This is a genomic window from Campylobacter concisus, assembly GCF_003048615.2.
GTDB classification, from domain to species: domain Bacteria; phylum Campylobacterota; class Campylobacteria; order Campylobacterales; family Campylobacteraceae; genus Campylobacter_A; species Campylobacter_A concisus_C.
Map to the genome: position 1 here is coordinate 459,012 of NZ_CP049263.1, position 115,343 is coordinate 574,354.

A 115,343-nucleotide genomic window follows, 5' to 3' on the forward strand; every position below is an offset into this window, starting at 1 on the left:
ATTTAACGCAAGTGCTACCGAGATGGAAGGTGCGAGCGTTGCGCTAGTTTGTGAGACGCTTGGCGTGCCATTTTTCATCCTTAGAGCCATCAGCGACGGAGCTGGTAATGAGGCTGAATTTGACTTTGATAAATTCTTACAAGACTCAGCAAACGTCAGCGCTAAATTTATCCTAGAAATGGTGGAGAGCTTATGATAGAGCTTAGTAAGAGACTGCTTAGGCAAGTTGGCCAGACAAACGCTAGATATAAGATGATAGAAGGTGGAGATAAGATCTTGCTTGGCCTTAGCGGCGGCAAGGATAGCCTCGCACTCGCTCACGTGCTAAAGCACATCCAAAACGTCACACCTGAGAAATTTGAATTTAAGGCGGTAACGCTAAGCTACGGCATGGGCGAAGACTACGCATATCTTACCAAGCACTGCAACGAGCATGGTATAGAGCACGAGGTGATCGATAGCTCGATATTTGAGATATCAAAGGAGAAGATACGTAAAAATTCTAGCTTTTGCAGCTTTTTCTCGCGCATGAGAAGAGGGTATCTTTACACCTATGCGCTAAAGCACGGCTTTAACAAGCTCGCGATCGCTCACCACTTGGACGACGCAGCAGAGAGCTTTTTTATGAATTTCACCTACAATGGCGCGCTAAGGACGCTTGCTCCAAAATACAAAGCAAAAAACGGCATCGTCGTGATCAGGCCATTTATCTTTGTGCGTGAGAGACAGCTTCGCGAAAATGCGATCAAAAATGAGCTAAGAGTTGTTGGCGATGAGGCGTGTCCTGCGATGAGATTTGACGTGAAGATGCCACACGCTAGATATGAGACTAAGCAGCTTCTAGCAAATTTAGAAAAAGAAAATCCAAAGCTCTTTACATCGCTTAAAGCAGCATTTGAAAACATCCACACAGATACATTTTTTGGTATCAATGAAGGCAGTGAAGAGTAAATTTAACTCTTCATTTTGCCCTTTAAAGTTAAATTTAAAACCAAATTTCTTACAACCACCCAAAAGTCACAACTCATTTTGAAGCTGGAACGCTCCTTGATTACTAAATATAAATTTGATAAGCAAGGATGAAAAATGAGCATTTTTAGTGTTAGCACGCAAAAGTATAGCTCAGTAGCGACTGAGGCAAAAGCAAGGAAACTTCAAAAAGAGCAGTCTGAAAGTGCCAAATTTCAAAACGCTCTTGCAAATAATGAAAAAACAAAAGACATTGCACAAAATTTACAAAGACTTGAGCTTACAAAAGATACACAGCAAAGCATTTATAGCGTGAAATTTAAAGATAAAAACGAGCTTGGCTATCAAAGTGACAATGCTGGCTTTATGGACGCTAGCTTTAATAAAGCAGCCGGCTTGCCACAGGACTTTAAGCTTCACAAAAGCACGATAAAAGAATTTCTAAACTTCGCAACAAAGCAAAATAACATAAATAGCGTCCTTTACAGCAACGCAAGCGGGAAGCTTTTTGACAATGACGTCTTTGAAAATATCGACATTGCAGACACGATAGGTCAGTATTACGCTATCTTTTCTCAAGTAATGGGCAAGAGTTTAAACAAAGATAGTTTTACAGATAGCGACCTAGCAAGCCTGCCAAAAGGCTACATCTCGCAAGGTATGAAAGGCATTGATTTTAATGCAGATTTGAGCGATAGATCAAATATTGACTTTTTAAATAGTCGCAAAAACGAGGTCGTGACAAACATCTTTAGCAGCGAAGATGAAATGAAGCTCGCATCAAATTTAAGCGAAGATCTAGCAAAGCTAGGCATAAAAACGAACCTCAAAAAGCTAAATTTTGCAAATTTAGAGCAGGAAAACACTGGTGGCTTTAGCCCAGATCTCTCTTACTATAAAACGGAGTCTGGTTACAAAAAAGAGGCTTTGTTTATTAGCTTTTTAAAGTCAGAAAACCCTGCGATCCTAGAGGGCGGAGAGACTACGCTAAAGCCTGAAGTCTTGCTAAACAACGCTTTCATCGCTGCCCAGACCAAAGATCATAGAAGCAAAAGCTTGAGCGATGTAGCTACTCTTAAAAAGCTAGCAGAAGATAGAGAAAATTTTAAAAATTTAGTGCTTGAGCTACTAAAAAACAGCACCGTAAAGCCAAGCGAAGATAATATAAATTTAGCTTTTAACAAGCTAAATCAAATTTATGCTTTAGGCAGGCAAAAGTAGCTAAATTTACTAGGTAAAACTTTTTACAAAAAAGACGATATCTTTGGTATGAAGCTAAAAGGATATTAGATGATAAACGCACTTGGTAGCTACCCTTTAAATTTAGAGCAGAACATAAAGGTATCAACCAAAGTTGCCACCAACCAAACTAGCTCTCTAGTTTTAGGCTACAAGGTAGATAAAGATGGCTACTTTATAGATGAGTTTAATAAGCAAGCTGGCATTCCAAGTGATTATAAAATTCACTCAAGCACTCTGGAGTCATTAGTCAGGATAGAGACGCAGTCTGACTATATGCAAAGGACTTTTGATAGCATCGACATACTAAAAACCGTAAATAATGCCTACAAAATCCTCTCACAAGTAGTTGGCGAAGACACACTAAACTCAAAAGATAGCTTTAGCTTAGATGAGATAAGAAATTTCCCTCAAGGCTTTTCTTATAACCGCCAAAGCATGCAAGTAACCAAGATCCATAACTCCATTCATGAATTTGGCTCGGCTGCGGCTGATTTTAACGGCAAAGAGTCAAATAAGCAGATGATAAGCGCGCTTTTTTTCAACCCAAGCTTTAAAGGAGGAGACGGCAGACAGCCACTAAAGCCAACAACAGATATCTTTAACAACAACAATGGCGGCAAGGAGAGTGTGGGAAGTGGTGTATTTATGGATCCGCATGGAGAGAAATACACTAATAAAGATGGCTCAATAACTAAAGGCGGACTTATAGCAGCCGTTATAAACAACAACCTTGATGTGAGAGAGGGCGAGACAACAGCACAAGGCAAAAGAGAAGGCTATGATAAGAGCATAGATAGTAAAGAATTTAATAGAGCTTTTGAGCTGTTTGAACTTATGGGCGAGATGAAATTTGGACCTGGCTTTATAAATGCTACCGATAACGATATAGCAGGTATGCCTAAATATATGCAAGACTACATTAGATCTAAAAGAGACTTTATCTATATCGACTTAGAAAGTGGCTTTGTCAGCACTCCTGAAGATAGACGTAGGGGATATGAAGAAGACGAACTATCATTTAAAAAGATGATGGAGCATAATCTAAAAATGTTAAAGCTTCTCTTTGGCGAGATAGACAAGGACGGCAAAAAGAGCAAGGATTTTATGGATAGCTTTTTGAAATTTAGCATGCCACCTTTAAATTTAGTAAAAGAGCTAAATGAAAACCCAGCTGGAAAATACCTAGTAGATATGCTTGGCATAAAAAGAGATGTTGATATAAAGGCGTAAGGGGAGCTGAAATGATAACTAGCATAAACGGACTTAGCAACACACCGATACAAGACAACACTATCCAAAAAGAAAATGTAGCCAAAGAAGGCAAGCAAGATAAAAGCGTCATCGAAGAAAAATTTGATTACTCAAAGTATATGTTTAGACCCTGGACTGATAATGTAAAAGAATTTATTGATATAGACCAAAGTAAAGAGGGCTGGATAACAGATACTATAAATCGAATAGATAGTATGCTGTCTGATTACCCCATGAAAGAAAGAAGAGCTTTAGCATCAAAATATCCTCCAGAAACTATGGAAGAATTTAGAGTTGGAGAGCTACAAAGCTATATGGATTGGCTACTTACCAACTCTGTTGATGGCAAGCCAACAATAATTGGCTTTATGATTGGTCTTGGCACAGCAGAAGAGGAGGCAGAACTAGAAGCCTTTGTAAAATCATTTCCAGAAGGCACTATGATGAGCAATGATGGTGCTGCTTTGTTTGTTAGAGCTGATCTAAGCATAGAAGAGTTTAAGAAGCTTTATAGAGAAGATGTAGAAAAAACTACAAAAGAGCATAAAGAATTTCTAGCCAAACTACACAAAGAAGAACAAGAATACAATGCAAATTTCGCCAAAGAGCAAAATGAGAAGAAATTTAAACCTATGCAGGTTAAGAAAAAGTATGAGACCTATGATATAAATAAGGATCAGAAATTTCTCTATGCAAGAGAGCTTTTAAATTTCAAAGAAAAAAGAGGCATAGATGTCTTAGAACTTATGCAAAAGATAGACAAGAAGCAAATTTTAAATAAGATGGTTTGATGGATTAAAGACAGCCACCTTTTAAATTTATCTATTTAGATTTTTGTCTCATTTTGAAGCTTTGTGGCATGAGCTAGCACACTATCTACTATCTCGCCAGCACTTTTGCCATCTTTTGAAGTGAGCAAATTTCTTTTTAGTAGCTCTTCTAATATGAATTTAATCATCTTCTCATTTTTCAAAAGCCTTGAGAGAGGCACTATATCATCAGCCAAGCTTTGCTCATTCATTAGCTTTGAGTAAGAGCTTGCTTCCGCACTAAGCTTCGTCTCACCACTATCACTAGCGATAGGGCTAAAACTCTTTAAAAATCCCACAAACACACCAGCATTGCTATAAGTATCATCTGCTTGATATACAGACATGTCAGGGTTAAATGTATATTCGTCACTGGCTCTTGCATCAAGATGCTCTTTGCTAAAATTTAGCTCATAGACCTCGTGGCTTACTCCAAAGCCTCTAAGCTCATCTCTAACGCTCTTTGCATCATTAACTTGATCAAATGTTTTATATATATTTGTAACGGATATTAGGCTCACATCTTTTAAGAAATTTGCATTTTTACCAAAGGTTTTTTGGTTGGTATCCAAGCTAAAGCCTTTTGGTAAATTTGCTAGATCAGCTTCGCCATATCTATCTTTCTCATCCCCTACAATGCTTTTAAAAAGTTTATAGTAGTGCTTTGTAGTATCAGCTACGTCTATCTTTTCAAAGGCAGCCTTGCTTCTATCTTGTGTGAAGAGATATGTTTTGTTGTTGTATCTAACTATCTCATCAAGCGTGCTTTTGTGGATTTTAAAGTCCTGCGGCAAGCCTGCTGCTTTGTTAAAATCAGCTCCCATAAAGCCAGCTTTATCCACTGTGTAGCCATAAGCTTGAAGATCATTAAAATTTAAAGAGACGAGGCTGTTTTGTGAAGAAGTAGTATAAGTAAATTTAGCTGGCTCTTGGCTTGGCTCGCTAATCTTTTCTTTGGCATTTTGCTTCAAAATATCACTAAAATTTGCAGATCTATCTTGCTTGTGTTGTTGCTTGGTGTATGAATTTACATTTGTGCCTAAGATACTAATATCATTCATGGTTTGACCTCCTAGCTTCTTTTATAGTTTAAAGCAAAAGGTGTTCCAGTGATATGATTTGCAAAAGATAGATAAGAAGAAAATTTACGGCACAACTTTTGCTTACTCTTTGAAGCTAAATTCAAGGAGTAAGCTATGAAAGTCTCTTATAACTCCATCTTAACAAAACAGCACTACCAAAAACATACAAAAAGCGAAGGCTTTGCAAATTTCTTGCCTAACACTCCAAATATAAATTCGATCAGCCAAGTCACTATTCCTAAGAATGATTTTGTTTCATCTAGCAGTATCGACTCTCTTTATCAGGCTAAATTTACTTCACAAGAGGGTTATGGATATAGTGTAGATGCTAAAGGATTTATGGGAGCTGACTTTAACAAAGCTGCAGGCTTGCCACAGGACTTTAAAATCCACAAAAGCACGCTTGATGCGATAGTGCTACACAATCAAAAACACCCAAATAGTATAAATTTTTCAATGGAAACAAAAAAAGATAACCAACTCTTTGGAGAGGATAGCTTTGCAAATATCGATCTAGCAGACACAATAAAGCAATACTATAAAATTTTTGATCAAATTTCAGCTGGAGTTATTAGTAAGGGTAAAGAATTTTACTCAAATGAAGATCTGGCAAAGATGCCAAAGGGCTACTTTTCAAAAGATAAAAAAATGGATCATTTTGAATATCTAATGGGTAGGATGACTAGCGATGAGCTAGATGGACTAACTGATAGGAGCAATGAGAAGGTAACTCATATCTTTAGGACAGCCCAAGACGCAGAAGATGCACATAAGTTATGGGATGATCTAAGCGATATAAATGTAGAAGTCAATGGAAATTTCCTTGACTTCTCTCCAGAAGTGATGACAACTGAGCATACTATCCCTTATATGTGGGTTAGTAGTGCTGGATATGACTTCAAGCCTGATATGTCTGTATATGACAATGAACAAGGCTATACTAAGGAGCAAATCTTTGTTGCATTTTTAAAAAACGAGCAAGGTCTTGTGTTACAAGGTGGCACAACAAGGATAACTGACGAGGCTCGCAATGTATATAGAGACACGCTTATACTTACAAAGCAAGATAGGAGTGAGATAGGCATACCAAAGGCTTATTATGATGAGATACTATCTGGTAAGAAAGATCTAAAAGATATACTAGCTAGGATTTTAAAGCTTAGAAATTTAGAGCTTAAAAAGGATCACACGCTTGAGGGGCTAGCAAGTAAGATAATGGATGTTTTAAAAGAATTTGATGAGAGGACAAAGGTAAGCCTAAAGCCCATCAAGTAAAATTTTATAAAGGCGGTTTATCTCATCGTCATTTAGCTCGATCGTGCTTTTTGTATCAAACAAATTTTTGATCTTGCTAGCGTCAAATTCGCTCCTGTCAAGGCAGTGCTTGTGAGAGGGCAAAAAGCCACGAGTTAAACAAAGCTCACTCTCTATCTCCTCGTCGCAGATAAAGCACTCAAGCTCGCTGTGAAGCCTGCCTTCATACTCTAAAATTTTGACGTAACTTTCGATGATAAGGCGCTTTGGATTTTGCAGCTGCATCTGTTTGGCACAGCGATCAAGCTCGTTAAAGTAAATTTCATCGAGCTGCTCGACCTCTTTTAAATGATCATAAAGTAGGCGCATGAACTGCTGCCAAATGATGAGTTTGTCGCGCTCTAGCAGCCATTTAAAGCCAAGGTGGAGTATGCTTCTAAGCTTTGGTAGAAATTTCGCCTCTTGCTCGAGCTCAAAGTCGATCTTGTAGCCAGTCATGATGTTTGAGTGGCGAGCGCCAAAAAATCTATACGATTTTACGAGCAAATTTGGCGTTAGCACAAAGACTAAAAGGTCCTCGTCTCTGACCTTTTGCACGCGCAGGATGTAGCCTTGCATCTAGGCAAAAAACTCCTTTATGCGCTCTCTCATCGCTGCCACGTCTTTGATGAAATTTACATCGTTTCTAAAGGTTGTTGCGCCGTCTATGCCCTTGCTGTATTGGTGGAGGTGCTTTCTAAATATGCAAAGTCCGTGCTCGCCGTAGTGCTCGATCATCGCATCAAAGTGAGCTAGTATGATCTTTTGCTTTAGCGCCTTATCCACGCTAGTTTTGGTCTTTATCTCGTGAAATATCCAAGGGTTGCCGATGCTTGCTCTGCCGATCATTAGGGCGTCGCATTTTGTGAGATTTAAAATTTCATCTGCATTTTGCGCGTTTATGTCGCCATTTGCAACGACTGGGATTTTCACGCTCGCCTTTACTCTAGCGATCGCTTCGTAATCAACCTTTGCAGTGTATCCGCCAGCTCTGGTGCGACCATGCACTGCGATGTAGTCTGCGCCAGCTTCTTCGCAGGCCTTTGCGATTTTCTCTTCATTTTTGTCGTTAAAGCCAAGTCTAAATTTAACGCTTAGGCTCTCTTTGTTTGAGACGCTTTTTATGGCTGAGATGATGCTTTGAAGTTTGTCAAGATCGTTTAACAAAGCCGATCCTGCGCCTTGTCTAACGACCTTTGGCACAGGGCAGCCGCAGTTTAGATCGAGCCCATAAATTCCATCAAATTTATTGACTATCTGCACGGCTTTTTTTAGATTTTCTATATCGCTACCAGCTATCTGGACGACGTAGGGCTCTTCATTTGGGGATTTTTTAAGCATTTCAAGGGTTTTGTCACTGCTCTCATAGACCAAGGCATTTGCGCTGATCATCTCGCTAACAGTAACGTCGCAGCCAAATTTCTTGACGACACTTCGTAACGGCAGGTCGGAAAAGCCAGCAAGTGGCGCTAAGAAAAGTGGCTTTTTACTAAAGTCTATCATTTAAAAAATAGCGAGCTAGGCACCATTTTGCCGTTATCTCGTAAAAATAGTAAAACCTTTATCTCTTTAAACTCATCAGGGTCGCTACCCTCGATAGCCTCTCTTACTTTATCAAGCATCTGAAGCTCAAATAGCGCATATACGTAGGCCTCATCAGCGTCAGCATGGATGCTTTTTAGCTTCTCAAAAATGCCGATAAACGCATCTGGTTTTAGCTTGTTTTTAAGCATTATGGCTGCTTTGTCGTATTGTGCTTTTGTCACTTTTGCGTTGTTTAGAAGACCAAAAATTTCATCGCTACTTAGGTCGATCTCATCATTTACGAAACGCGTGATAATGGTCATTATATCTTCGCTTGCTAGCTCTGGATCGATTTTTTTGATCTCACTAAATGAAGCTGTTTTTATGAGCTTGTTAAAGGCTGCCTTTTTAAGGCTCTCGTTTTGTTCTTGGTTTTTAAGCACGTCAAGATAGTAAGTAGGCAGCTGCTCGATCTTGTTTAGCTCGTTTAGGATGTTTAGCTTGCTATCTTTTGCTAGCCTAAATTTCTTTAGATCGACGATCTCTTTGTTTTTTATGCTTTTTATGGTTTGTAAGATGTTGTTTATCTCGCCGTCATCAACGCCAACATCTTTAAGCTCGCCTACCGGTGAGATAGAGCGAGTGAGCTGTGAGGCGATCTTGTAAGTATCAGTTTTAAAGTCTTTGTTGCTCTCAAAGCCAAGAAGCGTCTCTTTTGCAAGGTCTTTGTAGAGATGGCTATCTTTTTTTATCCATTTTTTATATCTATAAAAGGCGTATCCGTGATATGCGATGTGAAGTAGGGCAAGAAGCGCCAAAAGAGCTACTGGAAGTGCCACCCAGACAGCTACTGGCAAGGTTATGGCTTGACCTAAGAGCTCAAAGGTGAAGTCTGAACTATTAAGAGAATAGGTAAGTCCTGCAACAACTGCTGTGTAGATGATGCAGTAGACGAGAAATTTTCTGGTTTTCATATTTTCTCCTTAGTTTTTTGCTGTTTTTTCTATTATCTCACGACAAGCTATACAGTATTTTGCATGCGGTTTTACTTTTAGGCGAGGGATGCCGATCTCCTCTTCGCACATGTCACAAATTCCATAAGTCTTGTTTGCTATCTTCTCAAGCGCCTCGTCGATCTCGTGAAGCTCGGCTCTTTGCTGGGTTGATATAGACTGCTCTATAAGCTGGTCGGTATTTACTGAAGCGATGTCAAATTCATCGCTTACTCCACTATCTCTTAGACCGCTTACTTCAACTGATGAGTCATAAATATTTTTTTTGATTTGTAGCTTTCTATCTTCAAGTAGTTTTTTGAAAAAATTTAGCTCGTTTTGAGTCATTTTATATTCCTTTATTTGTGATATGGGTGGTTTGCATTGATACAAAGCCCTCTAAAAATTTGCTCAAAAAGTACGAGCTTGGCGACTTTGTGCGCCATAGTCATCTTGCTTAAGCTTACGACTTTTTGTGCCTTGTTTTTTAAATTTTGGCTAAGCCCATAAGCTCCACCTATGAAAAAATTGATCTGTGAATTTGAGTTTAAAATTTGAGCAAATTCTTGGCTGTCAAGCTGTGAGCCATTTTCATCAAGCATCACGCAAAAGCCTTTTAAATTTGGCTCGTAAATTTCATCATAAGCTCTTAGTGCATCGCTTCTGCCACTGCTTTGAGCCTTTGCTATCTTTTCATTAAATATTATTTTGTCGTTTATCTTGGCAAATTTTGCACTCATTTTTATATATTCTTGTATCTCGTTTTCAAAGTTGTCACGCGATGATTTTTGAATGCTAAAAACCGAAATTTCCAAACTTACCCTTTGGTTTTTAGCTTTAGCTCAAAGCCAGCTTCGTTTCTAGTCGTCACTTCGCTTTTAGAGATCATAGCTTTGTTATTTGTAAGAAATTTAACCATATCGCTTATATATTTTTTGTGCTCGCTTCTTGGCACGATGTCATCTATAAGACCATGTTCAAGCAAAAATTCAGCCCTTTGAAAGCCCTCTGGAAGATCAGCACCTATGGTTTGTTTAATAACCCTTTGCCCTGCAAAACCTATTAGCGCACCAGGTTCGGCGATTATTAGATCTCCAAGCCATGCAAATGATGCACTAACGCCACCCATCGTAGGATCTGTAAGGATAGAAATATATGGGAGCTTTGCTTCATCAAGAAGTTTTAGGGCTGCTGAGGTCTTTGACATCTGCATCAAAGAAAATGTGCTCTCTTGCATTCTAGCGCCGCCAGATGCGCTTACGATGATTAAGGCTTGGCGTTTTTCGATCGCGCGTTTTATCGCTCTTACGATCTTTTCGCCCTCGACCGAAGCTAGTGAGCCGCCCATAAAGCCAAAGTCAAAAACAACTAGCTGGATCTCTTGTCCGTTGCATTTGCCTTCGCCACATATCACTGAGCTTGTGCGTCCTGTTTTTTCTTTATTTTCTGTGATTCTTTTTTTGTATGATTTTTTATCGACAAAATTTAAAGGATCTACTGGTTTTAAATTTGCGTCAAATTCTATAAAGCTACCTTCATCGCAGATCAAATTTATGCGATCATCAGCTTTTAATCTCATGTGGTAGCCGCATTTTGGGCATACATTAAAACAAGCTTCAACTTCTTTGTAATACATCAGTGAGTGACAGTTGTCGCATTTTACCCAGTGTGTAGGTGCTTCTTCTGGACGAGGTTGAGCTTTTCTTATCTTTGAAAAAATGTCTGAGAAATTCATCTTTTTACCCACTTATATTAAAAATTGTGGGATTATATCTAATGTTAGCCTTGCTTTTTCTTATATGACTTAAAGTTTGTTTGTATGTGGGGGATTTAAGGGGCAAACTAGCCCCTTAAAAGTATCTTATTAGAAGCGTCTTCCGATAGTAAATTCAAACGTATTTGTATCATCGCCCTCTTTAGGTTTAAGAGCTTTTGCGAAGATTAGTTGAAGTGGTCCGATAGGTGTTATCCACTCGATACCTGTACCAACTGATGATCTTTTTATCTCATTTAGGCTATTTTCGCCGATCATACCATAGTCATAAAATACAACGCCACGCATTTTGACACGCTCTATTATAGGGAAGCTCATCTCAACTGAGTTGTTAAATGATGTTTCGCCGCCGTATTCATAGTAGTCGCCTTTGTATTTTACTTTTGGAGATACAGTTCTGCTCTCGTAACCACGTAAGCTTCTTATACCACCAAGGTAAAGTCTTTCGTTGATAGGAGTATAGCCTCTCTCCCAAATTTTGCCAAAGCTTGCTTTATATCTTAAGATAAGATCGTAGTCGATGTACTCTCTAAGACCTAGATAGTAGTTGAAATTTGTGCGGTTTTTAACAAAATCCATATCACCACCAAGTCCTGCTATCTCAAATGATGTACTAGCTATGATACCGCGTCTTGGCAAGTAGTAATCATCGGTGCTATTATATGTTAAAGCCGGAGTTATAGCGCTTTTTATAGCCTTGCCTTCTCTATAAATTTCTTTGCCTGTGTATCTATTTATATCTCTTAGCTCATCATCTTTTAGAGTAACTTTACTTTGCTCGATATTATAAGTAAGTGATGCGCTTAAATTTCTGGTTAATTTTCTACCAAGCGTTGTGCTAAAGCCATAGCTTCTCTCTTTATAAGTTCTCCAGTCATAGTCGTTTGCATAGAGTGTTCCGCCAAGGCTATACTCTGAGTCAAAAATTCTTGGATTTGTAAGACTTATCTGACCTGAAAGCTCTCTATCGCTCTTATCTACACTTACTTGTCCTTGAAGACCAGAGCCAAAGATGTTTGTGTCAGAAAGTGCAGCGTTTAGTAGCAAGCCATCGCTACTTCCGTATCCGATACCGCCACTTATTGAGCCAGTTGAGGCCTCTTTTACCTTTACTTTTAGATCGACTGTGTTTTTATCAACAGGATCTTCTTCTATCTCGACATCGTCAAAGTAGCTTGTTCTTTTTAATGCATCTTTTGAGTCTTGAAGGTCTGTTCTACTATATAAATTTCCCTCAGTTAGATATAGCTCACGTCTTACGACGCGATCAACTGTTCTATCGTTTCCTGAAATTTGAACATTTCTTATATATACTTTTTCGCCAGGATCAACTTCGTAGTCGATATCAACTGTTTTATTTTCATCAAATTTGTCAGTCTTTGGATAGACTTTGACAAATGCATAACCCTTGTCAGCGACCATATCGTCAAGCTTTTTCATATCTTGGCGAAGTCTTGCTGAGTTCATCGTATCGCCAGCTTCAAGTCTAAAGTCATCTATGATCTTTTTAGTATCAAGTCCTAGCTCTTCAGGTGCTGTGATGCTTACGTTTGAAACCTTATAAGGCTCGCCCTCGTGGATGTAGTATGTAAGATCAGCTGTGTAGTTATCAAATGACGCATTTAGATAAGGCGACGAAACTGTCGCATCTAGATAACCTTTTTGAAAATATTTATCTTGAATTCTTGCTGGGTCATTTTCAAGCTCGAAAAGTTTAACTTTTCCGTCGTTTCTACCCCAAAGCCAGCCCATAAATTCTCTACTTTTGTTTGCAACAACTGGCTCGATATCATCATAGTCAAACTCTTTTGCGCCGACTAAATTTACCTTTTTGATTATCATATTTTCGCCGCGGTTTATGTTTAGAGTGATGAAAAGTGAGCTGTCGTTGTCTGCAACTGGCTGTTTTTCTACATCAACAACTGTATCAAAATAGCCCTTTGACTCGTAGTACTGGCGAATTCTCTCTTTTGTTTTTTCGATAGTTAGCTCATCATACATATTGCCAGGTTTTATGTTGATTAGCGACTCGATCGCAGTTTTGTCGTTTGTCACAACACCCTTTAGATCGACTCTAGCTACGCTTGGCTTCTCTTTTACTTTTACTAAAAGATTGCCATTACCTGTATCTTCTATGTAGATATCATCAAAATAATTTTGCTTGTATAAATTTGTGATAGCCTTATCGCTAAGCTTTGGTGTTAGCTCTTGACCGACTTTTAGCCCCATTATCTGCGTGGCTACATCAGGTGAAAGGTGGATTAGACCTTTGAAATTTATTGACTGAATCGTTTGTGCATTTAGACCGCTTAAAGCTAGTGCTAGTAAAAATAATTTCTTTTTCATTAAATTTAACCTAGAGTTTTAGTATAAGTGCGTATAATATCATATTTTATTTTTAAAAAATTTAAATTTTATAATTTTAAAGGTTTTTTATGAAAATAGGTATCATCGGACTTGGTCTTATGGGTGGCTCGCTTGGTCTTGCATTAAAAGATGAGAAATTGATCTCGTGTGTCAGCGGATATGATAAAGATGAAAATCACAGCAAAAAAGCGCTAGAACTTGGCTTGGTGCATGAAATTTTAAGCATCGATGAGATGAAAAAGAAGTGTGACATCATCTTTTTGGCTGTGCCAGTAGAAGCCATCGCAAGCATCGTGCAAAATTTAACTGACATTAGCGAAGATACGACGATTATTGATTTTGGCTCGACAAAGCAAAAGATAATAGAAGCCGTGCCAGAAAAAATTCGTAAAAATTTCATCCCAGCTCACCCGATGGCAGGTACCGAGTACTCTGGTCCAGAAGCTGCTTTTAAGTCACTTTATACAGGGGCAACTGTCATAGTTTGCGACTTTGCTGAGAGTGCAGAAAAACATGTGAAAAGAAGCGTTGAGCTATTTTCTTGCCTTGGCATGAAGATCATTTTCATGAGTGCAAAAGAGCATGATCATCACGTGGGTCTTATCTCGCATCTGCCTCACGCTATTGCATTTTCGCTTGCTAGCGGGATCTTAAAAGAAGAGGATAAAAGGCACATCGTTGCACTTGGAGGGCCGACATTTAAGGGCATGATACGCGTTGCAAAGAGTTCGCCATTTATGTGGAGCGATATCTTTAAGCAAAATAAAAACAACGTCGTTGCTGCGATAAATATGTTTGAAAAAGAGCTAAATTTGTGCAAAGATCTCATAAAAGATGAGCGCTGGGACGAGCTTTTTGACTGGATGAGCGAAGCTAGAGCTGTAAGAGAAATTTTGTAATTAACTAAAAATTTATTGATAAAATGTAAAATTTCGCAAATAAAATTTAAGGTAATAATATATGTATAGACGTGGAATAGGCGGTTTTGGTATTGTTGTAGTTTTACTTGTTTTGATATTAGCTGGTGGCTTTGGATATGCTTTGATGTCGAAAGACTTTGAGCGAAATGAGCCAATTATCGGCGTTGCTGATAAGGTTTATTGGAACCTTCGCTCGCCTATGAATATCAAATTTAAAGATGACAGCGGTATAAAATTTGTGCGCATCAGCATAAATGACGGCAAAAATGACCTAAATTTACTAAATCAAATCATACAAAATCCAAGCACTGAGCTTGATGTAAATTTAACCTTCCCAAAAACTGGCTTTTTTGCTCAAAAAGATACTTATGAGATGAGCATAGAGGCGGTTGATACTAGCAAATGGGGCTTTTTTACAGGCAATAAAGCAAGCAAAAAAGTTGAAGTCGTACTTGATACCTCTAAGCCTGATCTTTACGTGCTTTCTCAGTCTTATTCTATCTCAAAAGGCGGTAGCGCGGTTGTTGTCTTTAGAGCGACTGATAATCAGCTAAAAGAGGTCTATGTCCAGACAAATTTTGGTAAGAAATTTAAGGCTGTGCCATTTTATAAAGAGGGCTTTTACGCAGCGCTTGTTGCTTGGCCAGTGCAGGTTGAAAACTTTAGCGCTGAGGTCATCGCAAGAGACTTTGCAGGCAATGAGAGCAAGTCTCACGTGAGATATTTTTATGAAAATGTAAAATACAAAACTTCAACTATTGCTTTAAATGATAGATTTTTAGATGGAAAGATCGTTGATCTAACAGATCAATATGCAAAAGATCCAAACGCTCTTTCAAGGCTTGAGAAGATGAAATTTGTCAATGAAACACTAAGAAATTCAAACGAAGAGAAGATAACAGCACTTACTTCAAATGTCGATACTGACATCACAAACGGCTTTAATATCATCCCATTTTACCCGCTTAGAAATGGCAAGAAAGTAGCTGATTTTGCCGACCACCGCTTCTATACATATAATAACGAGCAAGTAAGTGAGTCATGGCACATGGGTATAGATTTTGCAAGCGTGGCATCAGCTCCGATAATAGCCAGCAATGCAGGTCGCGTTGTGCTAGCATCTGAGAATGGAATTTATGGTTTAAACATTGTGATCGATCATGGATTTGGACTTTACTCACTTTACGGACACTGTTCAAGTGCGAAGGTAAAAGAGGGCGACATGGTTGCTGCTGGCGATCAAATAGGTACAACTGGAACGAGTGGGCTTGCTCTTGGAGATCACCTTCACTTTGGAATTTTGGTCCAAGGCGAAGAGGTAAGGCCTCAACAATGGATGGATAAAAAGTGGATAAAAGACAATGTGACAAGTGTCTTGGATGCCGCAAAGGCGATGATAGATAAGAATTAAATTTGCAAATTTGATTTTTTAGTGCTATCATAAGCGAACAAAAAAATATAAGGAAAATTTTTGAAACAAACTACTATCGCAAGACGCGTTGAGACCATTGGTATAGGGCTTCATAAGGGTGAGCCGATAAGACTTATACTAGAACCTCTTGATGCAAATTCAGGTATTATTTTGCACCGCGAAGATCTTGGTATTAGTTTTAAAGCTGAGCCTAAAAACGTTATAAATACGCAAATGGCAACCGTCGTTGGCAACGAAAAGGGCTTTATCAGTACGATAGAGCACCTAATGGCAGCTGTAAATGGATACGGCATTGATAATATTAGAATTTCGGTTGATGCAAATGAAATTCCTGTCATGGACGGCAGTGCGATAAGCTTTTGTATGTTGCTTGATGAAGCTGGCATAAGACATCTTGACGCTGGTAAAAAAGTCATCCTTGTCCGCCGTGAGGTCGAGGTGGTTGAGGGGTCAAAATTTGTGCGAACTTCGCCTTCAAGAAATCCAAAATTTGACTATACGATCAAATTTGACCACCCAGTTATCGGCGAGCAAAGATATCTTTTTGAATTTAGCAAGAGCTCATTTGTAAAAAATATCGCTCGTGCTAGAACTTTTGGCTTTTTAAAAGATTTGCAACGCTTGCAAGCTCAAAATTTAGCCCTTGGTGCATCGCTTGATAATGCCGTGGCTATCGATGATACGCATATTTTAAACCCAGAAGGTTTGAGATTTGAAAATGAGTTTGTAAGACATAAAATTTTAGACGCAGTTGGCGATTTGAGCTTGCTTGGAGCACCTTTACTAGGTGACTACACAGCATTTGCTGGCAGCCACGATCTAAACCACAAACTAACACTTGCTTTAATGGCAGATGAGAAAAATTATGAGATCGCAACGCTTAGTGGCGAGCTTTTAAAAGAGTATCAAAAGGTATTTGCATAAAAAATATTGAAATTTTAGTAGTCTCTTTATCGACTCCACTTTTAGTTGGAGTCTATAAAGATGGCGTAAAATTTGATGAGATCACAACTGACGAGCATGTCAGTGAAGCTCTGATAAAAATCCTAGAAAATTTATCCTCTAAATTTAACATCACAAAGATTATCTACGCAAACACGCCAGGCAGTTTTATGGGGCTAAAGGTGGCCTACGTCATCTTGAAAACTTTTTCTTTGGCAAAGGGCTGTGAATTTTACGCGGTAAGTGGCTTTAGTCTAAATGGCGGCGAAGCGATCAGAGCAAATAAAAATTTAAGCTTTGTGCTAAAAGAGGGCGAAATTTCGCTTGAAAAAGTTGAGCCAGTGAGATTTGTGTTGCCTTTAAATTTAGATGAATTAAAACTAAATTCAGATACACTTCCAAATTATATCATCCAAGCTGTTTAGGAGAAAATTTGAATATCTTAATCCCTGCCACAAGTGCAAATTTAGGACCTGGTTTTGACGCTTTAGGACTTAGTTTAAAGCTTTTTAATAGCGTAAAGATCGAACCATCTAAATTTAGCTCAGTTTCGATAAATGGCGAGGGAAGTGATAGCACAAATTTAAAAAGAAACAACATTTTTCTAAGCATTTTTAATGAAATTTTTTTAGAGCTAACCGGTAAAAATGAAAACTTCAGAATAGTTTTTGAAAACAATATCCCATTTTCAAGAGGACTTGGTAGCAGCTCCGCAGTGATCGTTGGAGCCATAGCCTCAGCTTACGAGATGGCTGGATTTAAGGCTAGCAAAAGCGTCGTTTTAAATAAAGCTATCATCTATGAAACACATCCAGATAATATCTCGCCGGCAGTTCATGGCGGATTTATCAGCGCGGTTGTAAAAAATGGCAATGTTTATGCAAATAAAATAAATTTAAGCGATGATATAAAAGCAGTCGTCGTCATCCCAAATAAGCCGATGAGCACTGCATCATCAAGGCAAATTTTGCCAAAAAACTACACTATAAAAGAGTGCGTAAATAACCTCTCTCACGCTGCATTTTTGACCTCTTGTTTCTATGAAAAAAGATATGATCTTTTAAGGGTAGCAAGCGAAGATATGATGCACGAAGAGCGCAGAATGAGCGCTTTAAAAGAGCTTTTTGAGGTGCGAAAGGTAGCTTATGAAAATGGAGCGCTAATGAGCACACTTTCAGGCTCAGGCTCAAGCTTTTTAAACATCGCTTACAAAGATGATGCTAAAAATTTACAAGATGTTTTAAAGAGTAAATTTAGTGATTTTAGAGTTGAAATTTTTTCATTTGATAACGATGGATACGAAATTACGCAAAGCTAAAAACAAGTTTAAAAAGGTATAATGAATAAAAATAATCCAGTAAGGACATGCGTCGCTTGCAAAGTTAAATTTTCTCAAAACTTGCTAAAAAGATACCGCTTGGTAGGCAAGAATTTAGAGTGCGGCAAAGGAGACGGTCGCAGTTTCTATCTATGTGATGGCTGTTTGCAAAAAGACGACAAAATTTTAAAAAAAATAATTGATAAACAAACTAAAGGTGCCCTCGGACTTGACGCACCGAAGTTAAAGGAGATACTCTTAAATGAGCAATGTTAGGATTTCAGAGATCGCAAATGAGCTTGGCTATCCAAGTAAAGAGATAGTCGAAAAAGCTCAAGAACTAGGCCTAAAGGTCAAAACTCACTCAAATGCTGTGAGCCTTGAAGAGGCTGAGGCAATATATGAATACGTTCAAACTGGCGTAATACCAGATAAATTTAAAAAGAAAAAGAGTGAGCCAAAGGCAAAAAAAGAGCCTAAAAAAGAGGCAGAAAAAGAGTCAGTAAAAAAAGAAGAAAAGTCTAAAACTGAGCCTAAAAAGACAGCTACTAAGGCTGAGCCAAAGCCTGAAAAGGTAAAGACTGAGCCTAAAAAAGAGGTGCAAATTTCAGAGGAAAAACCTAAAACTGAGCCTAAAAAAGAAGAGCCTGTAAAGGTCGAGCAAAAGCCAGCAGAAGCACCGAAACCAAAAGAGAGCTTGGCTGATGTGACTCAAAAAAGACGCGGTCTTGTGATAGTTAAAAAGAAAAAAGATTACGAGGCGCCAGCTCCTGTAAAAGAGGAGAAAAAGGCTGAGGCGACTGTTACTAACATTAGCGATTTTAAGAGTATGTTTTCTGCTAGCGATGAAAATTTGGCTAGAAAAAAGAAAAAAGAGAAAAAAGTAACAGTTGTAAGCAAAAAAGATAGCGCTGAGAAGATGGACTTGCTTGGCGGAAGCGACTTTGGTGACATCGTGCTTGAAGATGAGGATGTGGTGGTGCTACCTGATTTTAGCTTTAAAACCCCAGCTCCAGCTCCGATGCAAAGGACAAAACAGCCAAGTGCGATGAAGACAACCGTCAATAACACGATAAATTCGTTTGGCGAGGGTGGCATACAAAGAAGAGCTAGAAAAAAACACAAAAAGCCTGAAAATAAACAAAATAGCGAAGCTGTAACTTCGATAAATATCCCAAAAGAAATTCGTGTTTATGAATTTGCTGAAAAGCTAAATAAACAGCCAAGCGAGGTCATAGGTAAGCTATTTATGCTTGGTATGATGACAACTAAAAATGACTTTTTGGATGAGGATGCGATAGAAATTTTGGCCGATGAGTTTAACGTCGAGGTAAATATCATCGACGATCAAAAAGAATTTGACTACGTAGCAGCCTATGAAGAGGAGATAAAAGATGATGAAAATCTCCAGCTAAGAGCACCAGTCATAACCATCATGGGTCACGTCGACCACGGCAAAACCTCGCTACTTGACTACATAAGAAAGTCTCGCGTAGCTGCTGGCGAGGCTGGTGGCATCACTCAGCACGTGGGCGCTTATATGGTAAATAAAAATGGCAGAAACATCACATTTATCGACACTCCAGGTCACGAGGCATTTACAGCTATGCGTGCAAGGGGCGCTGGTGTAACTGATATAGTTATCATCGTTGTTGCAGCAGATGACGGCGTAAAACCACAGACAAAAGAGGCGGTTAGTCACGCAAAAGCCGCTGGTGTGCCAATAATCATCGCAATAAACAAAATGGATAAAGAGTCAGCAAATCCTGATCTAGTAAAAACTGGTCTTGCTGAGCTTGACATCATGCCAACAGAGTGGGGTGGCAAATATGAATTTGTGCCGATCTCTGCAAAAACAGGCATGGGCATAGATGATCTACTTGAGATCGTGCTTTTACAAGCTGATCTTTTGGAGCTAAAGGCAAATCCAAAGGCAAACGCAAAAGCTACTGTCATCGAGAGCTCACTTCAAAAAGGCCGTGGTCCAGTAGCTACCATCATAGTTGAAAACGGTACGCTTCATGTTGGAGATACTGTAGTAGCTGGCGTTGCATACGGTAAGATAAGAAGCTTGCTTGATGATCAGGGCAGGCCATTAAAAGAGATAAAACCAGGCGAATGTGGCGTGATAGTGGGTCTTAGCGAGATAGCAGAGGCTGGCGAGACACTAATAGGCGTAAAAACTGATAAAGAAGCTCGTGAGTACGCACAGAAAAAGGCTGAATATATCCGCCAAAAAGAGCTTAGCAAGAGTACAAAGGTTAGTATCGATGAGCTTAGCGCTAAGATCGCTGAGGGCGAGCTAAAGACACTTCCAGTCATCATCAAAGCTGACGTTGGCGGCTCACTTGAGGCGCTAAAAGCAAGCCTAGAAAAACTAGCAAATGATGAGATTAGAGTAAATGTGATCCACTCAGGTGTTGGCGGCATCACGCAAAGCGACGTTGCACTTGCAAGCGCAAGTAACGATTGTATCATCCTTGGCTTTAACATAAGGCCAACTGGCGAGATAAAAGAGAAGGCAAAAGAGAGCGGCGTCGAGATAAAAACTTATAACGTTATTTATAACTTAATAGACGACGTGAAGGCGATTTTGGGCGGACTAATGTCACCTATCATCAGAGAAGAGCAGCTTGGCCAAGCTCAGGTTCGCCAAGTGATCCACGTGCCAAAAGTTGGCACTATCGCTGGATGTATCGTCACTGAGGGTACGATAAACAGAGGGGCAAAAATTCGCCTTATTAGAGAAGGTGTGGTCGTTTATGAGGGCTTAGTTAGCTCACTAAAACGCTTCAAAGATGATGTCAAAGAGGTTGCTAAAGGCTACGAGTGTGGCGTTGGTATCGAGAATCTCAACGACATTAGAGAAAATGACTACATCGAAAGCTTCAAAGAAGTCAAGGAGAAAGCTACTCTATGAACGCTAACGAAATAAAGCGTATGAGAACAGAGAGCGTGCTAAAAGAGCTCATACCAGAGGCTCTAGCCACTCTTGAAGATAGCATTTTAAAGGGGCTTTGCGTCACTGACGTCGAATGCAAAAAGGGCAGATACGACGCTTTTGTCTATCTTGACAAGATGATGTTTGATGAGCGCGAGCAAGAGTATATTTTGGGGCATCTAAAGCGCGTTTGTAGGCACTTGCAAAACCACTGCATGGCGGCTGAGGGTTGGTATAGATGTCCAAATTTTCACTTTAAATTTGATGATAGATTAGAGTATCAAAACCATATGGATAAGTTGTTTGATAAAATTTCAAAGGATTTAAACAAAAATGGATAATTTAGACAAACTAGTACGCGAATGCGGCGTTGAGCTTTACGACAGTGAGATCGCAAATGAAAATGGCAGGGCTATTTTTAGAGTTTACATCACAAAAGATGGCGGAGTGAGCCTTGATGATTGCGAAAAAGTGAGCCGTCTGCTCTCGCCTATCTTTGACGTGACACCGCCAGTTAGCGGGGATTATAACCTTGAGGTTAGCTCACCTGGCCTTGAGAGAAAGCTTAGTAAGCCTTCGCATTTTAAAGCGAGTGTTGGTGAGCTTGTCAAAGTTCAAACCGAGGCTGAGAAATTTGCAGGAAGGCTCGTAAAAGCGGACGAAGAGAGCATTGCAGTAGAAAACGAAGAGGGAATTTTTGAGATCAACATCAGTGAGATAAAAAAAGCAAAAACATATTTGGAGTGGTAAAATGCTAAGCGACATCGAGATAACTCACCAAACGAAACTTGAACACATCAGTAAAGTTGCCGCAAAACTAGGCTTAAACGAAGACGAGCTTGAGCTTTACGGCAAATTTAAGGCTAAAATTTCTCCTAGACTTGAGCCATCAAACTCAAAGCTCATCTTAGTCACTGCGACTAATCCAACCCCATACGGCGAAGGCAAAACGACTATGTCGATCGGTCTAGCTGACGCACTAAATTCACTTAATAAAAAGGTCTGCCTAGCACTTCGCGAGCCATCTTTGGGACCAGTTTTTGGCATAAAGGGTGGAGCAGCAGGTGGTGGCTACTCGCAGCTTGCGCCGATGGAGGATCTAAATTTACACTTCACTGGTGATTTTCACGCGATAACATCGGCAAATAACCTGATTTCTGCCATGATAGATAACAGCCTCTATCAAGAGAACCCACTAAAAATAGAGAAAATTTTATGGAAGCGCTGTATGGATATGAACGACCGCGCGCTTAGATTTATCACTGTGGGTCAGGGTGGCAGAACGGACGGCGTGCCAAGAGAAGATGGCTTTAACATCACCGCCGCAAGCGAGATCATGGCTGTACTTTGTCTAGCAACAAGCTTATCAGATCTAAAAGAGCGCGTGGCAAACATCATGGTCGCTTACGATAGCGATAAAAAGCCTATCTACGTGCGTGATCTAGGCTGCCAAGACGCTGTTTGCATACTATTAAAAGATGCGATCAAGCCAAATTTATTTCAAACACTAGAGCACACACCTACGCTTGTGCATGGCGGTCCATTTGCAAACATCGCACACGGCTGCAACTCAGTTATCGCAACAAAAACAGCTCTAAATTTAGCCGACTACGTCATAACTGAAGCTGGCTTTGGCTCAGAGCTTGGAGCGGAGAAATTTTTAGATATAAAGTGCAGGGTTGCTGAGATTAAACCAAGCGCTGTGGTACTTGTAAGCACGATCAGATCGCTAAAATATAACGGTGAAGCAAATAAAGACGAGATCACAAAACCAGATATGAATGCACTTAAAAAAGGTATCGAAAACCTTGGCGGCCACATCGAAAATTTAAAAGTTAAATTTGGTCAAAACGTAGTTGTGGCGCTTAATAAATTTGGCTTTGACACCGATGAAGAGATAAATTTCGTAAAAGAGTATTGCCGTGAGCTTGGCGTAGAAGTAGCAGTTTGCGAGAATTTCTTAAAAGGTGGCAAAGGTGCGCTTGAGCTTGCCGAACTAGTTTTAAAAGCGTGCGATAAGCCAAGCAAGATAAATTTCACCTACGAGATGAGCGACGATACGAAAACCAAAATAGAAAAGGTCGCTAAGGAAATTTATGGAGCTGGCGAGGTGGTCTTTGAAGAGGCTGCTCTTAAAAAGCTTGAGATGATAAAAGAGCTAAATTTGAGCCATTTGCCAGTTTGTATCGCAAAAACTCAGTACTCATTTAGCGACGATGCGAAGCTTTTGGGCAAGGCAAAGGGCTTTACATTTAGCGTAAAAGACCTTGACATTAGAACAGGAGCTGGCTTTATCGTCGCGGTTTGCGGTAAGATCATGCTAATGCCAGGACTTCCAAAAGTGCCAGCTGCGGTCAATATGAGGATAGATTCAGACGGCAAGATCGACGGCTTGTCATAAATTTATGAAAACACACTGGCAAAGGCTGGTGTGTTTTTAAAGAGGCATGGATGAACGACGAATTTTACATGGGTCTTGCTTTAAGCGAGGCTTGGAAATTTCAGATCCTGACCTATCCAAACCCAGCTGTTGGGTGCCTTATCCTTGATGAAAATGGGCAAATTTTATCTTGCAAGGCTCATGAAAAGGCTGGATATTTACACGCTGAGCCGACAGCGATACTCTTTGCGCTTTGCAAAAAAAGTGAAAAATTTAAAGATGTTTTTATAAAAGCGTATAATGCTAAATTTAGCTCTAATATAAAAGAGGGCGAATTTGGCCTTTTAGAGCCAAAATTTACCTATGAATTTATACTAAACAACCACTCAAATTTACTAAAAAATGCAAAAGCCTATGTCACTCTTGAGCCTTGCTCGCATCACGGTAAAACGCCACCTTGTGCAAATTTGCTAAAAGAGCTTGGCTTTAGCGAGGTGATAATTGGTAGCCACGATGAAAATAAAATAGCAAGTGGCGGCGCTAATTTACTTAAAAGCGCTGGAGTGAAAGTTAAATTTGGCGTTTTAAAAGAGCGCTGCGATAAGCTGCTTGAGCCATTTTTGGCATATCAAAATGGTGGATTTAGCTTTTTAAAAATAGCTCTTAGCAAAAATGGCGTGGCAAGTGGTGGCATCATCACAAATGAGCTTAGCCGCACGCATGTGCATAAACTTAGAAGCGTCATAGATACATTGGTGATCGGTGGCAACACAGTGCGAATAGACCGACCAAGGCTTGATACCAGACTTATAAAAAATGGCAAAAACCCAGACGTCATAATATACTCAAGAGGCGATAAATTTGATGAAACATTGCCACTTTTTAGCGTGCCAGATAGAAAAGTCAGTATTCAAAAAGAGCTTGATCTAAAAGGTCTTACGATGTTTGAAGGAGCTGGCGAGTTTTTAAAACTTGCAAAAGAGGGCAAGCTGGCAAATGTAAAGTGGCTACTTATCTATCAAAGCTCAAATTTCAAAATGGGTGAAAATTTGAGCTTTGATCTAAATTTAAAACCACTTTTTAGTGGGAATTTCGGAGATGATAGCTACGGCTGGTTTGAAATTTTGGATTAAATATCTAGTCCAAAATAGTGTTTTACCAAGAAGCCGATGCCAAAAGATATGATCGCAACGCCAAAAGTTATCACACACATCTCAATCACTCTTGGTAAAAATTTAAGCTCCTTTGCCACGCTTATATAAAAGTTGTAAGTGATGATGGCAACCAGTGCAAAGAAAAACATCGACAAGACGGCGTAAAGACCGCTTGTAAAGATAAAAAATGGAAGTATCAAAAATGCCGTTGTTATGATGTATGAACCGCCTGTGTAGAGCGAGTAGGTAAGCGGTTTGATCTCGTCGCTTGGATTTTCTTTTGATTCAAGATATGCTGAGCCAGCCATAGAAAGTGCAGCTGCCACGCCCATGATAAGGCCTGTTGCGCCAACTGATTTTGTATTTGAAAATGCAAGCGCGATACCGCTAAGTGTGCCTGTTAGCTCAACTAACGCATCATTCATGCCAAGCACGATACCACCAGCATTTACGAGCTTTGTGTCTTTTAGCATGGAGATTAGACTATTTTCGTGGTTCATCTCCTCTTCGTAAATATCACGAGCTTCAGGATATTCATCTACGATGTCAAGATAAAATTTCTCTGCATTTTCTTCGCGTGACTCCATAAATTTCAGAGTAAAAGATGTGCCAAAAATTTTAACAAGTATCGTATAGAAGATGACTTTGAATAAATTTGCGCTTCTGCTTTCGCCAGTTATCTTTTGACAAAAAGCATAGTGGCGCCTCTCTTCGGTGATTAATTTGCGAAGTATTTTTTTATTCTCATCGTCTTTTTCGCTAGCTTCAAGAAGTGAGTATATAGCGGCATCGTCTGCTTCATTTTGTAATTGTTTTAAAGCACGCTTTTTGTCTAACATAAAATTTTCCTTTTTTACAGCTTAGAAATTTAAGATTTTGATTTAGAAAGAGAGATAAGATGGTGCGATCAGCGAGACTCGAACTCGCACACCTAACGGCACTACCCCCTCAAGATAGCGTGTCTACCAATTCCACCATGATCGCAAAAAAGAACAAAAGCCCCAAAAGAGGGGCTAAATTTAAGCTTTACGCTTAGCCAAGCATTGGGTTTGCGTAAAGAACGATAAGTGTAATAACAAGTGCGTAGATAACTTGTGCTTCGATCATCGCAAGAGCGATAAACATTGTAGTCATAAGTTTGCTACCTACACCTGGGTTTCTAGCTGTTCCGCTGATAGTTGCAGCAGCTGTGTTACCCATACCTATAGCACCGCCAAGAGCTGCAAGGCCAAGGCCGATACCGCCAGCGATAACTGAATATGATCTGATCATCTCGCCGTCAGCGCCAAATGCAAATGCAGCAAGACCAAGAATTAAAAACACGATCTTTTTCATCGTTGCTCCTTTAAATTTTTAAAGCTCTTTCGGATCTGTCCCCTACTTAAACTTTATGAGCCGTAATATTACAAAAACAAAACTTTGTTTCAAATAAAAACACTAAAAATTTAAATTGCCTATAAAAAATTCTTGGCTTAGAAAAATGAAAGTTTTTTTATGCTATCTTTGAAAGAATTTAATTTATTCTTAATCTTAGGTTTTCAATGATAAACGAGAAATTTTCAAAGATAGGCTTTGTCCTTGCTATGGCTGGTTCTGCTGTGGGTCTTGGCAATGCCTGGAAATTTCCTACGATGGTGGGAAATAACGGCGGTTCGGCATTTATTATTTTATATTTGCTTCTTACATTTGCTATCGCGTTTGTGGCGTTTTTGGCCGAGCTTAGCATCGGCAAACTTGGCGAAAGCGACATCGTAAGCTCACTTTACAAGCTTGCTCCAAAAAATAAAAAAGCTTGGTCGCTCTCTGGCTTTTTCATGATCGGAGCGATACTTATAGCTTCATTTTATATGGTTGTTATTGGCTGGATATTAAAGTATATCTATCTTGGTTTTTCGCCACTTTTATCTGACACAAAAGCTGCAGGCGAGCAGTTTAACACGCTTTTATCAAATGATCTAAGCAGTGCCGTGCTATGCTTTAGCTTAGTCTTTTTGATGGTCTTTTTTGCCGTTTCAAAAGGCGTAAAAAGTGGCATAGAAAAGCTAAATATATGGATGATGCCAAGCCTTTTTGTCTTGCTAGTTTGTATGCTTTTTTACGCGCTTAGTATGGGAGATGGCTTTGTGAAGGCGGCTAAATTTTTATTTGTACCAAATTTTAGTGCGATCACGCCAGATGTTATCTTGCAGGCTCTAGGCCTTGCGTTTTTCTCGCTATCTATGGGCGTTGGTGTCATACCAACATACGCTGCAAATTTACCAGAGCGCACAAATTTAATAAAATCAACTCTCTCTATCATCTTTATAAATATCTTAATAGGCATTATGATGGGGCTTGTTGTATTTACCTTTATATTTGCTTATGGGGCTGATAGCACGGCAAGTGGTCCGGGCCTTATCTTTATCTCGCTTGTCACGCTTTTTGCAAAGCTTGGCATCGTTGGCAACGTCATGGCGGTAGCATTTTTTGTATCGCTCTTGTTTGCTGGCATTACGAGCGCAGTTTCGATGATCGAGCCTTTTGCTTATTATTTGGTTAGGAAATTTGAAATTTCAAGAAAGATGGCGCTTCTTTACATCGGCGCCTTTGTCTATATCTTGGGCATCTTTTGCATACTTTCATATTATTCAGACACATCAAGTGCTTTTAGCGTTTGTGGTAAGCCATTTTTTGACGCGCTTGACTTTCTCACATCAAATATCATGATGCCAATAGGTGCTATCGTATTTAGCTTTTTTGTTGGCTATAAGCTTAAAAAAGAGAGTTTGTATCTGCTCTTTGGCGAATTTATGGGAAGAGCATTTTTTGAAATTTGGTACTTTTTCTTAAGATATGTCGTGCCAGTTGCCATTTGTGCGATAATGATCTACCAGATGGCAGGTAAATAATGGCAGAGAGATTTAGTAAAATTGGCTTTGTCTTATCGATAATTGGAGCGGCCATCGGCCTTGGTAATGCGTGGAAATTTCCATACATGGTTGGCAGTAACGGCGGTTCAGCATTTATCCTTATATATCTATTTTTTGCCTTTGCTGTTGGTCTTAGCATATTTTTTGCTGAGATGGCGATGGGTAAAATTTCACGCCTTGATACGGTTGGAGCGTTTAAAAGCCTAGCTACAAAAGGGGCAAGCTCTTGGAAATTTGCCGGTATTATCATGGTGACTGGGCTATTTATCGCTTCGTTTTACACGCTCATCATTGGCTGGGTTTTAAAATACGTCATTTTAAGTCTTAGCGAGCTGCCTAAAGATATGGCAAGCTCAGAGACGCTTTTTGTAAATTTCACTTCAAATGGCATAGGTGAGCAAATTTTATACTTTAGCATCGCATTTTTTGCCTACTTTTTCATACTTACAAAGGGTGTAAAAAGCGGCATCGAGCGCATAAATGTCTATCTTATACCAGCTCTTTTTATCTTGCTTTTGCTTATGCTTGGCTACTCTTTTGGCATGGAGGGCTTTGATAAGGCGGCTAAATTTCTACTAGTACCTGACTTTTCAAAGATAGATCAAGCAGCTGTTTTAAACGCTCTTGGACTTGCTTTTTTTACGATGTGCGTTGGTATCGGCTGCATCCTTACCTACTCATCAAGTCTAAGCGATGATACAAATTTATTTACCTCTTCGCTCTACGTCGTCTTTGCAAATATCATAATAAGCGTCATCATCGGCCTTATCGTCTTTACATTTACATTTGAGTTTGGCTCAGAGCCATCAAAAGGCGCAGGGCTTGCTTTCATCTCGCTACCAACGCTATTTGCTAAGCTTGGTTTGCTTGGAAATTTCTTGGCATTTACATTTTTTATATCACTATTTTTTGCTGGTATCACCTCGGTCATCTCGATGGTTGAACCGTTTATATTTTTCTTAAGCAAAAGCCTAAAATTTAGTAGAAACAAATCGATCTTTATCGTTGCTTGCGTGGTCTATATCTTAGGAATTTTATGCGCATTAAGTGGCACAAGCGAATTTAAAGATGCGCTTACATTTTTTGGTAAAGGCTTTTTTGACCTGCTTGATTATCTCAGCTCAAACATCATGCTCCCACTTGGTGGCATCTTGTTTGCTATCTTTGTTGGCTACTTTATGAAATTTGAGCTTTTAAAAGAGCTATTTGTGCCTTATATGGGCAAGGTTGTATTTAAAATTTGGTATTTTTTAATTAGATTTGTGGCTCCACTTTTAGTTCTGGTGGTGTTAATAAGGGAGATCTCATAATATGGCAAAAGAACAATTTTCTAAAATAGGCTATGTCCTAGCAGTCGCTGGATCGGCTGTCGGACTTGGCAATGCATGGAAATTTCCATACATGGTTGGTGAAAACGGCGGTTCGGCGTTTATTATCCTATATCTTTTGATAACTTTTCTAGTCGGCGTGCCTATTTTTATGGCAGAGCTTAGTATCGGCAAGCTTAGCGAGAGTGACAGTGTAAATGCTTTTAGAAAGCTAGCAGCTAAAAATAAAAATTTATGGCAGCTGGTTGGAATTTTAGCCATGGTGACAGCAGCCATCATCTCATCATACTATATCGTGATCATAGGCTGGGTCTTTAAATATTTCACGCTCTCATTTACTGGCCTCCCAAGCGATATAGATAGCTCAAAGGCGATATTTAACGAGCTGCTCACGCATGGCCTTGGCGAGCAGACACTTTACTTTGTTATAGCATTTGCAGCTTGCTTTTTCATCCTATCAAAAGGCGTAAAAAGTGGTATAGAGAAGCTAAATGTTTGGATGATGCCAAGCCTATTTATCATGGTTTTGATCATGCTTTTTTACTCTATGACGATGGATGGCTTTTCTAAATCAGCCGAGTTCTTACTCATCCCTGACTTTAGTAAAATTTCGTTTAACTCACTCTTGCTAGCTCTTGGACTTGCATTTTGGACGCTATCTCTTGGTATGGCAGCGATCATTACTTATTCAGCTAGCCTAAGCGACGATACAAATTTGGCCACTTCAACGCTTAGTATCGTTTTTATAAACATCGCGCTTGCTATTATGATAGGTCTTGTTATTTTTACCTTTATATTTGAATTTGGAGCTACTCCGTCTCAAGGTCCAGGACTTGTCTTTATCTCGCTACCAACGCTCTTTGCTAAGCTTGGTGTGATAGGTCAAATTTTAGCGGTGGCGTTTTTTGCTGCACTTATCTTTGCTGGTATCACTTCAGCGATCTCTATCGTTGAGCCATTTGTATTTTTCTTGATCAGAGAGTATGGCATGAGCAGGAAAAAAGCGCTTTGCATAGTTTGTGCTGGGATTTTTATATTAGGATTTTTATGTCTTTTATCAAATATAGAAAATGTTGGCGATAAATTTATGATATTTGGTAAAAATTTCTTTGACTTCCTAGACTTTACCGCTTCAAATATCTTGCTACCAATTAGCGGTATCGGCGGGGCGATATTTGTAGGATATTTTATGAAAAAAGATGCTTTATATGTGCTATTTAGCCCATATATGAGTGATTTTGTATTTAATGCTTGGTATTTTTTACTAAGATATGTAGCGCCAGTTTGCGTGCTCATCATAATGATAAATGAACTATTAAAGGTTTTTAATGGATAAGATTGAGAGATTTTTTGACAAGGCTGGCGATATAGTCGGCTATATTTGTATGTTTATTATGGCTTTGATGATAATAGACGTATTTTTTAACGTTGTGGCAAGATACTTTTTCTCTTACGGCAACGTTGCATTTCAGGAGCTTGAGTGGCATTTTTTTGCTGTGATATTTCTACTTGGCATGAGCTATGCCCTAAAAGAGGACGCACACGTCAGAGTTGATATCTTTTATGCTAAATTTTCGCCAAAAAACAAAGCACTTGTAAATATGCTTGGCACTGTATTTTTTGTCATACCATTTGCGCTTTTGGTTTCAAATTTATCATTTGGATTTGTAGGAGATGCTTATAGCTCCGCAGAAGCTAGTGCTGATCCAGGTGGTCTTACTCACAGATGGATCATAAAAGCGATGATCCCTTTTTCATTTTATGTGCTTGTGTTTTTTGCGATCGGCTTTTTTATAAGAAATTTCAATCTTTACAAAAAAGCTAAAAAGGGGGAATAATGGCTGGTTTGATAATGTTTATAGCCGCACTATTGATGCTTGGCATTGGCTTTCCAGTGGCATTTACCTTTGGTGCGGTCGCGATGATATTTGGCATGGTTGGCAGCGTTGTAGAGAGCCTTAGCGATGGCGACGGGCTACTTGGCAGTATAGAAGTATTTAAAGATATGTTTAACTTCATGCCATATAGGATTTTCTCTATCATGGAGAGTAGAATTTTCATAGCAGTTCCACTCTTTGTCTTTATGGGCGTCGTGCTTCAAAAGTCAAAGCTAGCTGAGAGACTACTTGAGAGCATGGGTATGCTATTTGGAGAAATCAGAGGCGGTATCGCTATTAGCACCATTTTGGTTGGCGCGCTTCTTGCAGCATCAACTGGCGTCGTAGGAGCTAGCGTCGTTGCTATGGGCGTTATAAGCTTACCTGTAATGCTAAAGTATAAATACGACCAATCCCTTGGTTGTGGCACGATATGCGCTGCTGGTACGCTTGGTCAGATCATCCCTCCCTCTATCGTGCTTATCATCTTGGGCGATATCTTTTCAGTGCCAGTTGGCGAGCTTTTTCACCAAGCTGTTGTGCCAGGACTTACGTTGGTTGGGGTTTATATAGTTTATATTTTGATAGTTGCTTATCTTAAACCAGAGGTCGCTCCTATTGTAAAAGATGAGAGCGGCGTTAGTAAATTTAAGCAGATCGTTAGAGCGCTAATTGCGATCTTTCCTCCACTTTTACTAGTTATTTGTGTGCTTGGCTCTATCTTTGCAGGTATCGCTACACCAACTGAAAGCTCAGCATTTGGCTGCGTGGGTGCTATCATCCTGGCAATGTTTTATAGGACATTTTCATTTTCTATGATGAAAGAGGCTTTGGCTGAGAGCGTGAAAACTACAGCTCTAGTCTTTGCCATACTTGTTGGCGCGACTGCCTTTTCTATGGTCTTTAGCTACACTGGAGGCGATGAGATAGTTGAAAATTTCATGACAAATTTACCAGGCGAGAAGTGGGGCTTTATCATCTTTAGTATGGCTGTTATCTTTGTGCTTGGCTTTTTTATCGATTTTGTTGAAATTTCATATATCGTGCTTCCTATCTTGGTGCCAATCGCCGCAAAACTAGGCATAAATCCAGTCTATCTAGCGATCCTAGTTGCTATGAATTTACAAACTTCATTCTTGACGCCGCCATTTGGATTTAGTCTATTTTTCTTAAGATCAGTCGCACCTGCTGAGATAAAAACAGCTGCTATTTATAAAGGCGTGGTGCCTTACATCATCATCCAAGTAGCAGTTTTAGTCTTTTTCTGCGTATTTTTAATGGAGATAAAGCCGGTGCTAGATGCGAGCCACGGCGGATTATTTAACTTCTTACTCTCACTTTTTAAATGATATAAAAGTTTTTGGTTGTAAAATACCAAAAGCAAGCGAAATGGCTAATTTGAGTTTCTGCCCAACTTAGCCATTTTTTATGACCGCTTTTTAGTAAATTTATAAATTTAATGAGGTGAAATATGGCAAAGAAATTTATCGATGTTATGGATACGACCTTTAGAGATGGCTTTCAGTCGGTTTATGGCGCTAGAGTGCTTATGAACGACTTTTTGCCCGCGCTTGAAGCAGCCAAAGAGGCTGGCATAGAGCATTTTGAATTTGGCGGAGGAGCGAGATTTCAAAGCCTTTATTTTTACCTAAATGAAGACGCTTTTGCGATGATGGATAAATTTAGAAGCATTGTAGGACCAAAAGCAAACCTTCAAACCCTAAGCAGGGGCGTAAATACCGTCACACTTGACACCGGTAGCCGCGAGCTGATCGACCTTCACGCAAAACTTTTCAAAAAACACGGAACTACTACTATTAGAAATTTTGACGCACTAAATGATGTTGAAAATTTAAAATATTCAGGCGAAAGGATCGCTCATCATGGGCTAAAACACGAAGTTGTCGTTACTATGATGGACCTGCCAAGTGGCTGTGTGGGAGCTCATGACGTTAAATTTTATGAGAAAATTTTAAGAGAAATTTTAGATGCAAATATCCCTTATCACAGCGTTTGCTTTAAAGATGCAAGTGGCACAAGCAGCCCACAAAAGGTCTATGAAACTATAAAAATGGCTAGAAAGCTACTCCCAGAAAAAACTCATATCAGACTTCACACACATGAAACCGCAGGCGTAAGTGTAGCTTGCTATCTTGCAGCGCTTGAGGCTGGTGTTGATGGCATAGATCTAGCCGCAAGCCCAGTAAGTGGTGGTACAAGTCAGCCAGATATCCTAACCATGCTTCACGCAGTAAAAGGCAAAAACTACGATCTTGGCGGACTTGACGTGGAGAAAATTTTAAAATACGAAAGCGTTTTGAATGATTGTTTAAAAGAGTATTTCTTACCGCCTGAAGCTGTGCAAGTAAGCCCGCTCATACCATTTTCACCGATGCCTGGTGGCGCGCTCACCGCAAATACCCAGATGATGAGAGATAACAACATCTTAGATAAATTCCCAGAAGTCATCCTTGCTATGCGCGAAGTGGTGCAAAAGGGCGGATACGGCACTTCAGTAACCCCTGTTAGTCAGTTTTACTTTCAACAAGCATTTAATAATGTAATGTTTGGCAAGTGGAAAAAGATCGCTGAGGGATACGGCAAAATGGTGCTTGGCTATTTTGGCAAGACCCCAGTTGCACCTGATAAAGAGATCATTAAGCTTGCTAGCGAGCAGCTAGGACTAAAACCAACTACAAAACACGCAGTTGATATAGCTGATAAAGATGAGAGCAAGTCGCTTGCACATGTAAAAGAAATTTTAAAACAAAATAAGATCAAAGTTACCGAAGAAAACGTCTTTATAGCAGCAGCTTGTAAAGAAAAGGGCATCGCGTTCTTAAAAGGCGAAGCCAAAGTAAATGTAAGAAAAATCGATCCAAATGCCAAAGCAAACGAGGGCAGACAAACTCAAAGTGGCAGATATAGCGTCGTCGTAAATGGTAGTCGCTACAATGTCGAAGTAAGCGAAGGTTTTAACGACAGCATCCAAGTAAAATCAATCACTGAAGTTGAAGGCAAGAGCGTAAAAAATGCCAAAAGCGCAGTAGCAGGCGCAACAGAAAACGATATCGTCGCAAGCTTGCCAGGCGCTGTGCATAAAATTTTAGTTAGCGTAGGAGACCATGTCAAAAAAGGTCAGGCCATAGTCGTGCTTGAAGCGATGAAGATGGAGATAGAGGTTAAAGCTCCAAAAGATGGCATCATAGGCTCTATTGAGGTTAGCAAAGGTCAAAGTGTCGCAAACAATCAAGTGGTGGCTAAATTTAAATAAATTTTGCCACTTTTAAAAAGATAGTGTTAAGCGAAATTTGATTAACATTTTGATGACTTTTAGGTCAGAATTTATAAAGAAACGAAAATTTAAAAGGAAACAACATGATAAATAAACTAGACGAGCTAGGTCTAAAAGAGATCAAAAAGATAAATCACAATCTAAGCTACGACGAGCTTTTTGAGCTTGAAAAGGCAAACAACGAGGGCAGAGTCTCAAGTAACGGCACATTTATGGTTGATACCGGCATTTTTACAGGTAGAAGCCCAAAAGATAAGTACTTTGTCAAGCAAGATCCAAGCCAAAAATACATCGCTTGGGGCAAGATAAATCAGCCTATCACAAAAGAGCTTTTTGACAAGCTTCTTAAAAAAGCAAAAGATCAGCTAAGTGGTAAAGAAATTTTCATCCAAGATGCATTTTGTGGAGCTAGCAAAAAGAGCCAAAAATCAGTCCGCTTTGTCACTGAAGTAGCGTGGCAAGCGCACTTTGTAAAAAATATGTTCATCCGCCCAAGTGAAGCGGAGCTGGCTAAATTTGAGCCTGATTTTGTAGTATATAACGCTTGCAAGACAAAAAATGAGGACTACAAGGCTGACGGGTTAAATTCAGAGGTCTTTGTCATCTTTAACGTCGAGGAAAATGTCGCGGTGATCGGCGGCACATGGTATGGCGGCGAGATGAAAAAGGGCATTTTTTCTATGATGAACTACTGGTTGCCACTTGAGGGCAAGCTAAGTATGCACTGCTCTGCAAACGTAGGCGAGAAGGGCGATACAGCGCTATTTTTTGGCCTATCTGGTACTGGTAAAACGACACTTTCAACCGATCCAAAACGCAAACTAATAGGCGATGACGAGCACGGCTGGGACGATGATGGGGTGTTTAACTTTGAGGGTGGCTGCTACGCAAAATGTATCAACCTTGATCCAAGCAGCGAGCCAGAAATTTACGCAGCGATCAGGCGTGATGCGCTACTTGAAAACGTTGTGGCTGACGAAAATGGCGTGGTTGATTATAAAGATGGCTCAAAGACTGAAAACACACGCGTGAGCTATCCGATCTATCACATCGACAACTACGAGCCAAGCTCAAGCGCTGGCCATCCAAAAAACATCATCTTTTTAAGTGCTGACGCTTTTGGCGTGCTTCCTCCAGTTGCAAAGCTTACAAAAGAGCAGGCGATGTATTATTTTTTAAGTGGCTACACAGCAAAAGTTGCTGGCACAGAGCGCGGTATAACTGAGCCTATCGCTACTTTTAGCGCTTGCTTTGGCGAGCCATTTATGCCACTTCACCCAACCGTCTATGCAAAACTGCTTGGCGAGAAGATCGATAAACACGGCGTTAATGTCTATCTTGTAAATACAGGCTGGAGCGGCGGTGCTTACGGCGTTGGCAAGCGTATGAGCATAAAAGCAACACGTGCTTGCATAAATGCGATCCTTGATGGCAGCATCACAAAATGCGAATTTGAAAATTTTGATAAATTTAACTTCGCTATCCCAAAAGAGCTTGATGGTGTAGAGACAAAACTGCTAAATCCTATAAACACATGGACACATCCAGCTGAGTACAATATTTCACGCGACAAGCTTGCTAAAATGTTTGTTGAAAATTTCAAACGCTATGAAGATGTAAAAGAGGGCGTTGAGTACGCAAAAGCTGGCCCAACAGCTTAATTTATAGCCTTGCGGGAACTTGCCTGCAAGGCTTTTTAAATTTAAACTATCAAATAGTAAAAATTTTAGAGCTATAAAATATAGCTCTTTTTCAAATTTCTAATATAAAATTTAAAACATTTTGCAAAATAGCTCGGTCAAATTTAACGAGACTTTCTAAAACTTTTTCATCAAAAAAATTACTCTTTATAAGCCTGAAAAATTTAATCGCCTGACATCAGAAATTTTAATACAAGTGGTCCTTTGTAGCTAGAGCTAAAATTTAGTCAAAATGCACCAGTTAAATTTAATGCAAAATAATCTATTTCACTAGACTTTCTAAAGCTTCTCGCTATAAAACCACACTTATTAAGCAGCTCTAAAAATCACCCATTAGATATCAAAAATTTTTAATATAAGCAATCTTTGTAGCTAGAGCTAAAATTTAGCCAGAACACTCCAGCTAAATTTGATATCAAATTTCTACTATAAAAGTCGCTGTTGTATTTAGTGTAAGTTGTAGTTAAAACAAAAATTTAGCCAGGTATCTGGCTAAATTTACATCAAAATACTCTCTTTTCTAGTCCAAATTCTACGCCAGCTTTTGCTAGCTCAAATGTCGCATCTATAAATTTATACTCGCTGCTGATAAATGGTAAAAATATCGGTATCTCGGTGCAACCTGCGATATAAACGTCAGCTTCAATATTTGAAAGCACTTCGTAAAATACTGGCACATACTCTTCTAGCTTGCCAGCTTTGACGCCTTTGTAGATGCACTCCATGATGACATCTTGCGTTTCTTTGCTAAAATCCACGCTCTTTAGCCCGCGCTCTTTTAAAATTTGATCATAAACGCCAGCCTTTTTTGTGCCACTTGTTGCGATGACAGCGATATTTTTAGCGTGCGGATATTTCTTTTGCAAGGCATCTACTGTAACTTTTGCAATGTGCAAAATTTTCACTCCAGCCTCTTTTTCGATGCTTGGAGCAAAGTAGTGAGCTGTGTTACAAGCCATTAGCATCGCCTCGCATCCTGCATTTTTTAAAAGTTTAGCACTTTGAATCAGCTTTGGAAGCGGACTTTCTCCCTCACCCATGATAAATTTTGTCCTATCTTCTATCTGTGCGTATGAGTCGATAACGATGTGTAGGTGCTCTTGATCGCAAGTTGCTGGGGTTATATCGATGATCTTCTTGTATAAATCAGCCGTGGCAAGTGGTCCCATGCCGCCTATGATGCCTAATGTCTTCATAACTCCTCCAAATTAAAATTTTCAATAATTATAATATTAGTTTCTATATTTAAAAATAAAATTTCTAAATTTTCATTGGGTATTGTAAAAATAGGGGGTAAGCACTTTAAGTTTTGAAGTAAATTTTAAGATAAAAAGGGGCGATTTGCCCCTTAAAAAATTCTATTATGAGTGGAAGTGAAATTCGTCTGGATGATCTAGTGCGTATCTAAATTTCTCCATATCGACCTTTTTATCCCAGATAGATACGATCATGCAGCCAACGGCATTACCGCAAAGGTTACCAACAGCACGCATCTCTGACATAAATTTATCAACGCCAAGTAGCACAGCCACGGTGACGACTGGTATGCCAGTGCTTGGGAGTGCGCTTAGTGTGCCAGCAAGGACGACAAAGCCAGATCCTGTAACGCCAACCGCGCCTTTACTTGTGATCATTAGCACGATTAAAATGCTTATTAGGTGCTCAAAGCTTAGCGGGATATTAAAGGCTTGCGCTAAGAAGATGACGCTTAAGCTTAGATAGATGTTGGTGCAGTCAAGGTTAAATGAGTAGCCAGTTGGGATGATAAGGCCAACTGCGCCTCTATTTATGCCAGCTGCTTCTAGCTTTTGCATAAGTGGTGCAAGAGCTGTCTCGCTCGAGCTTGTCGCAAAAACGACCAAGACCTCTTTTGAGATAAAGCGCATAAATTTAAAGACATTGACTTTAGCAAAGTAGCAAATGACACCAAGCACGACAAAGATGAAAAAGCAGCTTGCAAGCGCCATAACTACAAGAAGCTCCATCATGCCAAGAAGCGTTCCGATGCCAAATTTACCAATCAAGTAAGCCATCGCTGAAAAGGCCGCCACTGGGCTAAATAACATAAGCCAAGTAAGAAGCTTTAAGACGTAGTGCTGGATAAATTCAAGCGGTTTTAGACAAGCTTGCTTTTTATCATGAGCAAGTAGCGAAAGCACGATGGCAACGACTATCGCCATGAAAAGCACTTGAAGTGTGTTTGATTTTATAAATGGATCAAGTATATGCACGTAAGGGAAGATGTCATCCACTGGCACAGCGCCTCTTAAAAGATGAAGCGTATGTACTAAAAAGCCGCTATTTGCGTCCATGTTGCCAGCTTGAGATGTAAATTTAGCCACACTTGAGGCGTCAAGCTGGGTGTAGTCAAGGTTCATGCCATGTCCTGGACGAAGCGTCTCGCCAAAGATGATACCAACAGCAAGAGCAAGCGTGCTAACTATCTCAAAGTAGATAAATGCCTTAAGCCCGATGGTGCCAAGATCTTTTAGGCTCTCAAGTCCGACGATGCCTGAGACGATTGTTAAAAAGATGATAGGGCCGATTAAAATTTTAAGGGCTTTTATAAAATAATCAATACCTGGCTTGCTCGCTATGCCAAGCTCAGGTGCGACCATACCGACGATAACACCGCCAACTATACCTATCACGACCCAAATGGCGAGATTGGTAAATAGCCTCACAAAGAGACTTTTTTGCGTTTTTGCACTATCCATAAATTCCCCTTTTATAGGCTCTGCTTGATCTCTGCTGAGAGGATCTTGTCGCCTTGCCTGATAGCATCAAGTACCTTTAAGCCCTCATCGTCAGCGCACTTTCCAAAGACTGTATGCACGCCGTCAAGATGAGGTTGCTTGCTGTGGCAGATGAAAAACTGCGATCCGCCAGTGTCGCGACCTGCGTGAGCCATGCTAAGGCTGCCACGCTCATGCTTTACCTTTTGATTATCGCATTCGCATTTTATCCTCCAGCCAGGACCACCTGTGCCTGTGCCATTTGGGCAGCCACCTTGGATGACGAAATTTGGTATAACTCTGTGAAAATTTAGGCCATTATAAAAGCCTGTTTTTATCAAATGGACAAAATTTGCAACAGCTTGCGGTGCATCCTCGGCAAAAAGCTCAAGTTTGATATCGCCTTTTTCTGTCTTTAAAACCGCAAATTTATCTTTTTTTAGTTCGTCTAAATTTATATCATAAACTTTTAACTCATCAAAACACATGTTGCTCCTTTTTACTCGATATTTGTATAAACTGCTTGGACGTCATCGTCGTCTTCTAGCTTGTCAAGAAGTCTCTCGACCTCAAGCATTTGCTCTTCATCTAGGCTCACGGTTTGATTTGGCAAGTACTGAAGTGAAGCTTTTTTAACTACTAAATTTAGCTTCTCTATGCCTTCATGAAGTGTGCCAAAATTTGCGTAATCGCCATAAACAAATAGCGCATTTTCGTCTTCTTCGATGTCGCTTAGTCCGTAATCAATCAGTTCAAGCTCGATCTCTTCGATATTAGCACTTGGCTTTTCAAGCTCAAAAACGCTCTTTCTTGTAAACATAAAGCTAAGGCTACCACTTGGCAAAATTTCTCCGCCATTTTTGCTAAATATCGCCTTGACGTTTGCGACCGTTCTTGTTGGGTTGTCAGTCGCGCACTCAACGATGATTTGCACGCCGTGAGCTGCTTTGCCGTCATAAAAGATAGTCTTGATATCAGCACTATCTTTGCCATTTGCTCTTTTTATAGCCGCATCGATGTTATCTTTTGGCATATTTTCAGCTTTTGCTGCTGCGATGGCTGCACGAAGTTTTGGGTTCATATCTGGATCACATCCGCCATCTTTTGCCGCTACTGTTATAGCCTTTGCAAGTTTTGGAAATACCTTGCTCATCTTATCCCATCTAGCTTCTTTTGCTGCTCTTCGGTACTCAAATGCTCGTCCCATAAATATCCTTAAATAAATTTTTTACGGATTATAACTAAAAAAATTTTATACTTTTTTAAAACATTTTTAGTTTGCCTGCTAAAGCGCTTAATTTGTAAATTTGAAAAAATATTTGGTAAAAATTTAAGCTAAAGGCATATAATCATGCCATGATAAAAAATGCTCAAAAACAAGATGCAAAAATCTGCATAAAACTACTAAATTTAGCGATGGAGGATATCGCCTACAAGCTAAGTGGCTACGACGATCCTGCAAAAAGCGATGAAATTTTGGAGAATTTTTTTAAAAGCGAGACAAATAGACTTAGCTATAAAAATGTCTATGTCTATAAACGTGACGACGTGATCATCGCTGCGATGTGCGCTTACTTTGGCGGCGACACAGCTAAGCTTGATAGAGAAATTTCACAGCATCTAAAGGCACTTGGCAAAGACGCTAAGGTAGAAAAAGAGTGCTTTGATGATGAGTTTTATATAGATAGCATCGCTGTGGATGAGAAATTTAGAGGCCAAGGTCTTGCAAAAGAGCTTATCCTGCACTCATTTGCCAAAGCAAAAGAGCTAGGACATAAAAAGGTCTCGCTGATAGTTGATGTAAATAAGCCAAAAGTTCGTAAATTTTACGAGAGCCTTGGCTTTAAATTTAACACCAAAAAGATCATAAATTTACACGAATACGACCACATGATAAAGGAGATAATATGAAAACATTTGAGGTAAATAACGTGCATTGCCAAAACTGCGCAAATACTATAAAAAACGCACTTGAAGATGACTTTGGCGAGATAAAAGTCGATCTTAGCAAAGAGCCAAGGCAAGTAAGCCTTGATATAAAAGATGGCGATGTAGAGAAATTTAAATCAGAAATGGCTGATCTGGGATTTGACGTTATAAAGGAGCTTTGATATGCCTTTAAAAGTCAAGCTAAATATAGCGGGAATGAGCTGTGTAAATTGCTCAAACGCTATCGAGAAAGTTTCTAAAAAGATAGATGGCGTGCTTGAAGCAAATGTAAATTTCGCAAACGCAAGCGGTGAGTTTGTCCTAAAAGACGCCAGTGTGCGTGAAGTTTTAGAGCAAAAGATAAAGAAGCTTGGCTACTTTGTGGCGACAAATATCGATGAATTTGAAGCCAAAAGAGACGAGCATATAACCTCGATAAGAAACAAATTTATATTTGCATTTATAGCAAGCATCGTGATAATGGCGCTTGAGATGTTTGCACCTCACAATATGCTAGTAAATTTACTCATGCTAGTTTTAGCATTTTTGGTGCTAGTTTTTAGCGGCAAAGACTTCTTTGCTCACGCCATAGAGGCTGTCAAAAACAAAAACTATGATATGAACGTACTTGTAGCTCTTGGAAGCGGCAGTGCATTTTTATACTCGCTTTTTGTTGTGATCTTTTCAAATTTCATCCCAGATGATCTAAAAAACGTCTATGTCTCGGGCGTGGCGATGATCATAGCTTTTGTTTTGCTTGGCAAGTACCTTGAAGAGCGCTCAAAGGCAAAGGCTGGCGACTATCTAAAGACGCTACTTAAAATTTCACCAAAGACCGCCTTTTTGGTCATGCCAGACGGGCAGAGTAAAGAGGTAAATGTAAATGAGCTAAAAGTAGGCGATATCGTCATCGTAAAAAATGGCTACAACGTCCCAAGCGACGGTGTGATAGTCCAAGGTGGCGCCGAGATCGATGCTTCGATGCTTACAGGAGAGAGCTTGCCTGTTTATAAAGAGGTAGGAGATAGCGTATTTGCCGGCACTCTAAACACAAATGGCTACATAAGCGTCAAGGTGACAAAGAGTTCTTACGAGAGCTTACTATCTCAAATTTTAAGCTTGTTAAGCGACGCTAGCTCCAAAAAGATGCCTATCGGACGGCTGGCTGATAAGATAGCAAACATCTTTGTGCCAAGCGTCGTGGCGATATCTGTGCTTACATTTTTAATATGGATAATTTTTAGTGGAAATTTCGCCTATGCAATCTCTTGCGCGATCTGCGTGCTTATCATCTCATGCCCGTGCGCACTTGGTCTTGCCACGCCAATAGCAATAGTAAGCTCCCTCGCGCGTGGCGCGAAGGCTGGAATTTTGGTTAAAAACCCAGAAGTTTTAGAGCTTATAAAAGATGCTAAATTTGTAGCATTTGATAAAACTGGCACGCTAAGTAAGGGGCTAATCAGCGTCAAAAACTCAAATTTGAGTGAAAAAGAGTTAGAGCTAGTGGCATCTGCTGAAAATTTAAGCGAGCATCCGATCTCAAAAGCGATCGTAAGATATGCAAAACAAAATTGCATAAATTTACAAAAGCTAAATGGCAAATTTCAAAACGTAGTTGGTCAAGGCATCGTCTATGAAGATGAGAGTGAAAAGATAATAATAGGCAACGAAAAACTGCTCGCAGCAAACGATATCTTGCTAAATGAAGCTGATAGTAAAGCGATAAAAGAGGCTACAAGTGATGGAAGTGGCGTCATACTTTGCGCAGTCAATCAAAAATTTAGCGGCTTTTTAACGCTAAGCGATGAGCTAAAAAATGAAGCAAATAGCGTTATAAATGAGCTTTCAAGGTTAAATTTACAAAGCGTGATCCTATCAGGTGACGATAAAAAAGTAGTGGCAAATATCGCTAGCAAGCTAAATGTGAGCGAGTACTACGCAAACATGCTACCTGAGGATAAATTTAACAAAGTAAAAGAGCTAATGAGCCGAGGTGGCGTGATCTTCGTGGGAGATGGTATAAACGACTCGCCATCGCTTAAAGAAGCAAGCGTTGGCATCGCTATGAACTCAGGCTCAGACATCGCTAAAGGTGCTGGCGATATCGTGCTTGTAAAAAATGACTTGCGTGGCGTGAGCGGGCTTGTAAAGCTTGCAAATGCGACTATTGCCAACATAAAAGAGAATTTGTTTTGGGCATTTATGTATAACGCCATTTGCATACCAGTGGCTGCTGGCGTGCTCTATCCGGTATTTGGACTGCTTCTAAGTCCAGTTTATGGCTCGATGGCGATGTGCTTAAGCTCAGTTACTGTCGTGCTAAATGCGCTTAGACTTAGATATTTGAAGCTTAAGGATTAAATTTGAGACTTGGAGAGCTTTACAGCGTCGTAGCGGCTGCACTTGCTACAAATTTTAACGGTATCTTGGGTGTCTCATCTTTTATGCGTATCAAAAAGACAAATGCGTGGATAACGCAGACAAAGAGCGATGCGAACATAAAAGGAAATGAGCTTTACGCCAAATTTATCAAAGATGAGAGTAGTGCGGCCTTGTGTGATGATTTTGTCATTTTGAAGGCAAAATTTGAAGCAAGCTACTATTTCTCAAGCGCAAAAGATGATTTGGCGCAATTTTACAAGGCTATAAATTTTGAGCCAAAAATGGGTGAGGTTGATAGCATCTCAAATCAGCTCATTTTGATAGCAAATATCTTAAAAAAAGAGGCGACAAAAGAGTCTATGCGACTTCTTGCTGCTTTTAGCCTCTCATTTTTCTTACCTTATGCCGAGCAACTTGCAAAAGAGCTTGAACAAAACGCTAGCAGTAACTTCTATAAGTCAATGGGATACTTTTTAGAGGATTTTTGTTTGGTTTTAAAAACTATTATCGGTAAGGCTTAGTCTTAAGCCTGTACCATTTCTGTCATCTGAGTTTTAATACTTAAAATGTTATTCTGAATGCTTGATTGTTCTAAATTTAGATGATGAAGCATCTGCATAGAATCACGATCTTTCAGGTGCTGGATGCTTGAAATTTGATCAGCTATATCGCTTCTTTGATCTTGTAATTTTTCTAAATTTTTTTGTAACTCTGTGACATCTTCTTTTCTAATAATTGTAGGTTTTTGTCTAACCTCTTCTCTTTGTTCGACATGCACATCATTACTTCTAACGATATCTTTTGTACCATAGCCAGAAGATACTAATATGCTGGTTTTAGCGCTACTTGATGATATAGATGTGTAGCCATTATGATAGAAAACATTTGAGTTCATATTTGCATCTATTTGCATATCGTCCTTCCTTTTTAGTTTATTTCTTTATTTATAACTATATCGGCAATAAATCAAAAAACTTGAAATAGTTTTTAAAAAGTTGCTAGGCGAATTATATTTTAATAACCTTAAATGTAAATTATATATATAACTTTTTTAATACTCTAACATAATTTTTATATTACATTTCTCTTTTTTGATCAAAAAATTTTATTTTTTAAAATGCTTGTAAAAGCCTAGTTAAGCACCATTTTGTTAAAATCACACAAAATTAATCAAAGGCAAAGCTATGAAAAAGGATGAAAACGCACATAAAAAGATGTGGGAGGGCAGATTTAGCGAGGCTAGCTCGAAGTTGCTTGAGGAATTTAACGCTTCTATAAATTTTGATAAAAATCTTTTTGAAGAGGATATCGCTGGCAGTAAGGCGCATGCTAAAATGCTAGGAATTTGCGGAATTTTGAAAAAAGACGAGTCAGAAGCGATTATAAAGGGGCTTGATGAGGTTTTGGCTGAGATAAGAGCTGGTAAATTTGCTTTTAAGATAGAGGATGAGGATATACACATGGCGGTTGAAAAGCGCCTTAGCGAGATCATCGGAGCTGAGCTTGGCGGCAGGCTTCACACAGCTAGAAGCAGAAATGATCAGGTTGCGCTTGATTTTAAATTTTATGTTTTGAAGAAAAATTTAGAAATTTCATCTCTCATCAAAGAGCTCATCGCCACGCTTGCAAATTTGGCCAAAAACCATAAAGATACGCTAATGCCAGGCTACACACACCTTCAGCACGCCCAGCCAGTAAGCCTTAGCTACCATTTGCTAGCCTACGCGTTTATGTTTAAGAGGGATTTTGATCGATTTGTCAGCTCGTATGAGCGAAACAACCTAAGTCCTCTTGGCTCAGCAGCCCTTGCTGGTACGCCGCACAAGATAGATAGAACTATCGTTGCAAGCGAGCTTGGCTTTGCAGGTTGCACTCAAAATGCGATGGATAGCGTGAGCGACCGCGACTTTGCGCTTGAAATTTTATTTAACATTAGCGTTTTTATGACACACGCTTCTAGGTTTTGTGAGGAGCTCATACTTTGGAGCTCGCAGGAATTTGGCTTTGTAAGTATTAGCGACGCTTATAGCACGGGTAGCTCCATCATGCCTCAAAAGAAAAATCCAGACGTCGCTGAACTCATACGCGGCAAAACTGGGCGTGTAAATGGAAATTTAGTAGCGCTGCTAACTACGATGAAGGGCTTGCCACTTGCTTATAATAAAGATATGCAAGAAGATAAAGAGGGCGTTTTTGATAGTGTTGCGACCATTTTAAGCTCGGCTACTATCCTAAATGAGATGATAAAAACGGCTAAATTTAATGAAAAAAATATGTTAAAAGCGACAAAAACAGGGCATCTAAGTGCAACTGATCTAGCGGACTACTTAGTGCGTGAGAAAAATATCCCATTTAGAACGGCACATTTTATCACCGGTAAAGCTGTGGCAAAGGCTGAAAGCTTGGGACTTGATCTAAGTGAGCTAAACAAAGAGCAGCTAAAAAGTGTCGATGAAAATTTAGATGAAAATGTCATCAAATTTCTAGATCTGCACGCTTCAAAAGAGGCCCGCACTTCAAAAGGTGGCACGGCAAATAAAAGTGTTGAAGAGCAAATTCAAATTTTAGACGACTGGCTTAAGTAAAAAGAGTTATAATTACGCAAAATTTACAAATTTTAAAGGATGAAAAATGTTTTTTGACAGCAAAAATAGAGAGCTTGGTAGTAAAAATGAAGCTTTAGAGAGAGAAAATGAAGCTTTAAAGGCTGAGATTTTAGCACTTAAAAATGAGCTAAAAAATGCCAAAACTTGCGAGCCAAAAGAGCAAGCTAAGGATAAGCAAGAGGCTGTAAATTTGCTGCTTACTAGCTATCAAGATGGTATGAATTTCTTACAATCAACCATCGAAGAAAACCTAAAAATGCTTGAAAATATAAACCATTTAAATGAAAAAACCTTCAAAGAAACAGGCGAGCTAAAGTCTCAAACGGCTGAAATTTTAAGCTCGATCGAGCAAGTAAGCCAGATGAGCGGCGATCTCTCAAACGACGCCTCTTCGCTTGATGGAAGCGTAAATTCTATCGTTGAGATCATAAATCTCATAAAAGATATCTCAGATCAGACAAATTTGCTAGCGCTAAATGCTGCTATCGAGGCGGCTCGTGCGGGTGAGCATGGACGAGGCTTTGCAGTCGTTGCAGATGAGGTTAGAAAGCTTGCAGAGCGCACGCAAAAGGCTACACTTGAGGTTGAAGTAAATATAAATGGCCTTAAGCAAAGTGCAAACACAATGATCGAAATGAGCGAGAATTTCTCTAAAATTTCAGCAAATGCGATGCAAATTTTAGGCGGCTTTGAGGGCAACATCTCAAGCGTAAATGCAAACACGCAAAACATCCTAAATCAAGCCCTAAACGTAACAAACGAGGTCAATGTAAGTAACGGCAAGATAGATCACATCAACATGAAGCTAAATGGCTACCGAGGCGTCTTGCTTGGCGAGATAAATAAAATTCAAAGTGTGCATGAGTGTAGATTTGGCAAGTGGTATGAAAAAGATGTGAAAAATACCATCATCAAAGATCCAAGAACCCTCTCAAGCATAGCTGCGCACCACGAAAATGTTCATCACGGACTAGATAAGGCTATGGCGATTTTTGCTGACAAAGATAAGGGGTATTTAGCAGGTGTCGAGATACTAAAGGACGTCGAGCACTCAAGTAAAGCAGGCTTTGAAGAGCTACTTGAAGCGGTAAAAGCTGCTAGGAAATAAATTTATTTAATTTTAGATGTTTTAAAAAGTAAAAATTTGAAGTGAAATTTAGACTCAAAAAGAGTCTAAATTTTATTTTTAAAATGTGCTTTGTGGATCAGCTACGCCTTCGCTCCAGCCAAGTTTTGCGCCAGCAAGCAGGTGAAAGTGTAGGTGCATAACCTCTTGACCGCCGTTTTCGCCGCAGTTTGTTATGAGGCGGTAACCGCTCTTATCAACGCCCATTAAGCTCGCCACTTCTTGGATAAATTTAGTCATCTCACCCATCAAAACTGGATCCATCTCTTGGAAGTTTTTGTAGTGTTTTTTAGGGATGATGAGGATGTGGATCGGCGCTTTTGGGTTGATGTCGTTAAAAGCTAGAAAGTTCTCGCTTTCAAGCACTTTGTTACAAGGAATTTCACCAGCAACGATCTTTTCAAATATGGTCATTTTAGCTCCTTTGAAAGTTTGAGAAATTATATCAAAGTGTGCTTAAATTTCGCGCTTTTTATCTTGATTTTAACTCTTTTTCTATAAAATCGATGCAAAAATTCATAAAGGTAAAAAATTGCAAGATTTCATTAATAAAATCAAAAATGAAATTTCAACTCTTGATGATCTGGAGAAGGTCAGGGTAGAAATTTTTGGCAAAAAGGGTATCTTGGCGCAAGGCTTTGCAAAGCTAAAAGAGCTTGGCGAGGATGAGAAAAAGGAATTTGCAGCAAATTTAAACAAGCAAAGAGATGAGCTAAGCGCGCTTATAGAAGCTAAAAAGGCCGAGCTTAGCGAGCAAGAGATAGATAGTAAGATGAAAAAAGAGGCCGCTGATATCACGCTCTTTAACGAGCCTGTCGCTAGCGGGGCGCTGCACCCTGTGATGGCCACGATGGATAAGATAATTGAGTACTTTTTAGCTCTAAATTTCTCGCTCGAGACTGGGCCGCTTATAGAAGATGATTTTCACAACTTTGAGGCGCTAAATTTACCAAAATACCACCCAGCAAGGGATATGCAAGATACATTTTACCTAGATGATTTTAGACTTTTAAGGACGCATACGAGCCCAGTTCAGGTGCGAACTATGTTAAATCAAAAGCCACCTATCCGCATGATAGCGCCAGGCACGGTCTTTAGACGTGATATGGACTTAACGCATACACCGATGTTTCACCAGGTTGAGGGCCTTGTAGTGGAGGATGATGAGAAAGTTAGCTTTGCAAATTTAAAATCAATGCTTGAAGGCTTTTTAAAGCACATGTTTGGCGACGTTGAAGTGCGTTTTCGCCCTAGCTTCTTTCCATTTACGGAGCCTAGCGCAGAGGTTGATATTAGTTGTATATTCTGCCATGGCAAGGGCTGCAGGGTGTGCAAGCAGACTACTTGGCTTGAGGTGCTTGGATGCGGCGTTGTTGATCCAAATGTATTTAAGGCGGTTGGCTATAAAAATGTAAGTGGATATGCCTTTGGCCTTGGCGTTGAGAGATTTGCGATGTTGCTTCATAGAGTGCCTGATCTAAGGTCACTTTTTGAGGGAGATTTAAGATTGTTGGAGCAGTTTAAATGATAATTTCAAAGCATTGGTTAAACGAGTGGGTCGACCTTAGCGAGGTTAGCGGCGAGACACTTTCAAAGACATTAAATTCAATCGGTTTAGAAGTTGATAGCTATAAAGAGATAAATTTACCAAAGAGCATCGTAGTTGGCTACGTAAAAAGTAGAGAAAAGCACCCAGACGCCGATAAGCTAAGCGTTTGTCAAGTAGACGTTGGCAGCGAAACGCTTCAGATAGTGTGTGGGGCTAAAAACGTCGAGGCTGGTCAGTTTGTGCCAGTTGCGCTCATTGGCACGACGATGCCAAATGGTCTTGAGATCAAAAAGGCAAAGCTAAGAGGTATCGAGTCATGCGGCATGATCTGCTCTTCAACTGAGCTAGGGCTACCTAAGACAAATGACGGCATCTTGCCACTTGATGAGAGTATCGGCAAGCTAAAACTTGGCACAAGTCTTGGCGAATTTGAAGCGTTTAAAGATGTGATCATCGAGGTTGATGTCACAGCAAACAGAGGCGACTGCCAAAATTTACACGGCATCGCAAGAGAAATTTGCACCGCGCTTGATCTAAATATGAAAGATAGCCACGAAAATGAAGATAGCGAAAATTTACTAGGCATCGGCAGGATCGCATCTGTGCGAACCGAAGATAAGGTAAATGGCTCGTTTTTGTATAAGGCATTTGAGCTAAAAAGTGGGCTAAATGAAAATTTATTAACTCGCTTGCGCCTAGCTCTCATCGAATGCCAAAAGACAAATTTAGTAGAAAGACTGCTTGAGTACGCGACATTTTGCACTGGCGTCTTGTTTAGAGCTTATGATCACGCTAAGCTTGTGGGCGAGGGTGAAAAAGCAGTTTTTGACATCAAAAATGGCGAAAATGGCGAGTGCGTGGTCTTTTGTGAGGATAAAAATTTAGGCGTTGCTGGAATTTACCAAAGCGATGAGGCTAGGGTAGATGAGGGCTCAAAGGTGATCTTGGTAGAGGCTAGCTACGTAAAACCAGATGTTGTCTCAAAGGCCATTTTTGAAAATAAAAATTTACCAAAAGGTGATCAAGTTTATCGCTCAAGCCGTGGTAGCGAGCCAAATTTAGCTTATGGGGCGGACTATCTTTTCAAAAAACTAGCTGGCTTTAAAGATAGCTTAAGTCTTTTTGCTGGCTCACAGCAATCACTTCTAAACACCGAGCCTATCACGCTTAGTATCTCGCTTGGCGAGCTTAAAAATATGATAGGGCAAGAGGTTGCTAGAAACGATGTCGTTAAAATTTTAAAGAAACTTGGCTTTGAGATCGCGGTAAATGTCGAGCAAGAGAGCTTTAACGTAAAAGTGCCGTTATTTCGTCATGATATCGTAAATTCGCATGATATCTGCGAGGAGATCGTGAGGATAATAGGCATCGACAATATCGCCTCAACGCCGTTAAATTTCTCTGAGAAAAATAGGCTAAATAAGACATATTTTGACTATAAAAATGCTTTAAATTTAAGGCGCCGTGCAGCTAATAATGGCTTTTTTGAAAGCGTACACTACGTATTTGACAGCCTTGATGAGTTAAGTGAGCTAAATTTCAAGCCTTGCAAGATAAAGATACTAAATCCTATAAACAACGAGCTAAACACGCTTAGACCAGCACTTGTAAACCACCTTCTAAGCTCGAGCGAGAAAAATATCAAAAACTCAAAACGCTCAGTTAGGCTTTTTGAGCTTGGCGAAGTCTTTGACGAAAATGCAAATCAAGGCTTAAATTTAGGCTTTGTCGTATCAGGTCTCTTAAAAGAGCCAACACTCATAAACGGCGCAAAGGGTGAAGAGGCAAATTTCTACGCATTTGCAGCGATGGTGCAAAATGTCATAGGTAAATTTGAGCTAAAACCTTGCCGCGAAATATCGTATCTTAGCCCATACGAGCAGGCACACATCTATCAAAATGGCGAAAAGATCGGCTATATCGGCAGAGTCGATGCAAGAGTAGAGGTAAAAAGGGATCTGCCTAAAACTTATGTTTGTGAGATTGATTTTGCAAAGCTTAAATTTGAGCCGGTCTTAGCAGTGCCATACTCAAAATTTCAAAGCACGACAAGAGATCTTAGCCTCATCGTGCCTGAAAATTTCGAGGCAGGACGAATTTATGAGTGCATAAGAGGGCTAAATTTAAAAGAGCTAAAAGAGTTCTTGCCGGTTGATATCTATAAAGATGCGAAACTAAACGGCGCGATCAGTCTTAGCCTTAAATTTACATTTCAAGATATGGAAAAAACGCTCGAAGATGACGATATAAACGCGCTTATGGATAAAATTTTAAGCGAGCTAAAAGAGAAACTAAATATCGGAATAAGATGAGAATTTATCCACTAGAAAAAAGTCTAAATTTAACCATCGATGACATCGCAGCTGACAAGTCTATCTCGCATAGATGCGCGATGTTTTCGCTTTTAAGTGACAAGCCATCTCGCGTTAGAAACTACCTAAGAGCAGGCGACACGCTAAATACCTTAAAAATAGTCGAGCTCTTAGGCGCAAAGATCGAAGATAACGACGCTGAAATAACGATCACTCCGCCACAAAAGATAAAAGAGCCAAATGAAATTTTGGAGTGTGGCAACTCAGGCACAGCGATGAGGCTTTTTATGGGACTATTAGCCGCACAGGACGGCTTTTTTGTGCTAAGTGGCGATAAATATTTAAATTCTCGCCCGATGGCAAGGATAGCAAAGCCTCTAAATGAGATGGGGGCAAAGATAGATGGTGCAAACGATGCAAACAACGCTCCTATTTGCATAAGAGGGGCTAAATTTAAGAAATTTAGCTTTGAGAGTAAGATCGCCTCAGCTCAGGTAAAAAGCGCGCTTTTGCTGGCGGCTCTTTACTCAAATGGCTGCAAATTTAGCGAGCCAGAGCTAAGCAGAGACCACAGCGAGCGCATGTTAGCTGGTATGGGAGCTGATATAAAGCGAGATGGCTTAAAGATCACTCTAGAGCCTATGAAATCGCCACTTTCGCCACTTGATATAGACGTGCCAAATGACCCAAGCTCGGCATTTTTCTTTGCGGTTGCGGCTTTAATTATCCCAAATTCGCATATTGTTTTAAAAAATATCTTGCTAAATAAAACTCGCATCGAAGCTTACAGAGTTTTAGAAAAAATGGGCGCTGAGATAAAATTTCACAAAACCTCAAGCAAATACGAAGATATCGGCGATATTGAGGTTAGATACTCGCCAAATTTAAAAGGCGTAGAAGTTAGCGAAAATATCTCATGGCTCATCGATGAAGCCCCAGCTTTAGCCATCGCATTTGCCTGCGCCAAGGGCCAAAGCAAGCTAACAAACGCAAAAGAGCTTCGCGTAAAAGAGAGCGACAGGATAGCTGTCACGATAAATGCACTAAAGCAGTGCGGTGTCGATGCTATCGAGCTTGAAGATGGTTTTATCATAAATGGCTCTGAGGCTAAATTTGCCACGATAGATAGCCACGGAGATCACAGGATCGCCATGAGCTTTGCCATACTTGGACTAAAATGTGGTATGCAGATAGAAAAGAGCGAATTTATCGCCACTTCGTTTCCAAATTTTGCTGAAATTTTAAAGAAAATGGGAGCTAGAGTTGAAGATCGAGCTTGCTAGTAGTTATGGATTTTGCTTTGGCGTAAAAAGGGCGATAAAGATAGCTGAAAATGCTGGAGATGCCGCAACTATCGGCCCGCTCATACATAATAACGAAGAGATAAACAGGCTAGAGAAAAACTACAATGTAAAGACGCTTGAGGGTATAGATGAGCTAAAAGATGAGAAAAAGGCGATCATCCGCACTCATGGCATCACTAAAAACGACCTTGCAGAGCTAAAAAAGACCGATATAAAAGTGATCGACGCAACTTGTCCATTTGTGACAAAGCCACAACAAATTTGCGAAAAAATGAGCGAAGAGGGCTACGATGTGGTGATCTTTGGCGACATGCATCACCCAGAGGTAAAAGGGGTGAAGTCGTATGCCAAGGGTAATGTCTATGTCGTGCTTGAAGAGAGCGAGCTAGAGGGCGTTAAATTTAAGCAAAAGGTCGCGCTTGTTAGCCAAACTACTAGAAAAGTTGAGAAATTTATGCAGATCGCAAACTATCTCATGCTTCATGTAAAAGAGCTGCGCGTTTTTAACACGATCTGCAACGCGACATTTGAAAACCAAGAGGCTGCTAAAAATTTAGCAAAAAGAGCTGACGTGATGATAATCATCGGCGGAAAAAACAGCTCAAACACAAAGCAACTCTACCTAATATCTAAAAATTTCTGCGAAGATAGCTATCTAATAGAAAGCGAAGAAGAACTTGAGGGATCATGGTTTGATGGCAAAAATTTGTGTGGTATAAGTGCGGGTGCTAGCACACCTGACTGGATCATACAAAAAGTCGTTGACAGAATCAAAAAAGTATAAAATTTATCCTAGCTAAAGCCACAATTAACTATAATAAGCCAATTTGCCTCTACTGGCATAATAAAATTTAAAGGATCAAGATGGCTGTGAACAAAAGTGTTCAATTAGGAAAAGCAAAAGACGAAGATATCGAAGATATCGATTTTGCTGCGATGTTAGAGGAGTCTTTTAAAAAGACTGAAGAAGATAGTGACGCAAAGATCGTCAGTATCAATGGCGATGAGGTTTTAATCGACGTTGGCAAGAAGTCAGAAGGCATTTTAAATGTTTCTGAGATCACTGACGCAAACGGCAACCTGACGCATAAAGTTGGCGATACGATCAAAGTTGTAATAACTGGATCAAGAAATGGAAGACCTATAGTGTCGCACAAAAAAGCACTTAGAAAAGAGAAAGTTAAAGCTTTCATCGAAGCTTACGATCCTGAAAATTCTGGCGAAATCGACGTAAAAGTAGTTGGAAAAAATAAAGGTGGTTTTATCACTCAAGACGCAAATGGCGTAGAATTTTTCTTACCAAGAACGCACAGCGGATTTAAAAACGCTGAGGGCGTAGTTGGAAAATCATACAAAGTAAGAGTTATAAAAGTTGATAAAGAAGAGAACAGCATCGTTGTCTCAAGAAAGAAAATTTTAGATGACGACCGCAAAAAACGCAAAGAAGCTCTATCAAACATAGTAGAAAACGATAGCGTTATAGAGGGCACAGTTAAGAAAATCACAACTTATGGTATGTTTGTTGATGTTGGCGGTGTAGACGGACTTGTCCACTACAGCGAGATAAGCTATAAAGGCCCAGTAAATCCTAGCTCTTTATACAAAGAAGGCGATAAAGTTTTAGTTAAAGTTATCAGCTATGACAACGAAAAACGCCATCTATCTCTATCTATCAAGGCTGCTACTCCAGATCCTTGGGAAGAGATCATAAATGATGGTCTAGAAGTTGGCGACACTATAAAAGTAACAGTTAGCAATATCGAGCCTTATGGCGCATTTGTCGATCTTGGAAATGATATTGAAGGATTTTTACATATATCTGAAATTTCATGGGACAAAAATATCAAAAATCCAAAAGATCACATCAGCGAAGGTCAAGAGATCGATGTTGAGGTTATCGAAATAGACGCAAAAGGACACCGCTTAAGAGTGAGCCTTAAAAATTTACTTCCAAAGCCATTTGATGAATTTAAAGCTAAATTCAAAGAGGGCGACGTAGTAAAAGGCGTTGTGACAACTATCACAAATTTTGGCGCATTTGTTAGAGTAGGCTGCGTTGAGGGCTTGCTACACAACGAAGATGCATCTTGGGATAGAAATGACAAGTGCAAAGATATGTTTAAAGCTGGCGACGAACTTGAAGTAAAGATCATCAAAATCGACAGCGCTGAGCAAAAAATTTCTCTAAGCCTAAAAGATCTAAAACAAAGCCCAGTTCAAGCATTTGCTAATAAATTTAGTGTAGGCGACATCGTAAAAGGAACGATCCGTGACATTAAAGACTTTGGCGTGTTTGTTGAGCTTGGCGATAATGTCGATGCGTTAATCCGCAAAGAAGATCTAGGTAGCGTAGATGCTAGCACGCTAAAGATCGGCGATGAGATCGAAGCTGCTATAGCATTTATCGATGAGAAGAAAAATAGAATTCGCCTAAGTATACGCCGTTTAGCAAAACAAAAAGAGCGTGAAGTGTTAAATGAGATCAACGACAACGATGATAAAGTAACACTTGGCGACATCATAAAAGAACAATTACGCTAGTATAAATGGGCAGACGCACGCTTTTATTAGTAGTTGTTCTGCTCTTTGTGATGTTAGGTTTGGTTGGAGTTTATCTTGTTAAATTTGCAAGTGTAAATTTCAGCCAAACTACTGAAAGAAATATTACAAGTGAGCAAAATATAACCAAAAGCACAGCCGGCAGTGAAAACTGGATCAACGAGCTGGCAACTATTAAGAAAAAAGATTACGTATTGCCCGTAAATGAAATTTTTATAGAATACAACCGACCTAAGATAGAAAAGCCAAAGATCACAGCATACGAACTTATGATAGATAAAAACGACATCTACTCTATGTTCTGCTTGATGCAGACTTTGCGAAATAGCGAGGTTGATTTTACTGTAGTAAGAGATGGCACTAAGAGCCAGATCTTTTTAAATACCCAAGACTCAAGGCTTTTGCAAAATATCATTTTGCAGCTAAGAGTTTACGATATCCACTCAAGTGTGAGAGAGGTAAAATTATGAAAACTATCATTGTTTGCGATGCGATACACCCAGTAGGTTTTGAACTTTTAAAAAAAGAACAAGATATAAATGTAATAGACGCAGTTAATACCCCAAAAGGCGAGCTTTTAAAAATTTTAGGCGAGGCTGATGTAGCGATCACTAGAAGCTCGACTGAGGTAAATGAGGCGTTTTTAGAAGCTGGTAAGAAGCTAAAAGCTATCGTTAGAGCCGGTGTTGGCGTGGATAACGTTGATATAGATGGCTGTTCAAGAAGAGGCATCATCGCCATGAACGTCCCGACTGCAAATACTATCGCAGCAGTTGAGCTAACTATGGCGCACATGCTAGCGGCTGCAAGATCACTTGAATACGCTCACAACGATCTAAAACTAGATAGAATTTGGAAACGCGAGAAGTGGTATGGAGTTGAGCTTTTTAAGAAAAAGCTAGGTGTGATCGGTTTTGGTAACATCGGCTCAAGAGTAGCAGCTCGCGCAAAAGCTTTTGGCATGGACATCATCGCATACGATCCATATATCGATCCATCTAAAGTTATCGATATGGGCGGCACATATACTAAAAATTTTGATGACATCTTGGCATGCGACTTCATCACGATCCACACTCCAAAGACCAAAGAGACAACCGATATGATCGGCACTAAAGAGATAGCAAAGATGAAAGATGGCGTAAGGCTTATAAACTGCGCTAGAGGCGGTCTTTATAACGAAGAGGCACTTTATGAAGGGCTAAAAAGCGGCAAGATAGCATTTGCTGGTATTGATGTTTTTACAAAAGAGCCAGCGACAAGCCATCCGCTTCTTGATCTAAATAATGTAAGCGTCACACCGCATCTTGGGGCAAATACCCTTGAGTCGCAGCGAAATATCGCAGTTGAGGCGGTTGAGCAGGCTATCTTGGCAGCACGAGGTATAAGCTATCCAAATGCTTTAAATTTACCTATCAAAACAGAAGATCTACCGCCGTTTGTTGAGCCTTATATTGATCTTACAAGCAAGATGGCATTTCTTGCAGCTCAGATAAACAAAAGCGCCATCAAGGCTATCCGTATAGAGACTCACGGGCAGATTGGCGAGTATGCAAATTCAATGCTAACTTTTGCGATCGTGGGCGCTTTAAAAGAGAGTCTTGGCGATGCGATAAACTACGTAAATGCTAAATTTTTATGCGACGAAAAAGGCATAACTACCGAAACTAGCACAGGTGGAGATAGCATCTTTAAAAACAAGATCACAGTTCGTCTTACGACTGAAAACGGCATCGTAAGCGTTGGCGGCACGGTCTTTGGTGAAAATCAACAACGCATAGTAACCGTCAATGGCTTTAAGACTGACTTCAAGCCAAAAGGCAAGATGATCATCTTTAAAAACCACGACGTACCAGGTGTTATCGCTCAGATCAGTAAAATTTTAGCTGACGAGAAGATAAACATCGCAGACTTCCGTCTTGGTAGAGATGAGCACGGCATGGCGCTTGCGGTCATCTTGGTTGATGAACATATAAAAACAGAAACGCTAGAGAGATTAAACGCACTTGAAGCTTGTGTTTGGGCTCAATACGCAGTTATATAACAAATTACGAAAGGATAAAAAATGGCTTCATATTCAATGGGCGATCTAAAAAAGGGACTAAAGATCGAGATCGACGGCGTTCCTTATAAAATCGTAGAATATCAACACGTTAAACCGGGCAAGGGTGCAGCTTTTGTTCGTGCAAAGATCAAATCTTTTGTCGATGGAAAGGTTCTTGAAAAGACTTTTCACGCAGGTGACAAGTGTGAGCAGCCGCATCTTGAAGAAAAAGAGATGCAGTATCTCTATGATGATGGTGAGTTTTGCCAGTTTATGGATACGACTACTTACGAGCAAGTTGCGATCAGCGACGAGGACGTGGGTGATGTTAAAAAATGGATGATCGATGGCATGATGGTTGAAATTTTATTTCACAACGGCAACGCAATCGGCGTAGAAGTGCCACAAGTAGTCGAGCTCAAGATAGTTGAAACTCCACCAAATTTCAAGGGCGATACACAAGGCGGCAAAAAGCCAGCTACTCTTGAGAGTGGCGCGGTAGTTCAGATACCATTTCACGTACTAGAAGGCGAGGTCATCCGCGTTGATACCGTTCGTGGCGAGTACATCGAGCGCGCAAATAAATAACCATGCATCTGGCACGTTAAATTTATGAAAGAGAAATTTGACGAGCTTATTGCTCTGCTAAAGCCGCTATTTAAGGATAATGGCTTTAGCAAGAGCGCTTTAAATTTCTACAAAAATATTCCAAATTTTATCTATATTGTAAATTTTCAAAAAAGTAGTGGCAATAGCTCAGAGCGCACGAGATTTTATATAAATTGCGGCATTTATGCTCCTTTTATAGAGGCTACTCTTGGCAAAGAAGCGCTTAGCAAGCCAAAAGAGTATGAGTGCCACTTTAGAGCTAGAGTGCATGAAATCACTCGCACATCTGCTGCATACTACGAGCTAGAGCCAGATAGTGACGTGGCTAAAATTTATGAAAATGTGGCAAACGACCTTGGCTTTGTTTTTAAATTTTTTGAGCAAAATAGCTCTGAAGCAAAAAATTTAATAGAGCTAATGCTTGAACAAAATGGCTTAGCCGCGATAAATCAGCTCTACGAATATCTTTTGATAAAGGATAAAAGTGAAATTTTAGTCTCACATGCTAAAAAGCTCTATGCAAAGCATGGCAGTGAAGCAAGATGGGGCAAATTTCAAAAGCAGATAAACGAGCTACTTAGAAAATATAAAAAAGATGAGATAAATTTTAAAGAGTAAATTTGAGACAAAAGAACGAGGCAGTTGCCTGCCCCGCTAGTTAGCATTAAGCCGACTTTTCTTTGAGATATTTGTTTATAAGAGTTGTGATCTCTTCGCCGTGTGGGAACCTTGACTCATCGTTTCCAATGCGATCTTTTTTAGAAAAGATAACGTTTCCATCAACCTCGACGATGAAATTTCCACCATCTCCTACAACCAACTCGACTCTTGCATCACTAAAGTTCGCTTTTATTTCATCTTCTACACGAGAAGCTACCGGACGATAGTTTCAAGAGTTGCAGTAAATAATTTTTACTTGCATGCTCTGTCCTTTCTTGTGAAATAAGTTTTGATTATATAAAATTTATCCTAACAAACAGATAACACGAGAAAGGACGATTTTATGAAAAAGGTAGCCGTAATCCTAGCTGATGGTTTTGAGGAGATCGAGGCGCTAACCTCCGTCGATGTTTTACGCAGAGCAGGCGCGATAGCATCTATCGCTAGCTTGAAGGACGCGCAGATCAGAGGTGCTCACAATATAAATGTAAAAGCTGATGTCACACTTCGTGAGGTGGAGGAGCTAGGCTATGATGCGATCGTGCTTCCAGGAGGTCTGCCTGGTGCAGAAAATCTTGCAAATGACGCTAAGCTAAGAGAAATTTTGCAAGAATTTGACAAAAAAGGTAAGCTAATTTGTGCTATTTGTGCCGCTCCTATGGTGCTTGAGCGAGCTCGTGTGCTTAAAGAGCATTTTGTCTGCTATCCTGGATTTGAAGAGAACGTAAGAAGCGACAAAAGAGGCTACGTGAGCGATAAAAACGTGCTAAAAGATCAAAACATCATCACTGGCAAGGGACCTGCTTTTTCTATGGAATTTGCACTTTTTATAGTGAAAAATTTGCTTGGCGAAGAGGCTTACCATAAAGTAAAAAATGATTTACTTTATAAATAGTTTATAAAAAAATTGTAATTTTTTATTTAATTATTCTACTTAAACTTAAGGATAAATTTTGTTTATTGATAGATATTATAATGCCTTGCTGTTGCGATTTGTTGCATTTAAGGATATTTTTTAAAAATTTGTAATATTTTTCTTGGTTTTTACATCTTTTTGACGGAAATAAGCTATTATTTCTCTAATCGATCAGATCGATAATTTTTTTAAGGAACACTCCTGTGAACATTTATGTAGGAAATTTGTCGTATAGAACGACAGAGGCAGAGTTGAAGGAAGCTTTTGCACAATTTGGTGAAGTAAGGCGCGCAAAAATCGTAAAAGATAGAGAGACAGACCGCTCAAAGGGCTTTGGCTTTGTTGAAATGGACGACGCGAACGAGGGCCAAAAGGCGATCGACGCACTAAATGAAAAAGAACTTGGCGGACGCACTTTAAGAGTAAATGAGGCTAGACCAAGGGATTAATGACTATTTGCCACCATCTGGTGGCATAGTCTCTCGCATAGCTCCGACGCCAAGCGGCTATCTACACGCTGGCAACGCCTACAACTTCATCTTGACTTATCTTCTGACGCGCTCACTGGGCGGCGTTTTGCACTTAAGGATTGATGATTATGACCTTGGCAGATACCGGCGCGAATTTGTTCAAAATATCTTTGACATGTTAGAATTTCTGGGGCTAGATTACGACAAAGGTGCTAAAAACGTTAGCGACTTTGAGCAAAATTTTAGCTTCAAAACAAGAGCCAAAAGATATGAAAACGCACTTGAAAAGCTAGATAAAATTTACATTTGTGAATGCACAAGAGCTACCAAAGATGCCTATGAAAACGGCATTTACACTAAAATTTGCAAAGATAAAAAGCTAAATTTTACAAAAGATAAAACCGCTATCAGGCTAAGTGTCGATGAAAATGACGAGCTTGGCAGGCAAGTGGCAGCGCAGATGGGTGATTTTGTCATTTATAAAAAGGATTTTACTCCAGCTTACAACTTTGCAAGCGTCATTGACGATGAGGATATGGGGGTAAATTTGGTCGTTAGAGGCGAGGACTTGCTACCTTGTACGCTAGCTCAAAGATACCTTGCAAAAAGGCTAAATTTTAGCTTTTTAAATGCTAAATTTATCCACCACAAGCTACTTTTAGACGGAGCCAAAAAGCTTTCTAAAAGCTCCAAGTCACCACCTATTGATCTAAGCCAAAATCCTAAAATTTATTACAAAATGTTAGCAAACGATCTTGGACTAAATTTAAACTCATCGGATAAAATTTCAAACCTTTTGTATGAATTTAAGTTCAAAAATATGGCCGAGAAGCTGATGGGCTCTAAAATTTGATAAAAATTTAAAAAAAGCTTGAATTTTTGGCATAAATAGCATGTAGTGCGAAGCACTGAAACATGCCACCTTGAACGTGTGAGGGGATTGGGGGATATAAAGGGAGATAAGGGGACGGCTTCGTAATTCAAGTCCCCTTGTCTCCCTTTTGATAAATTTATATCGCAGAGCAAATTTTAAAATTCCACTCACTCGCAAGAATTGACTACCAAAATTTAGCTTCGCTTACCGCTTAGCTCAAATTTTAGAGCTGAAATTACTCGCTCATGAAATTTTAAAATTTGCTCGAGCCTCTTTGTTATAAAACGAACGCAGCGTGACAGCTTAACCATGCGCTTTGCTCTTGCCACATACTAAAAATCTCTAAATTTTAAAGCTATCATTAAGCTTTCATCAAGCGCCTTATTAGCCAAAATTTTGTAAAATCCGCTCATTAAAAAGGATAAAAAATGAGTGAAAATTCTGGCTTTACACACCTACATTTACACACCGAATACTCCCTACTAGACGGAGCTAACAAGATAGAAGAGCTAGCTCACATGCTCCATGACAGAGGCGACACAGCAGCAGCGATCACGGATCACGGCAACATGTTTGGCGCGATTGATTTTTACAAAAAGATGAAAAAAAATGGTATAAAACCGCTAATTGGCATCGAGGCTTACGTGCATAACGGCGAGCAGCTTGACGATAAGAGCACCAAACAGCGCTTTCACCTCATATTAATCGCCAAAAACGAGACTGGCTACAAAAATTTGATGTATCTTAGCTCCATGAGCTACATCGAGGGCTTTTACTACTATCCTCGTATCAATAAAAAAATCTTAAAAGAGCATAGCGAGGGGCTAGTTTGTAGCTCTGCTTGCTTGCAGGGAGAGGTTAGCTGGCATCTAAATTTAAGCGAGCGTAACGTTAAATTTGGCGCTAAAGGCTACGAGAGGGCAAAAGAGGTCGCGCTTGAGTATAAAGAAATTTTTGGAGATGACTTTTACCTTGAGATCATGCGCCACGGCATCGGCGATCAAAGGCGCATAGACGATGACATTTTGCGTATCGCAAAAGAGACTGGCATCAAGGTCATCGCCACAAACGACACCCACTACACTTTTAAAGAAAGAGCCGCTGCGCACGAGGTTTTCATGTGCATCGCGATGAACAAAACCTTAGATGATCCAAACCGACTTCGTCACAGCGTCCATGAGTTTTTTGTCAAAAGCAAAGAGCAGATGAACGAGCTATTTTTAGACATCCCTGAAGTGATAGAAAACACCCAAGAGATCGTGGATAAGTGCAACCTTGAGATCAAGCTTGGCAACCCAACTCCGCCAAATTTTAAATTTACTCTTGAGTGCGCTAAGGAGAGAAATTTGACCCTCCCAGAGCCAGAAAACAGATATAGCTTCAAAAATGACGCTGTTTTTTTCGAGCATGAGTGTAGAAAGGGTCTTGAAGAGAGGCTGAAATTTGTCCCTGAAAATTTACACGAAGAGTATAGAAAGCGCCTTGAGATAGAGATCGGCATCATCAATAAGATGAATTTCCCAGGATATATGATGATCGTTTGGGACTTCATCAACGAGGCCAAGCGCAGAGGCGTGCCAGTTGGCCCAGGACGTGGCTCTGCGGCTGGTAGTTTGGTCGCTTACTCGCTAAAGATAACCGACCTTGATCCTATCCCATACAACCTGCTTTTTGAGAGATTTCTAAACCCAGAGCGCGTTAGCATGCCAGATATCGACGTGGATTTTTGTCAAAGTAGACGTGGCGAGATCATCGACTACGTCACGCAAAAATACGGCAAATTTAACGTTGCTGGCGTTATTACATTTGGTAAATTGCTCGCAAAAGGTGTCATTAGGGATGTCGCTAGAGTCTGCGACATGCCTTATGCGGAGGCTGATGCGATGGCAAAGCTTATCCCTGATGAGCTTAACATCACGCTAAAAGACGCCTACGAGAAAGAGCCAAAGATAGCTGAGCTAATAAGTCAAAATCCAAAGGCGGCTAAAATTTGGAAATTTGCCCTTGATCTTGAGGGGCTAAACAGAAACGCTGGTCAGCACGCAGCGGGTGTTGTCATCTCAAACGAAGAGCTTTGGAACAAAACCCCGCTATTTCGCCAACCAAACAGCCCAGAAGATCGCTTTGTCACGCAGTATAGCCTGAAGTACCTTGAAGACGTTGATTTAATAAAATTTGACTTTCTTGGCCTTAAGACGCTAACGGTTATCGACAATGCGATAAAGCTCGTTAAACAGCGCACTGGCAAGGATATCATCTGGGAGCAGGTCGATAAAAACGACTCTGGCGTTTATAAGATGATACAAAGTGGCCAAGCCATCGGTATCTTCCAGATAGAGGGCGAGGGCATGAGAAAGCTAGGAACTAGCCTGCGCCCAGACTGCTTTGAGGATATCGTCGCGATGCTAGCACTCTACCGCCCAGGACCGATGGAGAGTGGTATGCTTGATGACTTCGTCAAGAGAAAACATGGCGAAGCGGCGATCACATACGCATTTAAGGAGCTTGAGCCGATCCTTGCGCCAACATACGGCGTCATCGTCTATCAAGAGCAAGTCATGCAGATCGTGCAGGCCATAGGCGGCTTTAGCCTTGGCGGGGCGGACCTTGTGCGCCGTGCGATGGGTAAAAAGATCAAAGAGGAGATGGACAGGCTAAAGGGCGAGTTTGTAAAAGGTGCTGAAGCCAAAGGGCTAAATGGACAAAAAGCGGACGATCTTTTTGAGCTGATCGTTAAATTTGCAGGATATGGCTTTAACAAGTCTCACTCCGCAGCATACGCTTATGTCACGTTTCAGACGGCGTATCTGAAGGCTTACTATCCGGCTGAATTTATGGCGGCACTTCTAACAAGCGAGGAGAGTAACGTCGATAAGATCGTTCGCTACATCGATGAGATAAAACGCATAAACATCGATACTTTGCCACCATCTATCAACAAATCAACCAAAGAATTTAGCGTCGTTAAAAATGAGGGTCACGATGGCATTATCTTTGGGCTTGGCGCGATTAAAGGCGTTGGTGGAGCGGCAATTGAGAACATCATCGCTGAGCGCGACGCAAAGGGCGAGTTTAAGAGCATGGACGACTTTGTCTCAAGGATCGATCCATTTAAGGTCAATAAAAAGGTCTTTGAAAGCCTTATAAAAGCTGGCTGCTTCGATGAGTTTGGCTTTAGTCGTAAGATGCTTTTACAAAATGTAGAAAATATCGTAGAAGCTTGCAAAAATGCAGCTCAGATACGTAAAAATGCGGCCGAGAGCCTCTTTGGCGAAGATGATAGCATGAATGATGTGAAGATAAATTTCGTCACTATAGATGATGAATTTGACATTAAACAGATCTTGAAATTTGAGCAAGAGAGCGTTGGCATCTACCTCTCAGGTCACCCGCTTGATGACTATAAGGACGAGATAAATAAGATCAAATACACGCTAAGCTCGGAGTTTGAGACCTTGCCGCAAAGTGCTGAAATTTTGGTGGTTGGCAAGATCGAGGACTTTAGCACGAGGATCACAAAAAGCGGTAAAAAAATGGGCACTATAAATGTGCTGGACTTTCACGGCAACATCGAGATCGCCGTCTTTGAAAGGGAGCTTGGCAACATCGAAGATATCGTAAAAGACGAGGCAAAACGCGATCTGCCTTATGCATTTAGGATAAATATCTCGCGCGACGATCAGTTTGTTAGGACAAATTTAAACGAGGTTTATAGCCTAGAAGATGCGCAAAATTTAGACTTTAAGACTAGAAAGCTAAAACAAAACTCTAAATTTAGCAAAAATGACGAGGCGAGCGCCCCTCAAAAAGTAAGAGAGTATGCCGAGCTAGAGGTGCTTTTAAGCCTTAGTGAGCTTAGCAGGCAAAAGCTGGAGCAAATTTACTCGCTAGTTTTTAGCAAAAATGCTCCAAATAATCAAAAACGGCTAATCTTGAAGATAAAAAATGAAGCAACTGGTGAAATTTTCATCTATAAGACTGAGTTTATCATAAGCGACGATGTGGGCGAAGAGATAGAAAAGCTCGCTGCATCGGCGTAAATTTAAGGACGAGAAATGTTTGATATTTTTAGAAAAAAGAGCCATTTTTTAGACGAGCTTGGCATAGATAAAAGTAACTGGAGTGAGCTTTTTAGCGCTTGCCTTGGCAGAGCGATGCTACTTCAAAAACGGCTTTTTAAGCAAGTGGTTGAGGCTAGTAAGTGGCAAGCTGACTTTGAAAGCGGCAAAATTTGCTTTGACAAGCAGGAGTTTGATATGCAGTTTATCGGCTCTGAGAGCTTTTCGTCTAACACTTGGCTTTGGGGCTATGAAAATGTAAATGGCTTTGATGAGCGCTTGCTTAGCCTTGCAAATAGAGCGCGTGAGTTTGGCGAGAAATTTGGGCATGAAGCGTTTAGCACGGCGCAGTTTGAGCTGGACGAAACTGTAAATGGTCATACGCTCAGCATGGTCGCTTGCGTGGCGCTTGGCGAGGAGCTAAGCTATTATAGGATCGATTACGACGGAGGTGCTGCATACGTGGCATTTAGGGCGGAGGCTATCTTTAAAGAGCCAGTTTTAGCAAGCGAAGTAGTAAGCGTAGTAAATGAGTGCATAAGCGCCTATGAGCTAGACCACAAGCTTTTTATAAAAGGACTTTTGCTGGGCTGCGAGATAAATTTTAGCGAAAACAAAGATGAGATAGTAGCTAAGTTTAAAGATAAACTTAGCTTTAAATTTGATGATCTTAATAGGCTCGTAAATATTTCAGGTGTGATCTAAAATTTAATATCTTTTACCACATCTGCGCCAAGTGCAAGTTTCATATGCATAGAAAAGACCTCATGGTAAAAGTCGCCATTGTGTCCTGGCACATCGTAGGTTTGAGTAAGATTAAATGGCACGATAACTCTTGCTTCTTGGTTGTACTCGTTTGCTCTTAGTTTTAGGTAGCTAACGCATTGATAGACGCACATATCAGTGCAGTTTCCAGTGACTATAAAAGTGTCAAGTTGCGGGTTTTGATCTAGAAAGTTATTAAATTCTTTATTGAACGCTATGCTTAAAGAATTTTTGTAAAAGGTTTTTATCTCTTTAAAAAAGCTTAGCTTTTTTATCTCTTCGATCGTTTCTGTTTCGCTTGTGCCCAAGAGTGCGTGAGGTAAAAATGATTCAAATTCTTTTGAATCTTTCGTGTGTCTATCTTCTATGAGGATAAAATTCTTAAAGTCAAGATCTTTGTAGGCTGTGCTAAAAAGTTTTGCTATGCCTTGTGAAATAGCACCCACTCTTTGACTAGCAAGTGCACCAGTTCCTGCAAAGGCCTCTATCATGTCAACGCTTATAAATGCCACATTTTGCGTACCGTGCTTTGAAATTTCTCTTAGATCAAGCGTTTGAAGTGAATTCTTAAACTCTTTAAGCTCATTTTCTATTGTCATTTTTTACTCCTTGATTGGTAAATTTATACAAAATGTTTTTGGATTTAATGTGATCTCTATGCTGCCATTATGCGCCTGCACGATCTGCAAGCAAAGGTGTAGGCCAAGGCCATTGCCTTTTAGCTTACTGCTTTTAAATGGTTCAAATATAATGGCTTCATCTTTGATAGGCTCGCCGCTATCATAAATAATAAATTTATGCTCATTTGGTGTCTTTTCGTAGCTTAAAACGATCTCGCCTTCGTCGTCGTCACTTTCTTCGATAGCATCAATGGCGTTAAATAAGATGTTTTGAAAGACGATGGCTAATAGGTCAAGATCACCCTTATATTCGCCTTTTGGAAAATTTAGACTAAATTTTATCTCTTTAGAATAATCATAAAAATTTATTGCTTCCTCACACTCTTTTTTTAGCTGAGAAAAGTCAAAAATTCGTGCATTTATGTTAAGTCCTTTTGTGAAAAGTAGAGTTGCTTTTATGATGCGCTCAACTCGCCATGTGGCCTTTTGTATTTGATTTACGATAGGTAGAGTGCGTTCATCTGCCCTCTTAAGCAATGTTGAGGCCAAAAGAGATATGGAACCAACTGGATTTCTTATCTCATGAGCTAAGTGAGCTGCCACTTGTCCCATCGACGCTAGACGCTCTGTACGTTTTTCGGCGGTTATATTTGTGGCAGATATAATGAGCTTATTATCTTTAGAATTTGTTTTAAAAAGATAAATTTGCCCATCGATGCTGATCTCGCCCTCCTTTTTTGGGATCTCTTGAAAAATCTTGCCAAGTCTTACAGCTTCTGAGTTTTGCAGGAAAATTTCATCTTTTTCGTCAAACACCCAGATGGCGTTTGGTAAAATTTCTACGATATCTTTTATGAAATTTTGCAAACTCATATAAGATGAGGTTAAATTTTTATACTCATTTTCTATCAAATAGGTCTGTTCTATCAGGCTTTTTAAGCCAGCTTGAATATCGTGCTCGTTCATTTTAAAAGCTCCTCAAAATCGCTCATTTCATAAAGTCTTAGCCGTTCATCTTTTAAATTTCTTAGCTCGCTGCTAAATCCACTCTTTGAAAAAAGTGCAATTATATCAGGTGTGATATTTAGCTTTTCACATTTTTTTAAAAGCAAATTTAACACGTTTTTGCACACTTTTCGCTCTTTGTATTTTGCCTCTCCGACAATGATTTTACCATCGATACTTAGTAGCATATCAAGTTCAACATCTCTGCTCCAGAAACTGCTTAAAAATATGCCATCTATTAAAAATTTCTTCGCCATAAGCTCACCACATAAAATTTCAAATCCAAGACTTGCGTATTCGTCAAATTCACTTTTTATGAGGGCTAAAATTTCATCTTTTTTACCCTCTTTAAGTATCTTTAAATTTGGCTCGATAAACCTAAACCAAAACCTTGAAAAATGGCTATTAAAGTGGATCTTGTCTTCCACTTTATACCCTCTGTCTCGTTTTTTTAGAGCTTGGCGTTTTGTTCTTTTTAATGGGATTTCTCTACTCTTTTCAAGCAGTAAAAAATTTTTTTCAAATAATTTTGCATAGACTTTACTCGCTAAATTTTGAGGCAAAATTTTATTCACACTAAATTTTTTTCTATCACTTCTTGCAAGTTTTATGAGAGCTGATTTTATAGCGTCGTTTGTGTCAGATTCGAAGTAAAATTTTGGCATTAAAGCTAAGAAGTCGTTTAAAATTTCAGTCTCGATCGCTTCAAAAACATCATAATATGAACGTTTTAAATCAAACTCATCAAAGACAAGATGAAATTTGATAAGTTCATGTATATCAAGGTGCTTCATCCGCTCAAATGTTGATTTTAGGGCTTTTATGCTGACTCCTTTGTCTTGGGATTGTAGCATATTTTTAGCTAAAGTAATCTATAATGCTAAGCAAAAAATAGGATAAATGATTTGGTAAATTTAGAGCACATTAGAAAAAATATAATTTTGAAAAATGGCATTCATTATTTTGATTTTACTGCTTCTGGACTGGCTTATAAGCCTATCGAAGATGAGATCATTAAGGTGCTTGAAACATATGCAAATACACACTCTATAAGCTCATCAAACGCCTTTAAAACTGCTGAAATTTATGAAAATTCAAGGCGTGAACTAAAGTATTTTTTAGATCTTGATGATAGCTTTTATCTTTTCGCTTGTGGGAGTGGAGCTACTAGTGCGATCAAGAAATTTCAAGAAATTTTAGGCATTTACGCACCACCAGCTCTTAAAAAAAGATATAAATTAAAGCCAGATGAAAATTCTCCGCTCGTTGTGCTTGGACCGTATGAGCATCATTCAAATGAAGTAAGCTTTAGGCAGGCACTATGTGAGGTTGAGCGCATAAGACTTGATAAAAATGGAGGAATTGATTTTAATCATTTGGAGCAAATTTTAAAGATAAATGTTGGGCGAGAGATCATCGCTAGCTTTAGTGTGGCTTCGAATGTGACTGGGATTTTGAGTGACTACCGCAAAATTTACACTCTTGTAAAATCTTATGGTGGCATTGTGGCATATGATGCGGCAAGTTTTAGTGCGTATGCAAACATAGATTGCGACTACTTTGACGCACTTTTTCTCTCGCCGCATAAGCTACTTGGCGGAGTAGGGAGTTGTGGGTTACTTGCTATAAAAAAGGTGCTTGCAAATGCTGATGAGCCAACCTTTGCTGGCGGGGGAACGGTAAGTTATGTCAGTAAAAATTATGTGGTATTTGCCAAAGATAGCGAACAGCTAGAAGAGGCTGGTACTCCACCTATTTTAGGCCTTATAAGGGCAAATTTAGCTTACAAACTAAGAAATGAAATAGGTTTTGAGACTATATATGAAAACGAAAGTGAGCTTGGAGTCTATTTTGAAGAGAGAATGGCTGAAATTCCTGAGCTTACATGCTACTGCTCAAATAGTTTAAAGCATCTGCCGATATTTGCTTTTAATGTAACTGGCGTTTCACCTTATGAACTAGCTAAGGTTTTAAGCAGGGAGTTTGGCATACAAACGCGTGCGGGATGCTCTTGTGCTGGACCATATGGACATGATTTGCTTCATCTAAAAGAAGATGCGCTCTTTACACATAAGCCTGGCTGGGTGAGGGCTGGCTTTCACTACACTCACACGCTAAAAGATGTGGACTATCTTATAGAGGCGATTAAGAGTAGCATCAAAAAGTATTCAGATAGTTGGAGAGTGGCTGATCCTTTTAGTGTTAGTGAAATTTCTGGTTGTATAGGAGAGAGATGAAAAATATATTAATCATTGCTGGAAGTGATAGTGTTGGTGGAGCTGGTGTGCAAGCTGATATAAAGACATGCGAGGCATTTTCTTGCTATGCAGCGACGGCTATTACGGCACTTACAGCACAAAATACAAATGGCGTTAGCAATGTCTTTGCCACAAATCCTCAAAATTTAAATGAACAGATAAAGATGGTGAACGAGGAGCTAGAGATTGATGCTATCAAAGTTGGTATGCTTTTTAACAAAGAGCTTATAGCCTGCGTTAGCCCTTGGCTTGAGAAATTTCATAAGCGAGGAGTTAGTGTAGTTATAGATCCTGTTTGCGTGGCAAAGTCAGGTTCAAAACTACTTGAAGATGATGCGATATTTGCATTAAAAGAGCTTTTTAATTTTGCTGATATTATCACTCCAAATATTGATGAGGCCAAGGTTTTAGAGCTTGATATTAAAAATTTGCCTTGTGATACGATATTAAAACGAAGTAAGGTTTCAGAAATTTGTGAAGACACGCTTTTTAAAAAAACTGGCGAGGTTGTTAAATTTAAAGAGCCACTCATAAAGCCAGAGATCATGCATGGAGCAGGTTGTAGCTTTGCTAGTGCGCTGGCTTGTTTGCTGGCTAATAGTCACAGCAAAGAAGAGGCGATAGAAATAGCTAAAAAATACATCTCAAACGCTATAAAAAGTGCGATAACTACTAAATTTGGTAAGCGCTTGCTAAATCACAAAGTGGGTATAAATGGCTGAAATTTATGCGATTAGTGATGATATGCTGATGCCTGAAAATTTAGCCTTACAATACACTAGAGAAATTTTAGAGTGTGGGGTTAAATTTTTTCAGTTTCGCTCAAAAAAAGAGCCTAAAAATGAGAAAATAGCTAGCGAGATTTTTAACCTATGTGAGAAATTTGGAGCGAGATTTATTGTAAATGATGACATTTCTTTTGCTGCACGTATCGGCGCAAAGTCTGTACATTTAGGAAAAGATGACGCGAGCATAAAAGAGGCATATGAAATTTTAGGAAATGACTCTTATGTGGGAGTTAGCTGTTATGATAGTTTAGATCTTGCCATTAAAGCTAAGCAAAATGGCGCTAGCTACGTGGCTTTTGGCGCGATGTTTAAAAGTCCTACAAAGCCAAATGCACCACTTTGTAGTCATGAAGCGGTCTTGCAGGCCAAAAAATTAGGAGCGTGTGTGTGCGTGATAGGCGGCATAAATGCTAGCAATATCTCAAATGTCGCTAGACTAAAACCAGATATGATCGCTATAATATCTGCGATCTATAAAGATGGCATGATAAAGAGAAATTTAGAAAATTTGCAAAGAAATTTATCTCTTTAAGAAATATGCTAAAAATGAATATATAAATATATTTAAAATAGTGATGTAAACGCATCTAAATGAGTTTAAGTTTTTGCTTTATTTAAGAAAGCTTTTACTACAATCTATAAAATTTTTTACGTTTATCACTAAGATGCTTTAAAACAAAAGGAGCAATATGCAACCTATTTTTACAACCAAAATAACAAAATTTAGGGGTGTAAATAAAGAAGTAGTTGATGATATCTTGGTGCGTGAGATCAAGCTTGAAATTTACATAAATGACAAAAAATTTGGTGCCGTTATGGCAACGCCTACCGATCAAAAGGCGCTTGCTGTGGGCTATTTGATCAGTGAAAACGTCATCACAAAGCCAGAGGACATAACAGAAGTTAGGCTCTCAAGCGACGAGCTAAGCGTCTATGTAAGCGCCAAAGTGAACGAAAAGCGCCTAGAGCAGTTTGACGAAGAAAAGGTCATAATAAGTGGCTGTGGCAGAAGCTCAACGGCAAACATCGACCCACAGGCGATGGCAGCAAGAGCCGTAAAAAGCGGAGCTAAATTTAACAAAGATATGATCCTTGCTCAAATGAGGGAGTTTTACACGCAGTGCGAGCTTTATGAGATGACTGGCTGCGTGCATACGGCAAAGCTCTTTGTGAGCGAAGATAAATTTTACATAGGCGAGGATATCGCTCAGCACAATACGATCGATAAAGCCGTTGGCAAGGCCGTTTTAGACGGAGCTAACTTAGCAAATTCATTTTTGATGGTGAGTGGCAGACTTAGCTCAGAGATGGTCGCAAAGGCCGTTATGCACGGGGTGCCAGCGCTTATCTCAAGGACAGCGCCAACTAGCCTTGGCGTGGTGATCGCTCGTAAATTTGAGCTAACACTTTGTGGTTTTGCAAGGGGCGAAAATATCAACGTTTATAGCGGCGAAGAGAGAATTTATGAGTAAAAATTTAGAAGAGCTAATAAAACAAACGCTAAATAAAAGCGGCAAACTTGACTGCGGCACGGCTTTTAAGATCGCAAACAAGCTTGGCATAGAGGTCGGCGAGGTAAGCGACGAGGCAACCAGGCTTGGCATCAAGATAGACAACTGCGAGCTTGGACAGTTTGGTGGCTTGGATAAAGACCGCGGTAAATTTACATTGTCGCTAAAACTAAAAGAAGTGAGCGACGAAAAGGGCAGAGTTTTTTGCAAAGATGCAAGAGAGATGGCGGCGGCTAACGGCGGGCTAAAGACCATGCGCTCGACGCTTAGAGACTACGGCTTTGATGTGAAGTACTGTCAGCTAGGCTGTTTTAAGGAAAAGAAAGGCAAAAAGATGAGAGTAAAGACAAAGACTTGGATAGAAAACGACGAGGGCGAGCTTATATTTGGCAAGGGCAAAACCGAGGTTTTAGACGTTATAGCCGAGGTTGGCTCGATATCAAAGGCAGCTGAAATTTTAGGTATGAACTATAAAAAATGCTGGTCGCATCTACAAATTTTGCAAAAAAATTTAAAAGAAGATCTCTTTACGACCAAGCAAGGTGGCGGAGATAGCGCTGGCACTACGCTAAATGATAGAGCACACGAGCTTATAAACGCCTATAAACAGCTTCAAAACGACATCGAAGACTACGCAAATAAGCGCTTTAAAGAGCTATTTTTAAAACAAGACGAGAAGAAAAACGATAAAAAATAAACCAAATTTTTAAAAGGAGAAAAACATGTATGTAAAACTAAATGACAGGACTTATCTAAACAAAGATAAGATCACTAGAATCAAGATCGATAGCGTTCAAGACGGCATTCGTATCCGTTTTTATGAGGGTGCAAACCAAGTTGCTAAGAGCCAAAGATTTGAGAGTGAAGCAAAAGCTAACGAGTGGTTAGAGAAAAACTTCTTAAACAAATAAACAGACGCGAGTGGGCGCCCTGCCCGCTTGTAACCTCACTTTATACAAAATTTCATTATAATCGCGCTTTTAACCAAAAGGAAAATCGTGCCAACCATAGATGAAGTAAGAAAAAATATCATTTTAAAAGATGGAATTTACTATTTTGACTACACAGCTTCAGGACTTGCCTATGCGCCTATCGAAGATGAAATTTCAAAATTTTTAAAAACCTACGCAAACACTCACTCAGACAGCAGTTCAAGCGCCGTGCTAACGCAAAAACGCTATGAAAACGCAAGAGCCGAGCTAAAGGAGCTTTTGGGGCTTGATGATAGCTTTTATCTAATAGCAACAGGTCAAGGCGCAACGGCTGCGATAAAGAAATTTCAGGAGATAATGGGAATTTATCTGCCGCCAGCAACAAGAGAGCTTATTGGTACACAAAATTTAAGAAATGTAAAGGTGCCGCTTGCCATCATTTCGCCATATGAACATCACTCTGTTGAAGTTAGCTTAAGGGAGGGACTTTGCGATATAGAGCGTATAGGACTTGATGAAAGCGGCAAGATAGACATTCTTAATTTAAAACAAATTTTAAAGTTAAACTCAAAAAGAAAGATCATAGCTTGCTTTAGTGCCGCTTCAAACGTAACCGGCATAAAGAGTGACTATAAAGAAATTTACAGACTAGTTAAAGAACATGGCGGAATTTTTGCACTTGATGCTGCTACACTTAGTGCTTATGAAAATATTGATTGCAAGTATTTTGATGCATTGTTTCTCTCGCCTCATAAGCTACTTGGTGGAGTGGGCAGCTGCGGTCTTTTGGTGATCAAAAAAGAGCTCTGTAAAGATGTGCCAACATTTGCAGCTGGTGGCACAGTCAAATATGTAAGTAGAACATCACATCTTTTTGTAAATGAATTTGAGCATTTAGAAGAGGGTGGGACGCCGCCGATAATACAGCTAATACGTGCAAATTTAGCTTATAAACTAAGAAATGAGATTGGATTTGAGGTGATAAAAAAGGCCGAATATGAGCTTGGAAGCCTCTTTTGCGAGGAACTAAAAAATATAGATGAAGTTATAAATTATTGTCCTAAAAATGTAGAAAGATTGCCTATATTTGCTTTTAATATAAAAGATGTATCGCCTTATGATTTTGCGGCTAGTTTAAGCAATGACTTTGGTGTCCAAACACGTGCAGGCTGTGACTGTGCTGGTCCATATGGGCATGATTTGCTTCATTTAAAAGATAATGCTGTCTTTGACGTAAAACCTGGCTGGGTGCGCGTTAGTATACATTACACTCACACTAAAGAAGATATCAAATATCTTGTAAATGCCATAAAGTCTTGCATTAAAAAACATAAAGAGATGTGGGGAGAAGAAAAAGCGATGTACTCTATGTTTGGAGATAAATTTTAAATACTAAAAATTTGGTTTAGAAGCGAAATTTTATCAAGCTATATGTTCTATCAAACCTAAAAGTTAGCAGATTTTGCAGTATCCCAAAAAGTACCATGAAGGTGACGAAGCTGCTTCCGCCGTAGCTAAAAAACGGCAGCGGCACGCCCACAACCGGCGCAAAGCCGATCGTCATCGAGACATTTACCCCCACATAAACAAAGATGAGCGCGGCTATGCCAGTGGAGGTCACCTGCGTGAAATAATCATTCTTAAGCCCATAATTTAGGCTAAGTAAGTGCGTTATAAGCGCTCCATAAAGCCCCAGCAAAAGAAGCGCCCCATAAAAGCCAAAACGCTCGATATTGTAGGCAAAGATGAAGTCACTTGTGGCGATTGGCAAAAATTTAAAGTGCGTTTGCGTCGCCTCGTCCTTTGGCTTACCTTTTAGCCCGCCGCTACCTATGGCGATGATACTTTGTTTGACGTGGTAGCTTGGCTCTTCGGCGATGAAGTCGTGGATCCTCTTTTTTTGATAATCATGTAAATTTTCATATAAAACTGGCGCCGAAAATCCTATGGCAAGGATGATGCAGATCCAAATTTTCTTATTTACGCCGATGACAAAAAGGATGGTGTAGCCAACTATCAAAAGTATGAGCGCGGTGCCAAGATCAGGCTCTTTCATGATGAGCGCAAATGGCAAAAGTATGTAAAAACTAAGCCTTAAAAAGTCTTTTAGCCCATATCCATCGACTTCTGGCGGGCGCTGCTTAACTAGATAGGCCAGCATCAGCAAAAAGGCTGGCTTCATGAGCTCTGAGGGCTGAAGTGTGAAGTGAACGAAGGGAATTTCAAGCCAGCGCCTAGCTCCAAGCTTGCTAACGCCAAAGATATCAACGCTTAAAAGCAGCACGATGCAGACCCAGTAAAACATCGGGATGATCCAGTCAATGCGTCTAATAGGCAGTAAAAATGCGATGCAAAATGAGACAAATCCGATGCCAAAATATACAAGCTGTTTGTTCGCCAAAATATCGTTTGCTTCGGAAACTAGGATGTATGAGATGGCTATGATTGGGATGATCAAAAACGGCTGAATAAAATCAAAATGTGTTAAAATACGCCGATCTAGTTTTATCAAGAAGCAAACCTTAATTTTTGGGCTAGATTATATCACAAACAAGGCTTTGATTTTGGTTAAATTTAATGTTTTAAATAGCTCAAGACTCGACGTTGCAGTGGCCAAAGAGCTTCAAATTTCACGTAATCAAGCTTTAAATTTGATAAAAGACTCCCTTGTAAGCGTAAATTTAAAGCCTATCTCAAAACCAAGCTTTTTGTTAAATGAAAACGATGAAATTTGCGTAAATTTTGCCCCAAAAAAAGAGGTACAAAACGAGTACGAAGTAAATTTCGATATCCCGATTATATATGAAGACGACGATCTCATAGTGCTAAACAAACCCCCGCAAATCGTCGTTCACCAAGCCCCAAGCGTCAAAGAGGCGACACTTGTCGAGTGGCTAAACAAAAAAGGCTTTATGCTCTCAAATTTAAACGGTGACGTAAGAGCTGGCATCGTCCACCGCCTAGATAAGGGCACGAGTGGCGCTATCGTCGTCGCTAAAAACAACTTCGCCCATGCAAAACTAAGCGAGCAGCTAAGCGATAAGAGCATGGGACGAATTTATCTAGCGCTCACCGACCTACCCCTAAAAGAGGACGTCATCATCGACAAGCCAATCGGCAGAAATCCAAACAACCGCCTAAAAAAAGCGATCGTCGCAGACGCTAAATTTGCAAAAAGTGCCTTTGTAAATTTGCTAAGCGAAGGTGGAGTAAATTTGATAGCAGCAAAGCTTTTTACAGGCAGGACGCACCAGATAAGAGTGCATCTTGCAAGCATAAATCGCCACATTTTAGGCGATGATTTATACGGATTTAAGAGCCAAGGCGATAAAATAAGCAGGGTTATGCTTCACGCTTATATGCTCTATTTTATCCATCCGCGAACTGGCAAAAGGGTAGAATTTACCGCAAAAACGTATGATGACTTTAACCAAATAATTTACAAAAAAATTCCCAAGGAGATTTTTGATGAAAAAATTTGCCCTACGCATATTGACACCATTTTTAGTAGCTTTCTTAGCGGGATGCGGCTCTAGCGTACCGACTCAGCAAAGCACGTCACTACCAACGATTACAAGCTTAAAAACTATTTCAGATATGACAGAAGTTGGCTTTGAGTGGAACCCAGTGACCGATGAGAGCGTCGTTGGCTACTACCTTTACCGCTCAAATCCAAACGATGCAAACTCAAAAATGCAACTAGTTGCAAACATAAAAGACCGCTTTGCTACGCACTATGTGGATCGTGACCTAGCTCCAGAGACCACTTACTCATACCAAATGAGAACCTACTCAAGCAACGCCATCTCTCAACCAGGTGCGATCGCAACTGCGACAACTAAGCCACTACTTGACTCTGTACCATTTGCACAAGCTATCACAGGGCTTCCAGGCCGCGTAAAAGTGATCTGGAGACCACATCCTGATAGCACAGTAGCTAGCTACATCATCCAAAGAAGCGATGCAGGAGCTAATAAATTTAGCCAGATCGCAGAGGTAAATGGCAGACTAAATGCCGAGTATATCGACACTGAGGTAAAACCTGGCAGGTCTTATGAGTATAGGATCTTAGTTAAAACTTCTTCTGGCGTCATCTCAAAACCAAGCCAAAACATAAGCGCCACAACAAAGGAGTTACCCTAAAACAGTAACGAATGTCCAAGCGACCAAAAATGCACCAAAAAAGATCATCTTAACGTGGGATTACGCGCCGGCTGAGGATTTTGCTTATTTTAAGGTTTATAGAACGACAAGTAAAATTTTACCTTACACATACCTAGCAAAAACGACTAGCAACACCTATGAGGATCTCATAAATACAAACGCAGCGACAAGGTATTATAGAGTCACAGCAGTCGATAAAGACGGTCTTGAGAGCTTGAAGCAAGAAGAGCCGATCGTTGGTAGCACACTTGGCGCACCAAAAACTCCAAGCATAAGCGCTAGCTACGATGGTAGCGGCGTAAATGTAAGCTGGAGTGCAGTTGATAGAGCTAGCTCATATACAGTTTATAGAAGTGGCGCTAGCGAGAAAGTCTTTAGCGGCATAAGTGATACTGGGCTTAGAGATGACAGCGTCCAAGCGGGCGCTAGCTACTCTTACAGCGTCGTAGCAGTCGATGAATACGGCATCGCCTCTGATAAGTCATCAAAAGTAGAAGTTAGCATAAAATAATGCCAAATTTCATCGCTTCGTCCTTAAAAGAGCTCTCGTTTCCATTTGGTAACGACAAGATCAAATTTCTTTGGCAGGCAAATGGCCGAAACGAGAGGCTCATCTACACAAAAAATGAAGATGAAGGCTTTTTTCTAGCCGTAAAGCCAGGCAAAAATGGCGTCGTCGTAAAGGGAGAAAAGCTTACAAAGCCTGCTAAAGTTGGCCTTTTACAAGAAGCACTTGAGCTTTTTAAAGAGCAAAGTTGTAACGGCGTCATCAGTCAAGCATTTGCTGTGAAAAAGACAAATTTGACCAAAAAAGTGAGTGAAATTTTAAGTCTTGAAGAGTTTGCGCCAGCTTTTTGCGAGCTAAAAGATAAATTTAAAGAGATTTTTATCGAGATAGGCTTTGGCTCTGGCAGGCACTTGCTCTATCAGGCTAAAAACAACCCAAATGCCCTAGTTATCGGCATAGAGGTCTATAAGCCAAGCATCGAGCAAGTAGCCAAGCTTGCTAAGGTAAATGCCCTAGAAAACGTGCGGCTGATAAACACAGACGCAAGGCTCTTACTCTCGCTAGTTGGATCAAATTTAGTTAATAGGGTATTTTTACACTTCCCAGTGCCGTGGGACAAGGCAGAGCATAGACGCGTGGTCTCATCGGCGTTTGCGCTTGAGTGCGAGAGGATACTAAAGCTTGGTGGTAAATTTGAGCTACGGACTGATAGCAAGGAGTATTGCGACTTTAGTTTGAGTAAATTTTTAGAACCCACAAACTCAAAGATAGAGGCTTTTAAAAATAGAAATTTAGAAGTAACAAGCAAGTATGAAGACCGCTGGAGACGCCAAGATAAGGATATCTACGATGTTATTTATACTTGTGAGGTTGAAAGTGGCGAGAGCGTTTTGACTGGGGATTTTAGCTTTAAAGAAAAGACAAGCGTAAAAAATATCATTAAAAATTTCAAAAATTTCATCATAAAAAAAGAGGATCATTTTTTACATTTTGAAGAAATTTACACCATAAAAGAGGGTGAAATTTTGCTAAAAGTCGCTTTTGGAGCGTTTAACAAACCTGAGCAGTGTTTCATCAAAATAAGCGATGAAAAAAGCGAATATTTTATAAAAAAACCGATCTTAATACGTGAAAATTTAGCAGCACACGAGCTTTTGAAGGAGTATTTGGCTGATGCAAGAGATAATTAGCGCAAGAAATTTAAGCCTAGCTTATGAGCGCAACGAGGTTGTGATCAATAGCGTAAATTTAGACATCTACGCAAATGACTTTGTCTTTATCACAGGCAAGAGTGGAAGCGGAAAAAGCACGCTTTTAAAGTCATTTTACGGAGAAATTTCGCCCCTAGCTGGCGAGCTAAATGTCTGCATGACGCAAATGGACGACATCGATGACAAAAGACTTTGCGAGCTTAGGCAGCGAGTTGGCATTATATTTCAAAACTACCGCTTGATAAATGAGTGGAATGTCGAAAAAAACGTCATGCTGCCACTTATCATCAAAGGCGTCAATCAAAATGTGAGCAAAAAGCAGGTGGCTAAACTTTTAAAACATGTAAATATGCTTCACAAAGCCGATAAATACCCTATGGAGCTAAGTGGTGGCGAACAGCAAAGAGTTGCCATGGCAAGAGCACTCGCGCACAATCCAAATTTGCTCTTATGTGACGAGCCAACGGGAAATTTAGACGAATACTCAAGCGATGTCATCTGGTCGCTTCTAAAATCAGCCAGAGAATTTCTAGGCACAAGCGTCGTCGTGGTGACGCATCACATCCCATCAACGCTTCGCATCCCATACCGCCACTTTGTAATAGAAAATGGAGGCGTGCATGAGATCGCTTAAAAATCACCTTGGATTTATATTGCCGCTGATCGCACTTTTATTTTCAGTGCAGTTTAGCCTCACAGCGGACAAGATCGTAAGAGAGTATGAGAGGCTTATGGGAAATGACTACAACATCGTGGTGGTCTCAAACAAAGAGCTAAGCGAGCCAGTGCTAAAGCCAGTGGTTAGCACGCTAGCTAGCATTGAGCCACTAAGCCCGCAAAAGATCATCGACCGCCTATCAAACGACATCTCGGCTAAAAATTTATCCATCCTTCAAAACGCTTTGCCTAAATTTTACTCGCTAAGATTAAGTGAATTTCCATCGCCAGAATATATGGAGGAGATAAAGCAAAAGCTTTTGAAATTTGATGGTATAAGCAAGGTCGAGACATTTTCAAAGACCCATGACAAGGTCTTTAAGATGCTAAATTTAGCTAAAAGCATATCGTATGCATTTATGGCGATACTTTGTGTCGTTGGGCTTATGCTTATGCTTAAGCAGACTAAAATTTGGCTATTTGAGCATAGAGAGCGCATCGAGATCATGACGCTTTTTGGCGCGCCATTTTGGCTAAAATCAGCCATGCTCTATAAATCAGCCATGGTTGATAGCATAGTTGCGACCATTGCTGTTGGTGCATTTTTCTTTTTCTTGCCTAGTATTGAAATTTTTAGAGAAAATGCCGCAAGCATCGATGTAGTCTTGCCTAGCCTTGATCTTTCAAGAGATATTTTTATCTTATTTGGCGTGGCTGTGGTTTTAAGCATTTTTGCTGTTAGTTTAGTGATGAGCAAGGCTAGAAAAAGCACGATATGAAAAAAGGAATTTTTACACTTTTGCTAGCATTTAGTCTAGCTTTTGCATCAAATACTAAAGAGAAGATAAAAGACTCCAAAAACTCGCTAAGATCGACGCAGGCTATGAGCGAGCAGCTTAGCAAAAAGCTTGATGACTTGGCCGGCGATATCGTAAATGGCGAGAAAAAACTGCGCGGCATAAGCGGCGATATCACAAATTTAAAAGGTCAAATTTCAGTTCTTGAGACAAATGCTTCAAAAGCGCTTCTTGAGCTTGATGATCTAACAAAGCAAAACAAAGAGCTAGAGCGCACTCAAAAAGAGCTAGAGCAAAATATGATAAGGATCATCGCAGAAGACCTCTCATTTGATCTCATGATGTCAGCAAGCGAGGGCAAACAAAGCGAAGAGAGCATCATCTCATCGCAAATTTTAACCAAGCTAAACGCCATAGCTAAAGAGGACTTTAAAAGACTTAGTGAGAACTACGAAGATACGATAGAGAAGATAAAAAACAAATCAAGTAAGATAAATGAGATAAACTCAAGCATAAAAAACTATAGGCGCAAGCAAAATGATCTACAAAGCCTAGAGAGCACGCAGAAAAATACAATAAACGGGCTAAAACGTGATAAAGAAATTTACAGCAAAAAGCTAGCCAAGCTTCAAGCGCAGCAAGATGAGCTAAGAAAGACACTAGAACAGCTTGCTATCATGCAAAAACAAGAGGATGAAGCCGCACGTGCAGCCAGAGAAAAGCAAGAAAGAGCAGCTAGCAAAGGTGACAAAAAAGGGTTAAAGAGCCAGCCAATGGGTGGGGGCTATCAAACAAGCTCAGTTAAGAGATACTCAGGCGCAAGGACGATCGCTCCACTTGATAGCTACTCTGTAAAGCAAAAATTTGGCAATTACGTAGATCCGATATATAACATCAAAATTTTCAATGAGTCAGTCGTGCTTCGCTCAAGCACGCCAGATGCGAAGGTAAAAAGCGTGCTAAATGGCAAGGTCGTATTTGCAAAAGCGACTCCGATGCTTGAAAATGTCGTCATTATAGAAAACGAAAATGGCATCCACACGATCTACGCTCACCTAAGCCAGATCGCGCCAACTGTAAAAGTAGGCTCAGTCGTGCAAAAAGGCTATGTCATAGGCCGAGTTAGAAACGATCTAACCTTTGAAGTAACGCAAAAAAACTACCATATCGACCCGCTTGAAATGATCTCAAAATAGTCACTTTGTAAGCGTTATTAGCTAAATTTAAAGCCTTTTTGGCTAAAATGCGTGAATTTCAAGGAGCATGACAATGAGTAAGAGAAAACGCGTATTGGTCAAATTTTCAGGCGAGGCCTTGGCTGGAGAAAATGGTTTTGGCATAGACACAGCTGTGCTTAAATTTATAGCAAGCGAGATAAAAGAACTCATCGATGGTGGGATCGAAGTTGGCATCGTAATAGGCGGTGGTAACATAGTGCGTGGTGTGAGCGCTGCAAAAGATGGTATCATCAAGCGAACAAGTGGCGATCACATGGGCATGCTAGCAACTGTCATCAACTCGATCGCGATGCGTGAAGCTTTGGAGAGAAGCGGCCTTGAGGTAAGAGTGCAAAGCGCGATCAAGATGGAGGCGATCTGCGAGACTTTCATCGTGGGACGTGCGCAGCGCCATTTGGAAAAGGGCAGAGTTGTTATCTTTGCTGCAGGCACGGGCAATCCATTCTTCACAACAGATACAGCAGCCACGCTAAGAGCTATCGAGATCGGCTCAGATATGATCATAAAAGCGACAAAAGTTGATGGCGTTTATGACAAAGATCCTAAAAAATTCAAAGATGCAAAACTTCTAAAATCACTGAACTACGAAAAGGCGATGAGCGATGACATCAAGGTTATGGACGACACTGCCATAGCTTTAGCAAAGGATAACGCACTGCCGATCTTAGTTTGTAATATGTTTAAGGCTGGAAATTTATTAAAAATAATAAATGAAGAAGAAGCAGCCCTATACTCAGTTGTAAAATAAATTTCAAAAAGGATAAAAATGAGAACAGAACAAATCACAGCAAGAGCGCTAAAACAAGTAGGAGATGACAGATATAAGCTTTCACTTATCGTTGCAAAGCGTGCAGAAGCGCTAGCAAATGGCGCCATAGCTTTAGTTGATGCTGATACTTCAAAGATGAAATTTGCTGACATCGCACTACTTGAAGTGGCTGAGGGCAAAATAGGCTTAGAGGCAATAGTTGAAGGAAAATAGTCTTTTTTTAGAGCAGTTAATAGAGCAAATTTTAGCTTGTAAAAACGTTTCAGAAGCGATAAAACTGCTCTTTTCTCTTTGTGAAAGAAGTGAAATTTTAGACAAAGCTATCGATAGCTGCGTCACATCTCACGCTGGACAATACCGCAAAAGTGGCGAACCATACGCCATCCACCCCATCTTAGTAGCCTCTATCGTAGCAAACATGGGCGGCGATGAGAGTATGGTTATAGCTGCACTTCTTCATGACGTGGTTGAAGATACCGACGTAACGTTAGGTGAGCTTCAGGCTGAATTTGGCGATGAGGTTGCAAAGCTAGTTGAAGGGCTTACAAAGATAGTTGCCATTAGAGAAAATAAGCTTGCAAGCTCAGATAGCAACGAAAAACTTGCAAGTTCGGCGCTAACTTTTAGAAAGATGCTCTTAATCTCCATAGAAGACGTCAGAGTCCTTGTCGTAAAGCTTTGCGACAGACTTCACAACATGCTAACGCTTGAAGCGCTAAGGCCTGAAAAGCAAAAACGCATAGCTGAAGAGACGCTTATGGTCTATGCTCCGATCGCTCATAGGCTAGGAATTTCATCGATCAAAAACATGCTTGAAGATCTAAGCTTTAAGTATGCGATGCCAGAAGAATACGCAAAGATCGATAGCTACCTAAACAAAAACAAGCAACAACTTAGCCTAAAACTAAATGCTTTTCACGAAAAGGTAAGCCAAATTTTGCTTGAAAATGGCTTTATCGAGGGCACTTTTGAGATACAAAAACGCATAAAACACTACTACTCGATCTATCTAAAGATGCAAAGAAAGGGCATTTCTATCGAAGAGGTGCTTGACTTGCTTGCTATTAGAATTCTCGTGGAAAAGCCGCTTGATTGCTACCTGGCACTTGGAAATTTACATATAAATTTTAACCCTCTCATCTCGAGGTTTAAAGACTATATTGCACTTCCAAAGCAAAATGGCTATCAAACGATACACACAACCATTTTTGATAACAAAAGCATCTTTGAGGCGCAAGTTCGCACTTATGATATGCATAAAACCGCTGAATACGGTGTCGCCGCTCACTGGAAATATAAAAACGGCGAGGGCAGCCTCTTAAATCCAAAGCTTGACTGGCTAAATGACATCAGCATGCAAAATAGCGAGAACGAGGGCAACGTCGAAGAGCTTTATGAATATGCAAAAGATAGCCTTTATATCGAAGATATCGCAGTTTATTCTCCAAAGGGAGAGGTCTTTACATTGCCACGCGGTGCTACGGCGCTTGATTATGCTTATGAGATTCACTCAGAGATCGGACTTTACGCAAAAGAAGCTTATATAAACCGCGTTAGGATGCCGCTTCTAACAGAGCTAAAAAATGGCGACATCGTTAGGATAGTAACTGGCGAAGAGGCTAAATTTCGCTGTTCGTGGATAAATAGTGTGCGAACAGGCAAGGCAAAGGCGACGATAAGGTCATTTTGTAAGCAAAAGATAAGAGATATAAACTACAAAATGGCGATAGATATCTTAAAATCAGTATTTAACGTCTCAAAAGATAGAATTTTAGAGTGGATAGAGAGCGAAAATTTAGGCAAAAAGGTCTTTCGCGCGGCAACTGATAGCGAGTATCTACAAGAAGTGGCAAATATGCTTAAAAAATACATCAGAAAAGAGCGTCCATTTATGATCTCTTTGGGCGACAAATACCAGATCAAAAAGCAAAAATTTGAAAACATAGTGATCTACTCAAATCACAAAATTTCAAATGTCGAGTTTGATTATTGTTGCAATCCAAAAAGGGGCGATAGCATAGTTGGCTTTAAAAATGGTCACACCGTGACAGTGCATCACAAGCTTTGCGAGCGCGCTGGTAAGCTCATGGATAAAGGCGATGAGATCATCTTTGTCAAATGGACGAGAAATGCTCCACATAGGTATAAAATTTTATTAAATTTAGAAAATAGAAAAGGTGCGTTGGCTGAATTTTTAACATATCTTGCTAGACTTGATATAAATTTAGCTACAATCTCGCTAAACGAAGCAAATGATCTTAGCGGAGATAAGTTTGAAATAAGCGTCGAAATAGCAGAAAACATCGATGCAAACGAGATCAAAGAGAAGATCAAAGATAGATATAAGATTATTGATTTTGTTTCGCAAAGTGACCCATATCATAATTAGGAGAGAAAAATGGTTCAAGATATAGATGATATTTTACAAGAGATAAACCGCGGCGTTGCCGAGATGATCGATGCTGAGAGAGTTGAAAATTTAGTTAAAAATTATTATGAAAAAGGTGAAAATTTCTACGTAAAAGCAGGCTTTGACCCAACAGCTCCAGACCTTCACCTAGGTCACACAGTCGTTTTAAACAAGATGGCTTTGCTTCAAAAACACGGCGCTATCGTGCAGTTTTTAATAGGCGATTTTACCGCTCAAATAGGCGATCCAACAGGCAAGTCAGCCACTAGAAAAAAGCTAGATCAAGAGACCGTTTTAAAAAATGCTAAAACCTACGAAGAGCAAGTTTTTAAAATTTTAGATCCTAAAAAAACTGTGATAATGTTTAACTCAAAATGGTCAAATGAGCTTGGCGCTGCTGGCATAATCGAGCTAACTAGCACATTTTCAGTAGCTAGAATGCTAGAGCGAGATGACTTTGAAAAGAGGATAAAAGTGGGCAATCCTATATCAATCTCTGAGTTTATGTATCCGCTTCTTCAAGGATATGATAGCGTTGCTATGAAGTGCGACATCGAGATGGGTGGCACAGATCAGAAATTTAACCTTCTAATGGGCAGAACTTTGCAGCGAACATATAATATCGGCAAAGAGCAAGCTGTCATCATGATGCCACTTCTTGAGGGGCTTGATGGCGTAAATAAGATGAGTAAGAGCCTTGGCAACTACATAGGCGTAACTGAAAATGCAAATGATATGTTTGCAAAAACGCTTAGCATAAGTGACGAGCTTATGTGGCGCTGGTACGAGCTACTAAGCACAAAAACACTTGGCGAGATAGAAGAGCTGATGAATGACGTAAATAGTGGCAAATATCATCCAAAAAAGGCAAAAGAGGATCTTGCATACGAGATAACAGCGAGGTATCACGGTGAGGAGGCTGCTAAGGCTGCTATGGCTGAATTTAACAGCGTGCACTCTCAAAATCAGCTCCCAACTGATATGAAAGAATTTAGCTTAAAAGCGCCGATTTGGATAGTTGAAGCCTTGTCGCAGTGCGGGCTAAGTGAGTCAAACTCTCAAGCAAGGCGAGATATAAAAGCAAATGCAGTTAGCGTCAATCAAGAAAAAATTAGTGATGAGCAGTTAAAATTAGGAGCAGGCGAGTATATCTTGCAGGTTGGTAAGCGTAAATTTGCGAAGATAAAGGTTGAATAAATGGAGTTAAAGCCGTTAAAAATAGGTAAATACGAGATAAAATACCCGATATTTCAAGGTGGTATGGGGCTTGGCATCAGCTGGGACAAACTAGCTGGCAATGTGAGCTTAGAAGGCGGTCTTGGCATAATTAGCTCAGTTGGCACAGGCTACTATGAAAACCGCAAATTTATAGATAAAGAGCTAAATGCAAAGCCTTTTGGAAGCGAAAATTTCTACTCCACAAGAGGCCTTCGAGCAGTCATAGAAAATGCACGTAAAATTTGTGGCGACTTGCCACTTGGCGTAAATATAATGTATGCTGCAAACGACTACGCAAGGGTAGTAAAAGATGCTTGCGAGGCTGGCATAAATATCATAGTCTCAGGCGCAGGCTTGCCTACAAATTTACCTGAATTTACACAAAATTTTAAAGAGATCGCATTAGTGCCGATCGTCTCAAGCGCAAAAGCACTAAAGATCATCTGTAAGCGCTGGCTTCAAAGATATGAGCGCTTGCCAGATGCTGTTGTGCTTGAAGGACCGCTAAGTGGCGGACATCAGGGCTTTACATACGAGCAGTGCCTTGACCCTGAGTTTTCACTATTTAATCTCATCCCACAGGTAAAAGCTGAGATCAAAGAGTGGGGCGACTTCCCTCTCATCGCAGCTGGTGGAATTTGGGATAAAAATGACATCGAAAAGGCGATATCGCTTGGAGCAAATGGCGTTCAGATGGGCACACGCTTCATCGGCACTCACGAGTGCGACGCTGATATTGGCTTTAAAGAGGTCTTGCTAGCAGCTGAAGAGAAAGACATCGAGCTTATAAAGAGTCCAGTTGGCTATCCAGCTCGCGGGATAAGAACAAATTTGATAAATTTAGTCGATAAAAGAATGGGTCCAAAGATCCAGTGCATAAGCAACTGCGTAAGCCCTTGTCAAAGAGGCAAAGAGGCAAAGCAGGTTGGGTATTGCATCGCAGATAGGCTATTTGACGCATATAGCGGCAAAAAAGAGAGTGGGCTATTTTTCACGGGAGCAAATGGCTACAAACTAAAAGAGCTAATAAGCGTAAAAGAGCTAATGCATAAGCTGGTACATGGTGAATGAAACGGGTTTTAATATCTCTTTTTCTAGCGTTTAGCTTTCTTTTTGCGGCGACAAATTCGGAGACTTTTGCCAAATTTGATAGAAATTTTATGGGCCTAAATAGAAGCGCTAAGATCAAGCTTCACAACGATATAAAAAATATCTATGTCGATGCGATCATCAAAAATGATAAAAACACGAAAAAGCAGGCACTTACTAGGCTAATAACCAGTTCAAAGGCGCTTGGTTTTGATTCAAGCGCATATATAAGAGACCTAAATACGATAAACGGCGTAAAAGGTGCTAGCGCGCCAGCGGTTTCGCCAGCTTTAACGCTACTAAGTGCCACAAAGGTAAATGACACCTTGGTGCTTAAATTTAACACAAAGCTAGATACCGAAAGGCTAAAAACATCGTTTGCCAAACAGCAAAATGCCTACAAAAATATCATGGACATCGATGGCAGGCTAAATGGCAACCCACTAACTTATAAAAATTTCATCTCAGACTACATCCACATCTCTCAGTATGACAAAAACACCGTCAGGATCATCTTTTCTGACAAAGTGCAAAAGACGATAAAAGCAAATGCGACTGGGGATTTGCTAATAATCAGCGCTCAAAATTTCATCTCAAATGAAAACGTAAGAGCACCGCTTCATAAGCTTAAAAATAAAAACGAAAAGCCAGCGCAAAGCGCAGTAGAGCCAAATTTAAAGTCTGAGCCAGCACAAAGTGAGCCAGTAGAAGAGCCTTTGCCTCCAGTTGCGGCGGGTAAGTTTTCACGCAACAAAACGATCGTCATCGACCCAGGGCATGGCGGCACAGACCCTGGTGCTGTAAATGGCAGTTTAAAAGAAAAAACAGCCGTTTTAGGTGTAGCCAAAAAGCTTGGCGAGATACTAAAATCTCGTGGCTACAAGGTCTATTTCACTAGATCAACTGACGTTTTTATAAATTTAAGATCAAGAACAAAATTTGCAAACGACAAGATGGCAGACCTCTTTGTCTCCATCCACGCAAACGCCGCTCCAAACGCTGCTAAAGCAAAGAGCATGCACGGCATCGAAACCTTTTTCTTATCGCCTGCAAGGAGCGAGCGCAGCAAAAACGCAGCCGCACTTGAAAACAAATCAGACATCGAAGAGATGAATTATTTTTCGCAGCAGACATTTTTAAACGTGTTAAACCGCGAGAAGATCATCGCCTCAAACAAGCTTGGTATCGACATCCAAAAAGAAATTTTAGCAAGCGCTAGAAAGGTCTATGCAGCCAGCGACGGCAGCGTGCGAGAAGCGCCATTTTGGGTGCTCGTTGGCGCTCTTATGCCAGCGGTTCTTGTCGAGATCGGCTACATCACACATCCAGTAGAAGGCGAAAAACTCTTTGACGATGCTTATCAAAAAGCCCTTGCAAATGGCATCGCAAATGGCATAGATGGATATTTCGCAAAAAATAGATGAAAAATGCAAATTTGAGCTTTAAAGGGCAAATTCCATTTAACGAAGAGTTTGGCGATATCTACTTTAACACCGAAAAACCCTGGCTTGAGAGCGAATTTGTCTTTGCAAGCGCACTTGATGAAATTTGGCAGAGCAAAGATAGCTTTATAGTCGCCGAGACTGGCTTTGGCGCTGGGCTAAATTTCTTCACACTTTGTAAGAAATTTAAAGCTAGCTCCAAAAAACTTCACTTCGTTAGCATCGAAAAAAGCCCTATCAAAAAAGAATATCTTTTAAAAATTTATGAAAATTTAGGCCTTTTTAAAGCCTATGCTAAAAAGCTAGTTTTGCTCTATCCGCCGCTGATTTCTGGCATACATCGCATAAATTTTGCGCCAAATATCACTCTTGATCTTTGCTACGGTGAGGCAGATCAAATTTTGTCTGAGCTTGATTTTAGTGCTGATATCTGGTTTTTAGACGGCTTTGCCCCAAGTAAAAATGGCTCGATCTGGAGCGAAGATGTCTTTAAACAAATCGCAAGGCTAAGCAGGATTGGCACCATAGTTAGAACCTACTCGTGCGCAAAAATGGTAAAAGATGGGCTAAAAAATGCTGGCTTTTTACTGAGCCTAAAAGAGGGCTACGCTAGAAAACGCCAGATGAGTAGCGCCGTACTAGAAAAAAAGGATGAAAATTTAAAGGATGCTTGGTTTGCCAGGTGCGAGCCAGTCGCCAGCGTAAAAGGCAAAACAGCGCTTGTTATAGGAGCAGGCGTGGCTGGGCTTGCCACAGCTGGTGAGCTAGCTAAAAATGGCTTTAAAGTGGTGATCGCCGAGGCAAAGAGCGAGGTCGCGACAAATGGCTCAGGCAACCACTGCGGCGCCTTGATGCCATTAGTTACGAAGCCTGGGGTAAATTTAGGCCGCATGCACATAAATGCGTTTTTGCAAGCAGTGAGATTTTACAAGGCAAATTTGCCAAAAAGCCTCATTAAATTTAATGGCTGCATCGACTATGCGTTTGATGATGAGCTTGTTAAAAGATACGCATCGTGGCAGGATCAAAATGCGGAGGATGTTTTTAAATTTGATGAGAGCTTAAAGCCATATCCTGGGATATTTATAAAAGATGCGGCTTATGCTAGACCAAGAGAAATTTGTAAATTTCTATCAAGCAACTTTGAAGTTTTATTTAACCACGAGTATGAGAGCAGGACGCATCTGCAAAATGGCAAGATAAGCGTTAAATTTAAAAATAAAAAAAGCTTGGAGGCTGATATCTTAGTCTTTTGTACAGGTAGCAAGAGTAGTGAAATTTTTAAAGACTATGACATGCAAATAAGTAGCGTCAGAGGTCAAGTCACGCACCTAAAACCAGTGCTAAAAAACACTCTGCCACTAAGCGCAAAAGGCTACATCTGCCCAGCTGTAAAAGGCGTGCAAGTCATCGGCGCAACCTACGCTAGAAATGAAATTTGCGACACGCCTAAAGATGAGGATAATGCTAAAAATTTAAGCGACGTGAGCGAGTTTTTTGATACGTCAAAAGCTATCATCATCGGCTCACGTGTGGGATATAGAAGTTATAGCGGAGATAGGTTTCCGATAATTGGCGCTTTGCACGATGAGGAGTTTTACAAGCAAAATTATAAGGGGCTATTTTGGAGTAAAAATAAAGATAGTAACCCAAAAGCAAGCTACGAAAAAAATCTCTTTGTAAATTTCGCTCATGGCTCACGTGGCCTTGGTACGGCGATACTTGGAGCAAATTTGATAACAGATCTTGTGCTTGCTCGCCCACTTTGCATAGAAAGATCGCTATTTTACGAGCTTCATCCTGCTAGATTTTTGATAAGAAAGCTAAAAAAAGGACTAAAATAGTCAAATTCCTTAACATAAGTTAAGAACTATTATCAAAACTTGCATTATAATCCTTCACAAAAAAAAGGATAGAAAATGAGTCAAATTTACAATCTCAACAAAGACACAAAGATAGTTGAAAAAAGCGTCGTTAGTAAAAGGCTCTTTCAAAACAAAAACGCAAGTGTCGATATATACGCATTTGACGAGGGCGAGGAGCTTGATCACGAGATGCTTTTTATAGACAGCCTTGCCTTCGTCATTGATGGCGAAGCGCAGCTTGAGTATGGCGAAAAGCAGATGAAGCTTGGACGCGATGAGGCCTGCCTTATCGAGGCAAAAACCTGGCGAAAGCTCAAATTTACAAAGAAAACAAAATATTTACTAATAGATTTTAAGGAGAATGTTATGATAGATCATTTAGACAAAGCGAGTGTCTTTAGTCTCGCAGATGCCGTTAGCTACGAGAGTGGCAAGATAGTTAGCAAAACGCTTGTCAAAAACGAAAATGGCTCAATGTCACTACTTAGTTTTGACAAAGACCAAGAGCTCTCAACCCACGCTGCCCCTGGCGATGCGCTACTTATCGCGCTTGATGGTGAGCTTGATTTAAAGATAGCTGATGAGAGCTTTCATCTAGTAAAGGGCGATAGTATCGTGCTTCCAGGCAAGATCCCACACGGCCTAAAAGTGAAAGACAAATTCAAAATGCTTCTAATCGTCACAAAAGACAAAATGTAAAATAAGCCCTATTTTAGGGCTTTTCTCTTTTATAAATCACATTAAATTTACCCTTAATAACCCAAAAAGCAAAGTCATAATATAATCCCTTTAAAATTTAAAGAAGAGCTATGAAAAAAGAAAATTCCAAACTATTTTTACTACTATTTTTGGGTGCGCTTTCAGCATTTGGCCCATTTGTCACAGACCTTTACCTGCCAGCACTGCCAGCCATAACTGAGTGGTTTGGCACAAGCGTTTCAGCAACCCAGCTAACCCTTACGACCTCGATGGCAGGACTTGCGATAGGACAGCTAATAGTTGGCCCAATCAGCGATAAATTTGGCCGAAAAACGCCACTTACCATCTCGCTCATCATCTACACGATAAGCACGATTTTTATATTTTTTGCGCAAAATATCCAGTTTTTTATCTTTATGCGCATCATCCAAGGGCTTGCAAGTGCGGGCAGTCTGGTTATCTCAAGAGCCGTTGTAAGCGACCTTTACAAGGGTCATGAGATGACTAAATTTTTTAGTCTTATGATGGTTGTAAATGGTCTTGCTCCGATATTTTCGCCCATAGGCGGCAGCTTACTGCTTAAATTTACCGACTGGCGTGGCATCTTTATGGCGCTAACGATCATCGGCATTTTGCTATTTATCGCAAATTTTTACTTCAAAGAGAGCCTAAGCCCTGCTAACCGCCTAAAAGTGCCTTTGCTAGAGACTTACAGCGTCTTTGGCAAAATTTTAAGAAAAAAGAAATTTATGCTCTTTATCGCGATCCAGACATTTACGATGGCTGCGATGTTTGCCTATATCGCGGCATCTTCTTTTATCTTGCAAGAGTTTTACCTGCTAAGCCCAGTAAGCTACAGCTTTTGCTTTGGGGCAAATGGCCTAGCCATCGTCATAGGAGCTAGGCTTGCAAGCTTGCTAAACGAGAGAAAAGCACTAAAAACTGGGCTTTTTGGTACCTTGTTTGCTAGTATTTTTATAGCGTTTGTGCTTTGCTTTAAATTTGAAGTGATCGGCGTTATCATCGCATTTTTCTTGCTTTTACTCTTTACTGGCTTTATCTTACCAACGGCCTCATCACTTGCGATGAATGAGGGCAGAGAGTACGCTGGCTCGGCCTCAGCGGTGCTTGGATTTTGCCCATTTTTCTTAGGCGGCATCATCTCGCCACTGGTTGGTCTTGGCGACATTTTTTACTCTACGTCAATAGCTATTTTAGCTTGCAGCGTGCTTGCTTTTATCTCATTTTTAGGGCTAAAAAGAGTTGCGTAAAATTTATCTTGTCTCAAACACAAAAACGGCTGATGAGAGCGTTGTAAATTTAAGTGTTAGTAGGATTGAGTTTTTGAAATTTGAGATAAATTTAAGCGAATTTGACGCGCTTGTGGCAACCTCCAAAAATGCCTTTAAGGCTTTAAAATTTAATAGCATTTTGCCTATAAATTTACCAGTTTTTGCTATCGCAAATAGTTGCGCAGCGGCGGCAAGAGAGTTTGGTTTTAGTGAAATTTACACTGGACAAAATGCTCATGGAGATGACTTTGCAAGAGAAATTTTGCCACTTTTAAAAGGCAAAAAGGTGCTTTATCTAAAGGGCAAAGATAGCGCTTCAAATTTCTTAGAAATTTTGCAAGATGGCGGCGTAAATATAAAGGCGGTCATCGCTTATGAAAATGTCTTAAACCCTTGCAAAATGGAGCTAAAACCACCAAAAAATAGCATTTTGATCTTCGCATCTCCGATAAATGTTAGAAATTTTCTTACTAATTTTGGCTGGGACGAGAGCTATCAGACGATAAGCATCGGAAAGGTGACTGCAAAAGAGCTAAAATTTAGCACGCCAATAGTGAGCCAAAATCAAGATATAAACGCTTGTATCGCACTTGCCAAAACGTTACTTTAAGCAAAGAATTTATATAATTTTATTGCCTGAGTGAAGCGAGTCAGCATTTTACGGGGTCCAACACTTTTTTGTTAGCGAAAAGGTATGGGTGCCTTGCGATGTGGCTTCGTTTGAGCCTTAAACAGCGAGAAGTTGCAACCTTTTGGTATCCATCTATTTGCAAGATTGGCTTTGTTTATGGGCCACTCTTCTATGCGACGCCCACTTGGGTTTTTAAATTTACGGAGATAATATGAACATTCTCATAATAGGAAGTGGCGGCCGCGAATACGCCATTGCTCTAAAACTAAAAAGCGAAAAAAATATAAATTTATACTTTGCGCCTGGAAATGGTGCGACCTCACGCCTTGGTGAGAATTTAAATATAAAAGACTTTTATGAGCTAGCAAATTTTGCCAAAAAAAATAGTATCGAGCTAACTATCGTGGGACCTGAAGCACCTCTTAGTGAAGGCGTGGTAGATATCTTTAAAAAAGAGGGTTTGCTCATCTTTGGACCAAGCAAAGCAGCTGCTAGACTTGAGGCTAGCAAGGCCTATATGAAGGACTTTTTAGCTAGAAATAATATAAAAACTGCAAAATATTTAAACACAGACGACAAAGAAAAAGCATTTAAATTTATTGATACTCTAAGCGCTCCGATGGTTGTAAAGGCTGATGGACTTTGCGCTGGCAAAGGCGTGATCATCGCAAATTCCAAAGAAGAAGCCAAAGAGGCAGTTAGTGACATGCTAAGTGGGGCTAGCTTTGGTGATGCTGGTAAATTTGTGGTGGTTGAAGAGTTTTTGGATGGCTTTGAGCTTAGCTTTTTTGCCATTTGTGACGGTGAAAATTTTGTAAGCTTGCCAGTTGCGCAAGACCACAAACGCCTACTCGATAACGACGAGGGTCCAAATACTGGTGGCATGGGCGCTTACGCTCCAAGTCCGCTTGCTTCAAAAGAGCTGATAAAAAGGGTCGAAGAAGAGGTGGTAAAACCTACGCTAAAAGGGATGAAAAACGAGGGCAGTCCGTTTTGTGGAGTGCTTTTTGTGGGGCTGATGATCGTGAAAAATGAGCCTTATGTGCTTGAGTTTAACGTGAGATTTGGCGATCCTGAGTGCGAGGTCTTGATGCCATTAATAGATGGAAATTTGAGTGAAATTTTACTAAATGCTGCAAAAGGTGAGCTAAAGCCTATCAGCTTAAAAGATGAATTTGCTGTTGGCGTCGTGATGTCTAGCAAAAATTATCCTTATAAAAGTAGCCCAAAGGCTAAAATTTCAGTTTTAAATGATGTAAAAGATGCCCATATAGCTTACGCAGGCGTGAGCAAAGATGGTGATGAAATTTACGCAGATGGCGGCAGAGTGCTAGTCTGCGTGGCGACTGCAAAGAGCATAAAAGAGGCACGTGATAAGGCCTATGAGCTTTGCGAAAATGTCAAATTTGACGGAGCGCACTTTAGAAAAGATATCGCGTGGCAGGCTTTAAAATGAGCATGCAGATAGAAGAGAAGCTTCAAAACGAAGAAATTTCACTTGCCCCTTTTGCTAAGAGGATCATGGCGTTTTCTATCGATGAGATCATAGTTTCGTTTCTTTTTATGATCATCTATTGGGAGCCTCTTTCTACTAGCACTAACTATGATGACGCTAGAAATTTAGTATTAAATTTATTTTGGCAAGTGGTCGCTTTAAAAGTCATCTATCACACATTTTTCGTTTGGTATTATGGCGCAAGCCTCGGGCAGATGATAACAAAGACGATGTGTATAAATGTAGAAATTTTAGATAAGCCAAATTTAACTCAAAGTCTTGTTAGGGCGATATTTAGGATAGTTAGTGAAGCTTGTTTTTATCTTGGCTTTGCTTGGGCACTTTCAAACCCTGCAAGGCAGACGTGGCAAGACAAAATAGCAAAAACAGTGGTGATAAATGCGTAAAATTTTATTTTTAATTCCGGTTTGTGTTTTTAGTTTAAGTGCAGCAGTGCAAGATGTGCAGCTATTAGCTGATGATGTGAAGCAAGATAAGGGCATCGTAACGGCAAACAAAAACGTCGTTGTATATTCGCAAGAGTATCTTGTGACGGCTGATTGCGCTGTTTATGATCAAAACAACTCCGTCATTGAGCTCTTTGGCAATGTCAATATGATGAAGGGCAAAGATGAGGTCTCTCGCTCAAACTACGCTAAGCTAAATTTAAAAAACAACAACGCTGCTTTTGAGTCACTTTTTATGATGAACAAAGACATGGAAGTGTGGATGAGAAGCGATGAGAGCAGCTCTGATAGTGAGTACTACAGAGTAAGAAAGGCGATGGTTTCAAGCTGCAACGTCCAAGATCCTGACTGGAGCATCACCTCAAGCTCAGCCATGCTAAACAAACAGAGCAAATTTTTGCACCTTTTTAACCCAGTCTTTCGCATAGCAAACGTGCCAGTCTTTTACTTGCCATACTTTGGCTTTTCAACTGATACTACAAGAAGGACAGGCCTTTTGCCGCCAGAGCTAGGATACGGCAAGTCAGAGGGCTTTTACTACAAGCAGCCAGTATATTTTGCACCTTATAATGAGTGGGATCTGGAGTTTGATCCGCAGATAAGAACAAACAGGGGCGCTGGAATTTACGGTGCTTTTAGATTTACTGATTCGCCTGATTCAAGAGGTGAGATCAGCTTTGGTTCATTTACTGATAAAAACAGCTACCGAGCCAAGCAAAAAAGCGAGACTTCAAACAGAGCTGAGCTAAAAAATAAAACTCACAAAGGTGTCGGGCTAAAATATGAAAGAGATAAACTCATAAAATACCTTAGCGAGGCCGATCTGCAAGAGGGCATGTGGATAGATGCAACCAAGCTAAATGACATAGACTATCTAAATTTAAAGGGCAGAGATGATGACTATGACTCGCTTGTCACCTCTAAATTTAACTACTTCATAGCAAATGACGATCACTACTTTGGCGCCTATGCGAAATACTACATAGATACCGAAAAGATCGGCTCAAAGAATGAAAACAAAGATACGCTTCAAGAGCTTCCATCGCTTCAGTATCATAAATTTACAGACGATATAGTCTTGCCAAATATCTTATATTCAATCGATCTTCAATCACACAGATATGATAGAAAGATAGGCGTTAGAGCAACCCAGTATGAATTTACGCTGCCAGCTTCAGTGCATGTGCCACTGTTTGATGATAGTTTAACGTTTTCATTTTACGAGTACCTTTACGCTTCAAGGATAAACTACGAAAACAAGATAAATTCATTTGATGACAAAAGAGAAGACAAACACGCAAATTTTGTAAATAACTACCATAAATTTGCCCTTCACACAGACCTTGCAAAGGCGTATGAGAGCTTTTATCACACTTTAAATTTTGGTGCTGAGTACTTGCTGCCAGGCTATAGAAAAGGAAATTTAGACGATGAGTTTATCTACGATAAAGATCTAAATGAGTATGAAAATTTCTTAGCTCAAGATCAGAGCAAAGAGGAAGTTTCTGGATATTTGACGCAGTATTTCTTTAACGGCAGTGGCAGAAAGGTCGTCAAACACAGCATCTCACAAGGTTACTACACAAAAGATGATGAGTATTCAAATTTAAAAAATGCCATCTACCTATATCCGTTTGAGAATTTTAGCCTTTATAATAAGCTAGAGTACTCACACAAAGATAGAGAGCTTAAAAAGGTGCAAAACGGACTTTACTATACGCATGATCTATTTTGGATAAATATGCTCCATACGATGAAAAAGAGCGATAGCCTTGCTAAAAACAGCGCAACAAAAGATAGCTACTTTACAAGCAGCGCTGGCGTGAAGCTCCCTCATCAATATAGCCTAATTGGCGGCTGGCAATACGACGTTGAGAGAAGCTACACAAAAAGCTGGAGAGTTGGCGTGCTTCATCAAAGAAAGTGCTGGAACTACGGGCTAATTTATCAACACGATGTTGAGCCGACAACAACGACAAATGGCTCAGCCTCAACTAAGAAAAGTGGCATCTACTTTACTATAAATTTCTATCCGATGGGCGGCTTGCACTATGACTTTTCACAAAGCAGCACCACTTCATCAAGTAGCAAATAAGATGGCTAGATAATGGCAAGCGTTAAATTTAAAGATCAACTAGATGCAGCTAACAAGCTCATCGAGATATTGCCAAAAAAAGAGCTAAATGACGCTAAGACAATAGTTCTTTGCATGTCGCTTGAGTCAGTTATCCTGACTGATGTGGTCTGCAGGGGGCTAAATTTGAGCTACGAGATGCTCTTTAGCGAGCCAATCCCTGCGCCAAACAACAGCGAATGCGACGTAGCGATAGTTAGTGAAACTGAGGATATCGTGCTAAACGATCCTCTCATAAAAGCTTTTAACATAAGCTATGACTACATCTACGGCGAAGCGCATAGAAAATATGAAGAGAAAATTTTAAAAAATGTCTATAAATACAGAAAAGGAAATTTGATAGGAGAGCTAAAGGGCAAGAATATTTTACTGATCGATGAGGGGTGTGAGACTGGCATGACGGCACTCATTTGCATAAAGACGCTGCTTGATGTGAAGGTAAAATCCATCTCATACGCAACGCCGATGATAGCCACTGATGTCTTTGCAAATTTAAATGATATGGTCGATGAAATTTACACGATAAATAAGATCGTTGATTTTATCGATGTGGATTCGTATTACGAGAAAAAGATCGAGGCTACGAGCGAGCGCATCATGTCGATATTAGAAGAGAGCCCTCACTATTTACCGTTACAAAAACAACAAGGAGATAAAAATAATGCAATATAGTATAGAAGTCAATAATCAGGTCGAAATTTTTGACCTTAATAAAGTAGCTAAACAAGCTAGTGGGGCAGTGCTTTTAAGGGTGAAAAACACCGTAGTTTTAGCAACTGTGGCAAGAGAAGATGTACAAGTTGAAGAGGACTTTTTGCCTCTAACGGTGCAATACATCGAAAAAGCTTACGCAGCTGGCAAAATCCCAGGTGGTTACGTCAAGCGCGAGACCAAGCCAGGCGACTTTGAGACGCTAACAGCTCGCATCATAGATAGATCGCTTCGCCCGCTTTTCCCAAAAGGCTACGCATACCCAACACAGATCGTTGTCATGGTGCTTTCAGCTGATCCTGAGGTTGATTTGCAAGTTGTGAGCCTAAATGCGGCTTCAGTTGCACTTTACCTTAGCGACATCCCTGTAAATCGCCCAGTTTGTGGTGTAAGAGTTGGCTATATAGATGATAAATTTGTTATTAACCCAAGCAACTCTGAGCTAAAACAAAGCGCGATCGATCTTTATGTTGCTGGCACAAAAGATGAGCTTTTGATGATCGAGATGAGAAGCTTGCCTCAGCAAACTACGCAACTCATACCGATGGTAGCGATCGAGCCAATGATAGATCCTAGCCTAAGCGATAGCATGGCGCAAAAGCAAGTGATGAATGAATTTAGTGAAGATAAGATGGTTGAGGCGATCGACTTTGCTGGCAAGGCTATACTAAGAGCTAGCAGCGCTTATGAAGAGGCGTTTAAAGAGCATAAAAAAGAGGACGCTGCACTTGAGCTAAAACCAGAGATAGAAAACGAAAATATCGCTATTTACATCGATAAATTTTATAAAGCAGAGGTTAAAAACGCGATCAATCAAATGGCAAAGAGCGAGCGTGCAAGCGAGCTTGGCAAGATCGCTAAACAAATTTCAAGCGATGAGGTAGCTCAAAAAGAGGGCTGGGACGAGGCTGTTATCTCAAATGTCCTTGGTAAATATAAAAAGAAAATAGTAAGAGAGCAGATCATAAACGAGGGCGTTAGAGCCGATGGACGTGGGCTTGAAGAGGTTAGACCTATTAGCATCGAGACAAATGTCCTTCCAAACGCTCACGGCTCATGCCTCTTTACAAGAGGGCAAACTCAGGCGCTAGTTGTCGCCACTCTTGGCACAGATAGCGACGCTCAGATGTATGACATCCTAACTGAAAAAGCTCCTTTGATTGAGAAATTTATGTTTAACTACAACTTCCCAGGCTTTAGCGTCGGCGAAGCAAGCCCACTTAAAGCTCCTGGCAGACGTGAGCTTGGACATGGAAATTTGGCTAAGCGTGCCCTTGCACCAAGCATTGATCTAGCTTCTCCATATACGATAAGAGTTGTTTCGGAAATTTTAGAGAGCAACGGCTCAAGCTCGATGGCTAGCGTTTGCGGTGGTTCGCTCGCACTTAGAGCAGCTGGGGTCAATACCCAAAAACTAGTTGCAGGTGTTGCGATGGGTCTTATATTTGAAGGCGATAAACACGCTGTTTTAACCGATATCATGGGTCTTGAGGATCACGACGGCGATATGGACTTTAAAGTTGCTGGTACGAGCGATGGTATCACAGCGCTTCAGATGGACATCAAGCTTGGAGGCATCAGCTTAGAGGTGCTAAAAGAGGCGCTTTATCAAGCAAAACGCGGCAGAGAGCACATCCTTGCTCTAATGACACAGGCTGATAAAAATATAGAGATAAACGAGGATGTATTGCCAAAACTTGAACTATTTAACGTCGATCCAAGCAAGATCGTAGATATCATCGGTCAAGCTGGCAAGACCATAAAAGAGATCATCGAGAAATTTGAAGTTTCGATCGACCTTGATAGAGAAAAAGGCGAGGTCAAAATCGCAGGTGGCGCTAAGAAAAACGTCGATGCAGCAAAAGACTACATCATCTCTATCACTTCAAAAGAGAACTCTCGCTCGTTTGGCAAAAAGCCGTTTAAACACGACAAAGAGCGTGTAAAACCGACATTTAATATCGGAGATGAGTTTGTTGGAAGCGTAAAAAGCGTGGTTGATTTTGGAGTATTTATCGAGCTAAAAGACGGTATTGATGGTCTGCTTCATATCTCAAAGATAAAGAGCCCATTAAACGTAGGCGATCAGGTAAAAGTGTGTGTGAGCGAGCAAAAAGGAAACAAAATTTCGCTCTCTTTGGTTGAATAAATTTTTAAAGGATAGATGATGAAATACAAAAAGTTGCTTTTTCCAATAGGAGCAGGGGACGATATCGAGCCAAGAATTTACGGTGCTTTAAAGGTTGCACAATGGTTTAAAGCTCACATGGAGATCCTCACTTGCCAACTAGATCCAAGCGTGGTTTATAATATGAAAATGACGCTTCGTGGTGGAGTGCTTTTTGAGGAATTTTTAAAATCAGCCAAGTCTGAGCTTGCGGTTGAACACGAAGAGAACGAAAAGCTTTTTAATAAAATTTGCGCCGAGCTTGGCATAAAGGTGAGCGATGAGGTCATAGAAGATGTCTGCACTGCAAATTTCACGATTCACAATGGAAAAAGAAGCGCCATAGTCGAGCAAGAGAGTAAATTTTGCGATCTAGTCGTAGCTGCAGTGCCACTTGATGGCAAGATCACTGGCACATTTGAGTCAGCTGTTTTAAAAAGTGGCAAAAATGCGATCGTTATCCCTAGAAAGATGCGTGAATTTAGGGCTGACAATATCCTTGTAAGCTGGACAGGAACTACTCAAAGCTCAAGAGCCCTAACTGGCGCGATCGATCTTTTAAAGAGCGCTAAAAAGGTTCAGTGCATCACTTCAAAAGCAAGCCTTGGCGATAACGCCGAGCTAAATCTTAAAAAACTTGAAGAGTATTTTAAGGTTCATAATATCAGTGCTAGTTTTGAAGTTATAGCAACTACAACGATACCTGGCGAGGCACTTTTAAAAGCTGCAAATGATAGAAATGCAGATCTCATCGTAGCCAGCAGATACGGCGAAAACGGACTAATGGAGATGGTCCTTGGCGGAACATCAAGATTTTTCTTAGAACACACAAATATCCCAGTTTATCTATAATGGATTGCGGCTTAGTCCGCGATCTAATTTTTTTAAATTCATCTTTTCTTTTTACAAATTTTTTAACTTTCACTCACTCGCAAGAATTGACTACTAAAATTTGACTTCGCTTACAGCTTAGCTCAAATTTTAGAGCCGAAATTACTCGTTCATGAAATTTTAAAATTTGCCTGACTTTCTATTACACAAAACGCATGCAGTGCAAAGCACTAAAGCATGCTACCTCTAACGTGCGATGGGTTTGAGGGATCTAAAGGGAGATAAGGGGACGGCTTCGTAATTCAAGTCCCCTTATCTCCCTTTTGGATAAAAGAATTTATAAATTTAAAGTTGAGATTTCAAAAATAGAAATTTACTATCGCACAAATTTTAAAATTCTATTCACTCGCAAGAATTGACTACTAAAATTTGGCTTCGCTTATCGCTTAGCTCAAATTTTAGAGCCGTGATATGCTAGCTCATAAAATTTTAAAATTTACTAGAAGCTTCTTGGGTGTTAAATTTAAAATTTAGAATTTAAAAATATAAAATCCAAACCCAGCCTAAACCAGGTTGAAATTTATAAAGATTTATGAAGCAGTTTGATTAAAATTTATTCTTTCTTACTTCACTTACTATTGTCTTAGCCATGTTATCAACATCGCTTGTTACTTCATTAGCTCTATTAGCAATTACAACATTTTCTTTTGTTAAGTGATCTATTTGAGCAACTGATTGATTTATCATATTGATGCCTTCACTTTGCTCTTTGATTGATTCACTCATCTCATTTATTGATTGAGCTAGGACATTTGTATTTGCTTCTATCTCACCAAGAGATTTTTGAGTACGTTCAGCTAGTTTTCTAACTTCATCAGCCACGACGGCAAATCCTCTGCCGTGTTCTCCTGCACGTGCAGCTTCAATTGCAGCATTAAGAGCTAGAAGGTTTGTTTGATCTGCTATATCTCTAATGATAGTTATAATGTTTTTGATCTCATCACTTTGTCTTATGACATCAGCTGTCTTTTGAGAGATGGCATTCATTGAGCTAGACATTTGCTCAACTGCAGCTGCTGATTCTTGAAGTGAGCTTGCTTGAGTGCTAGCACCTTGTGTAAGCTCTTTCATAGCTGAAGCCAAGGTTGTAGCCTTTTCTTCAAGCATCTTGGCATCATTTAAATTTGAGTTTAGCATAGAGCAAATTACTTCACCCATATTAGATACTCCAAGTATCATAGCCTTTAGATCGGCCTCTAGCTCATCATTTATCTCAACCTTTGCCGTAAAGTCATTTTTAGTATATGAGCTAAGAACGTTTGTTATGCCCTTTAAATTTGCTGAGATAGATGTAAAGAATTTATTTAGTAGCTCTTTTAGCTCATTTAGCGATGGGTTGTTTGGAGTTGAGCCTATCTTTGCTCCAAGGTTGCCTTTGATCATTAAATTTGCTACCTTATTTAGCTCATCTATCATAGTGCTATCTTTTTTGATACCAGCTACGACTTTATCGATGTTTTCATTTATAGCTTTACTCATCTCACCAAATTCATCATTTGATCTTACCTCTAGCTTGCTTGGTGCTTTTGCTTCGTAAGTTACAAATCTAAATAGATCATCAAGCTTAGACTGGATAGTTTTTATAGGGTTAAGAGACTTTTTAAGTAAGAAATAGACAAATGCTGAGAGGATAACGATAAATAGCACTGCTAGGATTAGCTGGATCTTTAGGAGGGGCATAGTCTGACTCGTGAAAGTATCGGCATTTATCGCAGCAACTGCGAGCCAGCCGTCGTCGTTTATAGGTAAAATTTTAGCAGTTACATTTTCGCCTTTTTCGTTTGTATAGGATATGAGACCATTCTCATCAAAATCTTTATTTGCATATTTTTGAGCTAAAAGTTTTGTGGATTTTACAGCTTTGCCAAGTAGATCTAATGTATCATGAACTAAAACTACGCCATCTTTGTTCATAAAATATATATAACCAAACTCAGTCTTTCCCATGTTAAGCAGTTTTTCAGCAATGCTTTGACTATCGACATCTATACCGCTTACACCAACTACTTTACCATTTTTATAAAGTGCAGTGGAGAATGTGATGACTAACCTATTTGTTGTTGCATCTACATAAGGTTCTGAAAAGACTGTTTTGCCACTATCTTTAGCTTCCTTATACCAGTCTCTTGTCCTAGCGTCATAATCATCTTTTTCCTTAGTTAGTATTTCACCGGTGCTTACATATAGTTTAGGCTCGCTTTCTATGCCATAATAGATATCGCCAACGATATCATTGGAGTTTTCTTTTTCTACTTTTAGTTTAGATATAAATTCATTATCGCTATTTAAATTTGTCAAATTTTTAGTAAGCCTCTTTGAAGCATCGCTATAATCAGCAATAAAACTTTGTGCTACTGATTTTGCATCTTTTAAAATTTGATCTTGATTTTGACTAACTAGTTTGATAACTTTGTCTTTTGCATTATTGTAGCTTACAACTGACATAGCTATAAAACAAATGCTAAGAAGAATAATAAGTGTCAAGGCGATCTTATTGGTTATTGATCTCATAATTTCCCTTTAAATTTTTGTATAAATTAATTATTCTCTAAATCGACATATTTAATAATTTTTAAATATTTCTTTGGGAAAATTTTTAGATATTTTGTCAAAAATAGCTATTACGCTTGTTGATACCAATTAGCTATTTATCTAAGCTTTGTCTCGAAAAATGCGTTAAAAAGCGAGTTTATGCCTTGCTTTGTAAATTTCTCCATTATCTTTTCGAGCTGCGGTTTTTCTTGCCAGACGGGCTCATCTACGAGGCTCATTTTTGCTAGCTCATTTTGAGCGTCTATGTAGCTACCAAGGCTGTCTATTAGCCCCATTTTTAGGGCATTGTGCGCCAAAAAGACCCTTGCGTTTGCCCACTCGTCTTTTTTATTGATGTCTAAATTTCTAGCCTCCGCCACGTCACTTACAAAGAGCATGTAAGCGTCATTTACGAGCTCTTGCAGGCTCTCGCGCTCTTGCTTGCTCCAGCTCCTCATAAAGGTGCCAGCCTCTTTAAACTCGCCAGCCTTCACCACCTGCTCGCTCACGCCTAAATTTTTGGCTAAATTTTCGATGTTTGCCCCTTGCATGATGACGCCGATCGAGCCGATGAAAGCGCCCGGGTTTGCTACGATAGCATCAGCATTTACGCCAGCGTAGTAGCTGCCACTTGCCATGTTGCCGGCTGCGTATGCGAGCACTTTTTTACTCTCTTTTAGCCGCTTGACCGCCATAGCTAGCTCCACGCTAGGACTTAGCGCGCCGCCTGGGCTGTCGATGTAGAGCAGCACGCCTTTGATGTTGTTATCAAGCCTTGCTTTTTCTAGAGCTTCTAAAATTTCGCTTGTGTCCATTATCGTGCCGGTGATGTCTATGCGGGCTAAATTTGGCTCTTTCATCTTGCCATCTGGCGCGAAAATAAAAAATAAGATGAGTAAAAATATGAGCGCCTTAAAGTAGTTATTGATAAATTTAAAAATTCCCAAAATTCCTCTAAAAATAAGCCTTAAAATTTGCAAATTTTGCCTCCGATATATAGTTTTTTAGCCTCATTTGTATGAAGTATGAGCTGAAGTATTAGCTCGCTATCATCGCACTCTAGGTCGTTATAGATTGCGATATCAGCTGCGCGTCCTGCCTTTATCTCGCCGTTATTTGTCCTAAGCGCCTTTGCGCCCCCATGCGTTGCAGCGACAAAAAGCCTAGTGGCAAGCTCGTTTAGATCAAGGCTAGCGTGGGTAAAAAGGGCGGCTCGTAGTTCATGCCAGAAATTTAGGCTGATATTTGAGCTAAGGCCGTCTGTGCCGATGTTTAGACTGACGTTGTTTTTGAAAATTTCTTTTAAATTTAGCGCTTTTTTGCCAAGTAGCCTATTTGAAACGGCGCAGTGTGTCACGCTGTGATGAGGCTTAAATTTAGCAAAATCACCCACATAAACGCAGTGCGTAAATAGCGTATTTATCTCACGAAACATCGCAAAGTAGCCCTGCGCGTCATACATCGGCTTAGGATCTTGGCTAAATCTTAAAAGATGCTTTTTAAAGCCACCGCTACCGTGCTCTAGCCACTGCTTTTCAGCCTTGCTCTCTAAAAAGTGTGTGCTAACTAGAAGACCATCCTTTTTAGCTATCTCAAGGGCGGCTTTGGCGAGCTTTGGATGCACAGAGTAGGGCGAGTGCAGCGATATGGCTGGGGTGAAATTTTTACTTTTATAGCCCTTTGTTTTTTCAAATTTAGCTAAGAAATTTTGTAAATTTTGGTTAGTCATCTGCTCATTTGAGCCTAAAATTTCACTAAAAAGCACGACTTTTAGCGGACTAGCGGCTAAAATTTCAAGCTCCGAGCCAAAGCTAGATATCTCGCCAATGGCACAAACTCCGCTTTTTAACAGCGAATTTATAGCTTCATTCATCGCTTTTTTAGCGTCCATTTTAGCTAGCTCGCCGCCTTTATCGACGATAGAGCCAAGCCATTTTATAAAGTCGCCATATTTTAGAGTGCTAACGTTTGAGCTAAACTCCAAATGAACGTGCGTATTTACGAACGCTGGGGCGATCACGCTATCACCAAAGTCGCAAATTTTGGCCTCTTTAAATTTCTTTTGCACCTCTTTTTCGCTTGTAATTTCTAAAATTTTATCATCATCGATGACTAGACAAGAATTGCTTAAAATTTTTGGATTTTCTCCGCCAGTGATGATCTTTTTTGCTTTTAAAATTTCCATTTCTAGCCTTAAATTTTTGTTATTGTAGCGAAAATTTAGGAACGAAAATGTATAATTTAGGCTATTTAATCAAAAAGGAGTGACATGGATAAGAAGCTAAAAATAATGGTTATCCAAGGCCCAAATATCAACATGCTTGGCGCTAGAGAGCCAGGAATTTACGGCGTTATGAAGATGGAGGATATCCACTCTCAAATGAAGATCGTTGCCGATCAAAATGACGTTGAGATCGAGTTTTTTCAAAGCAACCTTGAGGGCGAGCTAGTCGATAAGATCCAAGAGTGCTTGGGTGAGGCTGATGGCATCATCATAAATCCAGCCGCTTACACTCACACATCTATTGCTATCCGTGACGCGCTAAGTGCGGTTGCGCTGCCAGTTATCGAGGTGCATATCAGCAACGTTTATAGAAGAGAAGAGTTCCGCCACAAAAGCCTCATCGCACCAGTTGCAGCAGGTCAGATCGTGGGCTTTGGACCAGTTGGCTATCATTTGGCGATGATAGGCATGCTTCAAATTTTTGAGCAAATCAAAGCAGTAAGAGCAAATCAAAAAGCACAATGAATTTCATCTTAAAGGACGAAAACGCCGTATTTTACGAGTGCGGATATAGTTGCGACAATGAGTTTTTGCTATACCTTGACGACGTGAAATACTTTTTCACGGACGCTAGGTATTATTTTGAGGCAAAAAGCTGTGTAAATGCAGGCGTGGTCGTTCTTTTGGCGAAGAGAAATTTAATAAGCGAGGTTAGAGCATTTTTAAGAAAGATGAAGCCAAACAGCCTTGTTTTTAACCCTGATGAGCTAAGTCTAAGCGAGTTTAACGCGCTTAGCAAGGGCTTTAAGATAAATTTCAAACCAAAGGCAAATTTCTCTAGGCTAAAGAGAATTTGCAAAAGCGAAGATGAGATAAAGATTTTAAAAAAAGCTAGCGAATTTGGAGCAAAATGCTTTGATGAATTTGCTAAATTTGTGCGTGAAAATGGCGAAGGGATGAGCGAAAAAGAGCTTCATTTCAACGCCTCGCTCATCTTTAGGCAAAAAAATGAGCTAGGTCTTAGCTTTGATCCGATCGTAGCGATAAATGAAAATGCCGCAAAGGCGCATGCGCTACCTGGGGATAAAATTTTAAAAAAGGGCGATTTGCTGCTACTTGATGCTGGGGTTAAATTTAATCACTACTGCTCTGATCGCACCAGAACTGCTTGCTTTGATGAAAATTTTAACTTCTCAAAGGAGCAAAAATTTAAAAACGCCAAAATGCAAGAAATTTACGAAATCGTAAAAGAGGCTCAGGCTGCTGCGATAAAGGTCGCAAGAGCTGGCGTTAGGGCGTGCGAGATAGACCTTGCTGCAAGAAACGTGATAGCAAGGGCTGGATATGAAAAGGCCTTTTTTCACTCGACAGGACACGGCGTGGGTGTTGATATACACGAGCTTCCAGTCATCTCAGCAAGGAGCGAGACGCTCATAAAAGAGGGCATGGTCTTTAGCATAGAGCCTGGAATTTATTTAGAAAATGAATTTGGCGTGCGTATCGAAGACGTCGTGGTCGCAAGAAAAGGTGGGTGCGAGATCTTATGAGGCTAGCTGGAGCAAGAAAGATCGTAAAAAGCCGTTTTTGCCCTAGTTTTTTTCATAAACGAGATGAGTTTAAGTATGAGGCGCTAGTTGGCATGGGTGGCAACATCGGCGATAGCGCAAAGAGGTTTGATAAATTTATAAGAGCGATTAGTGAAGATAGGCGTTTTCACGTAGTTGAAGTCTCGCCGATCCTTATAAATGCGGCGTTTGGCTACGAAGCGCAGGATGATTTTAGTAACGCTGTTATAAATTTACAAACATCTATGAGCCCTAGAAATTTGCTAAAAATTTTGGGGCATTATGAGAGTAAATTTAAGCGCGTGAGGACGTTTAAAAATGCGCCACGAACGCTTGATCTGGATATTTTGTATTTTAGTAAAAAAGTCTATAAGACGCCGCGCCTTATCGTCCCGCACCCAGGGGCTAGCAAGAGGCTTAGCGTGATCGTGCCACTAGGGCTTATGAGAGGTTAAAGGATATAAATGGCTACAAAATTTCATACTTTTACAGGCGAGAGCACCATCGAGGCTTTGAAAAAGGCTCAAGAGGCGTGCGGCGAGAAGGCCATACTCGTCACCACAAAGCAAATTCAAGCCAAAACGATAAACAAAAAGCCGCTTTATGAAATTTTAGTAAGCGTCGAAGAGGACGAGGTAAAACAGCCACCAAAGCCAAATGCAAAAGCAATAAACTATGAAAATGCCTACTCTAAATTTAGCAAAAACTATGAGCCACCAAAGCCAAAATTTGAGATAAAAGAGGAGCCTGCTAAATTTAAAGCAAAGACGACGTCGCCTGAGCCTTACGATCCAAATGAGAGCGTGCTTTTAAATATCTCAGACGTTGCAAAAGAGATAAGCGCGATCGCAAATGTCGATATGAACGAGATAAAAGAGCCAAATACAAATGGCATGAATAAAAAAATAGACGATGTAGCAAAGCAAGTAAGCGTGCTAAGTGAGAAAATAGGGCTGATAACTGACATGATCTGGGACGAAAAAGCCCCAAATCGCAACAATCTCTCGATCCCGCCAGAGTTTGCTAGCATCTATAAGCTCGCAAAACAAAGTGGCATGAAAGAGGAGCATTTAGAGGCGATCATGCAAACGACGCTTGAAAATTTGCCAGTTTCTATGAAAAGTAACCCAACCGCGGTAAAAAGGTACTTTTACTCACTTTTAAGAAATATGCTGCCATGCAGAAAAGAGCTAAGTGATAAAAAACAGCGCATAATGATGCTAGTTGGTCCAACTGGAGTTGGCAAGACGACAACTCTTGCAAAGCTTGCGGCTCGTTTTGCATACGGCAATGAAAAGCGCTATAAAACTGGCATCATCACGCTTGATACATACCGTATCGGAGCGGTCGAGCAGCTATTTCAATACGCTAAGATGATGAAGCTGCCGATCCTTGATGTCATAGAGGTCGAGGACTTTCAAAACGCCATAAAGCAGCTTAGCTACTGCGACGTGATACTAATTGACACCACTGGAAATTCGCAGTATGACAAAGAAAAGCTTGAAAGACTTGATAAATTTCTAAAGCATAGCGGCGCAAAGATCGATGTAAATTTAGTCCTTTCGGCTGGCTCAAAGGTCGAGGATCTGATAGAAATTTATAATGGATTTTCATTTTTGGAGATCGACACTTTAATAATCACTAAATTTGACGAGACCAAAATTTTTGGCAACGTCTTTTCGCTGATATATGAGACAAACACGCCAGTTAGCTACTTTAGCGTGGGTCAAGAGGTGCCTGATGATCTTGTGGAGGCAAAGAGCGAATTTTTAGTAGAGTGCGTGTTTGACGGCTTTACAAAGCAAAAGGCTAGCGATGAATAACCAAGCGCAAAAACTACAAAATTTAGTCCAGTCTCAAAATAAGGCTAAAAATACGCATTTTATAGCGATTACAAGCGGCAAAGGCGGCGTTGGCAAGAGCACGATAAGTGCAAATTTAGCAAATGTCTTGTCGCAAAATGGCTATAAAGTAGGGCTTTTTGACGCTGATATCGGCCTTGCAAACCTTGATGTTATCTTAAACGTTAAAATGGGCAAAAACTTACTTCACGTGCTAAAGGGCGAGTGCAGCTTAAAAGATATCTTGATACCTATAAATAAAAATCTCATCCTCATCCCTGGTGAGAGCGGCGATGAAATTTTGAAATTTAATAATCAATTTTTATTTGAGAGATTTTTAGATGAGGCGAGCGAACTTGATCAGCTTGACTTTTTGATCATTGATACCGGTGCTGGCATAGGTGGCAGTACGCAGCTCTTTTTAGAGGCGGCTGATGAGGTTGTCGTGGTAACCGTGCCTGACCCTGCGGCGATAACCGATGCGTATGCGGTCATAAAGATTGTTTCAAGGTTTAAAAATAACGAGCTTTTGCTACTAAATATGGTAAAAAACGAGGCTGAGGCCACAAGAATTTATGAAAATGTAAAGCGAGTGGCAAATGCAAATATCGGACCAAATTTAAATTTAGAGTTAATTGGCTACGTGGCTTCTGATAAGAGCGTGGCAAGGAGCATAAAGCAAAGGACACTCTTTACAGATGATGAAGCTTACGGCTCTGCTAGCGTGCAGATCAAGCAGATAGCTTCGAATTTGCTTTATAGGTTGGAACGAAAAGTGCTTAAGGATGAGCAAAGCAGGAGCTTCGGGGGCTTCTTTAAGCGTTTGATAGAACAATTTTAATGGAGATTGAGCTTTGCGTGCAGAAAATTTTATAGCATTTTTTACGGTTTGTGGATTTTTCATAGGCATAGTTTTTACCTTGCTAAAGGTGAGCGAGCCTATCGAAATGCTCGTTTATACGCTAGTTATTACTTTATTTTTTTATCTTATAATTCACATCGTGATAATGAACTACGTCGATGTAAAAAGGACTTTGAAGAAATTTTTTGACAAGCAAAGACATGAGGAGATCGCAGACTATCTCATCTCTGAGCTAAACGTTAGGGAAAAACGGATGGAAAATATCATGCTAAAAGTAACCACCGAAAATTTAGACTCTGGTAAGCAAAATGTACGAACTAAAGCAAAAGCAGCTTAACGCTTATAAAAGTACCATTAAAAAAGAGCAAGACGAGATCGTCTTAAAATACATGCCAGCTCTTCGCGCGATGGCGTTTAGGCTAAAGGAGCGCTTGCCTTCAAGCATCGACGTAAACGACCTTATAAGCGTTGGCGTTGAAGAGATGATAAAGCTTAGCAGGAAGTATGACAAAGAGCAAAACGACTCATTTTGGGGATATGGCAAAAAGAGAATTTATGGCTCGATGCTTGACTACCTAAGAGCGCTTGATGTCGTTAGTAGAAGCGACAGAAAGCTAGTAAAGAGTATAAATACCGAGATAGATAACTACTTTAACACGCACGAAGAAGAGCCAAGCGACGAGTATCTGGCTGAAAAACTAAATGAAGATATCGAAAAGATAAGAGAGGCAAGGGGTGTTAGCGGTATCATCACCATCTTGCCAATAGATGAGCAAATGGAGCTAATCGGTCAAAGCGATGTTGAAAAAAGCGTAGAAAAAGAGGATCTTATCTTAAAGATCGAAAGTGCGTTAAAAGACTTTGACGAGCGTGATCAGATGATCGTTCAGCTTTACTACTATGAAGAGCTAAATTTAAAAGAGATCAGTGAGATAATGAACATTAGCGAGAGTAGAATTTCACAAATTCATAAACGTTTGCTTGATCGCATCAGACGCAGCTTGGGGGTTTAATGGCTGATATTTTAAGTCAAGAAGAGATAGATGCGCTACTTGAAGTCGTCGACGAAGACGGCGATACGAGTAGTATCGATGTTGAAGAGAACCAACAGAGCGAGCAAAGACAAATTATCGTTTATGATTTTAAACGCCCAAACCGCGTCAGTAAAGAGCAACTCCGTGCGATAAAAGGCATCCATGATAAGCTTGCTAGAAATTTAGCTAGTCAAATTTCAAGCGTAATGAGAAGTATTGTTGAGATCAGACTTCACAGCGTCGATCAGATGACATATGGCGAGTTTTTGATGAGTTTGCCAAGTCCAACGAGCTTTAACGTCTTTTCTATAAAGCCGCTTGATGGCAACTGTGTTTTGGAGATAAATCCGAGTATTGCATTTCCTATGATAGATCGTTTGCTTGGCGGAACTGGTGAAAATTTTGAAACAAATAGAGAACTGACTGACATCGAGGTAAATTTGCTTGATGCAGTACTTAGAATGATCATGCAGCGCTTAAAAGAGAGTTGGGCGATGATAACTGATATGTATCCAAACGTCGAGGCAAAAGAGAGTAGCCCAAACGTAGTTCAGATCGTATCTCAAAATGAGATCGTCATCATGGTCGTCATGGAGATCATCGTTGGCAACTCAAGTGGTATGATAAATTTATGCTATCCAGTAATCTACCTAGAGCCGATTCTATCGCGCCTTGCGAACAGGGACATCATGCTCGGCGAAACTAGCGCTAAGAAGAGTAGAAATAAAGAGTTAAAAACGCTTATCGGAAGAGCTGAAATTCTATATGAAGCGATATTAGGAAAATCAATCGTTAGTGTAAATGAGTTTTTAAATTTAAAAGAGGGCGACATTTTAAGGCTTGATAGAGGTGCTGATGATAAGGCGATCGTTTGCATCGATAAAAAAGAGGTATTTTTGGCTGAAGTTGGACTTCATAGATTTAGGAAGTCGATAAGAATCGAACAGCTAATACGCTCTGATAAAGACGAGATCAAAAATATTCTAGAAAAATACGAAGAAGAGCGAAAAGCGAAACTAATGGCTTACGAAGCTAACGAACACAATATGGAAGAAGAGACCGAAGAAGATGATGAATGAGTTTTTTAATATATTCTCCAACGAATTAAAAGCGACCATCGAAGGATTAACAGGCAGAGCGCCAGAGATCGGCGAGAGAAACGAATTTGATGCCCCTACTCAAAATGGTATAAAGCCACCAGTTGTTATGGCTAGTGTTGCCTTAAGCGGTGACATTAGTGCTAAAGTTGAGATAGTATGTACGCCAGTGCTAGTCAGCGCTGTTAGCGAATGGATGGTGGGCGAAGAGGAAATCTCACGTAATGAAAATCTTGGAAATGACGAGCTTGACGCCGCCAAAGAGATCTTTTCAAACCTCTTTAGCGCCTTTAGCACCTCTCTTGGTGCGCAAAAAGGTATGCCAAAAATCAACTTTGAGGTGATAAATGTAAATTTCTTAGATGAAAATTCCCCTCTTGATTTTAGTGTTTATGAAAAGCTTTTTTTATTTAACGTAAAGATAGAGGATCTAAACGAGCATATTGGCTTTGCTTGCGATCATGCGCTGATGAGATTTTTTGAACCAACTAAAACTGAAGCATCAGCAGCCCCTGCTAGCGCACCTCATAACTCCAAAAATGAATTTAGCGCAGAAGAGATGAGAAATATCGGCCTTATTATGGATGTTAGGCTACCTATTCGCGTGAGAATCGGCTCAAAAAGGATGCTCTTAAAAGATGTGCTCACTATGGATATAGGCTCAGTCATCGAGCTAAATCAACTCGCAAACGACCCGCTTGAAATTTTGATAGGAGATAAGGTGATAGCTCTTGGCGAAGTTGTCATAATAGACGGAAATTTTGGCATCCAGATCACGCAGATAGGCTCAAAACGCGAGAGGCTTCAGCAGTTAAAATAATGAATGAATTAGTAAATGATCTCTTAAAATTTCCAAGCGTTTTAAAGTATAAAAACAAAAATGTAACCTTCTTTGGCTCGGCTAGGTTTGATGAAGAAAATTTCTACTGCAAAAAGGCATACGAGCTAGCTTACAAGCTAAATGAGCTAGGTTTTGCCATCTTAACTGGCGGTGGGGACGGCATAATGAGAGCGGCAAACAAGGGTGCATTTGATAGCGCAAAGTCCCCTAGCGTCGCACTAAACGTGAGGCTTCCGTTTGAGCAAAATACAAATCCATACGTCACCGCAAAATATCTCTTTTCAAATTTAAGCCCAAGAAAATTTGCCCTAACTGACAGCTCTATCGCATTTGTCGTCTTTCCTGGCGGCTTTGGGACGCTTGATGAGCTATTTGAAATTTTGGTGCTTGCTCATGTTGGTAGCAAAAAAGTGAAAATTTTTCTTTATGGATGTGAGTTTTGGCAAGGGCTTGATGAGTTTATACGAAAGACGCTGATCCCTCAAAAAACGATAAACGAAGAAGACCTAAGCTTATATAAAATCACCGATGATCTGGAGCTTATCGTAAGCGAAATTTTGGCTATTTAAAAACAAGATATAAAATATCGCCTTTAAATTTAAAAAAGGTAAAAATATGAAAATAATGGTTGCAATGAGCGGCGGCGTAGATAGCACGATGACGGCTAAATTTCTGCAAGAGGCTGGACATGAGGTGCAAGGCTGCTACATGATGCTTCATCAAAAGCCAGGATACCACGAAGAAAACATCAGAAAAGTCAAAAAAGTGGGCGAATATCTTGGCATAAAGGTGCATATACTCGATCTGCAGGATAAATTTAACGAATATGTCTATGACCCATTTGTCAGGCTCTACAAAGAGGGTAAAACGCCCAATCCTTGCGCCTTGTGTAATAAATTTATAAAGCTTGGTGCGCTACTTGACTTTGCAAAGGCAAATGGCTGTGAGAAGCTTGCTACTGGGCATTACGTGCAGGTGGTTGATGGTTTTATAACCTGCGCCAAAGATCCTAGCAAAGATCAAAGCTACTTTTTAGCTCAGGTGCCAAAAGAGGTGCTAAAAGATGTCATTTTCCCACTTGGAGATAAATTTAAAAAAGATATAAAAGAGCTAGCAAGAGGCGTAAAAGTGCTTGAAGAGTTCGCTACGCAGGCAGAAAGCAGTGAAATTTGCTTTGTGGAAAATACCTATATAGAGGTTTTAAACAAGCACTACAACACAAATTTACCAGGCAATGTGGTCGATAAAGACGGCAATATCATCGGCCGCCACCAAGGCTACATGCACTACACTATCGGCAAACGCCGCGGCTTTGAGGTTTTTGGCGCTCACGAGCCACACTTTGTCATCAAGATAAATGCCGAAAAAAACGAGATTGTTGTAGGCACGAAGGATGACCTTGCTCAAAAGACGGTCGAGCTTGAAAATGTAAATTTATTTATAGACGAAGATAAATTTGAGTGCGAAACCAAGATAAGATATAGAAGCCCTAAACTTGAGGCTTTTGTAGAGGTTGATAAAGCTAACAAAACCGCAAAACTAACGCTAAATCAAAACGCACTTGGCGTGGCTCAAGGTCAGCTTTGTGTGATGTATGATGGTGATCGCGTCATCGCAAGTGGCTTTATAAAGGCTTAAGTTGAGTCTTTATAAACATTGTTTGTTATATTTATATATTTTTCATAGATTAAGCTAGAATTTATTGACAAAGTGTATCTTTTTATCTATAATACGACTTCTTTTAAGTGTTCCGGATTAGCTCAGCGGTAGAGTAGGTGACTGTTAATCACTTGGTCGCTGGTTCGAACCCAGCATCCGGAGCCATTCTTCTTTAAAAATCCTTTAAAATCCTGATTTTTAATAATTTTAAGTTTTCTTATTTTTGTATTTTTCCCTTTTATTTCCCCTCAGTTTTATTGCTATTTCAAAGTATATCACTTTTGCTTTGTTGTCAAAATATGATTATATGTTCGGCTTTTGGCGAAGTTAAAATATTTTTTTTCATTCATCCTAGCTTCATTTTAGGCTTTTATAATGCGCTCATCCAAACGAAAGTTGGAAATCAAAAATAAAAGGATCAAAAATGAAAAAGGCATTAGGTGCAGCAGTTTTAGCAGCAGTTTTAGGAGTGACAGGCTTGCAAGCAGCCATCACATCAAAAGAGGCTTTAAACATAGCTGAGAAAAACTTCCCAGGCTCAAGCGTCAAAGATATCGAGATGAACGTCAAAAAGGGCGTGACTTTTTACAAGATAGAGTCATTTAAAGATGGGGTCAAACAAGAGATCAAGATCGATGCTAACAGCGGTCAGATCGTTAAAGTAGATAATAAAAATAAAAAACATATCTTGCCGATCGAAGCGGTAGATTTTTCAAAATTTGCTCTTAGCATCGATGAGGCTGTGGCTAAAGCTCAAGCGCTCGAGGCTGGCTGGAGCCTTGATGAGGCAGAGCTTGATAATAAAAATGGTGCTTGGATATACAAAGTAGAGCTTAAGCGCGACAGGAGCGAGAAAAAAGTGATCATAAACGCTCAAACTGGCGAAATAATCGATACTTACACAAAGTGATCTAACGCCCTTTTTGGGCGTTAAATTTTATAAAGGTGAAAAAGATGAGTGAAAATTTAGATCAAAATTTAAACGAGAAAGTTAGCAAGCAAGTCTTAGAGAGAAATTTGAATAAAAATTTAAGCGAAAACGAGAGAGAAAATTTAAGTGAAAATGTTACTAATAAAAATAGTTACGAAAATTTAGGAGAGAGCGAGCAAAACCCTGAAAATTTAGATAAAAATTCAAGCGAGGCAAGCAGTAGCACAAAAAATTTAAGCCAAGCTGTCTCAAAATGCAAAGCTCAGAATTTCTTTAAAAAAGCGCTTGAACTCTCGCTTCAAGGTGCAGCGGATGCGCTCATCTACACTGGCAAGGTTGGAGCGTGGCTATCAAACGCTACAAACTGCCTAAAAGACGAGGCGCAAAGGGCGGAGCTATCAAAGATAAATGAAAAGCAGGCTAAATTTGAAAGAGTGGCTTGCATCTTGCCAGAAAAAGTCAAAGAGATCGTCATAGAGCGCCTAAAAACAAAGCCAGAAGAGGTGGAATTTGCACCGATCTATCTATTGAAAAAACAAAGTTTTGGCACATTTTGCACGGAGTATTTTTATGAGGCAAGGGCTAAATTTAACGGCTTTTTATATGATTTTAAGATAGGCGCAGCAAATGGCGAAATTTTAAATCTAAAAATAAAAAGCCAAATTTGATAAAATAGCTGGCAAAACCAAGTGAGGCAGGTAAGGCAGGGATGAAAATTTTAGTCGTAGAGGACGAAATGGACCTAAATAGCGTCATTACAAGGCACCTAAAGAAAAACGGATATAGCGTCGATAGCGCGTTTAACGGCGAGGAGGCGATGGACTTTACCGCCGTCGCGCACTACGATCTCATCGTGCTTGATCTTATGATGCCAGTGATGGACGGACTTACATTTTTGCAAAGATCGCGCGCCGCAAAGCTTGCCACGCCTGTGCTGATACTAACAGCAAAGGACGATGTGGACGACGTTGTAAAGGGGCTTGACGCGGGCGCGGATGACTACTTGGTCAAGCCATTTGACTTTAAGGAGCTGCTAGCTAGAGTGCGCACACTCATTCGCCGAAACAGTGGTAACGTGGCTAATGAAATTTGCGCAGGTGAGCTAAAGATCGACCTTTCTAAAAAGTCAGTCGAATTTAACGGCGAGCAGGTAGAGCTCACTGGCAAAGAGTATGAAATTTTAGAGTTTTTGATGCTAAACAAGGGCAGAATTTTAACTCGCGACCAGATCAAAGAGCACGTCTGGGACTTTGACTATACGGGCGGCTCAAACGTCATCGACGTGCTTATAAAAAACATAAGAAAAAAGCTAGGCGAGTGCGAGGTGATCCAGACTAAAAGAGGGCTTGGTTATGTTGTTAAGGATTAAACAAGCGCTTGCAAATATCCCA

113 protein-coding genes, 2 tRNA genes and 2 pseudogenes (2 of these 117 cut by a window edge) are annotated in these 115,343 nt (G+C 40.0%); 91 read left to right on the top strand and 26 right to left on the bottom strand.

Going from position 1 to position 115,343, the window contains the following annotated elements; all coding sequences use genetic code 11:
- From CVS89_RS02395 to CVS89_RS02415, 5 genes are all read left to right on the top strand, one after another.
- On the top strand, positions 1-196 hold the end of the coding sequence (locus CVS89_RS02395) for a 5'-methylthioadenosine/adenosylhomocysteine nucleosidase (RefSeq protein ID WP_107848503.1). 488 nt of this gene lie to the left of the window's left edge; the window shows 196 of its 684 coding nt (coding positions 489-684); its start codon lies off the left edge, out of view; the stop codon is at positions 194-196.
- On the top strand, positions 193-951 hold the full coding sequence (locus CVS89_RS02400; RefSeq protein ID WP_002939418.1) for a tRNA 2-thiocytidine biosynthesis TtcA family protein: 759 nt from the start codon (positions 193-195) through the stop codon (positions 949-951). Before CVS89_RS02395 ends, CVS89_RS02400 begins: the two co-directional genes overlap by 4 nt.
- Before the next feature lie 135 nt (positions 952-1,086).
- Positions 1,087-2,190 carry a Cj0814 family flagellar-dependent secreted protein gene (locus tag CVS89_RS02405; RefSeq protein WP_107848502.1) on the top strand — a complete coding sequence of 368 codons (1,104 nt, stop codon included), beginning with the start codon at positions 1,087-1,089 and terminating at the stop codon, positions 2,188-2,190.
- Positions 2,191-2,259: 69 nt separating this feature from the next.
- A complete protein-coding gene (locus CVS89_RS02410; RefSeq protein WP_107848501.1) occupies positions 2,260-3,441 on the top strand; it encodes a Cj0814 family flagellar-dependent secreted protein in 1,182 nt (393 codons plus the stop codon).
- Between the two features lie 11 nt (positions 3,442-3,452).
- On the top strand, positions 3,453-4,253 hold the full coding sequence (locus tag CVS89_RS02415) for a cell surface protein (RefSeq protein ID WP_107848500.1): 801 nt from the start codon (positions 3,453-3,455) through the stop codon (positions 4,251-4,253).
- 35 nt (positions 4,254-4,288) lie between these two features.
- Here the strand turns inward: CVS89_RS02415 and CVS89_RS02420 are convergent, their stop codons facing one another.
- Positions 4,289-5,332 carry a Cj0814 family flagellar-dependent secreted protein gene (locus CVS89_RS02420; RefSeq protein ID WP_107848499.1) on the bottom strand — a complete coding sequence of 348 codons (1,044 nt, stop codon included), beginning with the start codon at positions 5,330-5,332 and terminating at the stop codon, positions 4,289-4,291.
- A gap of 135 nt (positions 5,333-5,467) precedes the next feature.
- Here CVS89_RS02420 and CVS89_RS02425 point away from each other — a divergent pair, with 135 nt between their 5' ends.
- Positions 5,468-6,628 carry a Cj0814 family flagellar-dependent secreted protein gene (locus CVS89_RS02425; protein WP_196376818.1) on the top strand — a complete coding sequence of 387 codons (1,161 nt, stop codon included), beginning with the start codon at positions 5,468-5,470 and terminating at the stop codon, positions 6,626-6,628.
- On the opposite strand, the gene recO is transcribed toward CVS89_RS02425, so the two are convergent.
- From recO to bamA, 7 genes are all read right to left on the bottom strand, one after another.
- Positions 6,611-7,225: a recombination protein RecO gene (recO, locus tag CVS89_RS02430; RefSeq protein ID WP_021087592.1), complete on the bottom strand. Its 615-nt coding sequence runs from the start codon at positions 7,223-7,225 to the stop codon at positions 6,611-6,613. The genes CVS89_RS02425 and recO overlap by 18 nt on opposite strands.
- On the bottom strand, positions 7,226-8,149 hold the full coding sequence (locus CVS89_RS02435; protein WP_107848302.1) for a tRNA dihydrouridine synthase: 924 nt from the start codon (positions 8,147-8,149) through the stop codon (positions 7,226-7,228). It abuts the gene before it with no gap.
- Positions 8,146-9,144, bottom strand: coding sequence for a uroporphyrinogen III synthase HEM4 (locus CVS89_RS02440; protein ID WP_107848303.1), 999 nt, complete (start codon positions 9,142-9,144; stop codon positions 8,146-8,148). Before CVS89_RS02440 ends, CVS89_RS02435 begins: the two co-directional genes overlap by 4 nt.
- 9 nt (positions 9,145-9,153) lie before the next feature.
- Complete coding sequence (gene dksA / locus CVS89_RS02445; protein WP_103597315.1) at positions 9,154-9,510, bottom strand: RNA polymerase-binding protein DksA; 357 nt, start codon at positions 9,508-9,510, stop codon at positions 9,154-9,156.
- A gap of 11 nt (positions 9,511-9,521) precedes the next feature.
- Positions 9,522-9,977, bottom strand: coding sequence for a 23S rRNA (pseudouridine(1915)-N(3))-methyltransferase RlmH (locus CVS89_RS02450; RefSeq protein ID WP_009294328.1), 456 nt, complete (start codon positions 9,975-9,977; stop codon positions 9,522-9,524).
- A gap of 2 nt (positions 9,978-9,979) precedes the next feature.
- On the bottom strand, positions 9,980-10,897 hold the full coding sequence (gene accD / locus CVS89_RS02455) for an acetyl-CoA carboxylase, carboxyltransferase subunit beta (RefSeq protein ID WP_107848353.1): 918 nt from the start codon (positions 10,895-10,897) through the stop codon (positions 9,980-9,982).
- Positions 10,898-11,026: 129 nt separating this feature from the next.
- On the bottom strand, positions 11,027-13,282 hold the full coding sequence (bamA, locus tag CVS89_RS02460) for an outer membrane protein assembly factor BamA (protein WP_107848304.1): 2,256 nt from the start codon (positions 13,280-13,282) through the stop codon (positions 11,027-11,029).
- Positions 13,283-13,371: 89 nt separating this feature from the next.
- Here bamA and CVS89_RS02465 point away from each other — a divergent pair, with 89 nt between their 5' ends.
- The 11 genes from CVS89_RS02465 (at position 13,372) to ribD (ending at position 24,369) form a co-directional block, all read left to right on the top strand.
- The gene (locus CVS89_RS02465) at positions 13,372-14,202 is read left to right on the top strand and encodes a prephenate dehydrogenase (RefSeq protein ID WP_107848305.1); all 831 of its coding nucleotides are present in this window, start codon (positions 13,372-13,374) and stop codon (positions 14,200-14,202) included.
- Positions 14,203-14,263: 61 nt separating this feature from the next.
- The gene (locus tag CVS89_RS02470; protein ID WP_004317224.1) at positions 14,264-15,634 is read left to right on the top strand and encodes a M23 family metallopeptidase; all 1,371 of its coding nucleotides are present in this window, start codon (positions 14,264-14,266) and stop codon (positions 15,632-15,634) included.
- Between the two features lie 60 nt (positions 15,635-15,694).
- Positions 15,695-16,579 carry a UDP-3-O-acyl-N-acetylglucosamine deacetylase gene (lpxC, locus tag CVS89_RS02475; RefSeq protein ID WP_107848306.1) on the top strand — a complete coding sequence of 295 codons (885 nt, stop codon included), beginning with the start codon at positions 15,695-15,697 and terminating at the stop codon, positions 16,577-16,579.
- A gap of 80 nt (positions 16,580-16,659) precedes the next feature.
- Positions 16,660-17,022, top strand: coding sequence for a glycoprotease (locus CVS89_RS02480; protein WP_107848307.1), 363 nt, complete (start codon positions 16,660-16,662; stop codon positions 17,020-17,022).
- An 8-nt stretch (positions 17,023-17,030) separates the two neighbouring features.
- On the top strand, positions 17,031-17,915 hold the full coding sequence (thrB, locus tag CVS89_RS02485) for a homoserine kinase (RefSeq protein WP_107848308.1): 885 nt from the start codon (positions 17,031-17,033) through the stop codon (positions 17,913-17,915).
- Between the two features lie 21 nt (positions 17,916-17,936).
- Positions 17,937-18,191, top strand: a complete 255-nt coding sequence (locus CVS89_RS02490) for a hypothetical protein (protein WP_004317260.1) — start codon at positions 17,937-17,939, stop codon at positions 18,189-18,191.
- Positions 18,178-20,835, top strand: coding sequence for a translation initiation factor IF-2 (infB, locus tag CVS89_RS02495; protein WP_107848309.1), 2,658 nt, complete (start codon positions 18,178-18,180; stop codon positions 20,833-20,835). The genes CVS89_RS02490 and infB overlap by 14 nt, the downstream gene beginning before the upstream one ends.
- The gene (rbfA, locus tag CVS89_RS02500) at positions 20,832-21,197 is read left to right on the top strand and encodes a 30S ribosome-binding factor RbfA (RefSeq protein ID WP_004317240.1); all 366 of its coding nucleotides are present in this window, start codon (positions 20,832-20,834) and stop codon (positions 21,195-21,197) included. The genes infB and rbfA overlap by 4 nt, the downstream gene beginning before the upstream one ends.
- A complete protein-coding gene (rimP, locus tag CVS89_RS02505) occupies positions 21,190-21,606 on the top strand; it encodes a ribosome maturation factor RimP (protein ID WP_021089627.1) in 417 nt (138 codons plus the stop codon). The genes rbfA and rimP overlap by 8 nt, the downstream gene beginning before the upstream one ends.
- Position 21,607: 1 nt before the next feature.
- Complete coding sequence (locus CVS89_RS02510) at positions 21,608-23,257, top strand: formate--tetrahydrofolate ligase (RefSeq protein WP_107848310.1); 1,650 nt, start codon at positions 21,608-21,610, stop codon at positions 23,255-23,257.
- A gap of 50 nt (positions 23,258-23,307) precedes the next feature.
- Positions 23,308-24,369: a bifunctional diaminohydroxyphosphoribosylaminopyrimidine deaminase/5-amino-6-(5-phosphoribosylamino)uracil reductase RibD gene (ribD, locus tag CVS89_RS02515; RefSeq protein ID WP_107848311.1), complete on the top strand. Its 1,062-nt coding sequence runs from the start codon at positions 23,308-23,310 to the stop codon at positions 24,367-24,369.
- Here ribD and CVS89_RS02520 read toward each other — a convergent pair.
- The 3 genes from CVS89_RS02520 to CVS89_RS02530 all read right to left on the bottom strand — a co-directional run bounded on the left by CVS89_RS02520 (position 24,366) and on the right by CVS89_RS02530 (position 25,725).
- The gene (locus CVS89_RS02520; protein WP_103576132.1) at positions 24,366-25,229 is read right to left on the bottom strand and encodes a VIT1/CCC1 transporter family protein; all 864 of its coding nucleotides are present in this window, start codon (positions 25,227-25,229) and stop codon (positions 24,366-24,368) included. The genes ribD and CVS89_RS02520 overlap by 4 nt on opposite strands.
- Positions 25,230-25,289: 60 nt before the next feature.
- A tRNA-Leu gene (locus tag CVS89_RS02525) sits at positions 25,290-25,374 on the bottom strand.
- 48 nt (positions 25,375-25,422) lie between these two features.
- Positions 25,423-25,725 carry a F0F1 ATP synthase subunit C gene (locus tag CVS89_RS02530; protein WP_004317263.1) on the bottom strand — a complete coding sequence of 101 codons (303 nt, stop codon included), beginning with the start codon at positions 25,723-25,725 and terminating at the stop codon, positions 25,423-25,425.
- Between the two features lie 206 nt (positions 25,726-25,931).
- Here CVS89_RS02530 and CVS89_RS02535 point away from each other — a divergent pair, with 206 nt between their 5' ends.
- The 7 genes from CVS89_RS02535 to pckA all read left to right on the top strand — a co-directional run bounded on the left by CVS89_RS02535 (position 25,932) and on the right by pckA (position 35,460).
- Positions 25,932-27,278 carry a sodium-dependent transporter gene (locus CVS89_RS02535; protein ID WP_107848312.1) on the top strand — a complete coding sequence of 449 codons (1,347 nt, stop codon included), beginning with the start codon at positions 25,932-25,934 and terminating at the stop codon, positions 27,276-27,278.
- On the top strand, positions 27,278-28,609 hold the full coding sequence (locus CVS89_RS02540) for a sodium-dependent transporter (RefSeq protein WP_107848313.1): 1,332 nt from the start codon (positions 27,278-27,280) through the stop codon (positions 28,607-28,609). Before CVS89_RS02535 ends, CVS89_RS02540 begins: the two co-directional genes overlap by 1 nt.
- A gap of 1 nt (position 28,610) precedes the next feature.
- On the top strand, positions 28,611-29,963 hold the full coding sequence (locus tag CVS89_RS02545; RefSeq protein ID WP_107848314.1) for a sodium-dependent transporter: 1,353 nt from the start codon (positions 28,611-28,613) through the stop codon (positions 29,961-29,963).
- Entirely contained in the window at positions 29,956-30,465 is a 510-nt protein-coding gene (locus tag CVS89_RS02550) for a TRAP transporter small permease subunit (RefSeq protein ID WP_103601335.1), read from the top strand. Before CVS89_RS02545 ends, CVS89_RS02550 begins: the two co-directional genes overlap by 8 nt.
- Positions 30,465-31,853, top strand: coding sequence for a TRAP transporter large permease (locus CVS89_RS02555; RefSeq protein ID WP_107848315.1), 1,389 nt, complete (start codon positions 30,465-30,467; stop codon positions 31,851-31,853). Before CVS89_RS02550 ends, CVS89_RS02555 begins: the two co-directional genes overlap by 1 nt.
- 122 nt (positions 31,854-31,975) lie before the next feature.
- A complete protein-coding gene (locus CVS89_RS02560) occupies positions 31,976-33,778 on the top strand; it encodes a biotin/lipoyl-containing protein (RefSeq protein ID WP_107848316.1) in 1,803 nt (600 codons plus the stop codon).
- A 107-nt stretch (positions 33,779-33,885) separates the two neighbouring features.
- On the top strand, positions 33,886-35,460 hold the full coding sequence (gene pckA / locus CVS89_RS02565; RefSeq protein WP_196376823.1) for a phosphoenolpyruvate carboxykinase (ATP): 1,575 nt from the start codon (positions 33,886-33,888) through the stop codon (positions 35,458-35,460).
- Between the two features lie 542 nt (positions 35,461-36,002).
- Here pckA and CVS89_RS02570 read toward each other — a convergent pair.
- The 4 genes from CVS89_RS02570 to CVS89_RS02585 form a co-directional block, all read right to left on the bottom strand.
- Entirely contained in the window at positions 36,003-36,695 is a 693-nt protein-coding gene (locus CVS89_RS02570; RefSeq protein ID WP_107791456.1) for an aspartate/glutamate racemase family protein, read from the bottom strand.
- 165 nt (positions 36,696-36,860) lie between these two features.
- Positions 36,861-38,216 (bottom strand): cation:dicarboxylate symporter family transporter, encoded by a 1,356-nt coding sequence (locus tag CVS89_RS02575; RefSeq protein WP_103645680.1) that lies wholly within the window; start codon positions 38,214-38,216, stop codon positions 36,861-36,863.
- A gap of 11 nt (positions 38,217-38,227) precedes the next feature.
- Positions 38,228-38,722: a peptidylprolyl isomerase gene (locus CVS89_RS02580; RefSeq protein WP_107848318.1), complete on the bottom strand. Its 495-nt coding sequence runs from the start codon at positions 38,720-38,722 to the stop codon at positions 38,228-38,230.
- A gap of 11 nt (positions 38,723-38,733) precedes the next feature.
- A complete protein-coding gene (locus tag CVS89_RS02585; RefSeq protein WP_012001371.1) occupies positions 38,734-39,441 on the bottom strand; it encodes a YebC/PmpR family DNA-binding transcriptional regulator in 708 nt (235 codons plus the stop codon).
- A 149-nt stretch (positions 39,442-39,590) separates the two neighbouring features.
- On the opposite strand from CVS89_RS02585, the gene CVS89_RS02590 reads away from it, so the two are divergent.
- From CVS89_RS02590 to CVS89_RS02605, 4 genes are read left to right on the top strand one after another with little or no spacing between them, the layout of a single operon-like run.
- Positions 39,591-40,145, top strand: a complete 555-nt coding sequence (locus tag CVS89_RS02590; RefSeq protein ID WP_107848319.1) for a GNAT family N-acetyltransferase — start codon at positions 39,591-39,593, stop codon at positions 40,143-40,145.
- Complete coding sequence (locus CVS89_RS02595; RefSeq protein ID WP_004317198.1) at positions 40,142-40,345, top strand: heavy-metal-associated domain-containing protein; 204 nt, start codon at positions 40,142-40,144, stop codon at positions 40,343-40,345. Before CVS89_RS02590 ends, CVS89_RS02595 begins: the two co-directional genes overlap by 4 nt.
- A 1-nt stretch (position 40,346) precedes the next feature.
- Positions 40,347-42,524 (top strand): heavy metal translocating P-type ATPase, encoded by a 2,178-nt coding sequence (locus CVS89_RS02600; protein ID WP_107848320.1) that lies wholly within the window; start codon positions 40,347-40,349, stop codon positions 42,522-42,524.
- 2 nt (positions 42,525-42,526) lie between these two features.
- Positions 42,527-43,066 (top strand): oxidoreductase, encoded by a 540-nt coding sequence (locus CVS89_RS02605; protein ID WP_107848321.1) that lies wholly within the window; start codon positions 42,527-42,529, stop codon positions 43,064-43,066.
- 2 nt (positions 43,067-43,068) lie between these two features.
- Here the strand turns inward: CVS89_RS02605 and CVS89_RS02610 are convergent, their stop codons facing one another.
- Positions 43,069-43,458: a hypothetical protein gene (locus CVS89_RS02610; RefSeq protein ID WP_012001374.1), complete on the bottom strand. Its 390-nt coding sequence runs from the start codon at positions 43,456-43,458 to the stop codon at positions 43,069-43,071.
- 271 nt (positions 43,459-43,729) lie between these two features.
- Between CVS89_RS02610 and argH the strand changes: the two genes are divergently transcribed.
- The 3 genes and pseudogenes from argH to CVS89_RS10260 all read left to right on the top strand — a co-directional run bounded on the left by argH (position 43,730) and on the right by CVS89_RS10260 (position 46,259).
- On the top strand, positions 43,730-45,130 hold the full coding sequence (gene argH / locus CVS89_RS02615; RefSeq protein ID WP_107848322.1) for an argininosuccinate lyase: 1,401 nt from the start codon (positions 43,730-43,732) through the stop codon (positions 45,128-45,130).
- A gap of 457 nt (positions 45,131-45,587) precedes the next feature.
- Positions 45,588-45,896: pseudogene (locus tag CVS89_RS10255) on the top strand (methyl-accepting chemotaxis protein); the annotation flags it as partial.
- A gap of 54 nt (positions 45,897-45,950) precedes the next feature.
- Positions 45,951-46,259 (top strand): CZB domain-containing protein, encoded by a 309-nt coding sequence (locus CVS89_RS10260; RefSeq protein ID WP_413784172.1) that lies wholly within the window; start codon positions 45,951-45,953, stop codon positions 46,257-46,259.
- A 78-nt stretch (positions 46,260-46,337) separates the two neighbouring features.
- On the opposite strand, the gene CVS89_RS02625 is transcribed toward CVS89_RS10260, so the two are convergent.
- Positions 46,338-46,691, bottom strand: a complete 354-nt coding sequence (locus tag CVS89_RS02625; RefSeq protein ID WP_107848324.1) for a histidine triad nucleotide-binding protein — start codon at positions 46,689-46,691, stop codon at positions 46,338-46,340.
- Between the two features lie 118 nt (positions 46,692-46,809).
- Here CVS89_RS02625 and pheS point away from each other — a divergent pair, with 118 nt between their 5' ends.
- The 9 genes from pheS (at position 46,810) to CVS89_RS02670 (ending at position 57,272) form a co-directional block, all read left to right on the top strand.
- A complete protein-coding gene (pheS, locus tag CVS89_RS02630) occupies positions 46,810-47,805 on the top strand; it encodes a phenylalanine--tRNA ligase subunit alpha (protein WP_021089635.1) in 996 nt (331 codons plus the stop codon).
- Entirely contained in the window at positions 47,802-50,138 is a 2,337-nt protein-coding gene (gene pheT, locus CVS89_RS02635; RefSeq protein ID WP_107848325.1) for a phenylalanine--tRNA ligase subunit beta, read from the top strand. Before pheS ends, pheT begins: the two co-directional genes overlap by 4 nt.
- Positions 50,135-51,421, top strand: a complete 1,287-nt coding sequence (aroA, locus tag CVS89_RS02640) for a 3-phosphoshikimate 1-carboxyvinyltransferase (protein WP_107848326.1) — start codon at positions 50,135-50,137, stop codon at positions 51,419-51,421. Before pheT ends, aroA begins: the two co-directional genes overlap by 4 nt.
- A complete protein-coding gene (locus CVS89_RS02645) occupies positions 51,402-52,226 on the top strand; it encodes a 4-hydroxy-3-methylbut-2-enyl diphosphate reductase (RefSeq protein WP_103610811.1) in 825 nt (274 codons plus the stop codon). Before aroA ends, CVS89_RS02645 begins: the two co-directional genes overlap by 20 nt.
- 80 nt (positions 52,227-52,306) lie before the next feature.
- Positions 52,307-53,983 carry a 30S ribosomal protein S1 gene (locus CVS89_RS02650; RefSeq protein ID WP_004317168.1) on the top strand — a complete coding sequence of 559 codons (1,677 nt, stop codon included), beginning with the start codon at positions 52,307-52,309 and terminating at the stop codon, positions 53,981-53,983.
- A 50-nt stretch (positions 53,984-54,033) separates the two neighbouring features.
- Positions 54,034-54,471 (top strand): hypothetical protein, encoded by a 438-nt coding sequence (locus tag CVS89_RS02655; protein ID WP_233091260.1) that lies wholly within the window; start codon positions 54,034-54,036, stop codon positions 54,469-54,471.
- Positions 54,465-56,045 carry a phosphoglycerate dehydrogenase gene (gene serA, locus CVS89_RS02660; protein WP_232527123.1) on the top strand — a complete coding sequence of 527 codons (1,581 nt, stop codon included), beginning with the start codon at positions 54,465-54,467 and terminating at the stop codon, positions 56,043-56,045. Before CVS89_RS02655 ends, serA begins: the two co-directional genes overlap by 7 nt.
- Before the next feature lie 21 nt (positions 56,046-56,066).
- Positions 56,067-56,633, top strand: coding sequence for an elongation factor P (gene efp / locus CVS89_RS02665; protein WP_004317246.1), 567 nt, complete (start codon positions 56,067-56,069; stop codon positions 56,631-56,633).
- Positions 56,634-56,657: 24 nt separating this feature from the next.
- The gene (locus CVS89_RS02670) at positions 56,658-57,272 is read left to right on the top strand and encodes a DUF4304 domain-containing protein (protein ID WP_107848327.1); all 615 of its coding nucleotides are present in this window, start codon (positions 56,658-56,660) and stop codon (positions 57,270-57,272) included.
- A gap of 46 nt (positions 57,273-57,318) precedes the next feature.
- Here CVS89_RS02670 and CVS89_RS02675 read toward each other — a convergent pair whose 3' ends face one another.
- Positions 57,319-57,576, bottom strand: coding sequence for a SelT/SelW/SelH family (seleno)protein (locus tag CVS89_RS02675; protein WP_257639680.1), 258 nt, complete (start codon positions 57,574-57,576; stop codon positions 57,319-57,321).
- A gap of 81 nt (positions 57,577-57,657) precedes the next feature.
- On the opposite strand from CVS89_RS02675, the gene CVS89_RS02680 reads away from it, so the two are divergent.
- The 5 genes from CVS89_RS02680 (at position 57,658) to CVS89_RS02700 (ending at position 64,337) form a co-directional block, all read left to right on the top strand.
- On the top strand, positions 57,658-58,209 hold the full coding sequence (locus CVS89_RS02680) for a DJ-1 family glyoxalase III (protein ID WP_103572090.1): 552 nt from the start codon (positions 57,658-57,660) through the stop codon (positions 58,207-58,209).
- Positions 58,210-58,433: 224 nt separating this feature from the next.
- Positions 58,434-58,679, top strand: a complete 246-nt coding sequence (locus CVS89_RS02685; RefSeq protein WP_009294719.1) for an RNA recognition motif domain-containing protein — start codon at positions 58,434-58,436, stop codon at positions 58,677-58,679.
- Complete coding sequence (locus CVS89_RS02690; protein ID WP_107848328.1) at positions 58,657-59,553, top strand: glutamate--tRNA ligase family protein; 897 nt, start codon at positions 58,657-58,659, stop codon at positions 59,551-59,553. Before CVS89_RS02685 ends, CVS89_RS02690 begins: the two co-directional genes overlap by 23 nt.
- Before the next feature lie 449 nt (positions 59,554-60,002).
- The gene (dnaE, locus tag CVS89_RS02695) at positions 60,003-63,614 is read left to right on the top strand and encodes a DNA polymerase III subunit alpha (protein WP_107848329.1); all 3,612 of its coding nucleotides are present in this window, start codon (positions 60,003-60,005) and stop codon (positions 63,612-63,614) included.
- Positions 63,615-63,629: 15 nt separating this feature from the next.
- Positions 63,630-64,337, top strand: a complete 708-nt coding sequence (locus CVS89_RS02700; protein ID WP_107848330.1) for a DUF6882 domain-containing protein — start codon at positions 63,630-63,632, stop codon at positions 64,335-64,337.
- Here the strand turns inward: CVS89_RS02700 and CVS89_RS02705 are convergent.
- Genes CVS89_RS02705 through CVS89_RS02715 form a run of 3 tightly spaced genes read right to left on the bottom strand, consistent with a single transcriptional unit; the run spans position 64,334 to position 66,876 of the window.
- Entirely contained in the window at positions 64,334-64,996 is a 663-nt protein-coding gene (locus tag CVS89_RS02705) for an isochorismatase family protein (protein WP_107848331.1), read from the bottom strand. The two genes, CVS89_RS02700 and CVS89_RS02705, sit on opposite strands and share 4 nt — an antisense overlap.
- 3 nt (positions 64,997-64,999) lie before the next feature.
- Positions 65,000-65,983, bottom strand: a complete 984-nt coding sequence (locus CVS89_RS02710) for a sensor histidine kinase (RefSeq protein ID WP_103612978.1) — start codon at positions 65,981-65,983, stop codon at positions 65,000-65,002.
- Entirely contained in the window at positions 65,980-66,876 is an 897-nt protein-coding gene (locus CVS89_RS02715) for a DUF234 domain-containing protein (RefSeq protein WP_223229394.1), read from the bottom strand. Before CVS89_RS02715 ends, CVS89_RS02710 begins: the two co-directional genes overlap by 4 nt.
- Positions 66,877-66,927: 51 nt before the next feature.
- Between CVS89_RS02715 and CVS89_RS02720 the strand changes: the two genes are divergently transcribed.
- From CVS89_RS02720 to CVS89_RS02750, 7 genes are all read left to right on the top strand, one after another.
- Positions 66,928-68,259, top strand: a complete 1,332-nt coding sequence (locus tag CVS89_RS02720) for an aminotransferase class V-fold PLP-dependent enzyme (RefSeq protein ID WP_107848332.1) — start codon at positions 66,928-66,930, stop codon at positions 68,257-68,259.
- Positions 68,256-69,002: a hydroxymethylpyrimidine/phosphomethylpyrimidine kinase gene (locus tag CVS89_RS02725; protein WP_107848333.1), complete on the top strand. Its 747-nt coding sequence runs from the start codon at positions 68,256-68,258 to the stop codon at positions 69,000-69,002. Before CVS89_RS02720 ends, CVS89_RS02725 begins: the two co-directional genes overlap by 4 nt.
- Entirely contained in the window at positions 68,995-69,600 is a 606-nt protein-coding gene (gene thiE / locus CVS89_RS02730) for a thiamine phosphate synthase (protein WP_021085757.1), read from the top strand. Before CVS89_RS02725 ends, thiE begins: the two co-directional genes overlap by 8 nt.
- A 157-nt stretch (positions 69,601-69,757) precedes the next feature.
- Complete coding sequence (gene fdhD / locus CVS89_RS02735; protein ID WP_107848334.1) at positions 69,758-70,540, top strand: formate dehydrogenase accessory sulfurtransferase FdhD; 783 nt, start codon at positions 69,758-69,760, stop codon at positions 70,538-70,540.
- Positions 70,533-71,276, top strand: coding sequence for a winged helix-turn-helix domain-containing protein (locus CVS89_RS02740; protein WP_002941311.1), 744 nt, complete (start codon positions 70,533-70,535; stop codon positions 71,274-71,276). Before fdhD ends, CVS89_RS02740 begins: the two co-directional genes overlap by 8 nt.
- A 25-nt stretch (positions 71,277-71,301) precedes the next feature.
- Entirely contained in the window at positions 71,302-71,490 is a 189-nt protein-coding gene (locus tag CVS89_RS02745) for a hypothetical protein (protein WP_002941192.1), read from the top strand.
- Positions 71,491-71,577: 87 nt separating this feature from the next.
- Complete coding sequence (locus CVS89_RS02750) at positions 71,578-72,900, top strand: aminotransferase class V-fold PLP-dependent enzyme (RefSeq protein WP_107848335.1); 1,323 nt, start codon at positions 71,578-71,580, stop codon at positions 72,898-72,900.
- Between the two features lie 16 nt (positions 72,901-72,916).
- On the opposite strand, the gene CVS89_RS02755 is transcribed toward CVS89_RS02750, so the two are convergent.
- Positions 72,917-74,023, bottom strand: coding sequence for an FtsW/RodA/SpoVE family cell cycle protein (locus CVS89_RS02755; protein WP_107848336.1), 1,107 nt, complete (start codon positions 74,021-74,023; stop codon positions 72,917-72,919).
- Between the two features lie 52 nt (positions 74,024-74,075).
- Here CVS89_RS02755 and CVS89_RS02760 point away from each other — a divergent pair, with 52 nt between their 5' ends.
- From CVS89_RS02760 to CVS89_RS02870, 23 genes are all read left to right on the top strand, one after another.
- Positions 74,076-75,047 (top strand): RluA family pseudouridine synthase, encoded by a 972-nt coding sequence (locus tag CVS89_RS02760; protein ID WP_107848337.1) that lies wholly within the window; start codon positions 74,076-74,078, stop codon positions 75,045-75,047.
- Positions 74,980-75,654 carry a fibronectin type III domain-containing protein gene (locus tag CVS89_RS02765; protein WP_180543904.1) on the top strand — a complete coding sequence of 225 codons (675 nt, stop codon included), beginning with the start codon at positions 74,980-74,982 and terminating at the stop codon, positions 75,652-75,654. The genes CVS89_RS02760 and CVS89_RS02765 overlap by 68 nt, the downstream gene beginning before the upstream one ends.
- Before the next feature lie 235 nt (positions 75,655-75,889).
- The gene (locus CVS89_RS02770; protein ID WP_232524001.1) at positions 75,890-76,186 is read left to right on the top strand and encodes a hypothetical protein; all 297 of its coding nucleotides are present in this window, start codon (positions 75,890-75,892) and stop codon (positions 76,184-76,186) included.
- Complete coding sequence (trmB, locus tag CVS89_RS02775; RefSeq protein WP_107848339.1) at positions 76,186-77,373, top strand: tRNA (guanosine(46)-N7)-methyltransferase TrmB; 1,188 nt, start codon at positions 76,186-76,188, stop codon at positions 77,371-77,373. Before CVS89_RS02770 ends, trmB begins: the two co-directional genes overlap by 1 nt.
- Positions 77,357-78,028: a cell division ATP-binding protein FtsE gene (locus CVS89_RS02780; RefSeq protein WP_107848340.1), complete on the top strand. Its 672-nt coding sequence runs from the start codon at positions 77,357-77,359 to the stop codon at positions 78,026-78,028. The genes trmB and CVS89_RS02780 overlap by 17 nt, the downstream gene beginning before the upstream one ends.
- Positions 78,015-78,830 carry a cell division protein FtsX gene (locus CVS89_RS02785; protein ID WP_107848341.1) on the top strand — a complete coding sequence of 272 codons (816 nt, stop codon included), beginning with the start codon at positions 78,015-78,017 and terminating at the stop codon, positions 78,828-78,830. The genes CVS89_RS02780 and CVS89_RS02785 overlap by 14 nt, the downstream gene beginning before the upstream one ends.
- Positions 78,827-80,044, top strand: a complete 1,218-nt coding sequence (locus CVS89_RS02790; protein WP_107848342.1) for a murein hydrolase activator EnvC family protein — start codon at positions 78,827-78,829, stop codon at positions 80,042-80,044. Before CVS89_RS02785 ends, CVS89_RS02790 begins: the two co-directional genes overlap by 4 nt.
- A gap of 73 nt (positions 80,045-80,117) precedes the next feature.
- Entirely contained in the window at positions 80,118-80,834 is a 717-nt protein-coding gene (gene pyrH, locus CVS89_RS02795) for a UMP kinase (RefSeq protein WP_103567680.1), read from the top strand.
- Between the two features lie 18 nt (positions 80,835-80,852).
- Complete coding sequence (locus tag CVS89_RS02800) at positions 80,853-81,068, top strand: DNA-directed RNA polymerase subunit omega (RefSeq protein WP_004317259.1); 216 nt, start codon at positions 80,853-80,855, stop codon at positions 81,066-81,068.
- Positions 81,055-83,244, top strand: coding sequence for a RelA/SpoT family protein (locus CVS89_RS02805; RefSeq protein ID WP_107848343.1), 2,190 nt, complete (start codon positions 81,055-81,057; stop codon positions 83,242-83,244). Before CVS89_RS02800 ends, CVS89_RS02805 begins: the two co-directional genes overlap by 14 nt.
- A gap of 9 nt (positions 83,245-83,253) precedes the next feature.
- A complete protein-coding gene (tyrS, locus tag CVS89_RS02810; RefSeq protein WP_107848344.1) occupies positions 83,254-84,462 on the top strand; it encodes a tyrosine--tRNA ligase in 1,209 nt (402 codons plus the stop codon).
- On the top strand, positions 84,463-85,554 hold the full coding sequence (locus tag CVS89_RS02815) for a nitronate monooxygenase (protein ID WP_004317256.1): 1,092 nt from the start codon (positions 84,463-84,465) through the stop codon (positions 85,552-85,554).
- On the top strand, positions 85,551-86,996 hold the full coding sequence (locus tag CVS89_RS02820; RefSeq protein ID WP_107848345.1) for an N-acetylmuramoyl-L-alanine amidase family protein: 1,446 nt from the start codon (positions 85,551-85,553) through the stop codon (positions 86,994-86,996). Before CVS89_RS02815 ends, CVS89_RS02820 begins: the two co-directional genes overlap by 4 nt.
- Positions 86,993-88,858: a bifunctional tRNA (5-methylaminomethyl-2-thiouridine)(34)-methyltransferase MnmD/FAD-dependent 5-carboxymethylaminomethyl-2-thiouridine(34) oxidoreductase MnmC gene (gene mnmC, locus CVS89_RS02825; protein WP_107848346.1), complete on the top strand. Its 1,866-nt coding sequence runs from the start codon at positions 86,993-86,995 to the stop codon at positions 88,856-88,858. The genes CVS89_RS02820 and mnmC overlap by 4 nt, the downstream gene beginning before the upstream one ends.
- A gap of 75 nt (positions 88,859-88,933) precedes the next feature.
- Complete coding sequence (locus CVS89_RS02830) at positions 88,934-89,578, top strand: cupin domain-containing protein (RefSeq protein WP_103611098.1); 645 nt, start codon at positions 88,934-88,936, stop codon at positions 89,576-89,578.
- Between the two features lie 110 nt (positions 89,579-89,688).
- Positions 89,689-90,849 carry a multidrug effflux MFS transporter gene (locus tag CVS89_RS02835; RefSeq protein ID WP_107848347.1) on the top strand — a complete coding sequence of 387 codons (1,161 nt, stop codon included), beginning with the start codon at positions 89,689-89,691 and terminating at the stop codon, positions 90,847-90,849.
- On the top strand, positions 90,842-91,480 hold the full coding sequence (locus tag CVS89_RS02840) for a uroporphyrinogen-III synthase (protein ID WP_107848348.1): 639 nt from the start codon (positions 90,842-90,844) through the stop codon (positions 91,478-91,480). The genes CVS89_RS02835 and CVS89_RS02840 overlap by 8 nt, the downstream gene beginning before the upstream one ends.
- 232 nt (positions 91,481-91,712) lie before the next feature.
- On the top strand, positions 91,713-92,957 hold the full coding sequence (gene purD / locus CVS89_RS02845; protein WP_107848349.1) for a phosphoribosylamine--glycine ligase: 1,245 nt from the start codon (positions 91,713-91,715) through the stop codon (positions 92,955-92,957).
- Positions 92,954-93,403 carry an RDD family protein gene (locus tag CVS89_RS02850; RefSeq protein WP_002941696.1) on the top strand — a complete coding sequence of 150 codons (450 nt, stop codon included), beginning with the start codon at positions 92,954-92,956 and terminating at the stop codon, positions 93,401-93,403. The genes purD and CVS89_RS02850 overlap by 4 nt, the downstream gene beginning before the upstream one ends.
- Positions 93,396-95,558, top strand: a complete 2,163-nt coding sequence (locus tag CVS89_RS02855) for an LPS-assembly protein LptD (RefSeq protein ID WP_107848350.1) — start codon at positions 93,396-93,398, stop codon at positions 95,556-95,558. Before CVS89_RS02850 ends, CVS89_RS02855 begins: the two co-directional genes overlap by 8 nt.
- Before the next feature lie 12 nt (positions 95,559-95,570).
- The gene (locus tag CVS89_RS02860; protein ID WP_002941705.1) at positions 95,571-96,269 is read left to right on the top strand and encodes a sodium:proton antiporter; all 699 of its coding nucleotides are present in this window, start codon (positions 95,571-95,573) and stop codon (positions 96,267-96,269) included.
- The gene (locus CVS89_RS02865) at positions 96,259-98,457 is read left to right on the top strand and encodes a polyribonucleotide nucleotidyltransferase (RefSeq protein ID WP_107848351.1); all 2,199 of its coding nucleotides are present in this window, start codon (positions 96,259-96,261) and stop codon (positions 98,455-98,457) included. The genes CVS89_RS02860 and CVS89_RS02865 overlap by 11 nt, the downstream gene beginning before the upstream one ends.
- An 18-nt stretch (positions 98,458-98,475) precedes the next feature.
- Entirely contained in the window at positions 98,476-99,327 is an 852-nt protein-coding gene (locus CVS89_RS02870) for a universal stress protein (protein ID WP_012140217.1), read from the top strand.
- 585 nt (positions 99,328-99,912) lie between these two features.
- Here CVS89_RS02870 and CVS89_RS10265 read toward each other — a convergent pair.
- From CVS89_RS10265 to mqnF, 4 genes and pseudogenes are all read right to left on the bottom strand, one after another.
- Positions 99,913-101,046 (bottom strand): methyl-accepting chemotaxis protein, encoded by a 1,134-nt coding sequence (locus tag CVS89_RS10265; RefSeq protein WP_430393990.1) that lies wholly within the window; start codon positions 101,044-101,046, stop codon positions 99,913-99,915.
- Positions 101,047-101,145: 99 nt separating this feature from the next.
- A pseudogene (locus tag CVS89_RS10270) lies at positions 101,146-101,877 on the bottom strand (PDC sensor domain-containing protein); the annotation flags it as partial.
- 137 nt (positions 101,878-102,014) lie between these two features.
- A complete protein-coding gene (sppA, locus tag CVS89_RS02880; RefSeq protein ID WP_107848164.1) occupies positions 102,015-102,878 on the bottom strand; it encodes a signal peptide peptidase SppA in 864 nt (287 codons plus the stop codon).
- The gene (gene mqnF, locus CVS89_RS02885) at positions 102,866-104,083 is read right to left on the bottom strand and encodes an aminofutalosine deaminase family hydrolase (protein ID WP_107848165.1); all 1,218 of its coding nucleotides are present in this window, start codon (positions 104,081-104,083) and stop codon (positions 102,866-102,868) included. The genes sppA and mqnF overlap by 13 nt, the downstream gene beginning before the upstream one ends.
- Positions 104,084-104,167: 84 nt before the next feature.
- Between mqnF and aroQ the strand changes: the two genes are divergently transcribed.
- The 16 genes from aroQ to CVS89_RS02965 all read left to right on the top strand — a co-directional run.
- A complete protein-coding gene (aroQ, locus tag CVS89_RS02890) occupies positions 104,168-104,647 on the top strand; it encodes a type II 3-dehydroquinate dehydratase (protein WP_103585720.1) in 480 nt (159 codons plus the stop codon).
- Entirely contained in the window at positions 104,644-105,669 is a 1,026-nt protein-coding gene (locus CVS89_RS02895; protein WP_107848166.1) for a M24 family metallopeptidase, read from the top strand. The genes aroQ and CVS89_RS02895 overlap by 4 nt, the downstream gene beginning before the upstream one ends.
- Positions 105,666-106,142, top strand: coding sequence for a 2-amino-4-hydroxy-6-hydroxymethyldihydropteridine diphosphokinase (gene folK, locus CVS89_RS02900; protein ID WP_021087347.1), 477 nt, complete (start codon positions 105,666-105,668; stop codon positions 106,140-106,142). The genes CVS89_RS02895 and folK overlap by 4 nt, the downstream gene beginning before the upstream one ends.
- 9 nt (positions 106,143-106,151) lie before the next feature.
- Positions 106,152-107,510 carry a flagellar biosynthesis protein FlhF gene (gene flhF, locus CVS89_RS02905; protein WP_107848167.1) on the top strand — a complete coding sequence of 453 codons (1,359 nt, stop codon included), beginning with the start codon at positions 106,152-106,154 and terminating at the stop codon, positions 107,508-107,510.
- Positions 107,503-108,369, top strand: a complete 867-nt coding sequence (locus CVS89_RS02910) for a P-loop NTPase (RefSeq protein ID WP_004317632.1) — start codon at positions 107,503-107,505, stop codon at positions 108,367-108,369. Before flhF ends, CVS89_RS02910 begins: the two co-directional genes overlap by 8 nt.
- A 13-nt stretch (positions 108,370-108,382) precedes the next feature.
- Positions 108,383-108,727 carry a hypothetical protein gene (locus CVS89_RS02915; RefSeq protein ID WP_012140116.1) on the top strand — a complete coding sequence of 115 codons (345 nt, stop codon included), beginning with the start codon at positions 108,383-108,385 and terminating at the stop codon, positions 108,725-108,727.
- On the top strand, positions 108,699-109,403 hold the full coding sequence (locus CVS89_RS02920; protein WP_004317527.1) for an RNA polymerase sigma factor FliA: 705 nt from the start codon (positions 108,699-108,701) through the stop codon (positions 109,401-109,403). The genes CVS89_RS02915 and CVS89_RS02920 overlap by 29 nt, the downstream gene beginning before the upstream one ends.
- On the top strand, positions 109,403-110,503 hold the full coding sequence (gene fliM, locus CVS89_RS02925; protein ID WP_021086447.1) for a flagellar motor switch protein FliM: 1,101 nt from the start codon (positions 109,403-109,405) through the stop codon (positions 110,501-110,503). The genes CVS89_RS02920 and fliM overlap by 1 nt, the downstream gene beginning before the upstream one ends.
- Positions 110,493-111,341, top strand: a complete 849-nt coding sequence (gene fliY, locus CVS89_RS02930; RefSeq protein WP_107848168.1) for a flagellar motor switch protein FliY — start codon at positions 110,493-110,495, stop codon at positions 111,339-111,341. Before fliM ends, fliY begins: the two co-directional genes overlap by 11 nt.
- Positions 111,341-111,931 carry a TIGR00730 family Rossman fold protein gene (locus tag CVS89_RS02935; protein WP_021090074.1) on the top strand — a complete coding sequence of 197 codons (591 nt, stop codon included), beginning with the start codon at positions 111,341-111,343 and terminating at the stop codon, positions 111,929-111,931. The genes fliY and CVS89_RS02935 overlap by 1 nt, the downstream gene beginning before the upstream one ends.
- A 16-nt stretch (positions 111,932-111,947) precedes the next feature.
- Positions 111,948-113,000, top strand: a complete 1,053-nt coding sequence (gene mnmA / locus CVS89_RS02940) for a tRNA 2-thiouridine(34) synthase MnmA (RefSeq protein ID WP_265094319.1) — start codon at positions 111,948-111,950, stop codon at positions 112,998-113,000.
- A 111-nt stretch (positions 113,001-113,111) separates the two neighbouring features.
- Positions 113,112-113,186: transfer RNA gene (locus CVS89_RS02945), tRNA-Asn, on the top strand.
- 259 nt (positions 113,187-113,445) lie between these two features.
- The gene (locus CVS89_RS02950; protein WP_103581331.1) at positions 113,446-113,931 is read left to right on the top strand and encodes a PepSY domain-containing protein; all 486 of its coding nucleotides are present in this window, start codon (positions 113,446-113,448) and stop codon (positions 113,929-113,931) included.
- A 44-nt stretch (positions 113,932-113,975) separates the two neighbouring features.
- Positions 113,976-114,620, top strand: coding sequence for a hypothetical protein (locus tag CVS89_RS02955; RefSeq protein ID WP_107848170.1), 645 nt, complete (start codon positions 113,976-113,978; stop codon positions 114,618-114,620).
- A gap of 41 nt (positions 114,621-114,661) precedes the next feature.
- The gene (locus tag CVS89_RS02960) at positions 114,662-115,321 is read left to right on the top strand and encodes a response regulator transcription factor (protein ID WP_107848171.1); all 660 of its coding nucleotides are present in this window, start codon (positions 114,662-114,664) and stop codon (positions 115,319-115,321) included.
- Positions 115,305-115,343, top strand: partial view of a sensor histidine kinase gene (locus tag CVS89_RS02965; protein ID WP_107848172.1) — the start only. It continues 1,311 nt past the right edge of the window; 39 of the gene's 1,350 nt are visible here — the first part of the coding sequence; the start codon lies at positions 115,305-115,307; the stop codon falls past the right edge of the window. Before CVS89_RS02960 ends, CVS89_RS02965 begins: the two co-directional genes overlap by 17 nt.

What these genes read in the sequence shown, in the direction of transcription:
- CVS89_RS02400 (WP_002939418.1), top strand. Translation starts at nt 193, where the DNA reads ATGATAGAGCTTAGTAAGAGACTGCTTAGGCAAGTTGGCCAGACAAAC.
- CVS89_RS02405 (WP_107848502.1), top strand. Translation starts at nt 1,087, where the DNA reads ATGAGCATTTTTAGTGTTAGCACGCAAAAGTATAGCTCAGTAGCGACT.
- CVS89_RS02410 (WP_107848501.1), top strand. Translation starts at nt 2,260, where the DNA reads ATGATAAACGCACTTGGTAGCTACCCTTTAAATTTAGAGCAGAACATA.
- CVS89_RS02415 (WP_107848500.1), top strand. Translation starts at nt 3,453, where the DNA reads ATGATAACTAGCATAAACGGACTTAGCAACACACCGATACAAGACAAC.
- CVS89_RS02420 (WP_107848499.1), bottom strand. Translation starts at nt 5,332, where the DNA reads ATGAATGATATTAGTATCTTAGGCACAAATGTAAATTCATACACCAAG.
- CVS89_RS02425 (WP_196376818.1), top strand. Translation starts at nt 5,468, where the DNA reads ATGAAAGTCTCTTATAACTCCATCTTAACAAAACAGCACTACCAAAAA.
- recO (WP_021087592.1), bottom strand. Translation starts at nt 7,225, where the DNA reads ATGCAAGGCTACATCCTGCGCGTGCAAAAGGTCAGAGACGAGGACCTT.
- CVS89_RS02435 (WP_107848302.1), bottom strand. Translation starts at nt 8,149, where the DNA reads ATGATAGACTTTAGTAAAAAGCCACTTTTCTTAGCGCCACTTGCTGGC.
- CVS89_RS02440 (WP_107848303.1), bottom strand. Translation starts at nt 9,144, where the DNA reads ATGAAAACCAGAAAATTTCTCGTCTACTGCATCATCTACACAGCAGTT.
- dksA (WP_103597315.1), bottom strand. Translation starts at nt 9,510, where the DNA reads ATGACTCAAAACGAGCTAAATTTTTTCAAAAAACTACTTGAAGATAGA.
- accD (WP_107848353.1), bottom strand. Translation starts at nt 10,897, where the DNA reads ATGAATTTCTCAGACATTTTTTCAAAGATAAGAAAAGCTCAACCTCGT.
- bamA (WP_107848304.1), bottom strand. Translation starts at nt 13,282, where the DNA reads ATGAAAAAGAAATTATTTTTACTAGCACTAGCTTTAAGCGGTCTAAAT.
- CVS89_RS02465 (WP_107848305.1), top strand. Translation starts at nt 13,372, where the DNA reads ATGAAAATAGGTATCATCGGACTTGGTCTTATGGGTGGCTCGCTTGGT.
- CVS89_RS02470 (WP_004317224.1), top strand. Translation starts at nt 14,264, where the DNA reads ATGTATAGACGTGGAATAGGCGGTTTTGGTATTGTTGTAGTTTTACTT.
- CVS89_RS02490 (WP_004317260.1), top strand. Translation starts at nt 17,937, where the DNA reads ATGAATAAAAATAATCCAGTAAGGACATGCGTCGCTTGCAAAGTTAAA.
- infB (WP_107848309.1), top strand. Translation starts at nt 18,178, where the DNA reads ATGAGCAATGTTAGGATTTCAGAGATCGCAAATGAGCTTGGCTATCCA.
- rbfA (WP_004317240.1), top strand. Translation starts at nt 20,832, where the DNA reads ATGAACGCTAACGAAATAAAGCGTATGAGAACAGAGAGCGTGCTAAAA.
- rimP (WP_021089627.1), top strand. Translation starts at nt 21,190, where the DNA reads ATGGATAATTTAGACAAACTAGTACGCGAATGCGGCGTTGAGCTTTAC.
- CVS89_RS02510 (WP_107848310.1), top strand. Translation starts at nt 21,608, where the DNA reads ATGCTAAGCGACATCGAGATAACTCACCAAACGAAACTTGAACACATC.
- ribD (WP_107848311.1), top strand. Translation starts at nt 23,308, where the DNA reads ATGAACGACGAATTTTACATGGGTCTTGCTTTAAGCGAGGCTTGGAAA.
- CVS89_RS02520 (WP_103576132.1), bottom strand. Translation starts at nt 25,229, where the DNA reads ATGTTAGACAAAAAGCGTGCTTTAAAACAATTACAAAATGAAGCAGAC.
- CVS89_RS02530 (WP_004317263.1), bottom strand. Translation starts at nt 25,725, where the DNA reads ATGAAAAAGATCGTGTTTTTAATTCTTGGTCTTGCTGCATTTGCATTT.
- CVS89_RS02535 (WP_107848312.1), top strand. Translation starts at nt 25,932, where the DNA reads ATGATAAACGAGAAATTTTCAAAGATAGGCTTTGTCCTTGCTATGGCT.
- CVS89_RS02540 (WP_107848313.1), top strand. Translation starts at nt 27,278, where the DNA reads ATGGCAGAGAGATTTAGTAAAATTGGCTTTGTCTTATCGATAATTGGA.
- CVS89_RS02545 (WP_107848314.1), top strand. Translation starts at nt 28,611, where the DNA reads ATGGCAAAAGAACAATTTTCTAAAATAGGCTATGTCCTAGCAGTCGCT.
- CVS89_RS02550 (WP_103601335.1), top strand. Translation starts at nt 29,956, where the DNA reads ATGGATAAGATTGAGAGATTTTTTGACAAGGCTGGCGATATAGTCGGC.
- CVS89_RS02555 (WP_107848315.1), top strand. Translation starts at nt 30,465, where the DNA reads ATGGCTGGTTTGATAATGTTTATAGCCGCACTATTGATGCTTGGCATT.
- CVS89_RS02560 (WP_107848316.1), top strand. Translation starts at nt 31,976, where the DNA reads ATGGCAAAGAAATTTATCGATGTTATGGATACGACCTTTAGAGATGGC.
- CVS89_RS02570 (WP_107791456.1), bottom strand. Translation starts at nt 36,695, where the DNA reads ATGAAGACATTAGGCATCATAGGCGGCATGGGACCACTTGCCACGGCT.
- CVS89_RS02575 (WP_103645680.1), bottom strand. Translation starts at nt 38,216, where the DNA reads ATGGATAGTGCAAAAACGCAAAAAAGTCTCTTTGTGAGGCTATTTACC.
- CVS89_RS02580 (WP_107848318.1), bottom strand. Translation starts at nt 38,722, where the DNA reads ATGTGTTTTGATGAGTTAAAAGTTTATGATATAAATTTAGACGAACTA.
- CVS89_RS02585 (WP_012001371.1), bottom strand. Translation starts at nt 39,441, where the DNA reads ATGGGACGAGCATTTGAGTACCGAAGAGCAGCAAAAGAAGCTAGATGG.
- CVS89_RS02590 (WP_107848319.1), top strand. Translation starts at nt 39,591, where the DNA reads ATGATAAAAAATGCTCAAAAACAAGATGCAAAAATCTGCATAAAACTA.
- CVS89_RS02595 (WP_004317198.1), top strand. Translation starts at nt 40,142, where the DNA reads ATGAAAACATTTGAGGTAAATAACGTGCATTGCCAAAACTGCGCAAAT.
- CVS89_RS02600 (WP_107848320.1), top strand. Translation starts at nt 40,347, where the DNA reads ATGCCTTTAAAAGTCAAGCTAAATATAGCGGGAATGAGCTGTGTAAAT.
- CVS89_RS02610 (WP_012001374.1), bottom strand. Translation starts at nt 43,458, where the DNA reads ATGCAAATAGATGCAAATATGAACTCAAATGTTTTCTATCATAATGGC.
- argH (WP_107848322.1), top strand. Translation starts at nt 43,730, where the DNA reads ATGAAAAAGGATGAAAACGCACATAAAAAGATGTGGGAGGGCAGATTT.
- CVS89_RS10260 (WP_413784172.1), top strand. Translation starts at nt 45,951, where the DNA reads ATGAAGCTAAATGGCTACCGAGGCGTCTTGCTTGGCGAGATAAATAAA.
- CVS89_RS02625 (WP_107848324.1), bottom strand. Translation starts at nt 46,691, where the DNA reads ATGACCATATTTGAAAAGATCGTTGCTGGTGAAATTCCTTGTAACAAA.
- pheT (WP_107848325.1), top strand. Translation starts at nt 47,802, where the DNA reads ATGATAATTTCAAAGCATTGGTTAAACGAGTGGGTCGACCTTAGCGAG.
- aroA (WP_107848326.1), top strand. Translation starts at nt 50,135, where the DNA reads ATGAGAATTTATCCACTAGAAAAAAGTCTAAATTTAACCATCGATGAC.
- CVS89_RS02650 (WP_004317168.1), top strand. Translation starts at nt 52,307, where the DNA reads ATGGCTGTGAACAAAAGTGTTCAATTAGGAAAAGCAAAAGACGAAGAT.
- CVS89_RS02655 (WP_233091260.1), top strand. Translation starts at nt 54,034, where the DNA reads ATGTTAGGTTTGGTTGGAGTTTATCTTGTTAAATTTGCAAGTGTAAAT.
- efp (WP_004317246.1), top strand. Translation starts at nt 56,067, where the DNA reads ATGGCTTCATATTCAATGGGCGATCTAAAAAAGGGACTAAAGATCGAG.
- CVS89_RS02670 (WP_107848327.1), top strand. Translation starts at nt 56,658, where the DNA reads ATGAAAGAGAAATTTGACGAGCTTATTGCTCTGCTAAAGCCGCTATTT.
- CVS89_RS02680 (WP_103572090.1), top strand. Translation starts at nt 57,658, where the DNA reads ATGAAAAAGGTAGCCGTAATCCTAGCTGATGGTTTTGAGGAGATCGAG.
- CVS89_RS02690 (WP_107848328.1), top strand. Translation starts at nt 58,657, where the DNA reads ATGAGGCTAGACCAAGGGATTAATGACTATTTGCCACCATCTGGTGGC.
- dnaE (WP_107848329.1), top strand. Translation starts at nt 60,003, where the DNA reads ATGAGTGAAAATTCTGGCTTTACACACCTACATTTACACACCGAATAC.
- CVS89_RS02700 (WP_107848330.1), top strand. Translation starts at nt 63,630, where the DNA reads ATGTTTGATATTTTTAGAAAAAAGAGCCATTTTTTAGACGAGCTTGGC.
- CVS89_RS02705 (WP_107848331.1), bottom strand. Translation starts at nt 64,996, where the DNA reads ATGACAATAGAAAATGAGCTTAAAGAGTTTAAGAATTCACTTCAAACG.
- CVS89_RS02710 (WP_103612978.1), bottom strand. Translation starts at nt 65,983, where the DNA reads ATGAACGAGCACGATATTCAAGCTGGCTTAAAAAGCCTGATAGAACAG.
- CVS89_RS02715 (WP_223229394.1), bottom strand. Translation starts at nt 66,876, where the DNA reads ATGCTACAATCCCAAGACAAAGGAGTCAGCATAAAAGCCCTAAAATCA.
- CVS89_RS02725 (WP_107848333.1), top strand. Translation starts at nt 68,256, where the DNA reads ATGAAAAATATATTAATCATTGCTGGAAGTGATAGTGTTGGTGGAGCT.
- thiE (WP_021085757.1), top strand. Translation starts at nt 68,995, where the DNA reads ATGGCTGAAATTTATGCGATTAGTGATGATATGCTGATGCCTGAAAAT.
- fdhD (WP_107848334.1), top strand. Translation starts at nt 69,758, where the DNA reads ATGCAACCTATTTTTACAACCAAAATAACAAAATTTAGGGGTGTAAAT.
- CVS89_RS02740 (WP_002941311.1), top strand. Translation starts at nt 70,533, where the DNA reads ATGAGTAAAAATTTAGAAGAGCTAATAAAACAAACGCTAAATAAAAGC.
- CVS89_RS02745 (WP_002941192.1), top strand. Translation starts at nt 71,302, where the DNA reads ATGTATGTAAAACTAAATGACAGGACTTATCTAAACAAAGATAAGATC.
- CVS89_RS02765 (WP_180543904.1), top strand. Translation starts at nt 74,980, where the DNA reads ATGAAAAAATTTGCCCTACGCATATTGACACCATTTTTAGTAGCTTTC.
- trmB (WP_107848339.1), top strand. Translation starts at nt 76,186, where the DNA reads ATGCCAAATTTCATCGCTTCGTCCTTAAAAGAGCTCTCGTTTCCATTT.
- CVS89_RS02780 (WP_107848340.1), top strand. Translation starts at nt 77,357, where the DNA reads ATGCAAGAGATAATTAGCGCAAGAAATTTAAGCCTAGCTTATGAGCGC.
- CVS89_RS02785 (WP_107848341.1), top strand. Translation starts at nt 78,015, where the DNA reads ATGAGATCGCTTAAAAATCACCTTGGATTTATATTGCCGCTGATCGCA.
- CVS89_RS02790 (WP_107848342.1), top strand. Translation starts at nt 78,827, where the DNA reads ATGAAAAAAGGAATTTTTACACTTTTGCTAGCATTTAGTCTAGCTTTT.
- pyrH (WP_103567680.1), top strand. Translation starts at nt 80,118, where the DNA reads ATGAGTAAGAGAAAACGCGTATTGGTCAAATTTTCAGGCGAGGCCTTG.
- CVS89_RS02800 (WP_004317259.1), top strand. Translation starts at nt 80,853, where the DNA reads ATGAGAACAGAACAAATCACAGCAAGAGCGCTAAAACAAGTAGGAGAT.
- tyrS (WP_107848344.1), top strand. Translation starts at nt 83,254, where the DNA reads ATGGTTCAAGATATAGATGATATTTTACAAGAGATAAACCGCGGCGTT.
- CVS89_RS02815 (WP_004317256.1), top strand. Translation starts at nt 84,463, where the DNA reads ATGGAGTTAAAGCCGTTAAAAATAGGTAAATACGAGATAAAATACCCG.
- CVS89_RS02820 (WP_107848345.1), top strand. Translation starts at nt 85,551, where the DNA reads ATGAAACGGGTTTTAATATCTCTTTTTCTAGCGTTTAGCTTTCTTTTT.
- mnmC (WP_107848346.1), top strand. Translation starts at nt 86,993, where the DNA reads ATGAAAAATGCAAATTTGAGCTTTAAAGGGCAAATTCCATTTAACGAA.
- CVS89_RS02830 (WP_103611098.1), top strand. Translation starts at nt 88,934, where the DNA reads ATGAGTCAAATTTACAATCTCAACAAAGACACAAAGATAGTTGAAAAA.
- CVS89_RS02835 (WP_107848347.1), top strand. Translation starts at nt 89,689, where the DNA reads ATGAAAAAAGAAAATTCCAAACTATTTTTACTACTATTTTTGGGTGCG.
- purD (WP_107848349.1), top strand. Translation starts at nt 91,713, where the DNA reads ATGAACATTCTCATAATAGGAAGTGGCGGCCGCGAATACGCCATTGCT.
- CVS89_RS02850 (WP_002941696.1), top strand. Translation starts at nt 92,954, where the DNA reads ATGAGCATGCAGATAGAAGAGAAGCTTCAAAACGAAGAAATTTCACTT.
- CVS89_RS02855 (WP_107848350.1), top strand. Translation starts at nt 93,396, where the DNA reads ATGCGTAAAATTTTATTTTTAATTCCGGTTTGTGTTTTTAGTTTAAGT.
- CVS89_RS02860 (WP_002941705.1), top strand. Translation starts at nt 95,571, where the DNA reads ATGGCAAGCGTTAAATTTAAAGATCAACTAGATGCAGCTAACAAGCTC.
- CVS89_RS02865 (WP_107848351.1), top strand. Translation starts at nt 96,259, where the DNA reads ATGCAATATAGTATAGAAGTCAATAATCAGGTCGAAATTTTTGACCTT.
- CVS89_RS02870 (WP_012140217.1), top strand. Translation starts at nt 98,476, where the DNA reads ATGAAATACAAAAAGTTGCTTTTTCCAATAGGAGCAGGGGACGATATC.
- CVS89_RS10265 (WP_430393990.1), bottom strand. Translation starts at nt 101,046, where the DNA reads ATGCCCCTCCTAAAGATCCAGCTAATCCTAGCAGTGCTATTTATCGTT.
- mqnF (WP_107848165.1), bottom strand. Translation starts at nt 104,083, where the DNA reads ATGGAAATTTTAAAAGCAAAAAAGATCATCACTGGCGGAGAAAATCCA.
- aroQ (WP_103585720.1), top strand. Translation starts at nt 104,168, where the DNA reads ATGGATAAGAAGCTAAAAATAATGGTTATCCAAGGCCCAAATATCAAC.
- CVS89_RS02895 (WP_107848166.1), top strand. Translation starts at nt 104,644, where the DNA reads ATGAATTTCATCTTAAAGGACGAAAACGCCGTATTTTACGAGTGCGGA.
- folK (WP_021087347.1), top strand. Translation starts at nt 105,666, where the DNA reads ATGAGGCTAGCTGGAGCAAGAAAGATCGTAAAAAGCCGTTTTTGCCCT.
- flhF (WP_107848167.1), top strand. Translation starts at nt 106,152, where the DNA reads ATGGCTACAAAATTTCATACTTTTACAGGCGAGAGCACCATCGAGGCT.
- CVS89_RS02910 (WP_004317632.1), top strand. Translation starts at nt 107,503, where the DNA reads ATGAATAACCAAGCGCAAAAACTACAAAATTTAGTCCAGTCTCAAAAT.
- CVS89_RS02920 (WP_004317527.1), top strand. Translation starts at nt 108,699, where the DNA reads ATGTACGAACTAAAGCAAAAGCAGCTTAACGCTTATAAAAGTACCATT.
- fliM (WP_021086447.1), top strand. Translation starts at nt 109,403, where the DNA reads ATGGCTGATATTTTAAGTCAAGAAGAGATAGATGCGCTACTTGAAGTC.
- fliY (WP_107848168.1), top strand. Translation starts at nt 110,493, where the DNA reads ATGATGAATGAGTTTTTTAATATATTCTCCAACGAATTAAAAGCGACC.
- CVS89_RS02935 (WP_021090074.1), top strand. Translation starts at nt 111,341, where the DNA reads ATGAATGAATTAGTAAATGATCTCTTAAAATTTCCAAGCGTTTTAAAG.
- CVS89_RS02950 (WP_103581331.1), top strand. Translation starts at nt 113,446, where the DNA reads ATGAAAAAGGCATTAGGTGCAGCAGTTTTAGCAGCAGTTTTAGGAGTG.
- CVS89_RS02955 (WP_107848170.1), top strand. Translation starts at nt 113,976, where the DNA reads ATGAGTGAAAATTTAGATCAAAATTTAAACGAGAAAGTTAGCAAGCAA.
- CVS89_RS02960 (WP_107848171.1), top strand. Translation starts at nt 114,662, where the DNA reads ATGAAAATTTTAGTCGTAGAGGACGAAATGGACCTAAATAGCGTCATT.